This window comes from Terrabacter sp. Soil811, from assembly GCF_001429655.1.
Classification (GTDB): domain Bacteria; phylum Actinomycetota; class Actinomycetes; order Actinomycetales; family Dermatophilaceae; genus Terrabacter.
Map to the genome: position 1 here is coordinate 570,804 of NZ_LMSX01000007.1, position 112,383 is coordinate 683,186.

The following is a 112,383-nucleotide window of genomic DNA, read 5'->3' on the forward strand; positions in this document are numbered from 1 at the left end:
GAGCCATTCATGAGCGACAACAACTACCACTACCCCGCGCCCGAAGGAGTGCCGACCGCGCCGTTGACGTGGGCACCTCCGCAGGGCGCTCCGCTCACGGAGTCGGGCGCGAGGACGAAGCCGAAGATGGGCAAGGGCAAGAAGGCCGGCCTGTGGGCTGGTGGCCTCGTCGTCGCTCTCATCGCCATCGGCACGACCGGCAACAACCCCAAGACCACTCCGACCGCCGCCACCGCCGCGAGCGTGACCACGACGGGCGTCGCCACGACTCCGGCTGCCTCACCGGCCGCCACGGTCGACACGGCAGCGGCGGACAAGGCCGCCGCCGACAAGGCCGCAGAGGACAAGGCGGCGGACAAGGCGGCCGCCGCCAAGGCTGCAGCGGCCAAGGCTGCCGCTGCGAAGGTTGCTGCGGCCAAGGCTGCCGCTGCGAAGGTTGCTGCGGCCAAGGCTGCCGCCGCCAAGGCCGCCGCCGCCAAGGCCGCTGCAGCGAAGGCGGCGGCTGAGGAAGCCGCCAACGCCATGACCGTGTCGCAGGAGCAGGCCGTCGCCAAGGCCGAGTCCTACCTCGAGCTCACGGCGTTCTCGCGCAAGGGTCTGATCGAGCAGCTGCGGTTCGAGCAGTTCTCCAAGGCCGACGCGACGTTCGCCGTCGACCACATCACGGTGAACTGGAAGGAGCAGGCCGCCAAGAAGGCCCAGTCCTACCTCGACCTGACGCCGTTCTCCCGCGGGGGCCTCATCTCACAGCTGAAGTTCGAGGGCTTCACCACCGCTCAGGCCACCTACGGCGTCACGGCCGTCGGCCTCTGAGCGATTCGCCGGCGCAGCCCATCTCGGCGTGGAGCCGGTCAGCCCGCACGGACTGACCGGCCCCGCGCACCCCGGGACCCTTCCGTCTCAGGCGACGGGCTCGGTCTTGAGCCGTTCCTCTCCCGTACGGGCCGGGCAGGAGGATCCTGAGACCATGGCTGACAGCAGGCCTGCGAAGAGCCTGGCGATCCCCCTGACGGCGTTCGCCGCGGGCGCGGTCGTCGCTCTGCTCGTCGGGGTCTTCGGCAAGGTCCACGACCCGACGCTCGCCGGCACGACGACGTTCGGCTTCCGCACGGTGATCGACATGAAGGTCGTGCTGTCCGTGGTGATCGGGGTGCTCGCGCTGCTCCAGCTCGTCGGTGCCCTCTGGCTCTACGGCAGGCTCGGCATCGGCGCGCCGTCCTGGCTCGGCACCGCCCACCGCATCTGCGGCGCGGTCGCCGTCGTGCTCATCGTCCTCGTCGCCTACCACTGCCTCTGGGCCCTCGGCCTCGAGTCCGGGACGCTCCGTGACGGCGAGCCCGTCTCCACGCGCACCGTCGTGCACGGCATCCTCGGGTGCGCCGTCATCGGTGCCGTCGTCGTCAAGGTCGTCGCGGTCCGGTCCAGGCGCGCTCCCGGCTGGTTCCTGCCCGTGGCCGGCGGTCTGCTCTTCGCGCTGCTCATCGGCGCCGTGCTGACGTCGGCGATCTGGTACATCGCGGCCCGGGGCTGGCCGGGCTCGGGTGGCTACGGCTGACCCCTCAGCACCCGTGATCGTCACCCGTTGTATGCCGGGTGCTCACGCCCCGCCCGCGTCGCGGGCTCGCGCAGGCGGCCGGGTCGCACCCGAGTCCGCCCGCGGGGCGTCGCTGCTGTCGAACTCGCCCGTCTGCGCCACCGTGACAGCCACCGACCGGAGCTTCTCGTTGAGCCGCTGGGACGCCCGTCGCAGGGCGTCGAACGCATCCTCCGGGGTGAGCTTCAGCCGCTCCATGAGGATCCCCTTGGCCTGGCCGATGACGTCCCTGGACACGAGTGCCTGGTTCAGCCCCTCGGCCAGGTCCTCGAGGTCGCGACGTTCGTGGGCTGCTCCCGCTGCCAGCCCCGCGTGCGCAGCCAGGATGAGCCCGATGTCCCGCGCGTCGTCGCTGAACGCATCCGGCTCGGCCCCGTAGGTGTTGAGCGACCCCCCGGCGCCGTCGGTCCACAGTCTCGGCGCGGCCAGGCGGTATGAGGCGGCGGACTCGGCGCCGTGGTCGACCGGGCGTGACGCCAGCGTCGGCCAGCGTGTGTCGGGGAAGGCCCGCGCATACACGATGGCTTCGTCCACCGCGTCCAGGCAGGGTCCCTCGTGTGCCGCGTACTGCGCGTCGTCGACGGCCGTGGCGGCCGAGGCCGTGGTCGCTGCGGTCTGGAAGGCCCCGCTCTCCCGGAGCGTGACGCTGGCCATCTGACACCCCGCGATGGTGCTCACCGCGGCCTGGGCGATCCGCGACATGACCTCGTCGAAGGAGTCGGCGGCGTAGAGGTGCTCGGCGACCTCGGCGAACGCCGCGGCCAGCTTGGTCGTCGGAGTGGCCGCGTGCCGTCGCTCAGCAGCCTCGTCCCGGTCGACCTCGGCGGCATCGCGGGAGGTGGCCATCTCCTCACGGTCCTCGAGCGCCCGTGCCCGGCCGACCCGGTCGGCAAGTCGTGAAGCAGCCGATTCGACACTGTCACCTGTGGATCCGAGCTCGACCGCGCGGGCGTCCAGCTGCCGTTCCAGCTCGTCCAGCCGAGCCTGTCGCGCGTCCGCGATCGCGTCCCTCGCGTCCGCGACGGCGTCGCGCTCAGCCGCCAGCTCGTCACGTCGGTCGGCGACGAAGTCGCGCTTCTCGGCAGCCCACTGGCGCTCGTCCTCGACCGATTCCGATGCCATCGCCGTGGCCTCCTCCCAGACGCCCGGATCCTTCCTCGACTCTATCGTCGGGCGGTGCTCATCAGATCGCTACGCGTGAAGCGCCGACCACGAACACCGGCTCGTGGCGCACCCGGCGCGGGGCGGATCCGGGCTGCCCACGGTTGGGTCGTGACGCCGTCGGGTAGGACCCGAGGGACCAGCAACCCGATCGAAGGAGTGCACATGTCGGATGACGAGAAGGTCGCCAAGGACCTCGTGGAGACCCTGAAGGACGGCGAGCGCGGCTTCGCCTCAGCTGCGGAGAAGCTGCGTGACAGCGACCGCGCCGAGTGGGCCACCACCCTGCAGCGGCTGTCCGAGCAGCGCGCCGGCTTCCACCGCGAGATCGTCGAGATGGGCCATGAGTACGGCGACGACGTCGACGAGAGCGGATCGGTCGCGGCGACCGTGCACCGCGGCTGGATCTCGCTCAAGGACGCCCTGACGGGCGACGACGCGGGCAGCGTCCTCGGCGCGGCCGTGACCGGCGAGGACCACGCGGTCTCCGAGTACGAGAAGGCCGAGAAGGCCGACCTCAGCGCCGGCTTCCGCGCCGTCGTGACCCGCCAGCACGCCGCGATCGTGGCTGCCCGCGACGAGGTCAAGGCCCTCCACGTCGCCGACTGACGGCGCCCGGGCTCGGCCTGGCCCCTCCACCGGCCCCGGTCCGGTGGAGGGGTCATCGCGTGGGCGCGGCGCTACTGTGGCGACGAAGCCCCGAGACCAGGAGGTATGCCGTGTCGTACGTCGTCGACTTCGTGGACGTGTCCACCGAGGGGCTCGAGAGCTCCCCCGTCGCGGAGGCGCTGGCCGGCCTCCGGGCCAACGAGGCGCGCTACTACAAGAACAAGTACGACCACGTCCTCACCGTCGAGCCCGCGGCAGACGCGAGCGAGATCGTCGAGTACGTCCACCGCATCCTCGCGGAGGAGCGTGACCTCACGATCGAGTCGCGGCCCCTCGAGGCCACGGCGTTCGAGGTCGACGGGCTCAGGATGGCCTACGTCTTCTACGAGTCCGGCCTGTCGATCAACGTCATGTACGCGATCGACCCGGCGGGCAAGCGCGCCGTCGGCTTCAAGCTCTCCGACGGCATGGAGGTCCCCGAGGAGCTCGCGTCCCGGTTCAAGTTCGCCCGTCAGAGGTCGAAGCTGGCCGGCACGATCCGGGGCTCCTACTTCGTCATCAAGGGCGAGTACTGACCCGACCGGCCACGACCGATGGTGCCCGCCCGGGCCCGAGCGACTAGACAGGTCACGTGCACCTCGACCCGACCGACCACTTCGTCCACGTCCGCGGAGCCAGCGAGCACAACCTCAAGACCGTCGACGTCGACCTGCCGCGTGACGCGATGGTGGCCTTCACCGGCGTCTCCGGCTCGGGCAAGTCCTCCCTCGCCTTCGGCACCCTCTATGCCGAGGCGCAGCGGCGCTACTTCGAGTCGGTGGCGCCCTACGCCCGCCGGCTGCTCCAGCAGGTCGGCGCCCCGCACGTGCAGGAGATCACCGGCCTGCCGCCGGCCGTCGCCCTCCAGCAGCGCCGCGGCGCCCCGAGCTCGCGCTCGACCGTCGGCACGCTGACGACCCTCTCCAACCTCGTGCGGATGCTCTACTCCCGCGCCGGCACCTACCCCGTCGGCGCGACCCGCCTCGAAGCAGAGGCCTTCTCCCCCAACACCGCCGCCGGGGCATGCCCCGAGTGCCACGGGCTGGGCGAGGCGCACGACGTCGCCGAGGACCTGCTCGTCCCCGACCCGTCCCTGAGCATCCGCGGCGGCGCCATCGCGGCCTGGCCGGGCGCCTGGCAGGGCAAGAACCTCGTGCGCGTCACGAGGACCCTCGGGATCGACGTCGAGGCACCTTGGCGTGACCTCTCCCGCGCGGACCGCGACTGGCTGCTCTACACCGACGAGCAGCCGCGGGTGCTCATCGACCGGCGCGGTGAGGCCGACGACACGACAGGCCGCGACTACCACGGCACCTTCTGGAGCGCCCGCAGCACATCCGCCACACCCTGGCCGACACGAAGAGCCAGATGATGCGCGACAAGGCCCTGCGCTTCGTCCGCAGCGTCCGGTGCCCGGCGTGCCACGGCACGGGACTGCGGGAGGACGCCCTCGCCGTCACCTTCCGCGGGCTGAGCATCGCGCATACCAACGCGTTGTCCTTCACCGACCTCGCGGCCCTGGTGCGCCCCGTCGCCGAGCTGACCGAGGCCGGCGCGGCGACGTCGTCCGCCACGTCGGGCGAGGCCACCGAAGTCGCCGTGCGTCTCTGCACCGACCTCCTCGCGCGCGTCCAGGTGCTGCTCGACCTCGGCCTCGGCTACCTCTCGCTGGGACGCAGCTCGACGACGCTCTCCCCCGGTGAGGCCCAGCGCCTGCGCATCGCGTCCCAGCTGCGGTCCGGCCTCTTCGGGGTCGTCTACGTCCTCGACGAGCCGTCCGCGGGGCTGCACCCGGCCGATGCCGCGCCGCTGCTCGAGGTGCTCGACGCGCTCAAGCGCTCGGGCAACTCGCTCTTCGTCGTCGAGCACGACCTCGACATCGTCCGCCGCGCCGACTGGGTCGTCGACATCGGTCCGGGCGCGGGCGAGCAGGGCGGCCACGTGCTCTACTCGGGTCCGGTCGACGGGCTCGAGCACGTCGAGGCCTCGGTCACCGGGCACCACCTCTTCGGCCGCGCCGAGCGTCCCCCGCGGCCGCAGCGCGAGCCCCAGGGCTGGCTGCACCTGCGCGGGATCAGCCGGCACAACCTCGACGACGTCTCCGTCGACGTCCCGCTCTGCGTCCTGACGGCCGTCACCGGAGTCTCGGGGTCGGGCAAGTCGACGCTCGTCACCCAGGTGCTCTCCGAGCTCGTCCGCTGCCACCTCGGCCAGAGCCCCGACGACCCCGAGGAGACCGAGCTCGAGATCGACGTCGACGACGCCACCGGCCTCGAGTCGTTCGACCGGCTCGTCCGTGTCGACCAGCGGCCCATCGGGCGCACCCCGCGCTCCAACCTCGCCACGTACACCGGCCTCTTCGACGCCGTGCGCAAGCTGTATGCCGCCACCCCCGAGGCGCGCGAGCGCGGCTACGGCGCGGGCCGCTTCTCCTTCAACGTCGCCGAGGGACGCTGTGAGACGTGTCAGGGCGAGGGCTTCGTCTCCGTCGAGCTGCTCTTCCTGCCCGGGACGTATGCGCCGTGCCCGACCTGCCACGGCGCGCGCTACAACGCCGCGACGCTCGAGATCACCCACCGCGGCAAGAACGTCGCCGACGTGCTGGCCCTCTCCGTCGACGAGGCCGCCGACTTCCTCGCCGACGTGCCGGCCGCCGCGCGCAGCCTCACGACGCTGCGCGAGGTGGGGCTCGGCTACCTGCGTCTCGGTCAGCCCGCCACCGAGCTGAGCGGTGGGGAGGCCCAGCGGATCAAGCTGGCGACCGAGCTGCAGCGGGCCCGGCGCGGGCACGCCCTCTACCTCCTCGACGAGCCCACGGTCGGGCTGCACCCGGCCGACATCGCCCTGCTGCTGCGCCAGCTCCACACGCTGGTCGACGCCGGGAACACCGTCGTGCTCGTCGAGCACGACCTCGGCACCATCGTCAGCGCGGACTGGGTCATCGACCTCGGCCCGGGCGGTGGGGACGCGGGGGGCCGTGTCGTGGCGACGGGCACCCCGGAGCAGGTCGCGGGCGTCGAGGGGAGCGCGACAGCGCCCTATCTCGCCGCCCAGCTCTCCTCTCACGCGGACCGGTAGCGGCCGGATCTGCTTGGTGCAGAAGGAGGCTCAGCCTGCTCGGGGGGCCGGCACGAGGTAGACGGGCACCGGTGCCGACCGGATGATCTTCGAGGCGCGCGAGCCGAGGAAGAGCCGGGCGGCCGGGGCCGACGAGCTCGGACCGACGACGAGCAGGTCGCCGTCGCTCCACTCGACGTCCCAGATCGCCGTGCTCCACGAGACTCCCTCGCCGACGACGAGCGACCGGGCGAGACGCTCGGCCAGTGCGGCGTCGTGGGCTCCCACCTGGGCCCGGAGAGCGCTCGTCGTGCGCGCCACCCACCGGTCGACGACGAGGTCGTCGGCCGACTCCTCGACGCTGCCGTAGATCCGCTTGGGCGGCCGGACGGCGAACGACACCGCCCGCAGGCTCGCACCGAGGGCTTCGGCGACCGCGGCCCCCACGGCCGCCACGTGCGACGCGCCCGCAGACCCGCCGAAGCCGATGCTGACCCGGCGGATGCGAGAGCCCGGCGTGGGTCGGTATCCGAGGGGGGCCAGGAGCACCGACAGGGGCGCCGAGTGCACGAGCCGGTCGGTCACGCTGCCGAAGGAGATGCGACCCAGCGCGCCCTTGCTCGACGAGCCGAGCACGAGGGCGGACGCGTCGACCTCGGCCGCCAGCTCGAGCAGGCCGGCGGGGATCGACGATGCCGCACGCACCACGAAGCTCGCCTCGACGTCAGGAGGCAGCGCCGTCCGGGCCTGCTCGAGGACCGACTCGCCCCAGTCGCGGAGCGGCCCGAGGTAGTCCCCGTCGACGAACTCCGCGGCCCCCGCTGCGTGCGGGGTCGTCACGACGACGGCCACGGTGAGGGGCTCGCCCGTCGACCGTGACAGCACGGCGGCCAGCTCGAGCGCCGACGCGCCGCTGTCCTGCGCCGTGTAGGCGACGACGATGGCCACGGCTCAGGCCTGCATGACGAGCGAGGCGGCCTCGACGTGGGTCACCGGCAGACCGAGCTCGCCGGCCCGGTCGACGACCTCGAAGCGCTGCCAGATCGAGTCCGAGGCGGGCAGCGTCACGATGACGATCTGGTCGGGGTCGAAGTGGCTCACCGCCGCCCGGAGGGCACGCAGCGGCCGGTAGTCGCCGAGCCCACCGGTCGCGTCGAGGTGGTGCGCCGTGAGGGCATCGAGGGTCCGGTCCAGCCGGGCCTGCGCCGCCTCGGTCGTCGCCTCGGCGACGGACACGGCGCCGTGCGTCGAGGCGGTGCCCGTCTCGACGGCGCTGGCCGGGACGCAGACGTAGTAGGTCGCCTTGCCCATCGCGTCGATGCGCTGGAGCTCGCGCATCAGCTCGTCGGCCTCGAGGGTCTGGTTGGCGAGCACGAGCACGCGGCGCGCCTCACCGGTGTGGTCGGGCGCGACACGCTCGGGCAGGCGCGCGATGCGGGCCCGGTTGATGAAGAAGAGGACGAGCACGATGCCGAACGACACGAGGCTCAGCACGAGCTGGATGCGCACGTCCTCGGTGAGTCCCATCTGGACGAGCACCAGGACGATGCCGAGCGCCGTGATGACCGACAGGGCGGGGAACCACCACATCTTCACCTTGAGCGTCGACGCGTCAGCCCGGTAGCGCAGGATGATCTGCGAGACGGCGATGAGCAGGTAGACGAAGAGGATGACGGCGCCGGACGAGTTGAGCAGGAACGAGAAGACGGTGTCGGGCGACACGGCAGCCATGATGACGGCGAGGAAGCCGACGACCGACGAGGCCAGGATGGCGACCATCGGCACTCCACGGGAGTTGACCGAGACCATCGAGGCGGGTGCCTCCCGGCGGGCGGCCAGCACGAAGAGCATCCGGGACGCGGTGTAGAGGCCGGAGTTGAGGCAGCTGAGCACGGCGGTCAGCACGACCGCGTTCATCACGTGGTCGGCATACGGGATGCCCATCTCCTGGAAGGCCGCGACGTAGGGCGACGCCTCCAAGGTGGCCGAGTTCCACGGAAGGATCACCGCGAGCAGGAAGATCGAGCCGACGAAGAAGATGGCGATGCGGGTGATGACGGAGTTCGCGGCCTTGGACACGGCCCGCTCCGGGTTGTCGGACTCGGCTGCGGCGATGGTCGCGATCTCGGCGCCCACCATCGAGAAGATCACCGTCACGACACCCGCCGTGACCGCCAGTCCGCCGTTGGGGAAGAAGCCGCCGTGCGCGGTGAGGTTGCTGAAGTCGAGGTCGGCGTTCGGCCAGATGCCGAAGACGAAGAGGGCACCGCAGGCGAGGAAGACGATGATCGCCGCGACCTTGATCCCGGCGAACCAGAACTCGAACTCCCCGAACGACGAGACCGAGATGAGGTTGGTGCCCGTCATGAGGAGCATGAGCAGGAGGCTCAGCACCCACGTCGGCACCCCCGGCAGCCAGAAGTTGATGACCTTGGCGCCGGCGACGGCCTCGAAGCCCACGACGATGACCCAGAAGTACCAGTAGAGCCAGCCGACGGAGAAGCCCGCCCAGTCACCGAGCGCCTTGCGGGAGTAGTCGGCGAACGAGCCGGTCGACGGGTTGGCCACGGCCATCTCGGCCAGCATCCGCATCACCATGATGATGAGGACGCCGCACAGGGCGTAGGTGATGAACGCCCCGGGGCCCGTGTCGTGGATGACGGTGCCCGAGCCGACGAACAGGCCCGCCCCGATGACACCGCCCATGGCGATCATCGTCAGCTGCCGCTGGTTGAGCGACCGCTTGAGCTCCGGCCCCGCGCCGGCCACGTCAGGCCGTCCGATCCATGGTGGTGGAGCAGTGACAGGGGTTCACGTGACGAGACATGGGACAGCCCTCTCGATCGGACCGAGGAGGCTGACCGCCCCCGCGACGATCTGCCCAAAGTAGCCACGAGCGGACCATCTGTCCACGCGAGTCCAACGTTGCCGATCAGGGCGATCCGAGCGTTCACCGCGGGTGGATCGCCGGCACCTGGTGCCGGCGATCCACCGCGTTCCGTCGGTGTGGCCGTGAGCCGGCCGGCGCCCGACGTCAGGCGTAGAAGTCGGGCTTCGCGATCATCTCGACCTTGACGACGCCCTCGTCGGTGAGCGCTCGGACACCGGCGTCACAGACGCACGCGGCGGCATACCCGTCCCACGACGTCGACCCGGTGTGCTCGCCCCGCGCGACCGCGGAGATCCACTCCTGGACCTCCGTGACGAAGGCGCCCCAGAAGCGGTCGTTGTGGTCGCGGGCGATGGCGTTGCGCACCCCGACGCCGTCGCGCACGACGATCGCGTTCTGGTCGCCCAACGACACCGTCCCCTTCTCGGCAACGGCTTCGCAGCGGATGTCGTAGCCGAACTGGCAGTTGACGAAGATCTCGTCGTCGACGCGCACCCCCGACTCCGTCTCGAGGATGAGCACGAGCGGGTCCTGGAGGTGCTCGAAGCGCAGCGACGTCTTCTTCGGCTTGTCGACGCGCGCCGAGACGAACTCCTCGCCGAGCAGCCAGCGCATCGTGTCGACCTCGTGGATCGCGGTGTCGTTGATGGCCATGTCCCACGTGTAGTGCTCGGGCACGGTCGGGTTGCGGTGCGCGCAGTGGACCATGAGCGTCTCGCCGAGCTCGCCCGAGTCGAGCAGCGTCTTCATCTCGCGGTAGCTCCGATCGAAGCGACGCATGAATCCCACTGTCACCAGGCGCCGCCCGCCGACCTGCTCGGCCTCCATGATCCGCAGCGCGGCCTCCGCCGTCGGCGTCAGCGGCTTCTCACAGAAGACGGGCTTGCCCGCCGCGATGGCCGCGAGCACGTCCACCTCGTGCGCCGGCCCGTAGCTGCAGATCATGACGGCGTCGACCTCGTCGGCGGCGATGAGCTCGGCCGAGGACGCGTATGCCGTCCCGTCGATCCGCGACGCCACCTCGGCCGCTCGGGCCGGGTCGACGTCGGAGACGGCGACGACCCGCCCGCCCGCGATGACGGTGTGGATCCGGTCGATGTGAGCCTGGCCCATGCCGCCCGGGCCGATCATGCCGATGCGTACGGTCATTGGTGTGACTCCTTCGTCAGCGAGGGCAGGGCTCAGCGGAGGCCGAGGCCGATGGACGCGAGGTACTCGCGGGTCTGGATGGCGTTGGGCAGCGGGTAGGACGGCTCGCACGGGTACATGTCCTGCTCGCACACGACGTAGAGCTCCTTGTCGAGGTCGGCCAGGGCCTCGATGAGCGACGGCATGTCCGGCGCGCCGGCCGGCGGTGCGACGGAGCAGCCCTTGGCGACAGCGAGACCGAAGGGCCAGTCCTCGTCGTGGGCCTGCTTGACGAGGCCTTCGTCCATCGCCTTGATGTGGACGTAGGAGATGCGCTCGGGGTACTTGCGGCACAGCTCCATCGGGTCCCCACCGCCGTAGACGATGTGGCCGGTGTCGAGGCAGAAGCCGACGTAGTCGGGGTCGGTCGCCTGGAAGACGCGGTCGATGTCCTCGGGCGTCTCGATGTGGCTGTCGCCGTGCGGGTGGAGGACCATCTTGAGGCCGTAGTCCTCCTTCATGATGCGACCGAGCTTGTCGGCATTGGAGATGTAGGCGTTCCACGCCTCCGTCGACAGCACGCGGTCGTCGGTGAACTCCCACGTCTTGTCGTCGCGGAAGAGGGGCGGTAGGTGCACGATGTACTCCGCCCCGACGGCGGCGTGCGTCTCGGCGATCTCGCGGAAGGTCTTCTCCGTGTCGGCCCAGGCCTCCGGCTTGTGCAGGATGCCCCAGCCCGTGCCGGCGACGACCTGGAAGCCTCGCTTGTCCATCTCCTCCTGCAGGCGCTTCGGGTCCTTGGGGAAGTAGCCGAACGGCCCCGTCTCCATGACCGAGAAGCCGGCCTCGGCCATCTCGTCGAGCGCGGTCTCCCAGTGGATCTGCTTCTCGTCCTCGGGGAACCAGACGCCCCACTGGTCAGGACAGACACCGATCGTCAGCTTGCTGTAGCGGTCGTCGGTGTTGCGGGCCTTGGACTCGGCCATGGTCGTTCGTTCCTCTCGAAAAGTGTTGCGGGTCAGTCGTTCTGGGGGAAGCCAAGGTTGAGGCCGCCGTGGCTCGGGTCGAGCCAGCGCGACGTGACGACCTTGCCGCGGGTGAAGAAGTGGACGCCCTCCATGCCGTGGGCGTGGGTGTCGCCGAAGAGCGAGTTCTTCCACCCGCCGAAGGAGTAGTACGACACCGGCACGGGGATCGGCACGTTGACGCCGACCATGCCGACCTCGACGTTGCGCTGGAACTTGCGGGCCGCGCCACCGTCGTTGGTGAAGATCGCCGTGCCGTTGCCGTAGGGGTTGCTGTTGATGAGCGTGAGGCCCTCGTCGTAGGAGCCGACGCGAACGACCGACAGCACCGGACCGAAGATCTCGTCGTCGTAGAGCGACATGCCGGGCTTGACGTGGTCGAAGAGGGTCGGCGCGAGGAAGTAGCCCTCCCCGTCGGACTCGTAGGAGTCCTGACGACCGTCGACGACGAGCGTCGCACCTTCGGACACCCCGGCGTCGAGGTAGGACGTCACCTTGTCGCGGTGCTGCGAGGTGACGAGCGGGCCCATGTCGCAGCCGCGCGTGCCGTCACCGGTGACGAGCTTGCCCATGCGGTCCTTGATCTTCGAGATCAGCTCGTCCGCGATGGGTTCGACGGCGACGAGTGCCGAGATCGCCATGCACCGCTCCCCCGCCGAGCCGAAGCCGGCGTTGACCGCCGCGTCCGCGGCGAGGTCGAGGTCGGCGTCCGGCAGGACGAGCATGTGGTTCTTGGCGCCGCCGAGGGCCTGGACCCGCTTGCCGTGCGCGGTGCCCGTCTCGTAGACGTACTTCGCGATCGGCGTCGAGCCGACGAACGACACCGACTTCACGTCGGGGTGCCTCAGCAGCGCGTCGACCGCCTCCTTGTCGCCGTTGACGACCTGCATGACACCGTCGGGCAGGCCGGCCTCCTTCCAGAGCGCCGCGACCGCGATCGCGGCCGAGGGGTCCTTCTCGGACGGCTTGAGGATCACCGCGTTGCCGCACGCGATGGCGATGGGGATGAACCACATCGGCACCATCGCCGGGAAGTTGAACGGCGAGATGACGGCGACGACCCCGAGCGGCTGGCGGATCGAGTAGACGTCGACGTTCGTCGAGGCGTTCTCCGAGAAGCCGCCGCGCATGAGGTGCGGGATGCCACAGGCGAACTCGGCGACCTCGAGGCCGCGCGTCACCTCGCCGAGCGCGTCGGAGAGCACCTTGCCGTGCTCGGCCGTGATGAGCGCCGCGACGTCCTCCTTGCGCTCGTTGAGCAGCTCGCGGAAGGCGAAGAGCACGCCCGAGCGCTTGGCGAGCGAGGCGTCGGCCCACTCCTCCCACGCGGAGGCGGCGGACGTGACGGCCTCGTCGACGAGCGAGGCCGAGGCGAGGTCGAGCACGCCGGACTGCTCCCCCGTCGCGGGGTTGAAGACGGGCGACGTGCGCTCGGCGGTGCCGGCCCACGGCTGGCCGTCAATGAGGTGGGTGATGCGGGTGGGCGTGCTCATGGCAGTGTCCTTCGGGTTCAGATCAAGGCGGAGGGGGCGTGTGCCGGGTGGCCGGCTCGAGGAGGGAACACGTGGGTTCGGCTCGGATGCTGGTGGCTCAGGGCGAGACGAGCGTGGGCGGCGTCGACCACTTGTCGAGGTAGGAGCGGATCGTGTCGCGCATGTAGGTGCTCGACTCACGCGCGCGGTCCTCCCAGGCGAAGACGCAGGAGGTGACGATGCCGTCGAAGCCGATGCGCTCGAGGCCGGCGAAGAACTGGCCGAAGTCGACCTCGCCCTGCCCGATGTCGAGGTGCTGGTGCACCGTGACCTGCGACCCGGGCGGGTTGACGATGTAGCGCAGCCCGGACGACGCGGTGTGGTCGTAGGCGTCGGCGACGTGGACCATCCTCAGCAGGTCGCCGGCCTTGTCCATGATCCCGTCGGGATCGTTGCCCTGGTGGAAGGTGTGCGGCGCGCAGTAGAGGAACGACACGTTGGGGCTGTTGATCCCCTTGATGATGTCGACCGCACGCTTGCCGTCCTCCTCCCAGTCGTCGGGGTGCGGCTCGAGCACGAGCCGGATCCCCTCCTTCTCGAAGACGGGCAGCAGCTCCTCCATCGACTGCCAGAACATCCGCTCGCACACGGCCGCCTCGCGGGGGTTGCCGTTGAGCTCGGAGTTCATCGTGTCGACACCGAGGTCGCTGGCGATCTGGATGGCGCGCGTCCAGTAGCGCACGGCCGCCTTGCGGTCGTCCTCGTCGGGACCCGACCACCGGAAGAGTGGCAGGAGCGACGACACCCCGACCCCCGCAGACGCCAGCGCCGACCGGAACGCGGCCACGCCGGCGTCGTCGACGCGCGGGTGGTTGAAGAAGGGGATGAAGTCGTCGCGCGGCGACAGCTCGATCCACTCGTAGCCGAGGTCGGCCACGAGGGAGGGCAGCTCGAGCAGCGGCGTCTCACGGAACATGTACGGGTCGAGGGCGAGCTTCATGACGAGGACTCCGGGTGAGAGGTGGTGCCGACGGGAGTGATGAGCGGACGCTGGGTGGCCTTGTGGTCGACGTACTCCGCGTATGCCGTCCGCGTCGTGTCGAGGTCGCTGACCTCCGAGACCGGCACGTCCCACCAGGACGCGCTGTCGGGCGCGTGGACGAGCGGGTCGGTCTCGACGTGGATGACGACGGGCCCGCCGTCGGCCGGAGCGGCCTTGGCCTCCTTGATCGCCTGGTGCAGCTCGTCGAGCGAGTGCACCTCGATGACGTGCGCGCCGAGCGAGCGCGCGTTGGCGGCGAGGTCGACGGGCAGGACGGCGCCGTCGAGGCGTCCGGACGACTCACCACGGAAGCGGTAGCTCGTGCCGAAGCGCTGCGAGCCGAGCGACTCCGACAGCGATCCGATCGAGTGGAAGCCGTGGTTCTGCACGAGGACGACGATGACCTTGATGCGCTCCTGCACCGCCGTGACGAGCTCGGTCGGCATCATGAGGTAGCCGCCGTCGCCGACCATGGCGAAGACGTCGCGCGACTCGTCGGCGAGACGGATGCCGAGCGAGGCCGGCACCTCGTAACCCATGCAGGAGTAGCCGTACTCGACGTGGTACGCCTTGCGGTCGCGCACCCGCCACAGCTTGTGGATGTCGCCGGGCATCGAGCCCGCCGCACAGAGCACGACGTCGCGGGGGTCGGTCAGCTCGTTGACCGCGCCGAGCACCTGGCCCTGGGTGAGCAGGCCATCGGCCAGCCGGTCGGTGACCTCCGGAGCGGGGTGGAAGGCCGCCTCGACCGAGGCGTCCCACTCGGCCCACAGCGCGGCCTGGCGTGTCCGGTGGGCGTCGTCGACGGCATACCCGTCGAGCGCCGCAGTGAGCGCGACGAGCGCCTCCCGGGCGTCGGCGACGACCGAGAGCCCCGAGTGCTTGCCGGCGTCGAAGCGCGCGACGTTGACGTTGACGAAGCGGACCCCGTTGTCCTGGAAGGCTGTCCGCGAGGCAGTGGTGAAGTCGCTCCACCGCGTGCCGATGCCGATGACGACGTCGGCCTCTGCGGCGAGCGCGTTGGCGGCCGTCGTGCCGGTCGAGCCGACCGCACCCATCTCCTGCGGGTGCCCGTGCGGCAGGGACCCCTTGCCGGCCTGCGACTCACCGACGGGGATGCCGGTGGCCTCGCAGAACGCGCGGAGCGCCTCCTCGGCGCCGCTGTAGTGCACGCCGCCACCGGCGACGACGAGCGGCCGCTTCGCCGAGCGGATGACCGCTGCGGCGTCGGCGACGTCGACGGCCTCGGGCAGCGGACGCGCCACCCGCCACATGCGCGGCGCGAAGAGCTCGAGCGGCCAGTCGTGCGCCTCGGCCTGCACGTCCTGCGGCAGCGAGATCGTCACGGCGCCCGTCTCGACGGGGTCTGTGAGCACCCGCATCGCACCGAGCAGCGCCGACGGCAGCTGCTCGGGACGGCTGACCCGGTCGAAGAACTTCGACAGCGGGCGGAAGGCGTCGTTGACCGTCACGTCGGCGGCATACGGCAGCTCGAGCTCCTGGAGCACCGGGGAGGACACTCGCGTCGCGAAGGTGCCCGACGGGAGCAGCAGCACGGGCAGACGGTTGATCGTCGCCAGGGCGGCGCCGGTCAGCATGTTCGTCGAGCCGGGACCGACGGACGCGGTGCACGCCCACGTCTGCAGGCGGTCCTTCTGGCGGGCGTAGGCGACGGACGTGTGGACCATCGCCTGCTCGTTGCGGGCGAGCACGTACGGGAGGTGCTCCTCGCCGTCGGCGAGCTCGTTCTGCAGCAGCGCCTGGCCGATCCCGGCGACGTTGCCGTGGCCGAAGATCCCGAAGCAGCCGGCGAAGAGCTTCTGCCGCTCGCCGTCGCGCTCGCTCCACTGGTTGGCGAGGAAGCGCACCACGGCCTGGGCCACGGTCAGACGCACCGTCGCGGCCGCGTGGGTGTCGCTCGTCATCGAGCACCTCCAAGGGGAAGTCGGGGGTCGACCGGCTGGTCGGACCACGTGTCGCGGACCCAGCCGTGTGCGGGGTCGTCGCAGATGAGCCAGGCCCGCTCGGCACCCGGGCCGGCCATGACGTTGAGGTAGTAGAGGTCGTAGCCGGGGGCGGCCATCGCCGGGCCGTGCCAGCCGTGCGGCACGAGGACGACGTCGCCCGAGCGCACCTCGGCGAGCACGTCGATCGGCCGGTCGTCGGTGCCGTAGACCCGCTGGTAGCCGACCGGGCTCGTACCCGCGGCCTCCGGAGCACCGGCCGACGGGGCGACCTCGAAGTAGTAGATCTCCTCGAGCTCCGTCTCGACCCCCGGCCGCTCCTCGTCGTGCTTGTGCGGCGGATAGGAGCTCCAGTTGCCGCCGGGGGTGATGACCTCGCAGGCGATGATCGAGTCGGCGTCGAGGACGCCGGGGATGCCGAAGTTGCGGACCTCGCGGGACGCGACGCCGGCGCCGCGCAGCTCGACGGGCACGTCTGCGACGCCCACGTGACGGAACGGCGGCGTGTGCCGTCGCGTCGCGCGGGCGCCGCAGACGGCGATCGTGGCGGGACCGCCTTCGGCGGTCACCGTGACGTCGCAGTCGCGCGTGGCGTAGGCGACGTCGGTGGGCCCGGCGAAGACCGAGGCCCGACCCGCGAGGACGGCCTCGTGCTCGAGGCCCTCGGGGTCGACGGCCGTGACGGCGACGGATCCCGAGAGCGGCACGACGACGTGCTCCCACTCCCCGGCCGCGACGGTGCGGCTCTCCCCGGCAGCCAGCGCGGCGGAATACAACCGGGTGTGCGACCACCCGTCGAGGGCGTCGTCGATGGCGACCGACCACTCCGTCGTGCCGGCGCTCCCCAGGGGGCGCACCCAGCGCTCGTTGTCGCTCACGCGCGGACCCCGCTCCCGTGCACCAGCCCGGCGGCGATGTCGACGGCCGCGGCGACGTCCCCGTCGGGCGGGAAGAGCAGGGCGCGGCCGACGACGAGACCGCGCACGGCGGGCAGGTCGAGCGCGCGGCCCCACGAGGCGTACGTGTCCTGCGGGTCGCCCTGGGGGTCCCCGCCGAGGAGGAGCGTCGGCAGGGTCGTCGCGTCCATGACGCGGTCGAGCTCGTCGACGACGGGAAGCTTGAGCCACGTGTAGGCGCTCGAGGCACCGAGGCCGGCAGCGATGTGGACCGACTTGATCGTCGAGTCGGGGTCGAGCTGGTTGACGACCCGACCGCCCTCGCGCGTCGAGAGGAACGGCTCGACCATCGCCATAACCTGGTGCTCGGCGAGCTCGGTGACGGCGTTGGCGCTCGCCTCGAGGGTGGCCACCGTGCCCGGGTCGTCGAGGCAGATGCGGGTCAGCATCTTGCCGCCGTCGATACCGCGCGCCGCGATCTCCCCCGCGGTGTAGGCGGTGAAGCGGTCATCGAGCTCGAAGGTCGCTCCCTGGAGGCCGCCGCGGTTCATCGAACCGATGGCGACCTTGCCGTCGAGGGCGCCGAGCAGGAGGAGGTCGTCGAGGACGTCGGGCGTGCCGAGCACCCCGTCGACGCCGGGACGCTGGAGGGCGGTGACGAGGCGCTCGAGCAGGTCGCTGCGGCTCGCCATGGCGGCGCCGGCGCCGCGGACGCCGAGGGCACCGCGCGCGGGGTGGTCGGCGGCGACGAGGAGCATCCGGCCGTCCTCACGGACGAGGGGACGGCGGCGGCGCGCGGCCCACGCGGCGGCGATGCGCCCGGGTTCGCGCACGCGGATCTCGGTCAGGTCGGCGACCCGGACGCTGGGGCTGACGGTGGGCTCGTGCTGCGTGGTGGTCATCGCGCCTCCTCGGCGGTGGTGGCGAACGGTGAGGCCTGCCGGCCGGCGGCGGCCAGGCGCTCGTCGACCTCGGCGGAGGTCGGCATCGCGGTGGAGCACTCGAGCTTGCTGGCGACGATCGCACCTGCGACGTTCGCGAACTCGAGGACGCGCCGCAGGTCCCAGCCCTCGAGCAGGCCGTGGCAGAGGGCGCCCCCGAACGCGTCACCGGCACCGAGGCCGTTGACGACGTCGACGGGGAAAGGCGGGACCTCGAGCCGCTCGTCGCGGGTCGCGGCGAGCACCCCCTTGGGGCCCTGCTTGACGACGGCGAGCTCGACGCCGCGCTCGAGCAGCGCGTCGGCCGCTCGCTGGGGGTCGGTCTCGCCGACGGCGACCTCGCACTCCTCGCGGTTGCCGACGGCGACGGTCACGTGGTCGAGCGCGCGCCCGACCTGCACGCTCGCCTCGGCCGGGTCGGACCAGAACATCGGCCGGTAGTCGAGGTCGAGCACCGTGTGGGTGCGGCGGGCCCGGACGTCCCAGGCGCGGAAGTGCGCGGCCCGGCTCGGCTCCTGCGACAGCCCCGTCACGGTCGCCCAGTAGACGCCGGCGTCGCGGATCGCGTCGAGCGGCAGCTCGTCGGCCTCGATCATGAGGTCCGGAGCGGTCGGGTAGCGGTAGAAGTACAGCGGGAAGTCGTCGGGCGGGAAGACCTCGCAGAAGGTCACGGGGGTCGGCGGCCCGGCGACGGCGGAGACGAAGGAGTCGTCGACCCCGAAGTCGCGCAGCGCCTCGTGGACGTAGCGGCCGAACGCGTCCTGCCCGGTCCGCGTGACGAGCGCGGTCCGGTGCCCGTGGCGGGCCGCCGCCACCGCGACGTTCGTCGCGCTGCCGCCGAGGAACTTCTCGAACGTGCGGACCTTCTCGAGCCCCACGCCGTGCTGGAGCGGGTAGATGTCGACGCCGGTGCGTCCGATCGCGACGACGTCGTATGCCGTGTCGCCGGGGGCGGGGGTGGTGGTGTCCATGGCGTCGCTCACAGGCTCGGGATCTCGTCGAGCGAGACGACGCGACGCTCGCGCCGTGAGAGCTCGCAGGCGTCGGCGACGCGGAACGCCTGGAGCGCGTCGTCGACGGTGCACGGCGAGGCCAGCGCCCCGCGGGCGACGGCCGCGAAGGCCGTCAGCTCGGCACGGTAGGCCGGCAGGAAGCGCTCCATGAACGACCAGTGTCGGGGGCCGACCGGGTAGGTGGCACCGGGCTCGGCCGAGGTGACGGCGAGCGAGTCGTCGTAGCCGACGCCGATCGTGCCGTCGCTGCCGAGGACCTCCATGCGCACGTCGTGGCCCCCGCCGTTGTAGCGCGTGGCCGAGAGGTTGACGAGCGTGCCGTCGTCGAGCGTCAGCACGGCTGCCGCGGTGTCGACGTCGCCGGCCTCGGAGAAGAACGCCGCGCCCTTGTTGGCGCCGGTGGCGTAGACCGAGGCGACCTCGCGACCGGTGACGAAGCGGATGATGTCGAAGTCGTGGATCGAGCAGTCGCGGAAGAGGCCGCCGCTCGTCGGGATGTAGGCGGCATGGGGCGGCGCCTGGTCGTGCGTCTGCGCGCGGATGCTGTGGACGAAGCCGAGCTCGCCGCCGGCCACGGCCTGCTGGGCGCGCTGGTAGCCGCGGTCGAAGCGGCGCTGGAAGCCGACGTGGACGGGCGTGCTCGTCGTGCGGACGAGCCGTGCGAGGTCCAGCGTCTCGTCGAGCGTGGCGGCCACGGGCTTCTCGCAGAAGGTGGGGACGCCGGCCTCGAGACCCAGGCGGATGAGGGGTGCGTGTCCCGGCGTCGCCGTGGCGATGACGAAGCCGTCGACGCCCTGGGCGAGCAGCTCGGCCGGCGAGGCGGCGAAGCCGACCTCGAGCTTGTCCGCGACGGCGCGGGCGGCGTCGGCGTCCAGGTCGGAGACGACGACCTCGTCGACGTCGGACAGGTCGCGGAGGGTCTCGGCGTGGAACGCCCCGATGCGGCCGACTCCGGCCAGTCCGATGCGCATGTGCACACTCCCTTGGGTGATCGCGGTGGGTGGCGACCCGGTGGGGGTGGTCGCCGTGAGGTCCGGACGGCGAACGCCTCGACATCGTCGTCCCTTCGAGAACGATGGTCCTGCCGTGGCCGTCGCCATGTCAAGCAAATGTTAGGACATTCTGATGTTTGATCAATCTCTTGACATGCATGCAGGAAGAGGAGCATCCTCCAATCGCTGGCACCGACGCCGGGACCGGCAGACATCGACACCGATGTCCGCCCGCGACGGAGGAGCCAGTGCGAGCACGGAGACCCACCACGTCGCCGGAGCTCGCCGAGATCCCCGCACACCTTCCGGGCGACGACCTCGCCCCACACCGTCCTCACCGGACGCGACGCAGCCAGACCGCTCAGCCCACGCGCAGCACAGGCGCACCGGCCGGGTCGACACGACCCGACACCCCTCCAGCCCGCACCTCACGTGCCAGGCGGCACACGGCACACGGGCTCCACCCTGATCGACGGATCGACCGTCACAGAACGTCGCGCCACTCCGGCGACCGGGCCACCGCGACGCAACGAAAGGAATCAACGATGACTCCGACTCGGACTCGCAAGAGCCTGACCGTCGCAGCCGGCGTGGCCACGGCCGCCGCCCTCGCCCTCGCGGCGTGCAGCAGCGGCGGCGCCCCCGCCAGCACCGCCGACGCCGGGAGCGGCAGCGGCGCCGGCGACAACTCCGGCTACACGTTCGCCATGGTCACCCACGAGACCCCCGGCGACACCTTCTGGGACAAGATCAAGGCCGGCGCCACCCAGGCCGCGAAGAACAGCGGCATCACGCTCAAGTACTCCAACGACCCCGACCCGGCCAAGCAGGCGACCCTGATCCAGAACGCCGTCGACTCGAAGGTCGACGGCATCGCCACGACGCTCGCCACTCCCGACGCCCTCGCCGGTGCGGTCAAGTCGGCCAACGACGCCGGCATCCCCGTCGTCGCCTTCAACTCCGGCATCGACCAGTACCAGCAGGTCGGCGCCAAGATGTACTTCGGCTCCGACGAGAACCTCGCCGGTGAGGCGACCGGCAAGCGCATCGCCGCCGCCGGTGGCAAGAAGGTCCTCTGCGTCATCCAGGCCGCCGGCTCGGTGGCCCTCGAGGCGCGGTGCGCCGGCGTCAAGAAGGGCATCCCGGCGACAGAGAACATCCAGGTCAACGGCGCCGACGACCCGTCGGTCGTCTCGGCCCTTCAGGCCAAGCTCGCGCAGGACAGCTCGATCGACTGGATCGTCACGCTCGGCGCCCCGATCGCCCTCGACGCCCTCAAGGCGATGGACGCGGCCAGCAGCAAGGCCAAGCTCGCCACCTTCGACCTCAACGTCGACGCCGCGCAGGCGATCCAGGACGGCAAGATCCAGTTCTCGGTCGACCAGCAGCCCTACGTGCAGGGCTACCTCGCCATCCAGTCGCTCTACCTCAACAAGAAGAACGGCAACGACATCGGTGGCGGCCTCGCCGTCCTGACCGGACCGTCGTTCGTGGACTCGAAGAACATCGCCGTGATCCTCCCGTTCGCCAAGAACAACACGCGCTGACCCACCGGGGCGGCCGGCCCGGGCAACCAGGGCCGGCCGCCCTTCCCGCACTCCACTGCTCGCTCGTCAAACCGGATCGGAGAGGTCCATGAGTCAAACCACCAAGACTCCACCCTCGGCACCAGCCGAGGCATCGAACAGGGTCACGCTCGGCTGGTCGAACCGCCTGCTCGCCCGCCCCGAGGTCGGGGCGCTCGTCGCGGCGATCGTCATCTTCGTCTTCTTCCTCATCGTCGCCCCGGCCTTCCGGTCGCCCGCGTCGTTCTTCACCGTGCTCTACCAGTCCTCCACCATCGGCATCGTCGCGGTCGCCGTGGGAATGCTCATGATCGGCGGCGAGTTCGACCTCTCCGCCGGCGTGATCGTCACCACGGCGGGGCTCGTCAACGCGATGTTCTGCTACCAGCTCGGCATCAACCTCATCGTCGGCGCCGTGCTCTCGCTCGTCTTCTGCCTCGCCATCGGCTTCCTCAACGGCTACCTGGTGGTGAGGACCGGCATACCGAGCTTCCTCATCACCCTGGGCACGTTCTTCGTGCTGCAGGGCGCGAACCTCGGGGTCACGAAGCTCGTCACCGGCTCGGTCTCGACGCCCAACATCAACCAGATGGACGGCTACAAGACCCTCGACGCGATCTTCGCCTCGAGCTTCAAGATCGGCAGTGTCACCGTCGAGATCACCGTCCTCTGGTGGTTCCTCTTCGTCGCCCTGTCGGCGTTCATCCTCCAGCGCACCAAGATCGGCAACTGGATCTACGCCGTCGGCGGCAACGCCGACTCGGCCCGTGCCGTCGGCGTCCCGGTCAAGGCCGTCAAGATCGGCCTCTTCATGTCGGTCTCGTTCCTCGGCTGGTTCGTCGGCATGCACACGCTCTACAAGTTCGACACCCTCCAGGCCGGCAACGGCATCGGCAACGAGTTCCTCTACATCATCGCCGCGGTCGTGGGTGGCACGCTGCTCACCGGCGGCTACGGCAACGCCATCGGCGTCGCGATCGGCGCGTTCATCTTCGGCATGACGAGCCTCTGCATCGTCTACGCCGGCTGGGACCCCAACTGGTTCCGGGCCTTCCTCGGCGTCATGCTCCTGCTCGCCGTCATGGTCAACCTCTACGTCAAGAAGCTCTCGACCGCCCGAAAGGTGGGCTGACATGACTGACACCCTGTCCGAGCACGCGGACCCGGAGCTCCACTCGGGCGAGCCGCTCATCGAGATGAAGGACGTCGGCAAGACGTACGGCGCCATCCGCGCCCTCAAGGGCATCAACCTCACGGTGCGCGCCGGCGAGGTGACCTGCGTCCTCGGCGACAACGGCGCCGGCAAGTCGACCCTGATCAAGATCATGGCCGGCCTCCACCCGCACAACGAGGGCACGATGAAGGTCGACGGCAAGGAGGTCAGCTTCTCCTCGCCGCGCGAGTCCCTCGACCACGGCATCGCGACCGTCTACCAGGACCTCGCCGTCGTCTCGCTCATGGAGGTGTGGCGCAACTTCTTCCTCGGCTCCGAGCTGACGAGCGGCAGGGGCCCGTTCGCCACCCTCCGGATCGCCGACATGAAGCGCATCGCCGACGAGGAGCTGCGCAAGATGGGCGTCGTCGTCAAGGACATCAACCAGCCGATCGGAACCCTCTCGGGTGGCCAGCGCCAGTGCGTCGCGATCGCCCGGGCCGTCTACTTCGGCGCCCGCGTGCTCATCCTCGACGAGCCGACCGCGGCCCTCGGCGTCAAGCAGTCCGGCGTCGTGCTCAAGTACACGGCTGCGGCCCGCGACGCCGGCCTCGGCGTCGTCTTCATCACCCACAACCCGCACCACGCCTACCTCGTCGGCAACCACTTCGTCATCCTCAAGCTCGGCCAGGCCGTGCTCGACAAGAAGCGCGCCGACGTCGGTCTCGACGAGCTCACCCGCCAGATGGCCGGCGGCGACGAGCTCACCGAGCTCTCGCACGAGCTGCAGAAGTGAGCGGGGTGGCGTCATGAGCGTCGCCGTCGCCCACCACACCCGCAGCTCGAGCGCGCTCGCGCTCCAGGAGGGAGCCCGCCAGGCGGCATACCGCGGGACCCACCTGCTCGTCGTCCACGTCGTCGAGTCGCTCGACAACGACATCGCGGAGGCCAACAAGGCCGGTATCTCCGATGCCGTCGAGAGCGCGCTCGAGGCCGCATGCCTGCCCGACCTCCAGTGGGACGTGCGCCTCGTCCCCGGGGGCCGGGACATCGCGGACGTCTCCGAGGCGATCCTCGCGACCGTGCACGAGCTCGGTCCGGACCTGCTCGTCATCGGGGCCCGGCGCCGCTCGCCGATGGGCAAGGCCTTCCTCGGCAGCGTCGCGCAGAACATCATCCTCGACGCGGACGTGCCCGTTCTCGTCGTCAAGAGCCCGAGGTGATGACACGAGGGTGTGCTGACATGAACACGTGCGCGCATGGCCGAATCGTCTCGTTAGTCTGCGGCCATGCCCAAGCCCGTTGACGTCCGCATCGACCGCGAGACGCCGGTCCCGCTCTACCACCAGCTGGCCGAGCAGCTGAGCGCGGCGATCGCGGACGGCGTGCTCCAGCCGGGGGACCCGTTCGAGAACGAGGTCGCGATGGCCGACCGGCTCGGCCTGTCGCGACCGACGGTGCGGCGGGCCATCCAGGAGCTCGTCGGGCAGGGCCTCCTGCTCCGGCGGCGAGGTCTCGGCACGACGGTCGCGGGCCGCCAGATCCACCGGCGGGCCGAGCTGACGAGCCTCTACGACGACCTGCGGCGCGAGGGCTCGGGGGACCCTCGCACCCAGGTGCTGACGCACGAGGTGACGACCGACGAGGTCGCGGCGACGGCGATGGGCCTCCCGGCCGACACGCCGTTGCTGCGCCTCGTCCGGCTCCGTCTCGACGGCGACCGGCCGCTCGCGATCCTGCGCAACTGGCTGCCGCCGGCCTACTCCGACATCAGCCGCGAGGACCTCGAGCACGACGGCCTCTACGCCCTGCTCCGCGCTCGCGGCGGCAAGCCCGTCGTGGCCCACCAGCGCATCGGTGCGCGGCAGCCGTCGGCCTCCGAGCGCAAGCACCTGAACCTCACGCCGTCCCAGCCGGTCCTGACGATGTCGCGCACCGCGTTCGACGCCGTCGGCGGCCCCGTCGAGTACGGCGACCACTGCTACCGCGCCCAGGACTACTCCATCGAGGTCATGCTCGACGAGCGCTGACCGCGCCGGGGTCGGTCGCGGCGCCCGACCACCGAGAAGGTATGCCGTGTCGACCCTTTCGCTGCCCACCACCCTCCCCGCCCCACGCCGTCCGTCGCCCGACAGCGTGCCCAGCCTTCGCTGGGGCATCCTCGGCACGGGGTGGATCGCGTCACGCTTCGTCTCGTCGCTCCGGGCCTCGACGACGCAGCAGGTCGTGGCCGTGGGGTCGCGGTCGCAGGCCTCGGCCGACGCCTTCGCCCGGGGTGCGGGTGGGCTGCGGGCGCACGCGAGCCACGAGGCGCTGGTGAGCGACCCGGACGTCGACGTCGTGTACGTCGCGACGCCGCACCACGCGCACCTGGCCGGCGCACTCCTGGCCGTCGGGGCCGGCAAGCACGTCCTCGTCGAGAAGCCGCTGGGTCTCGATGCGTCTGAGGCACAGTCGATCTCGGCTGCTGCAGGGGCCGCCGGCGTCTTCTGCATGGAGGCCCTGTGGTCGCTCTTCCTGCCGCGCTTCGACGTCGTCCGGCAGGTGCTCGACGCCGGCCTCCTCGGCGACGTGCGCACCGTCATCGCCGACCACGGCGAGCACTTCGACCCGCCGCACCGCATCCTCGACCCGGCCATGGCCGGCGGCTCGCTCCTCGACCTCGGCACCTACGTCACGACGCTGGCGACATGGGCGCTCGGCCCGGCCACGCGCGTCCTGGCGTCCGGCGAGTCGACGGCGTCCGGGGTCAACGGCCAGGCCGCGATGCTGTTGACCCATGCCGGCGACGCGACGAGCGTGCTGCACTCGACGCTGCTCACGCGTACGCCCACGGCGGCCACCATCGCCGGGACGGAGGCCACGCTGACCCTGCCCGGACCGTTCTTCATGCCCGGCGACGTCGTCGTCACCTCCGCCGACGGGTCAGGCTCGGTGACGTGGACCGACCCCGAGCCGATCGGCCACGGCGCGCTCTACCACTCGGCCCTCGAGGTGGCCCGCTGCATCGGCGAGGGCCTGCTCGAGTCTCCTCTGCACGACTCAGCGTCGGTCCACGCCAACATGCGTGCCCTCGACGAGGTCACGAGACAGCTCGGCGTCACCTACTCCCCTGCGGTTTGAGGTCATCGCGCGCGCGTCTCGGCGGCGCGCCCACCTCAACCGGGTGGTCAGGACCGCGGCGTCAGGACGTCCATGCCGAGGAAGGGGCGCAGGGCCTCGGGCACGCGGACCGAGCCGTCGGCCTGCTGGTGGTTCTCGAGGATCGCGACGAGCCAGCGCGTCGTGCCCAGCGTGCCGTTGAGCGTCGCGACGGCGCGGGTGCCCGAGCCGTTCGGATCACGCTCGCGGGTGCCCAGCCGGCGCGCCTGGTAGGTCGTGCAGTTCGACGTCGACGACAGCTCGCGGAACTTGCCCTGCGTCGGCACCCAGGCCTCGCAGTCGAACTTGCGAGCCGCCGGACCACCGAGGTCGCCGGCCGCCGTGTCGATGATCCGGTAGGGCACCTCGATCTTGGCGAGCATCTCCTGCTCCCACGCCAGCAGGCGCTGGTGCTCGGCCTCGGCGTCCTCGGGACGGCAGTAGCTGAACATCTCGACCTTGTGGAACTGGTGCACGCGGATGATGCCGCGGGTGTCCTTGCCGTGCGACCCCGCCTCGCGGCGGTAGCAGGCCGACCACCCGGCATACCTCTTCGGGCCGTTCGTCAGGTCGATGATCTCGTCGGAGTGGTAGCCGGCGAGGGCGACCTCCGAGGTGCCGGTGAGATAGAGGTCGTCGGCCTCGAGGTGGTAGACCTCGTCGGCGTGCGCGTCCATGAAGCCGGCGCCGACCATGACCTCCGGGCGCGCGAGCGTCGGCGTGATCATCGGCGTGAAGCCGGACGCGGTCGCCTGGGCCATCGCCATGTTGAGCAGCGCCAGCTCGAGGAGGGCCCCGACGCCGGTGAGGTAGTAGAAGCGCGCGCCACCGACCTTGGCGCCGCGCTCCATGTCGATGGCGCCGAGCTTCTCACCGAGCGCGAGGTGGTCGAGCGGCTCGAAGCCCTCGGCCTCGAAATCCCTTGGCGTTCCAACGGTCTCGAGCACGACGTAGTCGTCCTCACCGCCGACGGGCACACCGTCGATGATGACGTTGCCGACTCGGCGGAGCAGGCGCTCGAGCTCGGCCCCGGCCTCGTCGGCGTCGCTCTCGAGCGACTTGACCTGCTCGCTCAGCGTGCCGGCGCGCGCCCGCGCCTCGTGCGCCACCTTCTCCAGGTGGTCGGCGTCGTCGGCGCCCGACTTCTTCGCCTTCTGGAAGGCACCCATGGCCGCGCCGACCGACTTGCTGACGGTCTTCTGCTCGGCGCGCAGCTTCTCGAAGTCGCCGAGGGACGATCGACGGCGCTCGTCGGCAGCGAGGATCGCGTCCACGATCCCCGGGTCCTCACCACGGGCCTGTTGCGAGGCGCGGACCCGGTCGGGTTCGTCGCGCACGAGCTTGATGTCGATCACGCGGGTCAGCCTATCCGCGCGCCCCGCGGACCCACGACCGAGATCCCGCCGGACCCCCACCCTCCCCACCTCGAGTGAGCGCTTGACCACACACGACTGAGCACTCCGTCCCATCCGTCGCGTGACGCGTGGGGCGGCGCGCTCGCTCGACTGTTACGGAGCGCTCACTCGAGTGGGGCGGGGCGCTCACTCGACTATTCGGGGCGGATGAGGGCGTATGCCGTCACGGCGTCGGCCGGGAGGCCGCGGACGTCGATCTGGACGCGCCCGGACGGCAGCCCGAGGTGCACGGTCCGCTGCACGGCGCCGTCGCACGCGAAGGGGCGGGAGTAGAGCGGCTCGCCGTGGCCCCACGTGCCGGGCGCGGCATCGTAGACGGCGTAGCTCGAGCCCTCCGTGGCCCGACCGGCGGCGCACGCGACCTCGACCGTGTAGGTGCGCCCCTCGGCGACCGGCACGCCGGGGACGTTGCGGAACGCCTTGCCCGAGCCCTGCTTGCTCACGACCACCCGCGCCACCTCACCGGCCACCGGCGGAGGCACCGTCACGACGGGTGGTGGCCCGGGGTCGATGGGCGTCAGGGAGACCTCGGGCGTCGCGGTCCCCGCGGGCACGCCAACCGTGGGCGACACGCGCACGCCTCCGTCGGTCGTGCACCCGGCAGCCAGCAGGGCCGTGGCCAGCGCGGCCACCACCGGTACGGCCTCGACGACACGGCGCAGCCTCATGACCCGACTCTAGGACCGGCGGAGCCGACTGGGTATGGCCCCTGTACAGACGTCGAAGGAGCAGACATGAGTGAGAGCACGAAGTCCCGCGAGTCCATCGAGACGGCCCCGAGCGAGGAGGCGCGACTCGGGTCGCACACCGAGACCGGAGCACCGGCGCCGAGTGACCGCAACTCGCTCACGGTCGGCCCGGACGGCCCGATCCTGCTGCACGACCACCACTTCCTCAACCAGATGGCGCACTTCAACCGCGAGCGCATCCCGGAGCGCAACGTCCACGCCAAGGGCTCCGGCGCGTTCGGCACCTTCGAGACCACCGAGGACGTGTCGGCCTACACCAAGGCCGCGCTCTTCCAGAAGGGCGCCAGCACCGAGATGCTCGCGCGCTTCTCGACGGTCGCCGGCGAGCAGGGCAGCCCCGACACGTGGCGCGACCCGCGCGGCTTCGCGCTGAAGTTCTACACGACCGAGGGCAACTACGACCTCGTCGGCAACAACACCCCGGTCTTCTTCATCCGCGACACGATGAAGTTCCCGCACTTCATCCGCAGCCAGAAGCGCCGCGGCGGCTCGGGGCTGCGCGACAACCACATGCAGTGGGACTTCTGGAGCCTCAACCCGGAGTCGGCGCACCAGGTCACCTACCTCATGGGCGACCGCGGCATCCCGAAGACGTTCCGCCACATGAACGGCTACGGCAGCCACACCTTCCTCTGGGTCAACGGGGCCGGCGACAAGCACTGGGTCAAGTACCACTTCCACAGCAACCAGGGCGTCGAGGGCCTGACCGGCGCCGAGGCCGAGCGCATCGCCGGTCAGGACGCCGACCACCACCGCCGCGACCTCCACGACGCCATCGAGGCGGGCGACTTCCCGAGCTGGACGCTGTCGATCCAGGCCATGCCCTACGAGGACGCGAAGACCTACCACCTCAACCCGTTCGACCTGACGAAGGTGTGGCCGCACCGCGACTACCCGCTCATCAAGGTCGGCACGATGACGCTGAACCGCAACCCCGACAACTTCTTCGCCCAGATCGAGCAGGCGGCCTTCGAGCCGTCGGCCGTCGTGCCGGGCATCGGCTTCTCGCCCGACAAGATGCTGCTCGGCCGCGTCTTCGCCTACAGCGACACGCACCGCTACCGGATCGGCCCGAACTATCTCCAGCTGCCGGTCAACCGTCCGCGCGTCGAGGGCCTCAACACCTACACGCAGGACGGCCCGATGGCCTACGACCACCACGGCGACCTGCCCGTCTACGCCCCCAACAGCGAGGGCCGCGGCTACGCCGACGAGGTCGGTGAGGTCGAGGAGGGCTGGGAGACCGACGGCGCCATGGTGCGCCAGGCCTACACGCTGCGCGAGGACGACGACGACTTCAGCCAGGCGGGCCTGCTCGTCCGCGAGGTCTGGGACGACGCACAGCGAGAGGCGTTCACCGAGACGGTGGCCGGCCACCTTCTCGGCGGCGTGAAGTCCCCGGTCCTCGAGCGCGCCTTCGACTACTGGAAGAGCGTCGACGCCGAGACGGGCAAGCAGATCGAGGAGCTCGTCCGCGCCGGCCTCGGCGGCGCCAACCCGGGCGGAGACGCCGACGACGCCAAGGTCGTCAACGACCCGATCGTCGAGACGAAGACGAACGCGGCCAACTGACAAGGCCTTTCGCCCCAGCAACACGCAGAGGTATGCCGTGTGCCCCCGTCAGGCACACGGCATACCTCTTGTTCGTGGTCAGGTGCTACTTCACCTCGGCGCGGGTCAGGCGCCAGATGCCGACAGCCAGGGGCGCGACGACCCAGACGGCGACCGAGGTGGCGAGGTGGGCCCACTGGGCACCCGTCAGCGATCCCTCGAAGAGCGGCTGCATCGTCTGGTTCATGTCGAGCCAGGTCGCGGCGTCGCCCAGCCACGAGACCATCGAGCCGAGGATCGACCACGCGGTCGGCAGGACGAAGAAGACGACGACCGCGGCGGGCGTGTTCTTGAAGAGCATGCCGAAACCGACACCCTGGGCGATGCCGAGCAGCACGTAGCCGCCGGCGCCGAGGAGCACGAGCGCGTCCGTGGACCAGTCGCCGGTGATGCCGCGGAAGGTGATCGCGGCCTGGTGCGCGAGGGCGGCCAGCACGAGCGACAGCGCGAAGGCGCAGACGCCGACGAGGAGCGCAGAGAGGAGCTTGGCCCACGCGATGCGCATGCGGCGCGGTTCGAGACCGAAGGTGACGAGGCCGGTGCGCTGGCTCCACTCGGACGTCACGGCGAGGATGCCGACGACCGGGAGGATGAGCGCCATCGGCATCGTCGTGGCCTGGAGGTACTCGCCGAAGGCGTGCTGGCCACCCTCGTTGAAGAACATGATCGTCAGCGCGACCGCGATGATGGCGCCGATGCCGATGAGGAGCCAGCGGCCTGCCCTGGTGTCGAGCATCTTGCGCAGCTCGACGTGGACGAGACGGCCGAAGGGCACCCCGGTCGTGGGACGCGTGCCGGCGATGCGGCTCGGCACCTTGGCGTGGGTCGGCAGGGCCGACTCGGCGTTCTTGGAGACGGGAGCCGCGGTGGGCGTCGTCGTGGTCGTGGCGGTCATGCCGCCACCTCCTCTCGGGCGGCGTCGGCCGTGAGGTCGAGGAACATCTCCTCGAGGCCCCGGCTGTCGGCGCCGCGCAGCTCGGTCAGGACGATCTGGTGGGCGACGGCGACGCGGCCGACGGCGATCGGCTCGGCCTCGACCTGCAGGCCGCCCGTCGGGGTGCGCTGGGCGACGATCGAGGCCTCGGCGAGCGCGGCCAGGAGGGCGTCGTCGTCGGTGGAGCGGGTGTAGGTGCCGGCCCCGGCGAGCAGCTCGTCCTTGGTGCCGTGGGCGACGATCTTGCCGTGGCCGATGACGATGATCTCGTCGGCGACGCGCTCGATCTCGTTGAGCAGGTGCGAGCTGAGCAGCACCGTGCCGCCCTCGTTGGCGTAACCGCGCAGGAGGTCACGCATCCAGCGGATCCCGGCGGGGTCGAGACCGTTGGCCGGCTCGTCGAGGATGAGCACCTCGGGGTCGCCGAGCAGCGCGTGCGCGATGCCGAGCCGCTGGCGCATGCCGAGGGAGTAGTTGCGCACCCGGCGGTTCGCCTCCTTCTCGGTGAGGCCGACGAGCTCGACCATCTCGTCGACGCGGTGCTTGCCGACACCCATGAGGATGGCGCCGAGTGTCAGCACCTCGCGGCCGGTGCGGCCGGCGTGCTGCGCGGAGGCGTCGAGCAGGAGGCCGACGTGGCGGCCGGGGTTCGGCAGGGCGGCATACGGCTTGCCGAGCACCGTGGCCCGTCCTGACGTGGCGGGCGTCAGGCCGGCCATGACGCGCATCGCGGTCGTCTTGCCCGCGCCGTTGGGGCCGAGGAAGCCGGTGACGAGGCCCGGCTTGACGTCGAAGGAGACGTCGTCGACGGCCGTGAACGGGCCGTAGCGCTTGGTGAGTCGTTCCACTGTGATCATGGGCTCCACCCTCCCGGGAGAGGCGGTGGTCGCACATCCGTCACAAGCCTGATTCCGACCCCTACCTAGGTCGCACCCGACCCTGACCGGAGTCAGGGTCCGTGCTCAGGGTCGGACCCCGTCGGCGGTCGCGGACGAGACCTTGGTCGGATGCCGTCGCGCCCGGTCGGCGCCTACGCTGGCCGGGTGCCGCTGCCCCGGATCGCCCGCACCCGACGGGGCCACGTGTGGGGTGAGACGTGGCGGCTCGGGGTCGCCTTCCTCTTCGGACTCGCTCTCTGGGGCGCCGTGCAGGCGCAGCTCGACCAACGCCACGTGGAGCCGACGTTCGGCAAGGACTGGCTCCTCGTCGACCTCGCGATCGGGCTCGGCTCGACGACGCTGCTGCTGTGGCGCCGCCGCTGGCCGCTCGCCGTCGCCGTCGTCACGGCGGCCCTCTCCGGGATCTCCTCCGTCGCGATCGGTGCGTCCGTCGTGGCGCTCGTGTCCCTGTCGACGCGCCGCCACTGGCGCGAGATCGCGGTCGTCCTCGTGCCGTGGATGGTGGCGGGCTGGTCGCACTCGATGGTCTACCCGACCGAGGACCAGGTCGTCACCCTGCCGAACGTCATCATCGGCCTGCTCAGCTATGCCGTCAGCGTCGCGATCGGCTGGGCCATCGGCGAGCGCCGCGCCTTCGTCGCCTCGCTCCACGAACGGGCCCTGACCGCCGAGCGCGAGCAGGCGATGCGCGTCGTCCAGGCGCAGGTCGCAGAGCGGGCCCGGATCGCGCGCGAGATGCACGACGTCCTCGCACACCGGATCTCCCTGGTGGCCATGCACTCCGGCGCCCTCGCCTACCGCACCGACCTGACGCCCGAGCAGGTCTCCGAGACGGCCGAGGTGGTCCGCGAGAGCGCCAACGAGGCCCTGACCGAGCTGCGGGCCGTGCTCGGGGTGCTCCGCGACGTGCCCGGCTCGGGGGCTCCCGCCGACGGCACGCCCCAGCCGCCGCAGCCGACGCTCGCCGACCTCGAGGCGCTCGTCGCCGAGGCACGCTCGGGCGGCACGACGGTCCGGCTCGACCGGTCGGGTGACCTCGAGCGTGTGCCCGAGCAGGTGTCGCGCGGCGCCTACCGGATCGTGCAGGAGGGCCTGACGAACGCCCGCAAGCACGCCCCTGGCGCGGCCGTCCGGGTCACCGTGGCCACCGCCCCGGAGGGCGGCCTCGACGACGAGGCCGTCCGCGTGACGGTGCGCAACACGGTCCCGCGCGGAGGCGGGGACGCAGCGGACGGCATACGCCAGGACGTCACGGTGGGAGCCGGGCTGGGGCTGCTCGGGCTCACGGAGCGGGCCGTCCTCGCCGGGGGCGAGCTGACCTACGGTCCCGACCGCGCGGGCGACTTCGTCCTCACGGCCCGGCTACCGTGGTCGCGATGACCGGGGACCCATGGCGTACGCGCGTCGTGATCGTCGACGACGACGCGCTCGTGCGTGCCGGGCTGAGGATGATCCTCGGTGGGGCACCCGACCTCGACGTCGTCGCGGAGGCGGGTGACGGCATCGCGGGTGAGCGCGTCGTCGACGAGCACCGGCCCGACGTCGTCCTCATGGATATCCGGATGCCGCGCCGGGACGGCCTCGAGACGACGAGAGCGCTGCTGTCCGAAGGCGCCCGGGCCGTCCGCGGTGCGCGCGGCGACGACCTCAAGGTCATCGTCCTGACGACCTTCGACGCCGACGACATGGTCGTGCAGGCGCTGCGGGCCGGCGCGCACGGCTTCCTGCTCAAGGACACCGAGCCGCGACGGCTCGTCGAGGCGGTGCGCCTCGTCGCCACCGGCGAGCCGATCCTGTCGCCGAGCGTCACCGCGACCCTCATGGCCCACGTCGCGACCGGCGGAGGAGCCGTGGCGGACGCCGGCGACCGCCGCCGCGCCGACGCCGAGGCCCGCCTGGCGACCCTCACCGACCGCGAGCGCGAGGTGGCCCTCGCCATCGGCCGCGGACTGTCCAACGCCGACATCTCGCGCGAGCTCTACCTCTCCGTGCCGACCGTCAAGGCCCACGTGTCGCGCGTCCTCGACAAGCTCGGCGCCGACAACCGCGTCCAGATCGCCATCGTCGTCCACGACGCCGCCCTCCCCTGAGCCCGGCGCGACAACTCCGCCCGGGCGGACCTGGCGCGCGCCGGAAGCCCGCCTGACCACCACAACTCCGCCCGGGCGGACCTGGCGCGCCCCGGAAGCCGCCTGACCACCACAACTCCGCCCGGGCGGGGTCGAGTTGCCCGAGCGCGACGGAAAAGGGCTGGACGCGAGCCCTGGGCGCCGCGTACCTTCTCTCCCGTGTGGATCTCCTGATGCCTCGAGCCCGCCCGCCGCTGACCTGACGACGACCGTCTGACGTCACCCGCGGGGCCCTGCCGACCATCAAGGACCCCCATGTCTTCCACCCTCACCATCTCCGGACTGGACGTCGCCTTCGGGGCACGCACCCTCTTCTCCGGTCTCGACCTGACCCTCGCCGACGGCGACGTGCTCGCCGTCGTCGGCCCCAACGGGTCGGGCAAGTCGACGCTCATGCGCACCATCGTCGGCGAGCTGCCGATCGAGGCCGGCTCGATCCGTCTCGCCCCGCGCGACGCGACGGTCGGCTGGCTCCCGCAAGTCGTGCCCGACCCGTCGGAGACCCTCCTGACGTATGCCCGTCGACGCACCGGCGTCACGGCGGCCGACACCGAGCTCGAGGCCGCGTCCGCCGCGATCGCTGCCGGCGACGAGGGCAGCGAGGACCGCTACGCCGCCGCCCTCGAGCGCTGGCTCGCGCTCGGGGCCGCCGACCTCGACGAGCGGCTGCCCGAGGCGGCCGCCCGCGTCGGGCTCGACGTCGCGTCCAACCGTCCCCTCGGCACCCTGTCCGGCGGGCAGGCCGCGCGGGCCTGCCTCGTCGCCGTGCTGCTCAGCCAGTACGACGTGCTGCTCCTCGACGAGCCGACGAACGACCTCGACGCCCGCGGGCTCACCCTCGTGGCCGACTTCGTCGCCGCGCACGAGGGCCCGATCCTCGTCGCCAGCCATGACCGCACCTTCCTCGACGCGGTCGCCACCGGCGTCGTCGAGCTCGACGTCAAGCAGCAGCGCATCGGCCACTACACCGGCGGCTGGAGCAGCTTCGTCGCGCAGCGCGAGCTCGCCCGCGCCCACGCGTGGGAGGCGTACGAGGGGTATGCCGCCGAGCGGGACTCGCTGCTCGCGCAGTCCCGGCAGCGGCACGACTGGGCCGACCGGGGGCGGCGCAATGTCGCGCTCGGCAAGGAGCCTGACAAGCACATCCGCGAGAAGCACAAGGCCAGGGCCGACCGTCAGGCCGCGAAGGGCGGCCGCCTCGAGCGGGCCGCTGATCGACTCGACGCGGTGGAGCAACCACGCAAGGAGTGGCAGCTGCGCTACGCCATCACCGAGGGCCGGCCCTCCGCCGATGTCGTGGCCACGCTCTCCGACGCGGTCGTCGAGCGGCACGGCTTCCGGCTCGGCCCGGTCAGCCTCGTCGTCGGCCGCGGCGACCGCATCGCGCTCGTCGGCGACAACGGCTCGGGCAAGACGACGCTGCTCGGCGCCCTGCTCGGTGACCTGCCCCTCACGTCCGGTCGCCAGAGCCTGGGCACGCGTGTGGCCGTCGGCGTCATCGACCAGCGCCGGCACCTGCTCGACGACGACGCCTCGGTGCTCGAGGTCGTGCGGCGCGAGCTCGGGACCCACCCGAGGTCGGGGAGCGAGTGGCCGGTCGCGGAGGTGCGCACCCTCCTCGCGAAGTTCGGGCTCGGGTCCGAGCACGTCTCACGTCCGGCCCGGAGCCTGTCGATGGGAGAGCGGACGCGAGCGCTCATGGCCCTCTTCCAGGGTCGTGAGGTCAACGTCCTCGTGCTCGACGAGCCGACGAACCACCTCGACGTCGACGCCATCGAGCAGCTCGAGGCCGCCGTGGCGGCCTTCGGAGGGACCGTGCTCGTCGTGAGCCACGACGAGAGCCTGCTCGACGGCATACGCCTGACCCACCGGTGGGTCGTCACGCGCGGACGCGTCCGCGTCGAGAGCCTTTGACCGGACCTGCGGCAGAGGCTCGGTCAGCGGGTGACGCTGCGGGTGCGGCTCCAGCGCCACACGGCCGTCACGACGACGGCGCCGACGATCGAGCCGATGATGCCGCTCGGTCGCAGCGCGAGGCCGTCGCCCGCGATGAGGCTCGCGAGGAGACCACCGACGAACGAGCCCACGAGGCCCGCGACGATGGCCATCGTCCAGTCGATGCTCTTGCCCTCGCGACCCAGGATGAGCTGGGCGGCGGCGCCGACGAGCATGCCGAAGAGGATCATGCCGATGATGAGCATGGGCCGAGCATAGAGGCACCAGACGCCTCAGACCGTGGTGTCGCCCGAATCATCTGGCTTCTCGGTGGTCCGTTCGGTGGTCCGTTCGGTGGCACGTTCGGCGGCCCTCTCGATGGCCGGCTCGATCGAGAAGTCCAACGACGCGTCGAAGTCCAGGTCGAACGTCGGGTCCTGGTGGCGTAGCCACACCCGGTTGAGGATGGCGCAGCCCACGATGAGCTGACCGGCGACGAGGAGCCAGACGAGCACGGCACCGGCGACGCCGAGCGAGCCGTAGAGCGCCGACGAGTGCTCGATCCGGGCCGGGAGGTAGACGCGGCTGATGACGTGGAGGGTCGCGAGCCCCACCCCGAAGAGCAGGCCGCCGGGCACGAGGTCCAGCCAGGACCGACGCCGGTCGGGCAGGTGGAGGGTGATGAGCACCCACCCGGCGCCGGAGATCCCCGCCTGGCAGACGAAGGACAGCAGGATGCCGCCGGGCAGGAGGTTGTCGAGACTCGTGACGAGCGCGGCACCGAGGAAGATGCCCAGCCAGGCCGCCCCGAAGACGAGCGTCGCCCCCAGCACCTCGCGCTGCGTGCGTCGCGGCACCCGGGCGTCCCACACGTGCGCGTTGACGATGACGAGGTTGCGCATCAGGGTTCGCGTCGTCCACAGCGAGAGGAAGAGACCGACGAGCACGGCCACCCACCACGAGCGGGTGGACTCCTCGAGGGCGACGGTGATCTGTTGCCGCAGGGTGCTCGTCACCCCCGTGACGGCGACGGCGTCCTCGGCCGCACCGGGGATCGCGCGGCTGAGTCCCGCCACCAGGCCGGACACGAGCAGGGCGAGCGGGAGCAGCCACAGGAAGGTGCGGAACGCGACGGCGCTGGCGAGCAGCATGCCCTGGCGGGCGACGTAGAGGGCCGCCATCTCCAGGGGCACCTTCGCCGCGGGAATGCGGCGGGAGAGCTCCATGTACTTCCGGGCATACCGGGACGCGGTGTCCTCCCCTCGTGACCGCAGACGCGCCAGACGACCTGACGCGGGCTCCACCGCGCCCCCGTCGGCCTCCAGGTCTGCGTCGTGCCCGGCCCCGTGTGCCATGGCTGAGGTTCCCACGGCGAGCGCCCCAGTGGTGGGTCTTCGCCCGACCGGTCCGGACCGCACCTCCCGCTGGCGCCCGATCTGCGCCACGCTGGACCCATGCCAGCCACCACGGTCGTCCTCTTCGGCGCCACCGGAGACCTCGCCAGGCGCAAGCTGCTCCCGGGCATGCTGCACCTGCACGAGTCCCAGCTCCTCGAGGGCCTGCGCATCGTCGCGACCTCGCTCGACGAGCTGAGCCGCGAGGAGTTCCTCGACCTCGTCCTCGCGTCGGTGCGCGAGCACAGCAGCCACAACGTGAGCGACGACGACCTGCGCGAGTTCGCCGAGCGGATCCACTGGGTGCCGGGCAGCTCCGGGCCGCAAGGGATCCGGGCCGCCGTCGACGAGTCGGAGGCGATCCTCGGACCCGACGCACGACGGCTGCACTACCTCTCGGTGCCGCCCAAGGCCGCCCTCGCCGTCGTGCACCAGCTCGCCGAAGCCGGTCTCGTCGAACGCAGCCGGATCATCATGGAGAAGCCCTTCGGCACCGACCTCGAGAGCGCCCGCAAGCTCAACGCCGAGCTCCACGAGGTCTTCGATGAGGAGCAGATCTTCCGCATCGACCACTTCCTCGGCAAGGAGGCGGCCCAGAACATCCTCGCCTTCCGCTTCGCCAACGGCCTCTTCGAGCCGATCTGGCACCGCAACCACATCGACCACATCCAGATCGACGTCCCGGAGACGCTCGGCCTCGCGCAGCGCGCGGACTTCTACGAGAGCACTGGCGCCTACCGCGACATGGTCGTCACGCACCTCTTCCAGGTGCTCGCCTTCACCGCGATGGAGCCGCCGACGGCGCTCGAGCCGCACGCCATCAGCGAGGAGAAGAACAAGGTCTTCCGGTCGATGTCGCCGATCGAGCCGCACGACGTCGTGCGCGGGCAGTACGTCGGCTATCGCGACGTCCCCGGCGTCAGGCACGACAGCCAGACCGAGACCTTCGTCGCGCTCAAGTGCTTCGTCGACAACTGGCGCTGGGCGGGGGTGCCCTTCTACCTGCGCACCGGCAAGCGGCTGGCTGAGGGCGCGCGCATCATCTCGATCGCCTTCAAAGAGCCGCCGCGCTCGATGTTCCCGGCAGGATCGGGCGTCGGCGACAACGGCCCCGACCACCTGACCTTTGACCTCGCCGACCGGTCACGCATGTCGCTCTCCTTCTACGGCAAGCGACCCGGGCCCGGGATGAAGCTCGACAAGCTCTCGATGCAGTTCTCCATGGGCGAGACCGACTGGGCCGGAGCGGTGCTCGAGGCGTACGAGCGGCTCATCTACGACGCCGCCCGCGGCGACCGCACCCTCTTCACGTCGGCCGACGGCATCGAACGCCTCTGGGAGATCAGCCAGCCGCTCCTCGACAACCCGCCGATCGTGCGCCCCTACGACCCGGGCACGTGGGGCCCCAACCAGATCCACCAGCTCGTCGCACCCTTCACGTGGCGCCTGCCCTTCGAGCGGCGCTGGCGCGACCCCAACACGACCGGCGCCTGAGCCCAACCAGGAGGTCGTAATTCGGCTGCGCGGGCCGGGAGCCCGCGAGCACACTGGGGTGGCCCGCTAACGATGGAGCCGCCATGGTGCCCACACGTCTGGTCAGGGCCGCGACCGCCGCGACCACTGCTGCTGTCGCGACCGCTGCCGCAGGCCTCCTCGCGGCCTGCGGGAGCTCGGTCGGCACGCCGAACCCGGGCCCCGCGCCGGGACCGGGCACGGCTGCCGTCGGCTCGGCGACGTCGGCCGCCGCTGACGGGCTGACCTCCACCGCTCCGTCGACGGCCTCCGGGTCAGGCTCTCCGACCGAAGCGGCCTTCCTGCCGGGCGCTCCGGTGTGGTGGTCCGGCTTCGAGATCGAGCTCGTCTCCGCCCGCCTCGACGAGCAGACCCGGCTGCTCGAGGTGCAGGCGAAACTGACGAACACGTCGTCCGTCGACACCAACCTCGGCGCCACGAGAGCCGAGATCTCGGTCGGCTCCCCCGACCACGTGACGGCGTGGGACACGGCCTCCGACACCATCCCGCACGGCACGACGCTGCCCAGCACCCTGCGCTTTCCCTCGGTGCCGGACGACTTCGACCTGACCGCGGCCCAGCTCGTCCTCGGCGGCGAGGGCGACCACCAGGCCGTCTTCGCCCTCGGCGACCCGAAGGCCAACGCGACGGCCGTCGCGACCCGCCCGCGCGACGTCCCGGCGACCGTCGTCATCAGCAACGCCCACACGGGCGCCAGGTTCGAGTCGCGCGACGTCAGCCTCCTGGCGGCGGCGTGCTCGGGTCCGAACCCGGTCGACGTGACCTATGTGCCCCTGGCCTCCGACCAGCTCGTCCTCGAGCTCGTCGGGACGATCCAGTCGCCGTCGCGATCGGTGGGCGGCGTCGCGGCACAGCGCGCGATGGCCAGCCCAGCCGGAAGCACCGCGGCGGTCGCCGAGCCCGGGATGAGCCTCGTCCTTGGCGTCGACGCCCCACCCGTGCGCCGACTGCACCTGTGCTTCCCCATCTCGGCCGACACGCACGGGCGGGTGGACCTGACCTTCGACACCCGGCTCGTCGGCGAGGATTTCGTCACCGCGACAGGCTCCGTCCAGCTGCCCTGACCCGCCCGGCCGGTGATGCCTCAGCGTGGGCCGTCGACGACCGTCTGGCGGGTGAATCCCTTGTAGCGAGTGCCTTGGTGCATGAGGTGGCCTCGGTCCCCCTCAGCCAGCTGGCCGAAGTCCCGACCGGACACCATCAGCTCACGGCGCTCGCCGGACGGCTCCTCGAACGTCACGAAGTACGTCGTGCTCGCGCTCGAGGGAGTGTCGGCGCTCATCGGCGCGCCGGCCTCGGCGCCGGGGAGGCCCGGCGACCCGGAACGCCGGCGCACGTCGGTGCGACGCGACACCACGAGGGCCTCGACGCTGCGCAGCGGGCTGGCCTTGTTGGCCCGCCACTGCGAGACGCCCTTGATGATCACGAACGCGAACCCCGCGACGACCACCATGGCGACGAGGCCGAAGAACGCCATGAACAGCGGCGGCGGACCGGACATCGCCTGGTCGAACGGGACGAACTCCTCGGTGAGCATGGCAACCCTGTCGTCGGTCGGGTGAGTCATCCTCTATGACTGCGTCCCCGGCCCGAATGGTTGCACGCCGTCGGGCTCGGTCTAGCGAGCATCCTTCTTGGCCTGTCGGCGGGCGCCCTGCGACTGCGACGACGCGTCCCGCTTCTGGCCGCCCGTCGTCTTCGTCGCGCGCCGCTTGCCCGACGGCACCGAGGCGGCACCGGCAGTCGAGGCCACCGATCCCGGACCCGTCCCGGCCTTGACCTCACGCGCCGCCGCGAGGCGCTCGGCCTTGAGGTCGGCGGCCGCGGCTCGGGCGACGACGCCGAGCCTCGCACTGACCCGTGCCAGAGCCAGCTCGAAGACCTCGGCCCGGTCGGCGTTGAGCCGGTTGGCCGGTCGAGCCGCGCCGCGAGACCCCTTGGCCGCGACCCGCGCGCTGGCCTGACGCCGGTAGAGGCCGACGTGCTTGGTGCGGGCCCGACGCACCCTCTGGTGCAGCTCGATGAGCTCGTCCTCGGACAGCTCGGCGAGGCGGGCCGGCTCGGTTTCGCGGACGAGGTCGGCCTGGTCCGCCGTGAGCGATGTCGTCGTCGTCATGGCACTCGATCCTCGTCGCGCCGACGTCGGCGGGCATCACCTGTTGGGGGTGATGCCCGCCCCACCTCACTCGCCGGGGTAGACGACCCCGACCTGACGGCGTACGGCATCCATCGTCTCCATGACGCGCAGCGTCGTGGCGTGCGGCATGAGCGGTGACTCGGTGTCGCCGGCGACGAGGCAGCGGGCGAACTCGGCCGCCTCGTAGGAGAAGCCGCGCACGTCCTCGGTGAGGCCGCCGGGCCGTTCGTCGATGACCTCGTTGTCGGGGCCGACGAGCCGGATCGTCGAGCCCGGACCGTAGAAGGCGCCGGACAGCTCGAGGCGGGCCAGGGTCCCGGCGACGACCGCGGTGACCGGCGTGACCGCGGCCATCGTGCACGAGAGCACGCCGTGGGCTCCCCCGGCGCCGGTGACGGTGATCGTCGTCGTCGCGTCGACGCCGAGGTCGGTGAGCGTGCCGGTGGCCGTGACGGCCGACGGTGCGCCGAGCACGAGGTCGGCGAACGACACGGGGTAGACGCCGAGGTCGAGCAGGGCGCCACCCGCGAGCTCGGGCTGCGAGAGGCGGGCCGGGCCGCCGGGGTAGAGGCGCTGCCCGTGGTCGGCGAACACGGCGACGAGCTCGCCGATGAGGCCGGTCTCGACGACGTGTCGCACGACGTCGTAGTGCGGCAGGAAGCGGCTCCACATCGCCTCGACGACGAGCAGGTTCTGGGCGTCGGCGGCGGCGAGCACCTCGCGGGCCTCGGCGGCGCTGCGGGCGAAGGCCTTCTCGACGAGCACCGGCTTGCCGGCCTCGAGCGCCAGCAGGGCGTGGTCGCGGTGCTCGGAGTGCGGCGACGCGACGTAGATCGCGTCCACCTCCGGGTCGGCGACGAGCTCCTCGTAGGAGCCGTACGCGCGCGGGACCGCGAACTCGTCGGCGAAGTCCTGCGCCCGCTCGCGGCTGCGCGAGCCGACGGCGACGACGGACGACGACGTCCCGACCGCCACGGCGTCGGCGAAGGCGTGCGCGATGCCACCGGGCGCGAGGACGCCCCATCGGATGGCGGGGGCGTCGTGCGGGTCGGGCGTGCGCGGCTCGGGCAGCTGGAGGGGCACGTCGATGGGCAGGGTCATGCGTTCACATCCCAGAGGTGGTGGCGTATGTCGTGGGTGAAGTAGAGCGCGAGGGTACGGGCCGTGAACTCCGAGCCGTTGCTGCGCAGGGCCGGCCACTCCCACTGCGTACCCGCCGGGAAGGCGTATGCCGTCGCCGCCGCCTCGAACGCCGCCGTGACCTCGCGTGCCACGACGTCGGGGTCGGAGCGCCAGTACTGCTGCTCGACGGCGGTCTCGTCCTGGTCCCAGTTGGCGAAGCGGACGACCTCGCCGCCTCCGGCGAGGATCTGCTCGAGCCGGCCCCGCATGACGTCGCAGACGTCGCGGACGTGGCAGGTGTACTCGAGCGGCGACCAGACGCCCTCGGCCGGGCGGGCCCGCACGTCCTCGCGACCCAGTGCGGCGGCATACCGCTGCCCCGCGTCGCGGAGCAGCGCCGGCACGTCGGCGGGCTCGACGGCCGCGGCGTCGAAGCCGCAGTCGGGGCACGGTCGCGTCAGGACCCACGTCCAGTCCGCGTCGTCCGGCATCGACGGCCCGGGGTCGGTGAGGGGCTCGCTCATGGCGCCCAGCCTAGGGCCGGGGCGCCCACCGGCGAGCGGCAGTTCGGGGAGTCCACCCTGCGGGGGATACCGTATGTCTTCGTGCTCAAGGACTACCTGCCGTGGATCGTCGCCGGCGTCGTCGTGCTGGCGCTGGTCATCGGAGGAGTCGTCCTGACCCGCGTCGCTCCTGAGGCGACCGCGACCTTGCGCCGCCGTCCCCGCCCGCCGCGCGACCACTTCCGCAGCGGTGACGAGAGCCCCGCCCCGCTCAAGCGGGCCGGGATCGTCATCAACCCGACGAAGTTCACCGACCTGCCCGCGGTGCGCGAGCGGATCACCGCCACGTGCCTCGCGAACGGCTGGGGCGAGCCGCACTTCTACGAGACGACCGTCGAGGACCCCGGTCAGGGGCAGGCCGCGCAGGCCGTCCGCGACGGCGTCGACATCGTGTGCACGCTCGGTGGCGACGGCACCGTGCGCAACGTCGCGACCGCCCTCGTCGGCACCGAGACGGCGCTCGGCATCCTCCCCGCCGGCACCGGCAACCTGCTCGCGCGCAACCTCGACCTGCCTGTCGCCCTCGAGGCGGCCGTGGCGGTCGCGCTGACGGGGCGCAACCGGCGCATCGACGTCGGCGAGCTCGTCCTGGGCGTGACCGCGAGCGGCGAGACGGGCGAGGACGCCGACGAGCCGGTCGACCCCGAGACGCACTACTTCCTCGTCATGAGCGGTGTCGGCATGGACGCGCAGATCATGGCCGGCACCAACGAGAACCTCAAGGCCAAGGTCGGCTGGCCCGCCTACATGGTCTCGGGGGCCAAGCACCTCGTCTCGCCGGAGTTCCGGATCGCCGTCAAGGTCGACGACGAGCTCGAGTTCCGCCGTCGCGCAAGGATGGTCGTCATCGGCAACTGCGGACGCCTCCTCGGCGGCCTCGTGCTCATGCCGAACGCCCGCGTCGACGACGGCCAGCTCGACGCGGTCATCGCGTCCCCGCGCGGGGTCGTCGGCTGGGTGCCCGTGGCGACGCGGGTCGCCACCCGGCAGCGCAAGGGTCACCCGACCCTGGACCACAAGGCGTGCAAGGAGATCCGCGTGCGCACCGACCGGCCCGTGCCCGTCCAGATCGACGGTGACGTCATCGGCGAGGCCACCGAGGTCAGTGCGACCGTGCGCCCCGGCTGCCTCACGGTGCGCGTCAGCCAGTAGGCCGCCCCCTCACCCCCCGCATCGAACACAGCGTTCGGTGGCGAACGCGCTGTTAGAACACTGAGTTCGCGACCGAACGCAGCGTTCGGGCGGGAGGAGGGGATGGGTCCGGGCAGGGCCGCTCAGGCGAAGAGCGCCTGACCCCAAGTCTGCCCGTCCTTCAGCCCGGGTGGGCACGCGAAGACCGCCGAGCCGTTGTGCTCGATGTACTCGTTGAGCACGTCCGCCTTGGCAAGCGCCCGCTGCATCGGGACGAACTGCCGGCCCGGGTCGCGCATGTAGGCGAGGAAGAAGAGCCCCGCGTCGAGGTGGCCGACGCCGTCGGAGCCGTCGGTGAAGTTGTAGCCGCGCCGCAGGATGCGTATGCCGCCGAGCTGGCTCTCGTGGGCGAGACGCACGTGCGCGCGGACGGGGATCGCCGGCTGGCCGTCGGGGCCCTTCCTCGCGAAGTCGAGCGCGTCGAACTCCTTCGCCCGGCCGAGCGGGGCCCCCTCCTTCTTGTCGCGACCGATGACGTCCTCCTGCTCCTGCAGGCTCGTCCGGTCCCAGACCTCGATGTGCATCCGGATGCGGCGCGCGACGAGGTAGGAGCCGCCGGCCATCCACGCACCGCCGCCGGTCTCGTCGTCGGGTGCGACCCACACGTGCTGCGCGAGGCCCTCCGGCTCCTCCGCCTTGACGTTGTTGGTGCCGTCCTTGAAGCCGAACATGTTGCGCGGCGTGGCCTGCGCGGTCGACGTCGACGACGTGCGGCCGAAGCCGAGCTGGGACCAGCGGACCGCGACGACACCGAAGCCGAGCCGCACGAGGTTGCGCACGGCATGGACCGCGACCTGCGGGTCGTTCGCGCACGCCTGGATGCAGAGGTCCCCGCCCGTGCGGCGCGGATCGAGCTGGTCGCCGGTGAAGGCCGGGAGGTCCTGCAGCGCGGCCGGGCGCTTCGACGCGAGGCCGAACCGGTCGTCGAAGAGGGAGGGGCCGTAGCCGATCGTGATCGTCAGCCCGGACGCCGGCAGGCCGTAGGCCTCGCCCGTGTCCTCGGGTGCCCGGTTGGGGCCGCCACCGACGAGCCCGCCGGGCGCTGCCTCGGCGCCGGCCGTCATCCGCTCGGCCGCACGGGTCCAGTCCTCGAGGAGCAGGCGCAGCTGCGCGCGGTCCTTCGTTACGACGTCGAGCGCGACGAAGTGGAGGCGGTCCTGCGCGGGAGTGACGATGCCGGCCTGGTGCTCACCGCGGAACGGGATGGCCGCGTCGAGCGCGAGCGCGGGCGCTGCGGTGGCCGTCGGGGCACCTGCCGCGGAGGCGTCGGTACCGCGCGACACGGCATAGGCACTCGTCGCGCCCGCGACCACGCCGGCGACCGCGGCGGTCCCGGAGGCGCCCAGGAGACGGCGGCGGCTCACGCCGCCACCGACCTCGGTCCCTCCGACCGTCGCGTCTGCGCGCTCGGGGACGCCGGGCTCGTCAGGGAAGGGGCTCACTTGGCCTCCACGACTCCGGGGACCTTGGACACCTGCTCGGAGAGCGCGTCGAGCGAGACGGTCAGCTCCTTGATGTCGGCCTCGGTGAGCGCGGTGTAGCTCGTGTAGTCGGCGCCGGTCTTGTGCTTGGCGAGCAGGCTCGACAGCTCGGTGAAGTCGGCGTCGAGGGCCTTCTGCAGGGCCGGGTCGCGCTCGGCGATGACGGGGCGCAGCACGGCAAGCGCCTGGCGCGAGCCCTCGAGGTTGCCGTCGAAGTCCCAGAGGTCGGTGTGCGAGTAGCGCTCCTCCTCGCCCGTGATCTTGCCCGTCGCGACCTCGTCGAGCAGGGCCTTGGCGCCGCCCGCGATCGACAGGGCGGTCGGCTCGACGGTCTTGCTCTTCGCGGCGATCTCGGTGACGTCGGCGAGCAGCTGGTCGGCGATCGCGCCCGAGTCCTTCTGGAGGCCGTCCTTCCAGAGGTCCTTCTCGAGGCGGTGGTAGCCGGTGAAGGCCATGCCGTCGGCGATGACGTCCTCACGGCCGTCGATCTTCGGGTCGAGGTCGCCGAAGCTCTCGGCGACTGGCTCGATGGCCTCCCACGGGTGGCGCGCCTGGGCGTAGAGCGACTTGGCCTTCGCGACGTCACCGGCCTTGACCGCGGCGACGAACTCCTTGGTGCCGTCGACGAACTCGTCGGCCTCGGAGGCGACGAAGGCCTTGTAGTCGGTGATCGCCTTGGCGACCTTCGAGTCGGCGCTGCCCTTCGCCGCGGTGCCCGTCACGGTGAACGCGCCGCGGATGCCGTCACCGACCATGCCGGGCTTGCACGAGGTCGTGAACGTGCCGGGATCGGTGATCTCGACCTTGAGCTCGCGGCTCAGGCCGGGCGTGATGTTCTCGACCTCGGAGACGATGCGGTCACCCTCGGCGTAGAGGTAGAACTCGTTGACCTTGCTGCCCGAGTTCGTGACCTGGAAGGTCACGGTGCCGGCCTTGGCCGTCGTGGCGCTCAGCTCGCACGCGGTGTCGGTGGCGTTGACCGTGATCGGTCCGCCGCCGCCACCGGCCGCGGTCGAGCCGGCCGTCGCGGTCGGCTTGTCGGCGCAGCCGGTCAGGGCGAGGGCCGCTGCGAGTGACAGGGCGACGGGCACGGCGGTGCGCACGGCGCGGGCAGCGGGGCGCAGGGCAGGGCGGGGCATGGTGGTTCTCCTGGAGGGCGTCGGTGTGGGTGCGGAGGACCGGCCGGGCCGGTCGGCGCGAGACGGTCAGGCGGCGACGGTGGGACGCGCGTCGCTCGTCGGGGTCGCGCTGGGGGCCTGCTGCGACGTGGCGGCCGGAGCAGCCGGCCGGGACTGGCGCAGGAAGAGGGTCAGGACGATGCCGACGTAGAGCCCCCACGCGATGGCCTGGAGCACGGTGGTCGCGGGCGTGAAGTTGAAGATGCCCTTGAGCAGGGTGGCGTACCAGCTGCCCGGATCGACGGTCGCGCTGACGTCGAAGGCGAGCGTCGTCAGGCCGGGCAGGAAGCCGGCCTCCTGGAGGTCGTGGATGCCGTAGGCGAGGATGCCGGCCGCGACGAGGACGAGGAGGATGCCGGTGTAGCGGAAGAAGGTGCCGAGGTTGATCTTGACCGCGCCTCGGTAGATGAGCCAGCCGAGGACGACGGCGCCGCCGAGACCGATGACCCAGCCGATGAGCGGCTGGTTGTTGCCCTGGCCGGCGGCCTCGGTCGTGGCGTAGAAGAAGATCGCCGTCTCGAGTCCCTCGCGCCCGACGCCGAGGAAAGCGACGAGGGCGATCGCGAGCGGGCCCATGTCGAGCGCCTTGTCGAGCTTGCCCTTGAGCTCGCCCGAGATCGTCCGCGAGGCGGACTTCATCCAGAAGACCATGAAGGTGACGAAGACGACCGCGATGATCGAGGCGCTGCCACCGATGAGCTCCTGGGCCTCGAAGGTCAGCTGCTTCGTGCCGTAGGTGAGCAGGGCCCCGAGGGCGACCGACAGGGCGACGGCGACACCGACCCCGGTCCAGACGTGGCGCAGGGCCCAGCGGCGATCGGTCTTGACGAGGAAGGCCACGAGGATGACGACCACGAGGGCCGCCTCGAGTCCTTCTCGGAGTCCGATGAGCGCGTTGCTCGCGAGCACGGGTGCCTTCTCTCAGGTTGTTCTCAGCAATTACGCCACGGCGACGTGACGGAATTCAGGAAAGCACAGGTAAGCCTTGCCTAACAACCCGGTCCCGGTGTCAGAGTCGCCACATGAGCACGCCTGAGTCCTCCTCCCCGACCTTTTCCGGCTTTCCTCCCGGTGCCCTGTCCTTCTACGCCGAGCTCGAGGACGTGAACTCACGGGACTGGTGGCTCGCCCACAAGGACGTCTACGAGCGCGACGTGCGCGAGCCGATGCTCGCCCTGCTCGACGGTCTCGAGGACGAGTTCGGCCCCGCCAAGCTCTTCCGACCCAACCGCGACGTGCGCTTCAGCGCCGACAAGTCGCCCTACAAGACCCACCAGGGCGCGCTCGTGGGCTCCGGCACGGTGCTCGGCTACTACGTGCAGGTGAGCGCCGACGGCCTGCGCGCGGGCGGCGGCTTCCGGGCGGTGAGCCCGGCGCAGACCGCCCGCTTCCGGGCAGCCGTCGACGCGCCGTCCAGTGGACTCGGGCTCGAGACCATCCTCGAGGCGTTGCGCGGCAAGGACTTCGAGCTGATGGGCGAGCAGGTCAAGACCACCCCGAGGGGGTATGCCGCCGACCACCCCCGCATCGCGACGCTGCGCCACAAGGAGCTGATGGTCTCCCGCGACTTCGGCGCGCCCGCCTGGCTGTCGACGACGCGGACGCTGACGGAGGTCCGGGACACGTGGCGGGCCGTGCGACCGCTGACGGCCTGGCTCGAGGAGCACGTCGGCGCCGAGGAGCCCGCGGCCCGGCGGTGACGTGCCCGGTCTCCCGGCTGCGACCGGTCAGCCGGCCTTGCGGCCGATGACCCCGAACATCGTCACGGAGAAGAAGGCCGTGCCCGCCCGCGCCGCGGCCATGACGTCCGCCAGGAGCCGGTCGGCCTCCTCGCGGGTCAGCGCGCCCTCCTGCACCGCGGCATCGGCGTTCCGGTGGACCACACCGCTGCCGAGCAGCGCGCGCGGCGGCATGACCAGCGCGGCCGAGCCGATGTCGTGGTCGACGAGCAGCCCGGCGGCCCGGAGCTGGTTCGGCAGGTGTCGCGCCGCGAACGGGTTGGGCATCCGTCGCCAGTTGGCCTCGGCGTAGCGACGCACGAGGTCGGGGTCGCCGGGGTGGCTGATGACGGTGCCCCAGTCGCTGTCGAGGACGGCGGCTCGTCCACCGGGCGCGAGCACCCGCGCGAGCTCGTGGGCCGCAGCCTGCGGGTCGGCGAGGTGCTGGAAGACGCGCTCGCAACGCAGCACGTGCACGGCACCGTCGGCGAAGGGCAGGTCGGCGGCGTCGCCGTCGATGAACGTCGCGGCGGACCCGAGCAGGGCCGCACGCCGCGACGCCTCCTCGCGCAGGCCGGGGTTGGGCTCGACACCGACCGCACGTCCGTTCGGTGCGACGGCCTCGGCGAGGCGACGCAGCTCCGTACCGAGCCCGGCCCCGACGTCGACGACCGACTCCCCCGGCTCCGGCGCCAGGGCCTCGAACGCCCAGGCCCGCAGGCGCCGGACCGCCGGCTGCTGCTCCTGCGCGTCGAGGAGCGCGACGAGGGTGGCGACGCGGGCAGCGCCGCCCTCGCCGATCCGCTCCCGCGTGAACATGCTCGGGGCGGCGCCCGGCTCCTCGGGAGGAGTCGGGCCCGACTGAGGGGTCACCGCTCCAGCATGCTGCCCACCGTTCGGATCGGGGCGGGGTTTGCCGAGAACTGTCGAGGGTGGGCGGCTACGTTGGGCCGGTGACCCAGCGCAGCGTCCCGGTCGACGCGTACATCATCGGTGCCGGCCCGGGTGGCCTGGCCGTCGCCGCCGCCCTCGAAGCCCGTGGCCTGCACGGCGTGGTCCTCGAGCGGAGCAACGGCGTCGGCACGTCGTGGCGCAGCCACTACGACCGGCTGCACCTGCACACACCGCGTGAGCTCTCCGGCCTTCCGGGCTTCCCGATCCCGAAGGAGATGGGCCGCTGGGTCGCACGCGACGACGTCGTGCGCTACCTCGAGCTGTATGCCGCGCGCCACCGGCTCGACGTGCGCCTCGGCACCGAGGTGAGCCGGGTCGACCGATCCGCTGACGGTGAGTCGTGGACGCTCACGCTCGCGGACGGGACGACCCTCACGGCGCCGTACGCCGTCGTGGCCACGGGCTTCAACCACACGGCTCGAGAGCCGGACGTGCCTGGCCTGCAAGGATATTCCGGTGAGGTCGTGCTGGCTCGGGACTACCGCAACGGGTCGGCCCACGCCGGCAAGGACGTCCTCGTCGTGGGCACGGGCAACACCGGCACCGAGCTGGCCGTCGACCTCGTCGAGCACGGCGCCGCGCGCGTGCGCCTGGCCGTGCGCACGGTGCCGCACATCCTGCGACGCAACACGGGGCCGTATGCCGCTCAGTACACCGGCATCGCCGTGCGGCGGCTGCCCACGGCCTTCGTCGACACGGTGGCACCGATCGTCGGCCGGCTGCAGACCCCTGACCTGTCGGCGCAGGGACTGCCGCGTCCCGACACCGGCCTGCTGACCAGGGTCGAGCGCGACAACGCGATCCCGGTGCAGGACGTCGGCATCATCGACGCGATCCGGACCGGCGCCGTCGAGCCGGTGGCCGCGCTGCGGGAGTTCGACGGGGATGCCGTCGTGCTCGCGGACGGCACACGCCTGACGCCCGACCTCGTCGTGCTCGCGACCGGCTACAGCCAGGGGCTCGAGCCCCTCATCGGGCACCTCGGGGTGCTCGACGAGAAGGGCCACCCGGTCGAACGCGGCGGGCGCACGGCGCGCGGCGCCAGAGGCCTGTGGTTCACCGGCTACACGAACCCGATCTCCGGCATGCTCCGCGAGCTGTCCATCGACGCGCGCAAGATCGCCCTGGCCATGGCCCTGCGCAAGCGCCGCGAGATCAAGGCCCGCCGCAAGGCCGCCTGACCCACCACAGACCCGCCACAAACCCGACCGAACGCCGCGTTCGCTCTCGAACTCACTGTTAGAGCCCTGAGTTCGAGATCGAACGCTGCGTTCGGTTCGGGATGGGGGCGCGCTCAGGGGCGGTGCTGGCCGCCGAGGTTGAGGAAGGCGGCGGCGACGTCGTCGGTCTCCGCGACCGAGCGGGCCAGGGCCTCGTCGCTCGGGAGGCCGGCGGCGAGCAGCTCGTGGTGGCGCGTCATCGTCGTCGCGGCGACGTCGTCGGGCACGGGCGAGACCGCCGCGACGACCGAGCGCGCGCCGAGCGAGAGCAGTGAGAGCGCCAGGCCGAGGGACTCGTGCCCGGGGCGGGGCGAGGTGAGCCCGACCTCGCACGCCGAGAGCACGACGTGGTCGGCGCGCACGCCGGTGGGCTGCAGCTCGTGAGCGAAGACGGGCCCGTCGTGGAGCACGAGCGAGGAGAAGAGCGGCGACTCCACCTGGTGGGTGCCGTGCGCGGCGACGTGGACGACACCCGGGCGGGCGAGTGCCCCGACGAGGTCGGCCCGGCGGGACGGCTCGGCGAGGTGGGCGACCTCGCCCCACGTGCCGACGATCGTGCGGCCCTCGCCCGACGCGCGAGGCACGGACGGGCCGACGCTGACGTGGACGGGCCCCCGACGAGGAGCATCCCCCAGCGGTACCGCGCGGCGGGTGAACGACGTCAGCGACAGCGCCACCGTGAACGGCCGTCCGGTCATCGACGGCAGGAGCGCCCACGGGAGGGCCGACAGCTCGGGGCACGTCACGACGACGAGGCCACGGTCGGTGCGCCACGGCCGCAGCAGGCCGTCGTCGAGCTCGGTCGCGCTCGAACGCAACGACGACCAGACGGCGCCGGCGAGCGGGCCCAGGTGGTGCGTGGCCGCGGCCCGCAGGTCGACGCGGATGCGTTGGGCGAGCTCTGCGGCCCGGTCGGCCGGCATGAGGTCACGCATCGTCGCGCGACCACCGACGACCCCGACCGCACCGATGCGGCCGCGGTGCCGGAAGAACCACACGAGGTCGCGGTCGGCCCGGCCGAGGTGCTCGCGCGCCTCACGGACCCGCACCGGCACCGCGCGCGAGGCCCCACCGCTGCGGCTCAGGGCCCAGTCGCGGTCTCGGATCTGCCGCTCGAGGCGCGAGGCGTGGTCGTGCAGCTCGCGCGCCTGCTCCGGGTCGCCCTCGCCGCGCAGGTGCCCACGGACCGCGCGCAGCTGCTCGGTGAGCTGGGCGAGCTGCTCGTCGTCGGGCCGTCCGAGCGAGGGCAGCCGGTCGGTCGCGCTGCGCCACCGCTCGAGGGCCTCGAGCACCGCGCCGCTGCCCCGGGGCACGGCGAGCTCGAGGTCGAGCTCGGAGAGCCGGGCGCCGTGGACCGCGCGGGCGGTGCGCAGGTCGAGGCTGGCGCTCCCCTCCTGGCCGGCTGCGAGGCGACGGGAGGCCCGAGCGAGGATGCGTCGGGCCGGCGCGAGGTCACCGGTGGCGACGAGCGTCATCGCGGTGACGACGGCGGCATCGAGCTCGTCGGAGAGCGACCCGGTGGAGACCCGCTCGAGGCCGAGCAGCCTCGTGTTGGCTCCGGCCGGGTCACCGGCGAGCAGCAGGGCCTGCGCGGCGACGACCCTGGCACTGTCGGCGAGCTCGGAGTCGCCCAGCTCGGTCGCCGTCTCCGCGAGCTCGTCGGCGGTCGCCGCCGCCGCGAGCGCCACGGTGGCGTCCCCGACACCGACGACGCGCCGGACGAGGTCGGCCTCACGGAGCTCTCCCTGGCGCTCCCCGGTCTGGCGGCTCCCGTCCTGGTGCTCGGTGACGCCGCCGTGGCCGTCGCGCTCCCGACCACGGCGGGTGCGCCGCTGGCGGTCCAGCTCGACGAGCAGGCCGACGAGCATCGCCTTGGCAGCCCACGCGGTCGCCCCGATGCGGGCATACGTCTCGCGAGCCGACGCGGCGGCCGAGGCCGCCAGGTCGAGGTGGCCGAGCAGCCGGTGGGCGCGCGCGAGTGCCAGCTCGAACTCGGCCCGCATCTGGTCGTGGCCGTCGCCCTCGAGAGCCTCGAGGCCACCGTGCAGCGCCTCGACGGCCTCCTTGACGAGCCCCGCCTCGAGCAGCACCTGGGCACGGTCGAGGCGCGCTGGTCCCGTGAAGACGTCGGACTCCAGCTCCTCGGCGAGCGCCATGCCGGCGAGGGAGCGCGGGATGTCACCGAGGAGGTAGGCGGCATACCCCTCGTTGTGGCGGGCCATGAACTCCTGGGCCACCCCACCGAGGTCGTGCGCGAGGCGCGCCGCCTCGGCGAAGGACTCGAGCGCCTCCTGCGGCCGCAGCAGCTCGAAGGCGAGCATCCCGCGGCTCAGGTGCACCGAGCACTGCTCGCGCTCGGTGAAGGCGTCGAGGCGGCGCACCGCCCCCTCGAGCCCGTCCCATGCCGAGGCGAGGTCACCGACGCGGCCGTGGATGTTGGCGCGCTGGTAGTCGAGCCGGGCTCGGAGCGCCTCGTCGCCGAGCTCGTCGACGAGCACCTCGGCCTCGGAGAGCCGGGCCAGGGCGGCCTCCACCCCGGACAGCATGAACTCCGTCAGGGCGAGCGTGATGAGCGTCTTGCAGCGCAGCTCGAGCCGGTCCCGGGAGGGCGCGGCGCCCGCCACGCGCTCGATCTCGTCGAGGGCCGCCGTCAGCGAGCGCGCTGCGTCAACCGGCCTGCCGGCCATGTTGTCCGCGGCACCCTGCTCGCGCAGCGTGCGTGCACTCTCGAGCAGATCGATGGCTCCCGCCCGGCCTCTCCCTAGGGGCCGGTCACCACGTCAGGCCGGATCGTCAGATCTGGATGGTGGGGGTGATGACCGGTCGCATGTCCTCGTTGCCCGGGTCGGTGACGACGAAGTGCACCGGCCCATGGGGTAGATCATCCAGAACAAAGCGCCCGTTCGCATCCGAAATCACCGTTGAGCTGCCGTCGGTCGTCACGGCCTCGATCTGCGCGCCCGGTGTCGTGACCCAGCCGTCGACGCGCACGCGGTCGTCGGCGTCGTCCGCGTCGTCGGAGTCCGCGGGACCGGACGAGACCATGAGGCTCACCGAGGCGGCCGTGAAGGTCACCGAGTCGGTCGGTGTGGGTTCGACCTTGGCGTCGGCGCCCCGCGTCGTCAACAGCGCCGAGTCCATGAGCTCGGCCACCTCGGCGTGCAGGGCGTGGACCGTGATCGCGAACTTGATGCGCTCGGCGAGGTCGCTCGGGACGGGGTCGGCGTGGCCGAAGAGGTCACGCACGTGGTGGAGGTTGGCGATGTCGCGGGCATCGATGGCGTCAGTGTGAGATGTCATGTCAGACCGCCCATCCGGGGTCGGTGCCGAGGGTCGTCCTCAGCTTCTGGAGGCAGCGGCCACGGGTCGGGCCGATGCTGCCGACCGGCATCCCCAGCGACTCCGCGATGGCGGCGTAGTCGGGGCGGTCGGCGAACGCGATGACCCGGAGCAGCTCCTGGCACCGCGGGGAGAGGGTCGAGACGTGCTTCCACAGCACGCGCTGGCGCTCCGAGAGGATGGTTTGCGCCTCGGGGTCGAGCTGCTGCGCCGGGGCCTCCGGCACCTCCTCGACACCGAACTCGCGCCGGGCCCCGCGGGCGAGCCGCCACACCTCGCGCTTGACGACGACGACGAGCCAGCCGAGCACCGCAGCCGGCTCGTTGATCGAGTCGGCCCGGTCGACGAGCTGGAGGAACGCCGTCTGGATGGCGTCCTCGCACGTCGCCGGCGCACCGCCCTGGGACCGTGCGGCGTTCCACAGCACGGGGGTCACGAGGTCGACGAGCTCGGAGAGCCGCTCGCGCTCGCCCGCGCGGTAGGCGGCGAACGCCTTGCCCGCGAGGGTCCCGAGGCCGTCGGGGGCGGTGGGGGTCGGCGTCATGATCGCGCCCTTCCGATGCAGGTGCGCAGCGCACGGATGGCGCGCTTGCGCATGACGGGGGACGAGACGTCGGCCAGGCCGCCCTCGTCGATGAGGGCCGCCGCGAGCTCTGCCGCGAAGACCGGGGTGGAGAAGGACGTGCCGCTCCAGACACCGAAGCCGCCGGTGTAGTCGTCCGGGTCGACGGTGCAGCGCACCGTGCCGTCGGCCGAGACCTCCGACGACGGCTGGCCCATGCCGTTGGTGAGCGGCAGGGTGCTGACGACGGAGACACCGGACCGCACGGCGCTGACCACGGTGAGGTTGTTGGAGAAGAGCGCGACGGTCACCCCGTCGGGGTTGCTCGCTCCGACGCTCGCGAGCGGTGGGACCGACTTCGCGGTGACGCGCTGCGGTGGCGCCGCCGCGAGCGCCGCCGGGACGAAGGGCGCGTTCGTGCCGTCGTTGCCGACACCGGCCACGACGAGGACGCCGTGCTCGCCGAAGCGGTCGAGCAGGTCGGCGACGGGGCCGGACGTGTAGCTGCGGTCCTCGGCGTAGTAGCCGAGGGAGAGCGAGACGACGTCGACCACCTCGGACGCGTCGTCGTGCTCCTGCCCGTGGACGTGCCGGTCGAGCAACGCCTGGAGGACGTCGAGCATGACGCTCTCGTCGACGACGCCGTCGTCACCCATGACAGGGATGGAGAGGATCGTCGCCTCCGGGCAGCCCTGGCGCACGAGGCCGGCGATGAACGTCGCGTGCCCCTGGAGCAGCCCGACCGGCTCGCTCGGGGCCGGCACGGAGATCGGTGGGTCGACCGGCTTCGGCGTCTTCACCGGCACGAGCCGGCCGTCCTTGAGCTCGAGCCGCACGACCCCCTCGCCGTCCTTGAACCAGGGGTGCGCCGCGACCGCCGTGTCGGGCACGACGACGACGGGGTTGCGGTCGACGGGACGTGCCCGCAGCCGCGGGTCGGGCAGGGCCAGGGCCACCGGCATACGGCCGCCCCGCCCGGGCACGGAGTACTCCTGCAGCGCGGATCCGCCGACGCCACCCCAGTAGCCCCCGACGCCACCCCAGTAGCCGCCCACGCCACCCCAGTAGCCCCCGACGCCGCCCCAGTAGCCGCCCACGCCACCCCAGTAGCCGTCTGCCGGGCGCAGGACGTGCTCGAGGCTCAGCTGCTCGGCGATCGGCTCGCCGGACTGGCGCAGCCGCTGGAGCACGCTCCACGCGTCGACAGGGTCGATCGAGCGGGTCGGCCGGAGCGTGATGCTCGTGCCCCAGGAGGGCTGGTCGAGGTCGCGCGGCCCACCGTCGGGCCGAGGCGTCACGGTGAAGTCGAGCTCGAGCTTGCCCAGCGCCGTGCGCAGGTCCTCGAGTCCTCGCGGCCTGCCCCCACCCGACGGAGTGCGCACGAGGAGGCGGTCGGAGAGGTAGAGGGCGGGAAGCGGCGGGCGACCGTCGGTCAGGCGCATCGCCGTGGCCGGGTCGAGGGCGCGGACGGGCGGACGTTCGGGGCGGCGGGAGCCGCCGGCCGCGTTCTCGCCGGTCGCTCCCTGTGGGGCGTCGGGACCCGACTCTGACATCGACAACCTCCTGAGGGGCGGATGGTGTTGGAAAGACCCTTACACCCGACTGAGTGTGCGTACGCGTTTTCCTGATACATCGGGCCTTCCGAACTTTTTCGTCCGGAGACGTATCAAGCCCGGACGGGACGACTCTGGGTGGTCAGGGGGAACGGTCACCGGGCTGCAACGGGGCGCTGCGGAGGGGCAGCAGGCCCGGTGACCTGCACAGGGGTTCGGGACTTCCAGGGGGCGGTCCCGTCCGTGGGGCGCCGGGCCTGGCAGCACCGGCGCCCCCTCCCCTGCCCTCGGGCGCAGGGCGTACCTCGGACGGGCAGGGCCCGCGTATGCCGTCGCCGCGCGTCGCGCTCGCGCGCTCACTCCCGGCGGCGCATACTTCTCGAACGTGCGCGGACGTCGGGACCGCGCGACGTGAGCTCAGGGGAGTCAGGGTGCAGGGCATGGCAGGCGTTCGGAACACTCACGATCGATGGGGCGGGATCGCCTCTGCTGCAGCGGTGGTCGTGCTCGGCCTGACGTTGACGGCGTGCAGCGGCACGACACCGCAGACGACGTCAGCCGTCGAGTCGCCTACGGTCACGGCCACGGCGACGGGCACCGTCCAGCCCGGCCCCACCGAGCCGATCCCGACGGTGACGGCCGACCCGCTCACCCCGACGAAGCCCACCCCGCGCCCGTCGGCCACGCCCAGCGCGACGCCGACGACACCGGCCCCGACGCCGACCGACCCGGGGAGCGTCGCGGGGGCGTGCGAGCGCACGCTGCCGGCATACCCCGTGCTCGAGCCCGGCGCGACGGCACCGGCGGTGCGGTCGCTCCAGTGCTTCCTCAACGACGCCGACTACGGCCCGGTCGCGGTCGACGGCGTCTACGGCGCCCAGACCCGCGCGGCCGTGACGAAGGTCGAGTCGACCTTCGAGGGGCCGGCGCCCAAGCCGGGCCGCATCGACGCCGGCATGTGGGTGCTGTTCATCTCGCGCTCCCTCGGCGACGGCACGCTCAAGGTCGGCTCGAAGGGCGCCGACGTCGTGACGCTCCAGCGGGCGCTGCGGGCCGCGGGCGGCACGATCACCGTCGACGGGGACTTCGGCTCCGAGACGAAGAAGGTCGTCAAGCGCTTCCAGCAGGCCAACCGCATCGGGGACGACGGCGTCGTCGGCGACGAGACGCTCTTCCTGCTCAAGATGGGCGCGACGATCGGCTGAGGCCGAGTCGGCCGGACCGTCCGAGGAGGGCCGGTCAGGCGCGCAGGTCGTCGAGCCAGGTCCTCGCGCGATCGAAGTCGTCGTCGGACGTGCCGGGCCGTGCGTCGGGACGACCCCCGTCGGCCCGCGGGTAGGACCCGAGGAACCGCACCTCGGCACACACCCGCCGCAGGCCCATGAGGGTCTCGCCGACGCGCGCGTCGAGGACGTGGCCCTCGAAGTCGATGGAGAAGCAGTACGAGCCCATGGCCTCGCCCGTGGGCCGTGACTCGAGGCGGGTCATGTTGACGCCGCGGACGGCGAACTGCTCGAGCAGCTCGAGCAGGCCACCCGCGTGGTCGTCGCGCTGGAAGAGCACGACCGTCGTCTTGTCGGCGCCGGTCGGCTCGGGCAGCGTGCCGGGCCGCGCGACGAGGACGAAGCGCGTGACGGCCGACGCGTTGTCGCCGATGTCCTCGGCGAGGATCTCGAGCCCCTCGTTGCGGGCCGCGGCGGGCGCGCAGACGCCGGCGTCGAACATGACGTCGCCCGGCTGCCCGAGCGCGGCGGCGCTCGCGGCCGTCGACAGGGTCGGGACGTACTCCGCCTCGGGAAGGTGCTGCCCCATCCAGCCGCGCACCTGGGCCCAGGCGTGCGAGTGGGTGCCGACCGTGCGGACCGTGTCGAGCGGCACACCCGGCCGGGCGCAGAGGACGAACGTGATCGGGACGAGCACCTCGCCGATGACGACGAGCGGCTCCCCCGTCGCCAGCGAGTCGAGGGTCGCGGACACGCCTCCCTCGACGGAGTTCTCGATCGGGACCATGGCGGCGTCGATGTCACCGGTCCGGAGCGCCGAGAGCGCCGCGTCGACCGAGCCGAACGGCAGGTGGTCGCGGCCCTCGGCGGCGTCCCAGGCGTCGAGCGCCATCTGGGTGAAGGTGCCACGCGGCCCGAGGTAGCCGAAGCGGTGCAGCTGGTCTGGCGTGCGGGGCGGCGTCACGACGCGTCCTTCGTCCGGTCGGGCAGGCGGGTCGCCGAGGCGAGCGCCTGCTGCTCCTCGGGGGTCAGGGTGATGCTCGACTTCCCGCCGACGATGCCCTTGGCATACGTGCGGGACTCGCCGCGGGCGTGGATCGAGCTGATCACGATGCCGTCCCCGAGGTCGTCGACGATGGCGGCCGAGAAGGACAGCCGCCCGCCCATGTCACCGAAGGCGTCGTAGCGCACGACGGCGACGTTGCGCAGGCTCTGGCGCACGTCGTCCTCGGCGCTCGCCACGTGCTCGCGCAGGCGGGTCAGCTCGGCCGTGAGCCGGTCGATGCGGTGGTTCTGGGTGGCGGCCACGCGCGCGATGTCGGTCTGGCCGCCGTCGTCCAGGGCAGCGAAGTCGCGCCGGACCCTGGAGAGCTGCAGCTGGGCCCGGACGGCGAGCGCGAGGGCGAGCAGCGCGACGACGACGGCGGCGATGGCCAGGGTCGTCAGCGTCGAGGCGTCCACGATCGGCAAGGGTAGCCGCGCCGGTCGCCCGTGGCCTTCCGATTCCAGCCCGTGACCTCGCCCTCCACGGACAGGCTCGGTTTGTAGTCTGTCCCCCGTGATCCGCCGCCACCCCGTCAAGACGCTCGTCGTCCTGCTCCTGGTGATGGTGGCTGCGCTCACGCTCGCGTACGTCAAGCGCACCACCGTCCCCGTGCCGCCCACCTCGCAGCCGAAACCGGGCGAGTCGCTCGTCGTCGTGGGGCTCGGAGGCCTCTCGTGGGACGACGTCTCGGCCGAGGACACGCCGATCCTCTGGGGCCTGCTCCGTGACGGCTCGGCCGCGTCGGTGTCGGTCAAGAGCCTGCGGCTGACGACGTGCCCGACCGACGGCTGGGCCACGGTCTCGGCCGGTGAGGCTGCCGGCCCGGACACGACCGAGTCCCGCCCGCAGTGCACGCCACTGCCGCCCGTCGCGGGTGACGCGACGACCGGCTACCGCGTCATCGGCTTCGACGCGCTCGCGGCGGCGTCGCGCGAGGCGGAGTTCCGGGCACAGCTCGGCCTGCTCGGCGACAGCTTCGCGGCGGCCAAGACGTGCATCCAGGCCGTCGGCCCGGGCGCCGGCCTCGCCGCCGCGACGGGGGACGGCAAGGTCGCGAAGTACTCCCCCTTCCAGGCGACGACCCTCGTGTCCGACCTGGCGCAGTGCCCGGTCAGCATCGTCGACGTCGGCGGCATCAGCTCGACCGACCCCAACCCGACGCGGCACCTCGAGCAGATCAACGGCATCGAGCGCCGGATCGAGCTCGTCATGGACGCCATGCCCAACGGCGCCGACCTCGTCGTCGCCGGGCTGGCCGACCGTGACCAGCAGGAGCGTCTGCGGCTGCTGACGGCGAGCGGACCGCACTACGCCCCGGGCCTGCTCGCATCGGCCTCGACGCGCATGGTCGGGATCGCGCAGCTCTCGGACATCACGGCCACGATCCTCCAGCGCGGCGGCGTGGAGCCGCAGGCCGCCATCGGCGGCCGGGCGCTCAGCGTCGTGCCGTCGGCCAACAACAGCGAGTCGACGGCCGCGGCCAAGCTGACGGTGCTCACCGACATCGACACCAAGGCCGACGCGATGCACGACGTCGTCGCGCCGTTCCTGCTCATCTGGCTCGTGGGCACGGCCCTGGCGATGCTCGTGCTGTGGCTCGTGATGCGCCGGGCCCGACCGTGGAACCGCCGCTTCACGCGGGCGCGCGTCCTGCGCCTCGTGCGCCTCGTCGGGCTCGTCTCGGCCGCGATGCCCGCCGCGACCTTCCTGGCCAACCTCGTCCCGTGGTGGCGCTGGTCGACGAACACCGTCGTGCTCGTGGCGGTGCTCCTCGTCCTCGTCCTCGCGATCAGCTCCGTGCTGACCCTCGCGTGCCTCCAGGGCCCGTGGAGCAGCTCGGCCCTCGGCCCGCTGGCTGCGATGTCGGCCATCACGGCGGGCGTCATCGGCATCGACCTGCTGACGGGCTCACACCTGCAGATCTCGTCGATCTTCGGACTCCAGCCGCTCGTCGGAGGCCGCTTCTACGGCATGGGCAACGTCGCCTTCGCGTTGTATGCCGCCGCCGTCCTGCTGCTGTGCGCCGCCATCGCGCACGCGCTCGTCAGGCGGGACTCCCCGCGGCTCGCCGTCTTCGCGGTCGTCGTCATCGGGGGCGTGGCGCTGGCCGTCGACGTGCTCCCCGCCTGGGGTGCCGACTTCGGTGGGCCGATCGCGCTCGTGCCGGCCCTCGGCTTCCTCCTCATGGGCGTCATGGGCTGGCGCACGTCGGTGCGCAACGTGTCGATCGTCCTGCTCGTCGCGGGCCTCGTCGTCGGGCTCGTCTGCTACCTCGACTGGCGCCGGCCTGAGTCCGAGCGCTCGCACCCGGGGCGCTTCCTCCAGACCGTCATCGACGGCGGTGCCTGGGACGTCATGTCGCGCAAGCTGTGGGCCAACGTCTCCCTCGCCGTGCACCTGCCGGTGCTGCTCCTCGTCGTCGTCGCCCTCATGGTGGTCGTCGTCATGATCGTGCTGCGCCCCGGCATCCTCGGGACCGAGCCGCTCCGCCGCCTGCTCGAGGAGGCCCCGCTCATGCGACGCGGCCTGCTCTCGGTCATCGTCATGGCCGTCATCGGCTTCCTCACCAACGACTCGGGCGCGGCGATCCCACCCGTCGCGGCGATCTTCACCGTGCCGCTCGTCGTGTCGGCGGTCATGCACTTCCTGTCCATCGAGGCGCGCAACGCCCCCGTGCGCCGGCGCCGCGACCGCCACCACATCTGAGGAGCGACCCCATGGGCGAGCAGCCCGACGTGCACGCCGAGCCGGCCGAGCTGGCCGCGCTGGCCCGTGACATCGACCGGGTCTGCCGCCTCGAGGGCGAGTTCGTCGTCCGGTCCGGCGCCGTCGTGTCGGAGTACTTCGACAAGTACCTCTTCGAGTCCGACCCGCTGCTGCTGCGTCGGGTGGCCGCGGCCATGGTGCCCCTCGTGCCGGCCGACACCGACCTGCTGGGCGGTCTCGAGCTCGGCGGCGTGCCGATCGCGACGATGATGAGCAGCCTCACCGGCCTGCCGGCGCTCTTCGTCCGCAAGGCACCCAAGGCGTACGGCACGCGCCGGCTCGCCGAGGGCGCCGACGTGGACGGTCGACGGATCACCCTCGTCGAGGACATCGTCACGACGGGCGGCGCCGCCCGGGACGCGACGGTCGCGCTCCGTGGGCAGGGCGCCACCGTCGAGGTCGTCGTGTGCACCATCGACCGCAGCGAGCCGGGGGCCAACCGCCTCCACGAGCTGGGGCTCGAGACCCGGTCCGTGCTGACCCGCGCCGACCTCGACGCCGCGCGAGCGACCGCGCGCCCCTGAACGGGCCGGGTCAGCCGGGGCCGAGGCGGCGACGCAGCCGGCGGACGCCGAGGGCGAGCGCGACGTCGCGGTACTGACCGGCCCGGTGCACCTGCGCGCGCCAGTCGGTGCCGGTGACCCGGTGCTGGAGGTCGCACGGCACCTCGAGGATGGTCAGGCCGGCGTCGAGCACGTCGACGGTCATGCCCACCTCGACGCCCCACCCGCGGGCGAAGGGCGTGGCCGCGGCGATCGCCGCCGGCGAGAGGCAGCGCATGCCCGACAACGGCTGCTTCGGCGACCAGCCGGTGAGCTCCTCGATGCCGCGCCGGGCCAGGCCGACGACGAGGCCGTGTCCGCCTGCGCTGCCCTTCTGCTCGGGCAGGGTGGCGATCGTGAGGTCGGCCTCGCCGCGGGCGACGGGTCCGACGAGGGCACCGACGGCCTGGGCCGACGCCTCGAGGTCGGCGTCGACGAAGAGGACCGACGTGCCGGCGTCGAGGCGCCCGACTCGGCGCAGCCCGGACACGCGGCCGAGGCCGCTCATCATCGCGTCGGCCTTGCCGTGGTTGCGCCCGTGGCGCACGACCTCGGCCCCCTCGCGGGCGGCGATCACGGCGGTGCCGTCGGTCGACCCGTCGTCGACGACGACCACCGCGGACACGCCGGGGATCGTGCGCACGCCCCGGATGGTCTCGGCGATCCGAGCGGACTCGTCCTTGGCCGGGATGACGACGGCGACGGACAGCGGTGGGGTCGTCATCGTCGCGCGTCTCCTCAGCGCAGGGTGACCTGGCGGTTGGTCAGCCCGGCCTTCGCGCCGCGCTCGGCCGCATTGAGCGGCTCGGTCGAGGCGGCCGCGGCGTCGATCTTCGTCTTCATGGCCGCGACGGCGTCCTCGAAGTCGGCGGCGGCTGAACCGGGGTCGACCTCCCACACCGGGATGAGCAGCCCGCTCGAGCGGAAGCAGCCGAGCAGGCGGCCGTCCTCGCCGAGGTGGCTCTCGCCGGCGGCGTGGAGGCGGGCCAGGGCGCCGGTCGCGGTGTCCTCGTCGAACGGCAGCACCCAACGCACGTAGGTGCGCTCGCCGATGCGGCACCAGAAGGCGGACGGCGCGGCGTCGAGCTTGACCGTCGGGATGGCCGACTCGTTGGCGCGGTCGAGCGACTCCTTGCCGTCGGCGTCGAGATCGGCGTCGGCAACCCAGAAGTCGAAGCCCTCGTGCAGCTCCATCTCGAAGGCCGCCTCGGTGTCGAGGATGTCCTGCAGGCGCGGGGTGTCGGCCATCGAGACCGGCAGCGTCGTCACGGGCGATCCGGCCTCGGCGACGGACGCGAGCGCGATCGCCTGGGCGATGTCGCGGCTCGTGTCGCCGCTCGCGTTGCCGGACTGGATGCCGACGAGCACCTCGCCGTTCTCGCGGTGCAGGCCCGGCCAGGCGAGGGGGAGCACGGTCGCGATCGTCACCTCGTCGGGTGCGTCCTCGGGCGCCTGGCCCTTTGCGAAGCGCACCGTGGCGGTCGCGGCCGGGACGATCTCGCGCATCGCGACCCAGTCGGTCTCGTTGGGAAGGCCCTCGAAGGGGCGCGCCACGAACGGGGCCGGAAGCGGACGTGCGGAACGGTCTGCGCGCTCGCTGCGCGGTCGACGTGATGCCTTACCCATGCGCGCCACCCTAGTGGCCGGGGCGGGGTCAGCCGAACGCGGTCGCGAGCGGGGCGAGGGCCAGCACGTCGTCGGGCCCGTCGAGCCCGACCGGAGCGACGAACGCGGTGGTGACCCCGAGGTCGGCGAGGCCCGCGAGACGGGGCGCGTGCTCCGCCGCCGTGCCGGCGTGGTGTCGCGCAGCGAAGGTCGCGGCGGCCGTGCGACCCCGGTGTCGCTCGACACGGGCCCAGACGTCGTCGCGGTCCCGGCCGACGAGCGGCAGGTCGAGCACCGTCGCGTGGACCGATGCCGGGTCCCGACCGGCCTGCCCCACGAGCGCGAGGTAGCGCACCACCTTGGCGAGACCGACCTCGTCGGAGGGCACGTTGCAGCCGTCGCCGAGCCGGGCCGCGATGCGCAGCGTCCGGTCGCCGCCGCCGCCCACGATGACCGGGATCTCGCCGACCGGCCTGGGGTACGACGTCGTCTCGGGCAGCGAGATCCGCTGTCCGGCATACGGTTTGGTGCCGGGTGCCCAGAGGGCCTTCATCGTCTCGATGCCCAGTTCCAGCGCGTCGAGTCGCGCTCGCGCAGAAGGGAACCCGAGGCCGTATGCCGCGTGCTCGCGCTCCCACCAGCCCGCGCCGACACCGACGAACGCCCTCCCACCCGTCAGCGCCGACAGTGTCGCCACCGCCTTGGCCGTGATGCCCGGGGCCCTGAAGGTGACGGGCGTGACGAGGGTGCCGAGCTGGAGTCGGGTCGTCGAGGCGGCGAGGGCGCCGAGGGTCACCCACGGCTCCGGGATCGGGTCCCACGCGCGGCCGACCTGAGGGATCTGGATGAGGTGGTCCATGAGGGCGAGGCCGGCGAGCCCGGCCTCCTCGGCCGCTGCGGCCATGTCGCGAAGCCAGACGAGCAGGTCACCCTCGGCCGGGAAGCGCGAGAGCTGGAGCACGACGCCGCGCAGGCCCGGCGGTGCCCCGGCCGATGCTGGAGGACGGGCAGGCTCGAGCGCGGGCCCGTCGGTGGACGACTGGTCCACGGCGACCCGCACGACCTGCCAGCCCTCGGCATCGAGCAGGTCGACCGTGGCTGCGACCGACGCGAGCTGGCTCGTGAGGACGCGGGCCGGGACCGGGCGGTCGCGGGCCGCGTTGCGCGCACGGCATACGCCCGCAGGGGTGTCGAGGACGACCGCGACGGCCGGGAGTCCCACGGCCCGAGCGGCGTCCCTCCACGCGCCGCGCCGGATGGCGTCGGTGCCGAGCGTGTCGACGACGGTCGTGAGTCGGCGACCGAGGCGGGCGGCGACAACCTGCTCGAGCAGCGCGAAGGCATCGGCCGAGGCGTCGAGGTCGTGCTCACCACTGCCGACGACGGCGCGCAGCGCGTCGGACGAGACGACCTCGGCGTCGCGGTAGCGCGAGGCCGCCCACGTCGACTTGCCCGAGCCGGAGGCGCCGACGAGGACGACGAGCGCCGGGTCGGGAAGGGACACGACGCGGGTTGCCCGAGGCTCAGTGCGAGCGGCGGCGCGAGGGACCGCCGAGCGAGGCCCAGACGGTGCGGCCGTGGGGCTCCTCGATGACGCCCCACTCGTGGGCGAGGGAGCGGACGATGCGCAGACCGCGGCCGCCCGGGGCCCACATCGTCGGGGGCGCGGGGCGTGGTGCGGTCGGACCGCCGCCGTCGGAGACCTCGACCTCGACGACGTTGTTCTTGACCTTCCAGTGAATCCGGATCGCACCGTCGGAGAGGGGTTTTGCGTGGCGGATGGCGTTGGCGACGAGCTCGCTGACGACGATCTCGGCCTCGTCGATGACCTGCGGCGAGACCTCACGGGCCAGGAGGTCCTCGACGAGCTCCTTGCGGATCCGAGGAGCCGCGGACGGCGCCCACTGGATGCGGACGGTGCGCTTCTCGCCCAGCGGAACGGCCGGGACGTTGCTCATGGATCTCCTCGCGATCGCGTTGGCTCGTCGGGCGTCCACATCGGTGTGGGACGCCGAGCCGCTCCCCTGTGTGCTCGCCACGTCAAGTCCTCCTCACGGGCGATTCGCATGCCCCCGTCGTTGAACGCTAACGAAACCTGCGCCGTACCTCAATGAAGTGCGAGTTTTTCCCGTGCCGCTGACCTGCCGATTCGTCCGTATCCAGACATCTAGCGAATGTCGTAGAGGGCTGGATACGGCGGAAGCCGCGGGCTCGCACTGCGGGGACTCTCGCACCCGCCCCGCCCTTACCCACCCGCGGACGTCTTGGACAGCTGCTTGCATCACGAACAGTCGCGATATATCGTCGACCTATCGCGACTGTTCGTGAGCCGCGTTCGTAGAAGGAGAACCACCATGCACGGACACCACCACCACCGACGCGAGTCCGGCTGGGACGGCAACTGGGGCGGCGGCTGGGGAGGCCAGGGCAACGGCCCCGGCTTCGGACCCGGCCGTGGCCCCTGGGGCGGTCCCGGAGGACCCGGCCCCGGCGGCCGTGGCCGCCCCGGCCCGCCCCCGTGGGTCGCCGACCTCGTCCGCCACTTCGGCGGACCCGGCTTCGGCCCCGAGTTCGGCGGACGCCGCGGACCCCGCGCCCGGCGCGGCGACGTCCGCGCCGCCATCCTCGACGTCCTCGCGGGCGACGAGATGAACGGCTACCAGCTCATCCAGCAGATCTCCGAGCGCACGAACGGTGCATGGAAGCCGAGCCCCGGCTCGGTCTACCCGACCGTCCAGCAGCTCGAGGACGAAGGCCTCGTCGAGGGCCGCGACGTCGAGGGCCGGCGACTGCTGCGCCTCACCGACGCGGGTCGCGCCTACGTCGAGGAGAACGCCGAGGAGATGGCCGCCACCTGGCGGCCCTTCGAGGAGTCGACCGAGGAGGACGCCCCCCGCCCCTCCGGCGGTGCCAACGACCTCATGCCGCTCGTCGGCCAGGTCATGGGCGGGATGTGGCAGGTCGTCACGACCGGCACCTCCCAACAGCGCGCGGAGGCGGCGGAGATCCTCACGGAGACCCGACGCAAGCTCTACCGCCTGCTCGCCGACGGCGACCCGGAGTAGGCCTGACAACCACCGGCCCCACCTGCACCCCGAGCGCGCTCAGTCGCGCTCGGGGTGCAGCACGAAGAAGCCGAGGTCGCGCCCACCCGCACGTTCCTCGTAGGCCGTGTAGCCGCGGTAGTACTCGAGCGCCGCCTCGCGCACGCGCTCCTTGTCGGGCCCCTGGACCTGCTCGGCCCTGACCCGGTGCACGACGCCGTCGACCTCGAGCGAGGCCTGCGGGTGCGCACGGAGGTTGAAGTACCACGCCGGCGGCCTCGCCGAGCCGTAGCGGGAGGCGATGACGCCCCACCCGTCCTCGAGCGGCGCGAGCATGAGCGGCACGGTGCGGGGCTGCCCGGACCGTGCACCCGTCGTCGTCAGCATCCCGACGGGGACGGCGGCGAGCCACTGGCTCGGCAACGTCCGGCCGGGCGCGAGCCGGTGGGCCAGCAGGTCGAGCCGGTGGAGCACGCGCTTCGAGACCCACGCACCCGGCCGGGAGGCGACGGCGGACCGCAGGGCGCGTTGGACCGGATTGGCGTCGTCGACCGGGCGCAGCTGCATGGGTGCAGCGTAGGACCGTCGGGTGGCGTTGGGGGGTCGTCCGGCAGGATGGTCGGGTGCCCACGCCCGCCGCTCCCTCCGGCCTCCTCGTCGCCGGGACGTCGTCCGACGCCGGCAAGTCCGTCATCGTCGCGGGACTGTGCCGCGCCCTCGTGCGCCGTGGCGTGCGGGTCGCCCCGTTCAAGGCGCAGAACATGTCGAACAACTCGATGGTCTGCCTCGACGGCGGTGAGATCGGCCGGGCGCAGTGGCTCCAGGCCGTCGCCGCCCGGGTCGAGCCGACCACGGCGATGAACCCCGTGCTGCTCAAGCCGGGCACCGACCGCCGGTCGTTCATCGTCGTGCGGGGCGAACCGGCCGGGACGCTCGAGGCGGGGCAGTATGCCGCCGGGCGCGCCCACCTGGCCGACGCCGCGTTCGCGGCCTACCGCGAGCTCGCCGACGCGTACGAGCTCGTCGTGTGCGAGGGCGCCGGCTCCCCCGCCGAGATCAACCTCCGCTCGGGCGACTACGTCAACATGGGACTGGCCCGCGAGTTCGGCCTGCCGGTCGTCGTCGTCGGTGACATCGACCGGGGTGGCATCCTCGCCTCGCTCTACGGCACGTGGGCGCTCCTCGACGAGGACGACCGGTCGCTGCTCAAGTCCTTCGTCATCAACAAGTTCCGCGGCGACGTGTCGGTGCTCGAGCCGGGGCTGGAGGCCATCACGGACCGCACCGGCGTGCCGTTCCACGGCGTCATCCCGTGGCTGCTCGACGTGTGGCTAGACAGCGAGGACACCCTCGAGGTCGGTCACTGGCGGGCCTCGACCGCCCTGTCCGCGACGTCTCGCGACCGGCTCAAGGTGGCGGTCCTCCGGCTCCCCCGCATCTCGAACGCCACCGACGTCGACGCCCTCGCCGCCGAGCCCGGCGTCGACGTCCTCGTGACGATCGACCCGGCCGTCGCCGAGGCTGCGGACCTGCTCGTCCTGCCCGGATCCCGTTCGACGGCAAGCGATCTCGAGTGGCTGCGCGAACGGGGACTCGCCGAGGTCGTCGACCGCCGCGTCGCGGCCGGACGTCCGGTTCTCGGCGTGTGCGGCGGCTACCAGATGCTCGGGCACGAGATCGAGGACGACGTCGAGGGCCGCGTCGGAGTCGTGCCCGGACTCGGGCACCTGCCCGTGCGGGTCGAGTTCGGCGAGTCGAAGGTGCTCGCGCGGCCCGAGGGGTGGTGGGGCCAGCACGCCGTGGACACCGCCTACGAGATCCACCACGGCATCGCGCGAAGGCTGCCCGACGGTCACCCTGCGACCGTGGAATCGCCTGCAGCGCAGGGCTTCCTCGACGGCTGGACCGTCGGCCGGGTGTGGGGCACGATGTGGCACGGCGCCTTCGAGAGCGACGACTTCCGTCGAGCCTGGCTCACGCAGGTCGCCCGCGCGGCAGGATCGGAGTGGCAGCCCCACGCCGACGCCCCGGGCTTCGCGGTGCGGCGCGAGCGGATGCTCGACACCCTCGCCGACGCCCTCGAGGAGCACGTCGACATCGACGCCCTCCTCTCCTTCACCCGGATGGGAGCCACGCCATGATCGAGCACATCCGTGTCATCGGGATCGGCATGGGCGACCCGGGGCACGTGACCGGCGAGGCGGCCCGCGCCCTGGCCACCGTCGACGTCTACCTCGTCGCCGACAAGGGCGACGCGAAGTCCGACCTCGTCGCCGCCCGGCAGGCCGTGTGCGACGCGCTCATCCCCGCCGAGCACGCCTACCGCGTCGTGGAGGTCACCGACCCGCGACGGGGGCCGGACGCCGAACGCGACGCGACGGCATACGACCGCGGGGTGCGCGACTGGCACGCGGCCCGCGTGGACGCGTACGCCGACGTCATCGACGGGCTCGACGACGGCGAGACGACGGTCGGCTTCCTCGTGTGGGGCGACCCGGCCTTCTACGACTCGACGATCCGGGTCGTCGGCGCGCTCGTCGAGCGCTACGCCGCAACGGGGTTCACCGTCGAGCACGACGTCATCGCCGGGATCAGCGCGCCGCAGCTGCTCGCCGCGCGGCACCGCATCCCGCTCAACCGGATCGGCGCGCCGATCCACATCACGACCGGCCGACGGCTGCTCGACGAGTACGACCCCTCGCTCGGTGATGTCGTCGTCATGCTCGACGGGCACCTCGCGTGCGGCGAGCTCGCCGGCGCCTTCCCCGACCTCGAGCTCTGGTGGGGTGCCTACCTCGGCACGCCCGACGAGCTGCTCGTGCACGGACGTCTCGCCGACGTCGTCGGCGAGGTGCGGCGCCTGCGCGCCGAGGCCCGCGAGCGCCACGGCTGGGTCATGGACACCTACCTGCTCCGGCCGCCGGCGGACGCGCCCACCGGCCCCCGCCCGAGCCCCTTCCCGCAGACGGAGCCGCTGACCGACGGAGTCGTCACGCTGCGGCCGATGACCGCTGCCGACTGGGAGACGGTGCGGGACGAGCACAACAACGAGGAGTCGCTGCGCTGGGACTTCGCGGGCCAGCCGCTGACCGACGACGAGGCGCGCCGCCGGGCGGCCTCGGCCACGCTCGAGTGGCGCCGCGGGCGGGCGGCGCGATTCGTCGTCGTCGACGCCGCCTCCGGTGAGGGTGCGGGCGTCATCGGCGTCCTGCGGATGGGACCGCCCGGCACCGGGCTCATCGGCTACGGCGTGCTCCCGGCCTTCCGGGGGCGCGGGTTCACGACCCGGGCCCTGCGACTCGTGTCGCGGTGGGCGCTCGAGGAGACAGGGCTCGCCCGGCTCGAGCTCGGCCACAAGGTGGGCAACGAGGCTTCGGGCCGGGTGGCCGCCAAGGCGGGCTTCCGGGCCGAGGGCCGGCTCAGCGGCCGTCTGCCCAACCCGGACGGCACCCGCTCCGACGAGATCTACTACTCCCTGACCCGCGAGGCCTTGAGGCCAGAGGCCCCGGCCTGAACCTTCAGACCCGGGCGAGGAAGTCGAGGACGCGCTGCTGCACGAGCGCGGCGGCCTCGGGGTCGTAGGCCGTCGTGCTCGCGTCGGCGAAGAGGTGCCCGCACCCGGCATACGTGAAGAGCTCCCCGTCCTCGGCGGCGGCGACGACGGCGCGGGCCGCGTCGACGTCACCCTCGTCCATGAAGAACTCGTCGGCCTCGCCGCCGTGGATCTGCACGGGGACGCCTGCGGGCCAGTCGGGGGCGAACTCGCCGAGCGGGATGGCCGAGTCGAGCAGGACGGCGCCGCGCGCGCCCGGCCGGGTCTGGGCGAGCCGCTGCGCCGCCATGACGCCGAGCGAGAAGCCGGCACAGACGAGGTCGTCGGGGAGACCATCGGCCGCAGCGACCCCCTGCTCCTGAAGGGTGCCGAAGCCGATCGAGCGGGCCTTGGCCATCCCTTCGTCGAGGGTCGCGAAGCTCTCGCCGCCGTAGAGGTCGGGCGTGTGGACCGTGTGGCCCGCGGCGCGGAGGGCGTCGGCGAAGGCGAGGAAGCCCGGGGTCTGGCCCTGGGCGTGGTGGAGGAGGAGGACGTCGGCCATGCTTGCTCCTGTGCTCGATGGTTTCCCTGCTGTTGATCCAACAATCTAGACTGATCCAACAATGTCGATCAATAGCCCGCTTCCCGACTACGAGCTCCCCGACGCGGTGGAGCTGACGACGCCTGCCCAGCTGCGCGCCATCGCCGATCCGCTCCGCTCGTCCCTCCTCGACCTCGTGCTCGAGCGGGCGGCCACCGTGGCCGAGCTGGCCGCCGCCGTCGGCCGGCCCAGGAGCACCGTCGCGCACCACGTCGGCGTGCTCGTCGACGCCGGCATGCTGCGGGTCGTCCGGACCCGACGGGTGCGCGCCATCGACGAGCGCTTCTACGGTCGCACCGGCCGCACCATCACCATCGGCGTGTCCCGCCACCCCGGCGACCCGACGGTCCCCGTGTGCGTCAACGGGCTCTCGGTCGCCGCGGCCGAGTCGGTCCCGGCCCACGAGGACGACACGCTCTACTCGACGCTCCGGCACGTCCGGATCCCCAGGGAGAGCGCGTCGGAGTTCTGGCGCCGCGTCGAGGGGCTCGTGCGCGAGTTCACCGCACTGCCGCGCTCCGGCGACACCGTCTACGGGCTCGCCGTCGGCCTCTACCCCACCGACCAGCCCGTCCTGCCCGAGGCCGAGCCTGCCGACGAGGAGGCACCATGACCGCCGACCCAGCCCCTCTTCGCGTCAGCGCCGTCTCGCTCGACTGCGCCGACCATGCCGCGCTCGCGACCTTCTACGCGGAGCTCTTCGACGGCACGGTGCTCTGGTCGCACGACCACGCGTCGGCTGTCGACGTGGGCGGCCTGGTCCTCGTCGCGCAGGGGGTCGAGGACCATCGCGAGCCGACGTGGCCAGACCACTCGATCGTGCACCTCGACGTCACGGTCGACGCCGACGACCTCCACGCCCAGACCGAGCGCGCCCGCGGACTGGGCGCGCGCCTCGTGGACCCGCAGCCCGACGCCCGCTGGCGCGTGCTGCTCGACCCTGCCGGCCATCCCTTCTGCCTGACGCCCTTCGCTCCCTGAGAAAACGTCCGGACGTGGCCGCGTCCCGACATACGCTCTGGAGGTCAGGACATTGACGAGGCCGACGAGGCTGAGGAGGAGCTCGATCATGAACGAAGGACCTTCGGCTCCTCCCGGCTGGTACCCGGCCGGTGAGGGCGAGCGCTACTGGGACGGGCGCGCGTGGACAGCGCACACCCGGCCCCCGATGGCCCCACCGGTGGCCGCGACGGACGCCCACGGGCTGCCGCACCGTGTGGCGGACGCGCCCTGGGGACAGGCCGGCTGGCCGCCGCCGACGCCCTCCCCCGGCCCTCCCGGGATGGTCGGCACCTCGGTCTACTACGCCCAGGTGGCACCGAAGAGCCCGGCGCTCTCCGTGCTCGCGTCGTTCTTCCTGCCGGGCCTCGGCAGCATGATCAACGGCGACGTGGCCAAGGGCGTCGGGATCCTCATCGGCTACCTCATCAGCTGCGTGCTCGTCATCGTCCTCATCGGGATCGTCGGCGTCTTCGGCTTCTGGGTGTGGGGCATGGTCGACGCGGCTGCGGGCGCGAGGCGCTGGAACGCGCGCCACGGGATCCTCAGCTAGTTCCGGTCGATCCGGTCCCGGGGCGAAGGGATCGGAGGAGACTCGGAGGATGGCGCGGCGAAATCTCAAGTGCCTCATCCTCGGCCACCGCTACACGCGCATGAAGCTGAGGGGTCGCACGATCCTGACCTGCAAGCGGTGCGGCGACGTCGACGTCGTCGAGCACGACATGCGCGGCCTGCAGTTCTGAGACCTGACGGGCCGGGGCGAACCACGACCCGAGGGCAGTGCGTCAGAGCGGGTCGATCCGCCCGAGGACGCAGGAGTCGTAGAGCCAGGTCGTCCCGAACGTCGCCGCACACCGCGACGCCCTGACGTCCGCGCCACCCGGCCTACCGATGACCGGCTCGAACACCTGTGGCGACACGTCGAGCGGTTCGACCGACCCGTTGGGGCGCAGCACGTCGAACGTCGCCGAGCGACCGGAAGCGAGGTTGGCGATCGCGTTGCGGCACGGGACCGAGGCGGGTTTGGCGATGACGGAGAGGAAGTCGCCGACGGCGCGGGTGCGCGAGTACTCCTGCAGCCCCGAGGCGAGGGCACTCATGGTCAGCTCGCAGGCCTGGTCGGTCGCGGCGTCCCCGCCGCCACCGCCACTGTCGTCGTCCCCACAGCCGGCCAGCCCGGCCATCATGACGACGGTTGCGGCTGCCGCGAGGCCACGCACCGCCCGACCTCCCGATCGACCGACCATGCCCCACGGTAGGACCCGGGGCGCCGCCGCGTCCCCGCAACGAGACGAGCGCGCGGCTCAGTCCTCGAGGTCGCCCTCGACGTCGAGGTAGACCTGCTGGAGGTCCGCCATCAGCCGGGGGTCCGGCTCCTTCCAGAGGCCGCGGTCGACGGCCTCGTGGAGCCGCTCGATCATGCCGTGCAGCGCCCACGGGTTGGCGTGCTGGAGGAAGTCGCGGTTCTCCTTGTCGAGCACGTAGGTCTGGGCGAGCTGCTCGTACATCCAGTCCGTCACGACACCGGCCGTCGCGTCGAAGCCGTAGAGGTAGTCGACGGTCGCCGCGAGCTCGAAGGCGCCCTTGTAGCCGTGCCGCCGCATCGCCGCGATCCAGCGCGGGTTGACGACGCGCGCCCGGAAGACGCGCGCCGTCTCCTCCGTGAGGCTGCGCGTGCGCACCGCGTCCGGCGTCGTGGAGTCGCCGACGTACGCCTTGGGCTCGCGACCGGTGAGCGCGCGGACCGTCGCGACCATGCCGCCGTGGTACTGGAAGTAGTCGTCGCTGTCGGCGATGTCGTGCTCGCGCGTGTCGATGTTCTTCGCGGCGACGTCCATCCGCGCGTAGGTGCGCTCCATGTCGGCCCGAGCAGGTATGCCGTCCAGCTCGCGCCCGTACGCGAAGCCGCCCCACGTCGCGTAGACCTCCGCGAGGTCGGCGTCCGAGCGCCAGTTGCCCGACTCGATGAGCGGGAGGATGCCGGCGCCGTAGGAGCCGGGCTTGCTGCCGAAGATCCGGGTCGTGGCGCGGCGGGCGTCACCGTGCTCGGCGAGGTCGCCGGCGACGTGGGCCCGGAGGTAGTTGTCGTCGGGGGACTCGGCGAGGTCGGCCACGAGCTGCACGGCGTCGTCGAGCATGGTGATGACGTGCGGGAAGGCGTCCCGGAAGAAGCCGGAGATGCGGACCGTGACGTCGATGCGCGGCCGGCCGAGCTCGGCGAGCGGGATGGCGTCGAGCCCGACGACCCGGCGCGACATCTCGTCCCACCGGGGGCGCACGCCGAGGAGCGCCAGCACCTCGGCGATGTCGTCGCCCGACGTGCGCATCGCCGACGTGCCCCACACCGAGAGACCGACCGACCGTGGCCACTCGCCGGTGTCGGCTCGGTGCCGGGCGAGCAGGTCGTCGGCGAGGCGCTGTCCGGTCTCCCAGGCGAGTCGGCTCGGGATCGCCTTCGGGTCGACGGAGTAGAAGTTGCGGCCGGTCGGCAGCACGTTGACGAGGCCGCGCAGAGGCGACCCCGACGGCCCGGCCGGGACGTAGCCGCCGTCGAGCGCATGGAGCACCGCGTCGATCTCGCCCGTCGTCGCCCGCAAGCGCGGGACGACCTCGCGGCACGCGAAGGCCAGCGAACGGCATACGCCATCGGTGTCGACCTGCGGGTCGGCGCCCAGCCGGTCGCGCACGATGCCTGGCACCGCGGCTTCGTCCCAGTCGGCCTCGGCGAGAGCGGCGACGAGTGCGCTCGCCTGCTCCTCGGCGTCGTCGACGGACGAGCGCTCGGAGTGCCCCTCACTCACCCCGAGCGCCGTCCGAAGTCCCGGCACCGCGCCCACGGCACCGGCGAAGACCTGGTTGGCCCGCAGGATCGCGAGCACGAGGTTGGCGAGGCCCTCCCCCGTGGGGGCCTCGCCAAGAACATGGAGCCCGTCCCTGATCTGGACGTCCTTGACCTCGCAGAGCCAGCCGTCGACGTGCATGACGAACTCGTCGAAGGCATCGTCGTCGGGCCGGTCCGTCAGGCCCAGGTCGTGGTGCATCTGAGCGGACTGGATGAGCGTCCAGATCTCGGCGCGCAGGGCCGGCGCCTTGGCCGGGTCCATGACGGAGACGTTGCCGTACTCGTCGAGCAGCTGCTCGAGTCGGGCGATGTCGCCGTAGGACTCGGCGCGGGCCATCGGGGGCACGAGGTGGTCGACGATCGTCGCGTGGGCGCGGCGCTTGGCCTGGCTGCCCTCTCCGGGGTCGTTGACGAGGAAGGGGTAGACGAGCGGGATCGACCCGATCGTCGCGTCGGGCCCGCACGCCGCGGAGAGCGCGAGGTTCTTGCCGGGCAGCCACTCGAGGTTGCCGTGCTTGCCCATGTGGACGACGGCGTGAGCGCCGAACTCCCTTGCGAGCCAGTCGTAGACGGCGAGGTAGTGGTGCGTCGGCGGCAGGTCGGGGTCGTGGTAGATCGCGATGGGGTTCTCGCCGAAGCCGCGCGGCGGCTGGACGAGGACGACGACGTTGCCGGCTCGGATGCTCGCCGCGACGAGCTCGCCCTCGGGGTCCGCGTGGCGGTCGACAAAGACCTCGCCGGGCGCGTCGCCCCAGTGCTTCGTGACGGCGTCGCGCAGCCCCGCCCGGAGGGCGTCGAAGTGCTCGCGGTAGCGGGCAGCCGGGATGCGCACCGGCTGGCCGCTCAGCTGCTCCTGCGTCAGCCAGTCCTCGTCCTGGCCACCAGCCTCGATGAGGGCGTGGATGAGCGCGTTGCCCGCGGTCGTGTCGGGCGACTCGCCGTCGACCGGCTCGAGCGGCCCGGTGCCGGGGATCTCGCCCGGCTCGCCGAGGTCGTAGCCGGCGTCGCGCATCGCCCGCAGCAGCCGGATGATCGAGACCGGCGTGTCGAGACCGACGGCGTTGCCGATGCGCGAGTGCTTGGACGGGTAGGCCGACAGGACGATCGCGATCCTGCGCTCGGCCGGCGGGGTGTGGCGCAGGCGGGCGTGGTTGACGGCGAGCGTGGCGAGACGCGCGCAGCGCTCGGGGTCGGGCACGTAGTGCGGCAGGCCGTCGGCGTCGGTCTCCTTGAAGGAGAAGACCCCTCCGATGATGCGGCCGTCGAACTCGGGCACGGCGACCTGCGTCGCGACGTCGAGCGGGCTCATCCCGTCGTCGCTCGCGTCCCACTGGTCGCGGCTCCACGTCAGGCAGAGGCCCTGGATGATCGGGACGTCGAGGGCGGCCAGCGCCTGCACGTCCCACGCCTCGTCGTCCTCGCCGGCGCTCGCCGTGCCCGGCTTGGTGCCGCCCGCTGCGAGCACCGTCGTCACGAGGACGTCGTATGCCGTGAGGTGCTCGAGCAGGTCGGCGGGGGCGTCGCGCAGCGAGGAGACGTGGACCGGCACGCCGACACCGCCGCCCGCGTCGACGGCGTCGGCGAGGGCGTGGACGTAGGCGGTGTTCTCGGCGGCGAACTGGGCCCGGTAGAAGAGGATCCCGACTCGAGGACGGGGGTGGCCGTCGACCGCAGGCCCGGGCTCCGGGCGGTCGAGCACGCCCCATGTCGGCAGGGCCACGGGCGGCTCGAAACCCTCCCCCGTCATGAGGAGCGTGTCGCCGAGGAAGGCGTGCAGCTCCCGGAGGTTGGCGGCACCGCCCTCGGCGAGGTAGCGGTGCGCCTCGGCGACGACGCCGGGCGCGACCGTCGAGAGCTCCATGAGGGCGGCGTGCGGGGTCTGCTCGCCGCCGAGCACGACCATCGGCGTGCCCGTGCTCCGGATCCGGCGGAAGCCCGCGCAGAGGTCCTGGGGACCGCCGAGGATGCGGGCCACGACGATGTCGGCAGCCTCGATGGCCTCGGCCATGGACGTGTGACCGGGACGGGAGGGGTTGGCGACCAGGTAGTCGGCACCGCTCCCGCGGGCACACAGCAGGTCGGTGTCAGACGTCGAGAGCAGCGCGATGCGCGTCACTGGAACTCCTCGGCGGGGTGTCCACGCCCCGCGGTCGAAAGGAAAGAGAAGCGCTGCCGGCAGTTCCTGACTCACCGCCTCCCTCACGGGTGGCGACTCACAGTGGCGGGACCGTCCCGGATTCTCACCGGGTTCCTGGATCGACGACGCTGGCCCCACCATAGCCCGTGGGCGACGCGCATTTCCCTGCGGACCGCATCGCGCCCCGGCTACGGTGCGACCGTGAGCGCTCACGGCGATCCACGAGTCACCGCAGTGGAGGAGAACCTCATCGCCCAGTTCCGGCTCCTGGCCGGCACCGAGCACGTCGAGGCCCTCCCCGACGACGATGTCGTCGCGTTCACCCGCGATCTCGCGTTCCCGCTCTTCAACGCGATCTGCGGAGCACGGTTCGCTGCGGGTTCGGAGGCGCGGCGCACCGCCGAGCTCGTGGACGGTTACGTGGCCCGAGGGCTGCCCTTCCTGTGGTGGGCGACCCCGTCGACGATGACGCCCGAGATGGACGCCGTGCTGCGCGAGCGGGGCATCGACCCGCGCCCCGAGCCCGGCATGCACGTCCGGCTCGCCGGACCGGTCGACGCACGCCTGCGGGCGGGTGTCGACATCTCGCTCAGCCCGGTGACCGAGGAGCTCGTGGCCGTGATGGCCTCCGGTTTCGGCTTCCCCGACTTCGTCGTCGAACCGCTGCGACTGGCACTGGCCGACTTCGGCCCCGACGTGCTCTTCCACGTCGTCGCACGGGTCGGTGGGGAGGCCGTGAGCACCGGGTCGGTCTTCGTCACCGGGCGGACGGCAGGGGTCTACAACATCGCCACCGTCGAGCCGGCCAGGCGACAAGGCCTGGGGTATGCCGTCACAGCCACCCTGATGAACCTCGCGCAACGCCGCGGATGCACCGAAGCGGTCCTCATGGCGTCCGAGATGGGTCGGCCCACGTACGAGCGACTCGGTTTCGTCGAGGTGTGCCAGACCCCCCAGTACATGTGGGTGCCGAGCCCCTGACACCGGGCCGGTGCCCGAGACGGCCGTCTTGACCTCGCCGGGCTCGGGCCTAGCATGTGCCGCGTGACCGCCCCGTCGAGCCGAGAGCGCCGGGCAGGCGATGCCTGTCCCGGTGTCAGCCGACCCTTCGTCGCGGTCGACGGCTCGATCGTGCGGCTCCGTCCTGCCGGCCAGCCGGTGCGCATCGAGGTCCTGTCCGATCTCATGGATGTCATTGCCGGACAGCAGGATCCGGCGATCCAACTGACGTCTCGGGGCGCCCTGCAGCTGCGGGGGCTCTCCGACCCGCTGACGCCGCGGATCCGCGACGCGATCCGGGCGACGGGACTCGTCCCCTCGGCGACCCACGAGCTCGTCCGCAACATCGTCGCCTCGCCGCTCTCCGGTCTCGACGGCGCCGGGCACTGCGACCTGCGTCCCGTGACCCGCGCCCTCGACGCCGCGCTCCGCACCGATCCCGACCTCTCCCGCCTCGGCGGCCGCTTCCTCCTCGTCCTCGACGACGGGCGTGGCGACGTCGTGGGCGAGTCCTTCGACCTCGGCCTGTTCGCGACCGGTCCCGCTCGCTGCGTCGTGCTGGCTGGCGGCATCGACCGCGGCTGGGAGGTGCCGCTGGCGGCCGCAGTTCCGCGGCTGGTCGCCCTCGCCCGTCAGTTCGTGCAAGCGACCAGCGGCGACGAATCCGTCTGGCACGTCAGCGAGCTCGCGGTGCCGCTCGGACCCGAGCCGACGGCCGAGCTCGACCTGCCACGTCAGCCGGAGCGCCCGCTCGGCGCCGTCGGCGACCACGCCGTCGTGGCGGTGCCGCTCGGCCTGCTCCGACCCGACCACGTTGCCGCGCTCGCCGGGGTCACGGACCGCGTCCTCGTGACTCCGTGGCGCTCGCTCGTCATCGAGAAGGCCGCCGCAGCACTGCCCGAGCTCGAGGCAGCGGGCCTGGTGACCCACGCCGGCTCACCCTGGACCCGGCTGCACGCCTGCACCGGCCTCCCGGGCTGTGCCCGGTCCGCTCTCGACACCCGAGCCCTGGCCCGCGACCTCGCCCCGGTCCTGCCGGGCGGCCACCTCCCCGTGCACGTCAGCGGGTGCGAGCGTCGGTGCGGAACGCCCGCGACGGCATACGTCGACGTGGTGGCCCCACGGTCCGCCGAGCAAGCCTTGTCCACCATCGCCGAGCAGGAGTCCTCATGGACGTGACCACCGAGACACGGCAGGCGCCGACGCGCCGCTACGACTACGTCACGGACGGGGCGGAGATCTATCGCCGGTCGTTCGCGACGATCCGGACGGAGGCCCGGCTCGACCACCTTCCCGAGGACGCCCGAGTCGTGGCCGTCCGCATGGTGCACGCCAGCGGCGACGTCGACCTCACCGAGCACATCGCCGTGCACCCCCGGCTCGTCGCGGCCGCGCGGACCGCGTTGCGGTCCGGTGCGCCCATCCTCACCGATGCGCACATGATCGCCTCCGGCATCACCCGGGCCCGGCTCCCCCGCGACAACGAGGTCGTCTGCACGCTGCGCGACGAGCGGGTTCCGGCTCTCGCACGGGCCTGGGGCACGACGCGATCCGCGGCGGCCGTCTCGCTGTGGGGCGACCGGGTCGACGGCGCCGTGGTCGCGATCGGCAACGCGCCCACGGCGCTCTTCCACCTCCTCGAGACGATCGCCGACGGGGGCCCGCGCCCGGCCGCCATCATCGGCATCCCCGTCGGCTTCATCGGCTCCGCGGAGTCGAAGCTCGCCCTGGCCGACAACCCCTTCGACATCCCGTGGCTCGTGGTGCACGGTCGGCGCGGTGGCTCAGCCCTCGCGGCCTCTGCCGTCAACGCCCTGGCCCGCGAGGAGGAGCTGTGACCGGCTGGCTCCGCGGCGTCGGCGTCGGGCCGGGTGACCCCGAGCTCGTCACGGTCAAGGCCGCGCGGCTCATCGGTGAGGCCGACGTCGTCGCCTTCCACAGCGGGCCGCGGGGCGACTCGATCGCCCGACGCATCGCCGCCTCGTACTTCCGTGACGGAGTCGTCGAGGAGCTGCTCGTCTACCCCGTCACCACCGGCGCGACGGACCACCCGCTCGGCTACCACGGCCTCATGGCCGACTTCTACGACGAGTCGGCCGATCGCCTTGCCGCACATCTGGACTCGGGCCGCAACGTCGTCGTCCTCGCCGAGGGGGACCCGCTCTTCTACGGCACCTACATGTACCTCCACGACCGTCTCGCCGACCGCTACGACACCGCGGTCGTCCCGGGTGTCACGTCGGTCAGCGGGTCGGCGGCCGCCGTCGCCACCGGCCTCTGCCGACACGAGGACGTGCTGACGATCCTGCCCGGGACGCTGCCGGTGCCGGAGCTCGCGCGCCGGCTCGCCGACACCGAGGCTGCCGTCGTGATGAAGCTCGGCCGCACCTTCGAGAACGTCCGCGAGGCCCTGCGACAGGCCGGACGGCTCGACGAGGCGCGCTACGTCGAGCGGGCCAGCTCGGATGCCGAGCGGGTGCTCCCCGTCGCCGAGGTCGACGCCTCGACCGTGCCGTACATGTCGATGGTCGTCGTCCCCGGTCGCGACCTGCGGGCTGACGCGGCCGGGCGTGCGGCATCCTCAGGCACGAGCGATCCGGCTGTCCCGCAAGAAGGTCCGGAGGACGACGTCCAGGGCGAGGTCGTCGTCATCGGCCTCGGCCCCGGACCCGACCGCTGGCTCACCCCGGAGGCGTCGGCCGCGCTCGCCGACGTCGGTCACGTCGTCGGCTACGCGCCCTACGTCAACCGGGTCCCGCAGCGCGAGGGCCTCACCCGTCACGCCTCCGGCAACACGGTCGAGGTGGACCGCGCCCGGGACGCCCTCGAGCTGGCCCGCAAGGGCGAGCGGGTCGCGGTCGTCTCCGGTGGCGACGCCGGAGTCTTCGGCATGGCATCGGCGGTCTTCGAGGCGGCCGAGATGCACGGCTACACCGACGTGCCGGTGCGAGTGCTGCCCGGAGTCACTGCGGCCCAGGCCGTGGCGGCTCGCGCCGGCGCACCGCTGGGCGGCGACTTCGCCATCATGTCGCTCTCCGACCGGCTCAAGCCGTGGCACGTCATCGAGAGGCGCCTGCGGGCCGCCGCGTCGGCCGACCTCGTCGTCGCTCTCTACAACCCCGCCTCACGCAGCCGGACCGAGCAGGTGGCCCGCGCCCGCGAGGTCTTCCTCGAGGAACGCGACCCAGCCACCGTCGTCGTCGTGGGTCGCGACGTCGGCCGAGCCGAGGAGTCCCTCACGGTGACGACCCTCGCCGACCTCGACCCGGCGACGATCGACATGAAGTGCCTCGTCATCGTCTGCGCGTCCGGCACCCGCGTCACCGGCGTCGGCCAGGTGTGGACGCCCCGCTACGTCCACTGACGCTCGCGGGCGACCGCTCTGACCACGGCCCGGAGACGCGTGCGAACACTCCGTGGGCTCCCCCTAGTCGAAGAGTCGCAGGAGCAGGTGTCGATTCTGCGGTGCCCAGATCAGCTCGCGGAACTGGTCCACGGGTCCGACCGGCCATCTCTGCGCAATGCTCACGACCGCTGGGTCCTGGATCAGAGGCAGGAGCAGGTCCGGGATGCCCGCCCACGCGACCTTGAAGGGTCGGTCCCACAACTGCACGACCTCCGTCGTGACCGGAGCCGTCAGACCGAGCGCGTTGTGCATCGCGGTCAGACGCTCGTACGCCGTCATGAGAGCCGCTTCGCGGTCCGGCCACGTTGCCGCGCGGCCTACGTTCCACAGGACCGGAGTCAGCTCCGAGCCACACTCCAGACGTGAGAAGGCCGTCCCGAACCATTTCGAGTACGGCGCGTATTGCCGTTCCATCAGGAACGCGAGCCGCATCAGGTCGCCGACCAGGCGCGACCCGATCAGCGAGGAGCCCAGCTCGTCGCCCGCAGCTCCCGCTCTGCCCACCAGGTTCATCTCCGGGTGCACGCGCCACCACCCGGCGATCAGCAGGTAGAGCCAGACGTCATGGGGATAGTGGGCCAGACGGTCGCGGGCCGTCTGCAGGTCCACCTCGTCGTGGAAGACGACGCCCGAGGTGAACGCACGTAACCCGTGCTCCGGCAGGGTCAGCCAGTCGCGCGGCTCGATGTCGTGGTCGATGTCCAGCTCCAGCTGTTGCCGGAGATAGCCGCGCACGGTGTGGACCGCATGGCCGGTCGGACGACCGGCGGAGGTCGCCGGCAGGTCGCGCTGCAGCGCCGCTCGCACCTCGGCACCGAGGCGCCGCTCGTCCTCCTCGGCAAGAAAGATCAGAGCACGGGGCTTCCAGTCGTGGTCCGTCGACATCTCATCATCGAAGCCGAGCACCTCCGACCCACGGCCGAGCAGCGCAGCAGAGTGCGGCACGCCGGGAAAGGTGGCGCTCAAGACGGGCTGCACGGCCTCGTCGTAGAACCGCCGGCTCAGCTCCGCCCCGGGAACGAACATCGACACGCCCCCACCTCCTCCGTGGACAGTGTTGACCCGACGGCTTGGTCGACCACGCCGCTATCTCTGCTCCGTGGACAACGGTCCGCAGCTCTGGTCGCCGGTCATGCCGTCGCGGATCGCCGCCTGGAGCGCATCGGCGTCGACGGCCGAGAGGCGCCTGAACTTGATGCAGTAGCCCGTGACGCTGGCCTTGCCGATCGAGTCTGCGTAGGTGCGCGCGAGGTAGGTCTTGTCCGCCAGGCCGAGCACGTACACGGAGATGCCCGTCGTGTTCGCGCTGAGGCCGATGCGGTAGAACTCGCGTGACGACCCGTCGGCATAGGTGATGGTGCGGACGCCATAGCCGATGTTGGGGTTGGCCACGACCCTGCCGTGCTCGTCCGAGCCGTCGATGAACCACAGCCGGCACGCGGGAAACTCCGCGAGCATCCGCGCGTGCAGCTCTCGGAGCTCGGTCTGCTTGGGCTCGGGCTGACCGGCGATGTAGGCCTCGACCTGCTGAGGAGTGTCCATCTCGGTCACGATGCTAGCCACGTCGGGCCGTCGCAGACCACGTCGAACGGAGCGACATCGGTGCCATCCTGTGGGCATGGAGCTGGAGTTCAGCGCCGAGGTCTGGGAGTGGCGGGGTCCGTCGCCCTACTACTTCGTCAGCGTGCCCGAGGACGAGTCGCAGGCGCTCCACGACGTCGCGCACGTCAGCTACGGCTGGGGCATGATCCCGGTCACCGCACGCATCGGGCGCACCCGGTGGACGACGTCGTTGTGGCCCAAGGACGGCGGCTACGTCGTCCCCCTCAAGGTCGCCGTCCGTCGCGCCGAGGACGTCGAGGAGGGTGACACCGTCGAGGTGGGGCTGGACGTCCGCGCCGACTCCTGATGCGGCGCCTCAGACCGCCGTCCACGTCAGCGACAGCCCGCTCGGGGCGAACACCTGCTGCGCGAGCGGCGCCGGCACGTCCGCGACACCCGGGCCGCCGAGCGCGACCCACCCGGTGACCGCGTCGACCGTCTCGTCGTCGAGCACGGCGCGCACCCACACGGGCCGACCGCCGGCGCGGCGACCGACCACCGACGGCGTCACGACGACGACGTTCGACTCGTCGCAGGCGAGCAGGCACGCGCTCCGCAGCACGCGGGCGCTCCCCCGGGTGCCGACCTCGAGGCGGGCCAGGAGCCCGTCGTGGTCGACCCCGGGGTGCTTGCGTTCCGTGCCGCAGCAGCAGTCACGGCACACGCGGACGATGCACGTGCGCGCGGAATCGCTGTCGGCAGAGGCGTTCTCGTGTGCCGTCACGCCGCCACGGGCTTGAGAGCCCGCTTGGGCGCGGCGACCCGTTCGAGGAGCAGCCCGAAGACGAGACCCAGCGTGAGCCACATCGTGGCGAGCTGTGCCAGGGAGGCGAGCCGGAAGTCCCAGAGCAGCGCCGCCGGCACGTCGGCCGGCACAGCATCGGGCGAGCCCGGCACGAGCACCAGCACGAGCACGACGAGCACCACGGTCGCGACGACGTCGATGGCCCACCGCGTGGCCGGCACCGTCCCTCGCGCCACGAGGCGCTGGTCGAGCACCGGCACGAGCAGGGCGATCGCGACCCCGAGGAGGAGGACGACGGCATAGACCAGCGTGCGCTGCCCGACTGTCCCCGGATCGCCGACTGCCGGCGGGTTCGACGGGATCTTCAGTGCCGGAAGGAGACTCACGGCTGCGAAGCCGATGGTGGCGAGCACCATCGAGCGGCCGAAGTCGCCCCGACCGGGGAGCCGCTCACGCATCCTGGCGAAGACGACGGCGAAGACGACCCCGACGGCGACCCCGACGAGGACCGCCGTCACGGCGCCACCGACGACCTGGGCGGCCCGCGACACGAGCGGCTCGTCGCCACCGTGGGTGGGCAGACCGGCGGGCGCCGACTGGCCGCCGTGCATCGAGCGCATGTCCTCGATGGCGAGGGCCCGACGGATGACCGGCTCGACGACGAGCCAGATGACGACGGCGGCCGCGAGACCTGCGGACACGCCGGCAAGGACCCCGCGCCGCAGCACGGAGCCGAAGCTCAGGCCCACCTCAGTGGCAGGGGACGCCGAGAGCGTGACGCGCGTCGTGCGTCAGCTCGTGGAGCATCTGCGCAGCGGGAGCGCTGAGCAGGGCGCCGTTCTCCTGCGAGACGAAGTAGAGCGCGAAGACGGCGAACGCCAACAGGGCCCACGCCCAGACGGGGACGCGGACGCTCGTGGACGGGGAGACGGCAGACGCCGATGCAGCAGTGGTCATGGCAGATTGACCCTTTCGTTCCATGCCTCGTGGACAGATCGCGCCGCAGCCGGTCTCCTGGCTTCCAGATCGTCACGCCTCCCCAGCCTTCCCAGCGACCCGGCGTCAACCTGAGGTCACCAGTGGCGAACGGTGGGGACTTGCTCCCTGGTCACAGTGGCGAGGACCACGTCGGAATCACACCGACTTCCCGTGCACTGCGGCACTCGCATCCTGACACAGCCCGTCCGGACACGCCACGGGGACCCTAGGCGCCCGGCGTGTTTCGGGTGATCCGCGTGCCGTAGAGGTGCGACTCGACGAAGTCGTCGGCGTCGCGCGCGGCGAGCGCGCGTCCGACGAGGATGACCGCGGCCTGACGCAGACCGGCGGCCTCGACCTGGTCGGCGATGTCGGCCAGGGTCCCGCGCAGCACGAGCTGGTCGGGCTGCTCGGCGTTGGCGACGACGACCACGGGGCAGTCGTCGCCGTAGTCGCCGACGAGCGACGCCATGAGCTCGCGGGTGCGGCGGATCGCGAGGTGCAGCACGAGCGTGGCCCGGGACCGCGCGAAGTGGGCGAGCGACTCCGTCTCGGGCATCTGCGTCGAGTCGCGGTGGGCCCGGGTCAGCACCACGGACTGCGCGACCTCGGGGACCGTCAGCTCGCGACCGATGAGGGCAGCAGCAGCGGCATACGCGGGAACGCCGGGCGTCACGTCCCACGGCACCCCCGCGCGGTCGAGCCGCCGGGTCTGCTCGGCGACGGCGGAGTAGAGCGAGGGGTCCCCGGAGCACAGCCGCGCCACGTCGTGACCGGCCGCGTGGGCGCGGACGCAGTGCTCGGTGATGGCGTCGAGGTCGAGGTGCTGGGTGTCCACGAGCTCGGCTCCCTCGGGGCAGTGCGCGAGCACCTCCGACCCGATGTAGGTGCCGGCATAGAGACACACCTGCGCCTCCCCGACGAGCCGTACCGCGCGGAGCGTCAGCAGGTCGGCGGCACCCGGGCCGGCACCGATGAAGTGGACCGTCATGCGTCAGTCTCCGAATCCGTCTGTGTCACAGGTCTTTCGACCGACCACTGCACGATCGACCGCGCAGGCTTCCAGCCGTGGAGCGACCCGATGGTGTCGAGGTCCTCGACGGCGATCCGGCTCATCGACCCACCGAGCCTGGCCCGGACCTCGTGGAGCAGCACCTCGGTCTCGACCGTGACGCCGTGGACGACGAGCCGTCCCCCCGGCACGAGTGCGGCCCAGCACGCGTCGAGCAGCGGGCCGGTGGCTCCGCCCCCCACGAAGACGGCGTCCGGACGGGGCAGCCCCGCGACCACGTCGATCGACGCCGCCTCGACGACCCGCACCCCGGGCACCCCGAGCGCACGGGCGTTGCGCCGCACCCGCTCGGCCCGCTCCGGGTCACGCTCGACCGTGTGGACCTCGTTGCGCGGGTGCTGCCGTGCGAACTCGATGCCGACCGACCCGGCGCCGGCGCCGAGGTCCCACATGACGTCGCCGGGCTGAGGGGCGAGGTGGGCCAGCGCGGCCGCCCGCACGACGCGCTTCGTCAGCTGCCCGTCGTGGTCGTATGCCGTCTCGTCGAGTCCCGGCACGAGCGACCTCGCGCTCCGGGCGGGACGGGGCTCGCACTCGACGCAGACCAGGTGCAGCCGAGGGGCGGGACGGCCGTCCCACGATGCGGCCAGCCCGTCGATGCGGGACTCCGCCGGTGAGCCGAGGTCACCGAGCACCGTGAGCCGGCTGCCGGCATACCCCTCCTCGACGAGCAGGGAGGCGATGCGCGCGGGGGCGTCGTCGCCCGACGTCAGCACGACGAGCCGGGCCCGCGGCGCCAGGTCACGGCGCAGCCGGTCGACATCTCGGCCCACGAGGGTGACGACGTCGGAATCCTCTGCGGCCCAATGCATCCGGGCTCGGGCGAGCGCAACCGACGAGACACCCGGGTGGATGCGTACGGCGGCGGCACCGAGCTCGCGCACGAGGGTCGACCCGATGCCCGAGACGAGCGGGTCCCCGCTCGCGAGCACGACGACCCGACCCGCACCGGCGTCGTCGAGCACGCGCCGCAGGCCCGGGAGCAAGGGCGACGGCCACGGCACGAGGCGCCGGCCGGGACGGACCCCGAGCATCGCGAGATGCCGCTCACCGCCGACGACGACCTCGGCCTCGTCGACGAGCCGGCGGCCGTCGGGGCCGAGGGACTCCAGCCCGGATGCACCCACGCCGACCACCTCGATCACAGCGGCGACCCTAGCGCGACGATCCGGTGGCATTCGTTATGACCGTTCCGGTGCGATACGCCCCATCTCGGCCCCATGATGTCTATCGCACGTCGTCGGGGGACGGCTGGCACCCAGATGGCGACACAGGGGAGGAACACCGAGATGACCGACGTCCACCCGGGCTCGGGGCAGGTCCCGACGCCCCGACTGACCACGATGAGCACGCGCGGGGGCCGCGTGTCGTTCGCCGTGCCCGAGCACTGGGACGCGATCGAGCTCTCGCCGGACGGGGACGTCGTCGCCGCCGTCGAGCCGGACGACTCCGACCGTTTCCGGACCAACGTCGTCCTCACGTTCGCCGACGTGCAGGGCTCGCTCGCCGAGTGGCAGCGCACGACGCAGCACCTGGAGTCGCAGGAGCTCGACGGCTACCTCCTCCTCGACCACGAGGAGATCACCGTGGGCGGCCACGTCGGGCTGCGCCGGCTCACGACCCACTCGACCCCTGCCCATGAGTCCGTGACCACCGAGTCGTGGACGACCCTCGTCGACGGCACGGGCATCACGCTGACCGCCCGGGTCGGCACCCTGCGACTCACGCACCTGGCACCCGTCCTCGACGCCGTCGCGGCGAGCCTCGTCATGCGGACCGACGGTCTGGTGCCTGCATGAGCGTGACGTTCGACGCCTCGACCACCCGTCTGCGGCTCGACGCCGACGCGTTCATCACCCTCGTGGAGTACGCCACCGACCCCGAGGGTGCCTGCGAGGACGTCGTGGAGCGCCTCAGCGACGCCGGCGCGGTCGCCGACGGAGCCCCGCACCCCGTCCTGCGCAACGCCTTGGCCGCCGTCACCAGCTCGCTCGGCTCGCTCCAGGTGCTCGTCACCGGACCCGACGGAGTGCGCCTCCACCAGGCCTGGGTGGCCTTCGTCAGCGCCATGCTCACCGACCTCGCCGACGGCACCTACGACTTCGCAGCCCTGAGCACCGAGTTCGTGCCGACGACCATCGCGCAGCTGACCGGGCTGCGGGCCCGGCCCCGTCTCGACGCGGCGTCGGCCGTCGTCGACGAGTCGCTGCTCGACGACCTCGCCTCCAACTCCGTGGCCGCCCGCACCGCCGGCAGCGAGGCCCTCGCCGACCTGCTCGCCCCGTGGCCCCGCGCCGGCGCGGCCGTGCGTGCCGGACTGTGGCAGCTGTCGGTCGTCGACATCGCCTTCCAGGCCCGGGACCGCACCGTCGTGCGTCGACTCGCGTGGGTCGACGTCGACGCCGGACTGCTCCGGGTCGAGGCCGACGAGCACGGTCCTGCCCTGGTGCCGACGACGTCGACCGCCGTGTGGCGGGCCATCGTGTCGATCCTGCCGACCGACGCCGAGACGGGCACCGAGACCGGCACCGTGGCGCAGTCGGCCTGAGCCGCCGGGCGCCGCACCCCGGCGACGTGGCAGACTGCCGCTGGCGACTGGGAGAGGAATCCGGTGCGAATCCGGAGCGGTCCCGCCACTGTGAACCTCCGACCACGCGGTCGGCGGAAGCCAGGGCATCTCCCGTCGCTGGTCGCGCCCGCCCGGGCGCGTCCGGTCCACCGACGCGGGCGCGGCACCCGCAGGAGGCTCGCAGTCACATGCGCGACGGCTCGAACGACGTCCCGAACGACGTCCCGAACGATGTCCTGAACGACCCTGACCAGCACGGGTCACCACCCGGCACCTTCCCCTTCTCGGCGGTCGTCGGCTCCGACGACCTGACCCTGGCGCTCGTCCTCACGGCGGTCTCGCCGGAGGTGGGCGGCGTGCTCGTGCGCGGCGAGAAGGGCACGGCGAAGTCGACGATGGTGCGCGGCCTCGCCGCCGTGCTCCCCCGCCAGCAGGTCGTCGCCGGCTGCCGCTTCGGCTGCGCACCGGGCGACGGCGCCGGATGCCCGGACGGACCGCACGACCCGGACGCCGCGGCCGGCACCCGAGCGGCCCGCCTCGTCGAGCTGCCGATCGGCGCCACCGAGGACCGTGTCGTCGGGTCCCTCGACCTCGAGCGGGCGCTGGGACGCGGCGAGACGGCATACCAGCCCGGCCTGCTCGCGGCCGCGAACCGCGGCATCCTCTACGTCGACGAGGTCAACCTCCTCCACGACCACCTCGTCGACCTGCTGCTCGACGCGGCTGCCATGGGCCGCAACACCGTCGAGCGCGACGGCGTCTCGGTCTCGCACGCCGCCCGGATCGTCCTCGTCGGGACGATGAACCCCGAGGAGGGCGAGCTGCGCCCGCAGCTGCTCGACCGCTTCGGGCTGACCGTCGAGGTCGCCGCGCCCCGGGAGCCCGCGCTGCGCGCCGAGGTCGTACGCCGCCGGCTGGCCTTCGACGCGTCGCCGGCTGCGTTCGCGGCCCGGTTCGAGGACGACCAGGAGGCGCTCCGCGGGCGGATCGCCGCCGCGCGGTCGCGGGTCGGAACCGTGACCCTGACGGACGAGATGCTGACCCGGATCGCGGTCGTCTGCGCCGGCTTCGAGGTCGACGGTCTGCGCGCCGACATCGTCACGGCACGCGCCGCCGTCGCCCACGCGGCCTGGTCGGGACGCACGGTGGTCACCGTCGCCGACGTCCGGGCGGCTGCCCGGCTGGCGTTGCCGCACCGCCGGCGCCGCAACCCGTTCGACTCCCCCGGGATCGACGAGGACCTCCTCGACGAGCTCCTCGGCGACGACGAGCCGGACCCCGAGCCGGATCCGGGACCGGGTGACGGCGGGGAGCCGGAGCCTGCCGACCACGACCACGACCACGACCGCGACGACGAGGCGCAGCCGAGCTCGTCGTCGGAGACGGCACGGACCGACGGGCAGGAGTCGCCACGACAGCCCGAGCCCCAGCACGCCGAGCTCGAGCCGGGGCTCGGTGAGGGCAGCGAGGGCGTCGACGGCGTGGAGAGCGAGGTGCCCGCGGCTTCGGCGGTGAGCGCGGCCGATGAGCCCTACCGAGCGAAGCTGCTGCGCGCCAAGGGGATCGGGCAGGGCGACCCGGGACGCCGGTCGGCCGCCCTCACGAGCACGGGACGCCGCGTCGGCTCGACGACCGCCCGCACCGGGCCGGTTCACGTGCCCGCGACGATCCGCGCGGCCGCGGGACGCGGCGCCACGGGCGACCGGTCGGGACGCCTGCGCGTGCTCCCCGGCGACCTGCGCCGCTCGGTCCTGCAGGGTCGGGAGTCCAACCTCGTGCTGCTCTGCGTCGACGCGTCCGGGTCGATGGCCGCCCGCAAGCGCATGGAGGCCGTGAAGTCGGCGGTGCTCTCGCTGCTCCTCGACGCCTACCAGCGGCGCGACAAGGTCGGCCTCGTGACCTTCCGCGGGTCCGACGCCGAGCTCACCCTGCCGCCGACCGGCTCGGTCGACATCGCGGCCCGGCGGCTTCGCGACCTGCCCCACGGCGGACGGACGCCGCTCGCGGAAGGGCTCGGGACGGCATTCGACACGTTGCGCGTCGAGCGCCTGCGCGACCCCAACCGGCGCGCGCTCCTCGTCGTCGTCACGGACGGCCGGGCCACGAGCGGCGCCGACGCGCTGGGCCGCGCCGCGCGCGTCGCCACCCGGCTTCGCGGCGAAGGAGTCGAGAGCGTCGTGCTCGACTGCGAGTCGGGGCGCTTCCGGATGGGGCTGGCGGCCCGGCTCGCCGAGCACCTCGGCGCCGAGCACCTGCCCGTCGGCGAGCTCGCCGCGTCGGCCATCGTCGGCGCGGCACGCATGCCGCGCCCGACGGGACGGGCCGCCTGATGCGCGGCCGGCCGACGACCGTCCCCGAGGACGGCCTCACGACGCGCCAGCGTCGCAACCGGCCCCTGCTCATCGTCAACACCGGCGACGGCAAGGGGAAGTCGACGGCCGCCTTCGGCCTCGCCCTCCGCGGCTGGAACCAGGGCTGGTCGGTCGGCGTGTTCCAGTTCGTCAAGAGCGCGAAGTGGCGCATCGGCGAGCAGACCGCCGTCGAGACCCTCGCCGAGCTGCACCGCGAGACCGGCAAGGGCGGTCCGATGGAGTGGCACAAGATGGGCGCCGGCTGGTCCTGGACCCGCAAGGAGGGCACCGAGGACGACCACGCCGAGGCGGCTCGCGAGGGGTGGGCGGAGATCAAGCGCCGGCTCGCTGCCGAGACGCACGCCGTCTACGTCCTCGACGAGTTCACCTACCCGATGGCGTGGGGCTGGATCGACGTCGACGACGTCGTCGCGACCCTGCGCGAGCGCCCGGGCCACCAGCACGTCGTCATCACCGGACGTCGCTGCCCGCAGGCCGTCCTCGACCTCGCCGACCTCGTGACCGAGATGACCAAGGTCAAGCACCCGTTCGACGAGGGCCAGAAGGGCCAGCGAGGGATCGAGTGGTGAGCGCCTTCAGCAGCGCGGTCGACGCCGCCGTCGGCTCGGCGATCGGCACCGCCCTCGGCCGGCTCTCCGCCGGGCCCGCCGGGCCCGACGGGCCCGACGTGCCCGGCGCCACCGCTCTGCCTCGACTCGTCGTCGCGGCCCCCGGCTCGGGCCACGGCAAGACGACCGTCGCGACGGGGCTCATGGCCGCGCTGCGCGCCCGTGGTCTAGGGGTCTCGGGGTTCAAGGTGGGCCCGGACTTCATCGACCCCGGCTACCACGCGCTCGCGACGGGCCGCCCGGGTCGCAACCTCGACCCCTTCCTCTGCGGCCAGGACCAGGTGGCGCCGCTCCTCGTGCACGGCGCGACCGCCGGCGGACCGACCGACGTCGCCGTCGTCGAGGGCGTCATGGGGCTCTTCGACGGGCGCATCGGCGGCGACGGCTACGCGTCGACCGCGCACGTCGCGACCCTGACCCGCACGCCGGTCGTGCTCGCCCTCGACGTCAGCCACATGACGCGCACCGCGGCCGCGATCGTCCACGGCCTCGCGACCTTCGAGCCCGGGGTCCGCGTCGCCGGGGTCGTCCTCAACAAGGCTGCGTCGGGCCGGCACACCCGCGAGGTCTGGTCAGCGCTCGAGGCGACCGGGGTCCCGGTCCTCGGAGTGCTGCCGCGCGACGCCGGCATCGAGGCGCCGTCGCGTCACCTCGGCCTCGTGCCCGCCGCCGAGCGCGAGGAGGCCGCCCGGTCGGTGCGGCTGCTCGCCGAGCGCGTGGCCGAGCACGTCGACCTCGACGCGGTGCTGTCGATCGCCCGGTCGGCCCCCGACCTCGAGGTCCCGGCGTGGGACGCTGCCACCGTCCTCGGCGAGGCCGCCCGGCCGGCCCCGACCGGGCGGCGTCCCGTCGTGGCCGTCGCGGGCGGCCGTGCCTTCACCTTCCGCTACGCGGAGACCGACGAGCTGCTCCGGGCCGCGGGCCTCGAGCCGGTCGTCTTCGACCCGCTCCACGCGCGGTCGCTGCCCGCGGGCACGGCCGGGCTCTACCTCGGCGGCGGCTTCCCCGAGGTCCACGCCGAGGACCTGTCCGCGAACTCCGCCCTGCGCGAGGACATCCTGGATGCCGTCCGCGGCGGCCTGCCGACCGTGGCCGAGTGCGCGGGCATGCTCTACCTCTCCGAGTCCGTCGACGGCCACGAGATGGTCGGCGCGATCCCGACGGTGGGCGCGATGGGCCCACGCCTCACCTTGGGCTACCGCACCGCGATCGCCCCGGGCGACTCGGTGCTCTCGGTGGCCGGCACCCGCGTGACGGGCCATGAGTTCCACCGGACGACCGTGGGCGGCGAGCAGCGGCCCAGCTCGGCGGCCTGGCTGCTCGACGGGACGCCCGACGGCTTCGCCCTCGACCCCGCCGGCACCGGCCGCGCCACCCTGCACGCGTCCTACCTCCACACCCACTGGGCGGGTCACCCCCGGCTCGCTGCCCGCTTCGCCGAGGCCGTCCACGCGTATGCCGTCACGACCGCCTCGCGCCGGAAGGCGTCGTGAGCGGGCACGTCGACCTGCACCACCACGGCGACCAGGACGTCGTCCCCGGTCTCGTCGACCTCGCCGTCAACGTCCGGCTGCCGGCGCCGCCGCCATGGCTCGCCGACGTCATCGCGGTCTCGCTGCACGACCTCGGGAGATACCCGGACCCGTCAGCGGCGGTCGCTGCCATCGCACGACGGCACCGCGTCGACCCTGAGTGCGTGCTGCCGACCGCGGGAGGGGCCGAGGCGTTCACGCTCGTCGCCCGCGCGGTCGCCGGCAGCCGCTCCGTCGTCGTGCACCCGCAGTTCACCGAGCCCGAGGCAGCCCTCGTCGCAGCCGGTCGACCGGTCGACCGGTGCGTGCTGCCGCACGAGAACGGCTTCCGCCTCGATCCGTCGTCCTTCGGCCCGTCCGGCGAGCACGCCGCCGCCGACCTCGTCGTCGTCGGCAACCCGACGAACCCCACGGGGGTGCTGCACCCCGCCGGCGACGTGCGGTCGCTGCGCCGGAGCGGGCGCGTCGTCGTCATCGACGAGGCCTTCATGGACGCCGTGCCGGGCGAGCCCGAGTCGGTCGTCGGTCGCGACCTCGAAGGGCTGATCGTCGTCCGGTCGCTGACGAAGACGTGGGGCCTGGCCGGCCTGCGTGCCGGCTACGTCGTCGGCGACCCTGCGCTCGTCGCCGGCCTCCGTGGCGTGCAGCCGCCGTGGGCCGTCTCGAGCCCTGCCCTCGCCGCCACGGTCGCCTGCCTGTCCGAGCGCGCCGTCGCCGAGGCGGAGGCAGCGGCCGTGTCCTTTGCCGCCGACCGTGCAGTGCTCGTGGGCGAGCTCGCCGCCGTCGGGCTGCGCACCGCGGCCCCGTCGGCGGCGCCCTTCGTCCTCGTGGACACGAGCCCTGTCGGCGCAGAGTCCGTCCGCGAGGACCTCGCCCGCCTCGGGTTCGCCGTGCGCCGGGGCGAGACGTTCCCCGGCCTCGGCCCGACGTGGATCCGGCTCGCCGTGCGTGACCCCGCGACCTCACGCGGCGTCGCCGCGGCGCTCGACGACCTGAGGAGACTCCGCCATGTCGCCTGAGCTGAGCTTCTCCGGCCTCTCCGTCCTCGTCGCGCGGATCGCTCCGCACTCGGTCGCGACGGTCCATGCGCTCCTGCGCGACGGGGCCCGCGTGACCGTCGCCGCGGCGCTCGACGACCTGCCCACCTCCCTGCGCGACCTCGCCGAACGCGGGCTCGTCACGCTCGCCCCGCAGGCCGACCCGACGGCCTACGACGTCGTCCTGCGCGGCGACCCGTCGACGTCTCCCGCGCCGCCCCCCGAAGCCGCTGTCGCGGAAGGCCACCCCGTGGTCGGGACGGTGACGCTGCTCGGGGGTGGCCTCGGCGACCCCGGCCTGCTGACGGTCGCCGGCATCGAGGCCGTTCGGCAGGCCGACGTCATCGTCCATGACCGGCTCGCGCCGCTCAGCGCGCTGCGGCACGCCCGCGATGACGTGCACGTCGTCGACGTCGGCAAGATCCCGCGCGGCGACTTCACACCCCAGGAGCGGATCAACGACCTTCTCGTCGAGCACGCCCTGGCCGGTCGGAACGTCCTGCGCTTCAAGGGCGGCGACAACTTCGTCTTCGGTCGCGGTGGTGAGGAGGCCGAGGCCTGCGCGGCGCGTGGCATCCCCGTCGTCGTCATCCCGGGCATCTCGTCGAGCATCGCCGCACCGGCCCTCGCCGGCATCCCCGTCACGCACCGCAGCCTCGTGCAGGGCTTCACCGTCGTGAGCGCCCACGTGCCGCCGGGCGACCCGCGCAGCACTCTCGACTGGGGGGCCATCGCCCGGAGCCGCACGACGATCGTCGTGCTCATGGGTGTCGCCACGCTGGGAGCGGTCGCCGAGACCCTCGTCGCCGAGGGTCTGTCGCCGGAGACCCCTGCGGCGGTCGTGGCCGACGCAGGGCTGCCGAGCATGCGAACGGTCCGGGCACCCCTGCGCGACATCGACGCCCGCGCCCGCCGTGACGGCCTCGGCGCCCCTGCCGTCGTCGTCATCGGTGACGTCGCGGCCCTCGACGTCCTCCGATGAGCCGGTCCGCCGGGCTGGTCCTGGGCTGGGCGCTCGACCAGGTATTCGGTGACCCGCGCCGCTGGCACCCCGTGGCCGGGTTCGGCTCGGCCGCAACGGCCCTCGAGCAGCGGACGTACGCCGTCCGGCGAGCTCGCGGCGTCTCGCACGTCGCGCTGCTCGTGGGCGCCACCGCCGGCCTCGGCGTCGTGGCCGAGCGGTCGACGCGGCGCAGCGACGTCGCCCACACCCTCGTGACCGCCGCGGCGACCTGGGCCGTGCTCGGCGGTCGCTCACTGACGCGCGAGGCGTCCACGATCGACGGCCAGCTGCGGCGGGGTGACCTCGAGGCCGCCCGGGTGCAGGTGCGCCACCTCGTCGGGCGGGACACGACGCGGCTCGACGCCGACGAGGTCGCCCGCGCCTGCATCGAGTCGCTCGCCGAGAACACGTCCGACGCGGTCGTCGCGCCGCTCCTCTGGGGCGCTCTGCTCGGCGTCCCAGGGCTGCTCGTCTATCGCGCCGTCAACACGCTCGACGCGATGGTCGGCCACCGCAACGACCGCTACCGCGAGTTCGGCTGGGCCGCAGCGAGGCTCGACGACGTCGTCAACTGGGTCCCGGCCCGGGTCGCGGCCGCCCTGGCCCTGGCGAGCGCCGGGTCCAGGGAGCGAGCCGTCGCCGGCTGGGCGGCCGTCCGGCGTGACGCCCCGGCCCACCCGAGCCCGAACGGCGGCGTCGTCGAGGCCGCCTTCGCCGGCGTGCTCGGGGTGCGGCTCGGGGGATCGAACGTCTACGACGGCGAGAGCGAGGACCGCGGCACCCTCGGCGCCGGCCCGGCGGCGAGGGCCCACGACATCGGCCCGGCCGCCCGCCTCGCGCGACGCGTGAGCGTCGGCTCCCTCGCCGTCGCCGTCGCTGTCGCGGCCGCGACAGCGCTCAGGGGGCGAGGTCGACCTCGTCGCCGACGCTGATCGTCCCGGACGTCAGCAACCGGAAGACCGTCCCCGCCCGTGCGTGCAGCGCCCGCGCCGCGCCCGGTCCGAGGTTGTCGTCGAGGAGGCGGCAGGGCGCCGCGATGCGGACGACCTCGAGCTCGACGTCGCCGATGGTGATGCGGGTGCCCGGCTTCGTCGGGATCACGCCGCCGGAGATCGTCAGGTTGCGACGCGTCAGGCCCGGGTCGACCGGACGCCCGAGGTCGGCAGCGGCGGCCTCGAGGTCGGGGAGCGACTGGATCGTCACGTGCCGGTGCTTGCTGCCGTGGTAGCGGTCACCGACGAGCCCGGCGCCCGCCTCCGCCTCGACGCTCGGCACCGAGCGCGTCGGCAGCCGGCGCCCCTTGGCGACGTGGATCCCGACGACGGTCGGCGGCGCGGCAGGTGGGTCGAGGTGCATGCCGGCAAGGCTAGGCGTCGGGCTCGGGCTGGGCCGGCACGGGTGGGATCCGGAGCCCGGGCGGACCAGAGCCGTGCTCGCGCTCGTACCACGCGGCATACGCGGCCACGGCGGTCGGCAGGGTCGGGAAGATGAGGTCCGTCCCGACCTTGTCGATGAAGCCACCCGCCTCGAGCGAGAGCCGCATGTCCTCCTTGACCCGGGCCATGGCGAAGCGGATCTCCCGGTCCGAGAGCGTCGAGCGCAGCGTCTCGAGCGCGTCGACCGCCGTGAGGTCGACCTCGGTGTTGGCCTCGGCGTTGAGCAGGAACCACTCGACCCGTGCGTGGCGGGTCGCCTCGTCGACGACCTTGAGGGCACGGCTGACGAAGTCGTCGGAGTTGGCGAAGAAGAGGGGCGAGTCGTAGCGGTAGACGACGAGTCCGGGCACCTGCACGGCGTCCGGGTGGTCGTCGACGTCGTGCATGCCCGCGACGTCGGGCACGTAGCCGAGGACCCCGTCGTGCGGGTGGACGATGCGGCGCAGCAGGTCGAGCACCGAGAGCGCGATCGCCGCCCCGATGCCGGGCAGCACCCCGAAGAGGAGCACGGCGGCGGTCGTCGCGAGCGCCAGCACGAGCTCGCTGCGCCGGAACGCGCCGATGCGCCGCATCTCGGCGATGTCGACGAGGCGGATCGCGGCGTAGACGACGACGGCGCCGAGCGCCGCGGTGGGGAAGGCCGCGATGACCGGCCCGAGCCAGAGCAGGGTCGCGATGACGAGGACGAGCGAGACGAGGGAGTGCAGCTGGGTGCGTGCCCCCATCGAGTCGGCGATGACGGTGCGGCTGCCGCTCGAGCTGATCGGGAAGCCCTGCAGCAGGCCGGTCGCGACGTTGGCGCCGCCGAGGGCCAGGAACTCCTGGTCGCTGTCGATGGTCTCGCGGTGGCGACCGGCGAAGGCCCGCCCGGTCAGCACGTTGTCCGAGTAGGCGACGACCGCGACGCCCAGGGCCGCAGGCAGCAGGGCCCACACGTCGACGTCGGACACGTCGGGCAGCGAGAACGACGGGAGCCCCTCCGGCACGGGGCCGACGAGCGTGATCCCGAAACGGTCGGCGAGGTCGAGGACGGCGGCGACCACCGTCGCCCCGAGCATCGCGATGAGCGGCCCCGGCCAGAGCGGCGCGAAGCGCTGGAAGGCGAAGAGCACGACGAGCACGCCCAGCGACAGCAGCACCGTCGGCACCTGGACGTCGCCGAGGTGCGTGACGGCATACCTCACCTCCTGGAGGAAGGAGTCGCCCTCGACGTGGAGCCCGGTCACCTTGCCGATCTGGCTGACGATCATGAGTGCCGCGATGCCGGCCATGTAGCCGACGAGCACCGGCTTCGACAGCAGGTCGGAGAGGAAGCCGAGCCGCGTCACGAAGCCGACGAGGCAGATGAGCCCGACGGCGATCGCGAGGAGCGCTGCAATCTCCTGGCGCATCGCCATGCCCCCGCCGGCCGTCACGAGCGCACCCACGCCGGCAGCCGTCATGAGCGCGGTCGTCGACTCGGGCCCGACGGACAGCTGTCGCGACGACCCGAGCACCGCGTAGACGAGCAGTCCCGGCCCGACGGCCCAGAGCCCGCTGACCGCGGGAAGCCCGGCCACCTCGGCGTAGGCGAGCACCTGGGGCACGAGGTAGGCGGCGACCGTGATGCCGCCGAGCACGTCGCCGCGCAACCACACCTTGTCGTAGCGGCGCAGCACCGCCACACCCGGGAGCAGCCGCTCCCACCGCGCCCGCTGCTGCAGGTCCGCCGTCACCTCTCGAACGTACGCGAGGTCGTATGCCGTCAGGCCCGTTTCGCGTCGATCGCGCCGAGGGCCTCCCCCACCGACTCGACGACGGCCACGCCGCCGGGCACCGGCGGTCGTCGCACGACGACGACGGGCACGCCGAGGTCGTGGGCGGCACCGAGCTTGGCCTCTGTCAGGGCGCCGCCGGAGTCCTTGGTGAGGAGCACGTCGACGGCCCGGCTCTCGAGGAGCTCGCGCTCGGCGGCGTAGGGGTAGGGCCCGCGCGCCCGCAGCACCTCCCAGGAGGAGGGCACGTCCCAGTCGGGCGGGTCGACGACACGCGCCAGGACGTAGCGGTCGTCCCACGCGGCGAAGGTCTCGAGCTGCTGGCGCCCGGTCGTGAGGAACGGCCGGACCCCGAGGGCCTCGGCCGCGACCCGCGCGGCCTCGACGTCGTCGACCCAGGTGAACGCCCCGGCGAGCGGGTGGCGCGACCACCCCGGTCGCTGGAGTCGGACGAGCGGCACGCCGATCCGGCCGCAGGCGGCGACGGCGTTGCCCGTGATCTGCGCGGCGAACGGGTGGGTCGCGTCGACGACGACGTCGTAGCCGTGCGCCACGAGGTGGTCGGCGAGGCCGTCGACACCGCCGAAGCCGCCGGTGCGCACCTCGCCGACCGGCAGGGCCGGCGCGCTGACCCGGCCCGCGAGGCTCGACACGACGGCGTCGCCGCGCTCGACGAGGCGACCTGCGAGGTCCCGCGCCTCCCCCGTGCCCCCGAGGACGAGGACGCGCACGGTCAGGCGGGGATGCGCAGGCGGCGCGTCATCTCGCCCACCGCGACGGTGATCGAGTGGCCGAGGTGCACGCAGGGTCCGTTGATCTCGTTCTGCTGGCTGCCGCCGAGCCCGATGACGACCTCCGGGTGGACGCGGGCCACGGTGTCGACGATCTCCTGCGCCGCGGTGATGTCGATGTCGCGCGGCACGGCCATGACCATGCCGGTGGCCCCCCGCGCCTCGATGGCGCGCAGCCAGTCCTCGACGGGCAGGTCGGCGCCGACGTAGACCGTCGCGAAGCCGGCCCGACGCGCGGCCACGGCGAAGGCCAGCAGGCCGAGCTCGTGACGGGCACCGGGCGGCAGGCCGATGAGGAGGGTCGGGCCGTCGACCCGGCCAGACGCGGCTTCATAGGCGGCCGCGAGACGGCGCTGGACGGCATACGACACGAGGTGCTCACCGGCGACGGTGAGCCGGCCGTGCGCCCACTCCTCACCGACGAGCTGGAGGGTCGGCATGAGCCAGTCGTCGACGACGTGCTCGAAGGTGCCGAGCGCGAAGCGCGCATCGAGCACCGCCGACGCGGACGCGGAGTCGAGCCGCTCGGCCGCACGGACGAACGCCTCGGCGTCCTCGGACTGGTAGCGCCCACCTGGGCGCAGCGGTGCGACGCGGCCGCCGCGGCCCTCGCGGTCGGCGCGACCGAAGGGTGCCTCTCGACCGGCGGGGTCGCGGCTCGAGAGCCGCCGGGTCGTCTCGGCGGCGGCCTCACGGGCCGACCAGCCCTCGTTGACGAGGGAGTTCATGATCGCGAGGGCGCGGACGTCCTCGGGGCCGTAGAGGCGGTAGCCGCCGTCGGAGCGCTGCGGGCTGACGACGCCGTAGCGGCGCTCCCAGGCGCGCAGGGTGGCGACGCTGATCCCGGTCAGCTCCGCGGCACGCTTGATGGTGTACATCCGCTACCCCAGCCTGCTCAACGCGTCTCGCATGCCCTGCTCGGCCTCGTCGCCGAGCTTCTTGAAGGCCGGCGCGAGCAACGGTGCGGCGAGCTTGGCGATGCCCTTGAACTCGAAGTCCGCCCGGTAGGTCACCGTCGTGCCCTCGCTCGAGGCTGCTCCCGAGCCCGTCACGGTGCGCACGAAGGTCATCGTGTCCTTGGCGACGACCGTCGCGTTCTCGCCCCGCAGCGCGAACCGCTCGTCGGGGACGTGCTCGATGACCATGTAGTCGAGCTCGGTCTCACGGCCGAGGAACTTCGACACGTTGTGGTAGCGGGTGCCGAGGCCGCCGTCGCCCGAGACGCGCTCGGTGCGGACGGTCCCGGGGTCCCATTCCGTGGTGTTCGTGAAGTCGCTGAGGTAGGCGAAGACGCGGTCGACCGGGTGTGCCACCGTGACGCTGCGCTCGATCTCCATGCCTTCTCCAACCTTTGACAGACCTTGAACAGCCACTCTACGGTGTGGACGAAGGATGGACAACGCACGACGCGACCGCCATCACTCAAAACTGTCGAACCATCCGGTCGGGGCTCCGCGCCGAACCACACGGGACCACATCAGCCAGGAGGCCTCGGTGACTCGACCGAACCGACCCACCCCGTCGACCAGACCGACCGCAGCCGTCATCGGCGCGGGCGTGTCCGGCCTGACCGCCGCCCACGTGCTCAGCGCGACGCACGACGTGACCCTCTACGAGAGCGACACCCGCCTCGGCGGGCACGCGCACACCCATGACGTCCCCGGGCGCGACGGCAGCCTGCGCATCGACAGCGGCTTCATCGTGCACAACGAGAAGACCTACCCGCACCTGCTCCGCCTCTTCAGCGAGCTCGACGTGCCGACCCAGCCGACCGAGATGAGCATGAGCATCACGTGCGAGGGATGCGGCCTGTCGTATGCCGGTGGACGCGGTCCCAAGGGGATGTTCGCCCAGAAGCGCCGCCTCGCCGACCCCCGCTTCATCCGGATGCTCCGCGACGTCCCGCGCTTCCACGCGGCAGCGCGCGCCCTGCTCGCCGACGACTCGCAGGACCCGACGTGGGGCGAGTTCCTAGCCGTCGAGGGCTTCTCCGACTACTTCGTGCGCCACTTCGCGATCCCGCTCGTGGCCTGCGTCTGGTCGTGCGGCGACCTCGACGCGTCGTCCTACCCGGCGCGTCATCTCTTCCGGTTCCTCGACCACCACGGGATGCTGACGGTGACGGGGTCGCCCACGTGGCGCACCGTCACCGGCGGGTCGGCGACCTACGTCGACCGGCTCGTCGAGCGCCTGCCCGACGTGCGCAAGGAGAGCCCGGTGACCGCCGTGACGAGGCACGACGACGGTGTGGACGTGCTCGTGCGCGACGGCCGGACGGCGACGTTCGACCGCGCCGTCATCGCCACGCACGCAGACCAGGCCCTCGACCTGCTCGCCGACGCGACGCCCGACGAGAAGCGCGACCTCTCGGCGATCCGCTACTCCCGCAACGAGACCTGGCTGCACCGCGACTCGTCGGTCCTGCCGAAGCCGCGCCAGGCCAAGGCCTCCTGGAACTACCGCATGCACGCGTGTGACGCCCCGGCCCCCGACGTCACCGTCAGCTACTGGATGAACCGCCTCCACGGCATCACCGACGCCGACGACCACGTCGTGACGCTCAACCCGGCCGGCAGCATCGACGAGTCGCTGGTGACGGCGCGGATGTCCTACGACCACCCGATCTTCACGCGTGAGGCCGTCGAGGCCGCGTCGCGCCTGCGCGAGGGCGGCGGCGACCGCCTGGCCTTCGCCGGCGCACACCTCGGCTGGGGCTTCCACGAGGACGGGTGCCGCTCCGGCGTGGAAGCCGCAGAGTCCTTCGGGGTGCGCTGGTGACGGCCGTCCTGACACCGCCCGAGGTGCCCGCGCTCGTCGACGGCACCGTGGCCCACTCGCGCCGCACCCCGCTGCACCACAGTTTCACCTACGGCCACTACCAGTGGCTCGTCGACGTCGACCATCTTCCCCGGCTCCCCTGGCCCGCAAGGCTGCTCGCGCGCTTCGACGTGCGCGACCACCTCGACGGGGGTCGGCTCGGCGGCGGCATCCGCGGCGACGTCGAGCGCTTCCTCGCGGCGCGCGATGTGTCGCTGGCCGCCGAGGACCGTGTCCTCATGCTCGCCAACGCGCGGGTGCTCGGCCACACCTTCGACCCCCTGTCGGTCTTCTGGTGCCTGCGGCCCGACGGCTCGCTCCTCGCCGTCGTCTTCGAGGTGCACAACACGTACGGCGAGCGCCACGCCTACCTCCTCGACGTCCACGACGACGGCACGGCGACCGTCGGCAAGGCCTTCTACGTCTCCCCCTTCAACGACACCCGCGGGGAGTATGCCGTCCGCCTCGTCCTCGAGCCCGGCGCCGTCAGCGTGACGGTGGCCCTCGACCGCGACGGCGAGCGGATCATGACCGCCGTCACCCGCGGCACCCCGGAGCCGGCCACGACCCGGGCGCTGCTCCGCCTCGTCCGACGTCACGGCCTCATCACGCAGAGAGTGACGACCCTCATCCGGGTACACGGCATCCGTCTGTGGTTGCGCCGTCTGCCCGTCATGCCCCGCCCCCGACACCCCAAGGAGGCCGTCCGATGACCGCCCAGTCCCCGACCATGGCCCAGCCGCTGTGCCTGCGCCGCCCCACCCTGCGCGTCCTGTGCGTGCGCGCCCGCCTGGCCCGCAGCATCCTCGCCCAGGTCGCCAAGCGCGTGCCGGTCGACGTCGTCATGCCGGACGGCTCGCTGCTCGGTGGCGGCACGCGTCGGACCGACCGGCCGGGGCTCGAGATCGTGCGTCCGACCGCGGTCTTCGAACGGCTCGCGCACCACCCCAAGATCGGGATCGGCGAGGCCTACATGGCCGGGGACTGGAAGGCCGCCGAGGGCACCGACCTCGCCGAGCTGCTCATGCCCTTCGCCGAGCGCATGACGACGGCCGTCCCCGGGGGGTGGCTGCGGCTGCGCGGCTTCGTCGACCGCCGCATCCCGAGCATCCAGAACAACTCGCTGCTCGGCTCGCGCCGCAACATCGAGGCGCACTACGACCTGTCCAACGACCTCTTCGCGACCTTCCTCGACGAGACGATGAGCTACAGCTCGGCGATCTTCGACGAGGACGAGCCGCTGCGCACGCAGTCCTTCGAGGAGGCCCAGCTGCGCAAGGTCCACGCGATCCTCGACATGGCCAAGGTCGGCCAGGACAGCCGCGTGCTCGAGATCGGCACCGGCTGGGGCACGCTCGCCCTCGAGGCGGCGCGGCGCGGCGCCACGGTCACGAGCGTCACCCTCTCCAAGGAGCAGGCGGCGCTCGCCCGGCAGCGCGTCGCCGATGCCGGGTTCACCGACACCGTCGACATCCGCATCCAGGACTACCGCGAGGTCGAGGGTGTCTACGACGCCGTCGTCAGCGTCGAGATGATCGAGGCCGTCGGCGAGGAGTACTGGGAGACCTACTTCCGCACCATCGACGAGCGCCTCGCCCCGGGCGGCATCGCGGCCGTCCAGGCGATCCTCATGTCGCACGAGCGGCTCATGGCGACGAAGCACTCCTACGGCTGGATCCAGAAGCACATCTTCCCCGGCGGGCTCATCCCGAGCCTCCGGGCGATGAGCGAGACGACCGACGCGGCGACGACGCTGCGCATCTCGGCCGTCGAGGCGTTCGGCGCCGACTACGCCGAGACCCTGCGGCGCTGGCGCGAGACCTTCCTCGCCCGCTGGCCCGAGGTGCACGCCCTCGGCTTCGACGAGACCTTCCGCCGCAAGTGGGAGTTCTACCTCGCCTACTGCGAGGCGGGATTCGCGACCGGCTACCTCGACGTGGCCCAGGTGCGCTTCGAGCGGGAGGGCGCCGCGGCCGCGGCCTCGTGATGGCTCCGTCGACGACGTCGATCCTGTGGTTCCGCCGCGACCTGCGGCTGAACGACCACCCGGCGCTGCTCGCGGCGGTCGACGCGGCCTCGCACGTGCTGCCGGTCTTCGTCCTCGACCCGCGCCTGCTCGAGACCGACACGCCCCGCACCCGGCGACTGCTCGCCTCCCTCGCGTCGCTGTCGAAGGACACCCGGGGGGCGCTCGTCGTCCGGCGCGGTGACCCCGTCGACGTCATGCCCGCGCTCGCCGCCGAGGTCGGGGCGACGCAGGTGCACGTGTCGCGGGAGACGACGCCCTACGGCCGCCGACGCGACGACGCCGTCGAGAAGGCCCTCGCCGAGGACGGGCGCGAGCTCGTGGCCACAGGGACGCCGTATGCCGTCGGGCCGGGTCGCATCGTCAACCAGGCGGGCTCGCCGTACAAGGTCTTCACGCCCTTCTCCAAGGCATGGCACCAGCACGGGCGGCCGGCTCCGGCAGCCCGCCCCAAGCGCATCCCGTGGCTGCGCGAGGACGTCCACAGCGACCCGCTGCCCGAGGTGCCCGATCTGTCCCGGCTCGAGGCCGGCGAGGCCGCCGCGCTCAAGCGGTGGGAGAGCTTCCTCCACGACGGGCTCACGGCATACGACAAGGAACGCGACCGGCCCGACCTCGACACCACGAGCCGGCTGTCGGCGCCGCTCAAGTACGGCGAGATCCACCCCCGCACGATGCTCGCCGACATCGCGGCGCACTCGGCCGGGCGGTCGCAGGCGGCGAGCACCTACGTCACCGAGCTGATCTGGCGCGAGTTCTACGCCGACGTGCTGTGGCACCACCCGGACTCGGCGTGGCACGACCTGCGGCCCGAGCTCGCGAAGCTGCCCTACGACTCGGGCGCCGAGACCGACCGGCTCGTCGACGTGTGGCGCGAGGGGCGCACCGGCTACCCCGTCGTCGACGCCGGCATGCGCCAGCTGCTCGCGGAGGGCTGGATGCACAACCGCGTCAGGATGATCACGGCGAGCTTCCTCACCAAGGACCTCCACGTCTGGTGGCCGGTCGGGGCACAGCACTTCCTCGACCACCTCGTCGACGGCGACATCGCCTCCAACAACCACGGGTGGCAGTGGGTCGCCGGGACGGGCACCGACGCGTCGCCGTACTTCCGCGTCTTCAACCCCGTGACGCAGGGGAAGAAGTTCGACCCCGACGGGGAGTACGTCCGGCGCTGGGTTCCGGAGCTCGCCCACCTGCCGGGTGGCGCGGCTCACGAGCCGTGGAAGCACGACAACGGGTACGACCATGAGTATCCCCAGCGCGTCGTCGACCATGATGAGGAGCGCAAGGAGACCCTGGCCCGCTACGAGCGCGCCCGAGGCTAGGAGACGAGATGCGGGGCCCCGTGACCGAGCTGCGTGCGTTCGTCAACGCCGCGCTCATCGAGAAGGTGGACCGCGACCACCGCGACCCCGACGACGTCTTCCGGCGCCGCCAGGTCGTCGTCGCGCTCACCTTCGTCGTGGGCACCGCGGTGCTGGCGTGGGCGCTGCGGATCACCCCGGGCGACCCGCTCTTCTACGTCGCGACGCTCGCCCTGGCGGCCGTCTGGCTCGTCGGCGCGCTGCTCTCGGGCCCGCTGCACGCGGGCATGGGGCACACGCGTCGCGGCGAGAAGGCCCGGCCGATCGTGCAGTCCCTCGTGCTCGGCGTGCTGCTCCTCGTCCTCTTCCTCGTCGGCGCGCTCGTCGTCGCCCGCATCCCCGTGCTGCGCGAGCCGGTCGACCAGCTGCTCGACCACGCTCGGTTCGGGGCCTTCACGGCGGTGCTCGCCATCACCTTCGTCAACGGCGTCGTCGAGGAGCTCTACTTCCGCGGCGCCCTCTACGCCGCCCTCCCCCGCCACCAGGTGACCCTGACGACCCTGCTCTACGCCCTGACCACCGTCGGCAGCGGCATCCCGCTGCTCGTCCTGGCGGCTGCCGTCATCGGTCTCGTGACCGCCCTGCAGCGCCGCGTCACCGGCGGCTTCCTCGGGCCGATCATCACGCACGTCGTGTGGTCGACGGGGATGCTCCTGCTCCTCCCACCCGCCCTCGAGCTGACCAGGTGACCGCATGAACCCTGCCCCGAACCCCACCACGACCGACGGCACTCCGCGCCGCGCCCTCGTCACGGGCGCCTCCGGATACGTCGGCGGGCAGGTCGTGCCGCGGCTGCTCGACGAGGGCTGGGCGGTGCGGGTGCTGACCCGCCGCCGCGCCTCGATGGACGACAAGCCGTGGGTCGACCGGGTCGAGGTCGCCGAGGGTGACGTCGCGTCGGCCGACGACATGCGCCGCGCGCTCGAGGACGTCGACGCCGCGTGGTACCTCGTGCACTCCATGGACGACCAGCCCGACTTCCAGGAGCGCGACCGCGAGGCGGCGACGATCTTCTCGGAGGCGGCGAAGGAGGCCGGGGTCTCGCGCATCGTCTACCTCGGCGGCCTGCACCCCGATGACGAGGCGCTCTCGCCGCACCTCGCCTCGCGCGTCGAGGTCGGGCGGATCCTGCTCGACTCGGGCGTGCCGACGGCGGTGCTCCAGGCCGCCGTCGTGCTCGGTGACGGGTCGGCGTCCTTCGACATGCTGCGCTACCTCACGACCCGCCTGCCGGCGATGGTCGCTCCGAAGTGGCTCGACAACAAGATCCAGCCGATCGCCATCGACGACGTCGTGACGCTCCTCGTGGGCGCCGGCAGCCTGCCCCCCGAGGTCAACCGCCCCTTCGACATCGGGGGTCCCGAGGTGCTGACCTACCGCGAGATGATCGCCCGTTTCTCCGACGCGACGGACCGGCGCCGCCCGGTCGTCGTGACCGTGCCGGTGCTGACGCCGCGCCTGGCGAGCCACTGGGTCGGGCTCGTCACCCCGATCTCGGCGGGCCTGGCCAAGCCGCTCGTCGGCAGCCTCGTCCACGAGGTCGTCGCCAAGGAGGACGACATCCGGGAGCACGTCGACGTGCCCGGGGGCTTCATCGACTTCGACACGGCCGTCCGGTCGGCGATGCGCACGGCCAAGCCCGACACGGCGATGCGCAACCTCGCCCTGACGAGCGCCGCGACGGTGGCGAGTGCCGTTGCGGGTTCGCTTGCGACGCAGCCCGACTCACGCTGGTACCGCGCTCTCGACCTGCCGGACTGGCAGCCCCCGACGCTCGCCTTCCCCCTGGTGTGGACCGCGCTCTACGCCGACATCGCGGCGACGTCCGCGACGGCGCTCAACGCGTACGACAAGGCCGGTGACACCGAGGGTCGCAACGCCTACCTCAAGGCCTTCGGGACCAACCTCGCCCTCAACACGGCCTGGAGCGTGCTCTTCTGGCGCGTGCGCAAGCCGTGGGTGGCGGCCGCGGAGGCGGCGCTGCTCACGGCGAGCGCGGCGGACCTCGCCCGCCGCGCCGGCACCGTGAGCAAGGGCGCGGGCATCGCCCTGTCGCCGTATGCCGTGTGGTGCGGCTTCGCGACCGCGCTCTCGACGGCGATCGCGCGCCGCAACCGCTGAGCCCGGTCGGTCGGACCGGCTCAGAGCCACCAGCAGTCGGAGACCTGGGGGAGCCCGGCGACGCGCGCCTCGAGGAAGGCGTACTGCTTGGCGAACGACGGCACCGCCCCGCCGACGTGCGTCGGTGTGATGTTGGGCGAGAAGGCCACGTTGGCGCCGCGGGTGCACCAGTCGTGCGCGAGACCGCGCCCGACGGCATACGGGATGACGTCGTCGAGGACGGAGTGCGTCACGAGCACCGGGACGGCGGGCTTGAGCCGACCGATGCGCTGCTCGGCGATGATCGATCGGAAGGGCTCGGCCGCGGCGAGCTCGGTCAGCGTGCGGCCGTCCTTCGTCAGGTCGCTCGAGCGGGTGAACGCGTGCAGCGCGATCGACTCGCCGACGCACTCGCCCTTGACGGCGGCGACGACCGAGGCGCCCCGGGCGTTGAGGAAGCCGTCGAGGTCGAGGCCGTAGGCGGCGGACTGGCCGGCGACGGCGTAGAGCGCGAAGGCGGAGTAGAGGCTGCCGTCGAGGTGGTCGGCGACGGCACCGAGCTCGGCGGGGACGGCGCCGGCGACCGCACCCTCGAGCCGCAGCTCTGGGGCATACGTGGGCGCGAGCTCCACGGCTGCGGCACTCGCACCGCCGCCCTGGCTGTAACCGGCCAGCATGACCGGGCCGCCGCTCGGCAGTCCCGTGCCGGGGAGGCGCTGGGCGGCGCGCACCATGTCGAGGACGGCGTGCGCCTGGGCCTCGCGGACCATGTACGTGTGGGTGCCGGGTGTGCCGAGGCCCTGGTAGTCGGTCATGGCGACCGCATAGCCGCGGGTCAGCAGGCCGGAGACGAAGGCACCTTCGTACTCCGAGCCGGCCGCGAGCTGACGGCTCGGGGCGCACTGGTCACCCATGCCCTGGGTGCCCGCGGCGTAGCCGATGACGGGGCGCTGGCCCGGACCGAACCACGGGACCGGCGGCACGAGGACGGTGCCCGTCACGGCGATCGGGGCGCCGCTGCGGTCGCGGCTGGCATACATGACCCGAGTGGCGCGCGCGGTCGAGGGGACGGCCTTGAGCGGGTCGAGATAGAAGGTCATCGGCTCGGTCTTGAGCACCGTGCCGGGTGCTCCGGTGACGGGCGCGGGAGGGTCGTAGAAGCCGGAGGCCCGGGCTGTCGTGACTGGCGACATGACGGCCGCGGCGATCGCGAGCACCACGACGCCGACGACGCGACGGGTGCGGGTGCGGGTGCGGGACGAGCGGTGGGTCGAACGAGGCACGGCGGCTTCCCCTCAGGCGGCAGGACGACGTCGGTGGCGTCCACTGGCCAGCAACTTACTGACGGTAACCATGCCTGTCGCGCTGAAGCTGCGGCGCAGGGTCAGGCCGAGGCGGGCTGCTTCGTGAAGGCGCGTCGGTAGGCGACGGGCGGGATGCCGATCTCCCGTTGGAAGTGGTGGCGCAGCACCGCCGCAGTGGCGAAGCCGCTCTCGCGCGCGATCCGCTCGACGTCGAGGTCCGTCGACTCGAGCAGGTGGCGGGCCCGGAGCACCCGCTGGCTCGTCAGCCACTTGTGCGGCGTCGTGCCGACCTCGGCGGTGAAGCGGCGCGCGAAGGTGCGCTCGGACATGGCTGCCCGCCTGGCGAGCGACGGGATCGAGTGCTCCTCGTCGAGGCGCTCGGCCACCCACTCCATGACGTCCTGGAGGCCCTCGCACGGCTCGGACGGGAGCGGGGTCTCGACGAACTGGCGCTGACCGCCGGAGCGGTGCGGCGGGACCACCATGCGCCGCGCGATGCGGGTCGCCACCTCGGAGCCGAGCTCGGTGCGCACGATGTGGAGGCACGCGTCGATGCCCGCTGCCGTGCCGGCACTCGTCAGGACCGGACCGTCCTCGACGTAGAGGACGTCGAGGTCGACACAGGCGCGCGGGTGCTCGTCGGCCAGCCGGGCGGCATACCTCCAGTGGGTCGTGCACTCACGACCGTCGAGCAGGCCGGCGGCAGCGAGCTGGAAGGCGCCCGAGCACACGGACAGGACGCGCCCGCCACTGGCCGCGGTCTCGCGCAGGATGTCGAGCACCTCGGGGTCGTAGGGTCCGTCCACCGCGCCGCCCGGGATGGCGACGAGGTCGGCGCCGCGGGCCGCCTCGAGCGGGAAGGGCGCGACGATGCTCATGCCGCTCGTCGTGCGCAGAACCTCGCCGGGACGCGACGAGCAGACCCGGAAGTCGAAGGCCGGGACCCCGTCGTCGGTGCGGTCGATGCCGAAGACCTCACAGAGGACGCCGAGCTCGAACATGGCCACAGGCTCCTGGGCGATGACGGCGATGGTGCGCAGCATCCGGCCAGCATGGCATGTTTGGCAGGATCTTGTCGATCATCGACAGTTCTGCCACTCGTGGCGGGATCATGATGAGCGCAGACTTTCTGCCATGGACATCATCTTCTTCTTCGTCATGATCATCGCCATCGTCGCGGCCCTCGAGCCGCACCACCGCCGGACGTTCTCGCTGCCGCGCGCTCCCTTCGGCGCCGACGCCGAGGTCGACCGCGACATCGAGCGCGTCCTGCACGACGTGCCCGTCACCCGCTGACCCACCTGGACCCCGCCGTCTGGCGGCCGTCAGTCGATGCGCGGCCAGAGGTCGTGCGGATCGCGACCCGGTCGGAAGCCACAGGCCTCGGCGAGGTGCCGGGCGTCGCGGAACCGACGGGCGAGCGACACGGGCTCGTGCGCGTCACTGCCGAAGCTCACCGCGCCACCGCCGACGTCGTGCCACCAGCGGACGACCGTCGGGTGCAGCGGCAGCACGGTGTTGATCTCGAGCACCTTGCCGGCCTCCGCGACGGCCTCGAGCGTCTGGCGGAATTCGACGTCGAACTCCGCCGGGTCGAAGGGGCCGTCCGCGGCCTCGTCCCAGGAGCGGACGGGGTAGTCCATGTGGGCGAGGACCTCGAACGTGTCGTCGGCCGCGACCATGGCTGCGACGTCGCGCAGGTAGCTGCGGACGATGTCCACGGCGGGCCTGCGGCCGAAGAGCTCGCCGGGCTCGGTCCAGCCGTCGCCGTCCGGCAGACAGTGCAGGGAGCCGAGCACCCGGTCGAACGGGCCGGCCGCGAGCACCCGCGCGACGGCCTCGGGGTGCAGGTGCGGCTCGCCGAGCTCGAGCCCGCTGAGGATGCGCAGGCCGGGGTGGCGCTCCCGGCACTCCGCGATCGCCTCGAGGTAGCCGGCGGCGTCGAACGGGCCGGGGGTCACCAGGCCATCGGGCGACGTGAAGGTCAGCAGGTGCGCATCCTCGTCGAGGTGCGAGCGGTCGAGCGACCAGACGGTGTGGTCGACGTGCTCGGTGAACGCGACGGCCGGCAGTCCCAGCTCGAGCGCCCGCGCGCACGTGCGGTCCATCGACCCGTGCGCGGCGTCCCACGACCACTCGCTGTGCACATGACTGTCCGTCGGGAGCGTCATCCGACCACGCTAGGCCCACCCGCCGCCATTGGCGCCGCCGAAGCCGCACACCAGCCGGCCCAGCGGTCAGAAGGGTGGTGGATCGTCGGCAGTCTCGGCTCCTGCTGAAGGGGATCGAGGCGGTGGACCCGAGCCCGGGTCGCGGAGGGCTTCTCGCCAGTCCTTGGGGTAGGTGATGTAGTCGCGACCGGCGAGCGAGGACCAGGAGATACCGTCGTCGTCGACCCGCTCGACCTGCCAGACTCCGGCGGTCTTGCCGTTGTGGCAGCCCCGGCTCAGGGACTCGAAGTTGGAGACGTGGGTGGGGCCGGCCGGCCACGGGACGACGTGGTCGAGGTCGCACCGGTCGGCCGGCACCTGGCACCCGGGTGCCCGGCAGACGCCGTCGACGGCCCGCACGTGCTCGACCATCGCGGCGGTCGGGCGGTAGCAGTCGGTGGAGAGCTCGAGGGCGCGGCCGGTGTCGACGTCGACGGCGAGGCGCTGCCACACCGATCCCGGTGCGGTCATGATCTGGCGAGCGTGGGCGGCGGTGACCCAGCCGTGGCCGGGCAGCTCGCACGCAGCGTCGGACATCCCGACGGCGACCTCGAACGGGACGACGATGCGGACGGCCGCAGGCGCCGCGTCGGACAGCAGGCCCGCACACGAGAGCTCTTCATCGAGACCGCCACCGAGACCGCCACCGGCACCGGCGCCGGCGGGTCCGCCGATGCCGGACGGGACGACGCCGAAGAGGGCGAGGTCGCAGAGCAGGTCGCTGCGCAGCTGGTCGAGGCTGCGGTCGTCGCCACCCGCGCGGGCGGCCCGAGCCAGGGCATCGACCCGGTCGAGCACACCGACGACCCGCTCGGCCGGCGCGACGACCGTGAACGTCCCCATACCGTCCTCGACGAGGCGGCCGTACGCCGTGCGACGCAGACGAGAGGACCGGCGGCGCTCCTCGGCGGCACGGGAGTCGGCCGAGCGGACGCACCGCTGCAACCGTGTGGTGAAGAGGCGTTGAGAGGCGACCGCGCCGTCCGGAGCCGGCGCGAGCACCGTGGCCTCGAGGTCGGGGAGGACGTCGTCGGCGAGCGCCCGCGTCTCGACGACGACGCGCAGGGCTCGCTGGAGACTGACAGCACCGGCCCGCAGCCGCTCACGCAGCACCCGATGACGCCGGGGTGCTGTCGCGAGCTCGAGCCGGCGGGCGACCTCGGTCGCGCCCACCCCGGTCGCCCAGGCGATCTCCTGCGCGGCGACCTGGTCGGCCGTGATCGGCACGGGCGAGCTCGTCGTCCACTGGGCGAGCTGCTGCTCCTCGACGGAGTGCAGCGCGGCATACGCGTCGACGAGACGACCCTCGAGGCGAGCCTTCTGGACCTCGAGGCGCTCGATCTGCGTGAGCACCTCGTCGGCCTCGTCGGCCAACGTGAGGGACGCGCTGCGCTCCTGCGCGCGATCGGCGCGGGCTTTCGCCTGACCGACCAGCCAGACCACGCGGGGGTTGAGGCTGCTGCCACCGTCAGTCGCGTCGGGCGCCGGACGCCCGGTGTCGAGGAATGGCACGAACTCACTCCTCCCACCCGGGTCGCCGACCCCTCTATTGGAACACATGTTCGATAGATTGTGAAGGTCTGTCCACACTGTGAGTCCACCGATCCCGTTGCGTCGCAGAGGGATCGGAGCGCACTCACTCCTCCGCGGTCGGAGCCACTCGTGGCTTGCGCCGCGTGAGCAGGACACCGGCGATGCACAACGCCCCGCCGACGAAGGTCAGGGGCGGCGGCACCTCGGAGAGCAGCGCCCAGGCGATGAGTGTCGCGATGAACGGCACGAGGAACGTCGTGAGGGTCAGCGTGCCGGCATCGCTGCGCGCCAGCACGTAGGCCCACGTCGAGAAGGCGATGGCGGTCGGGAAGAGGCCGAGGTAGGCGATCCACCACAAGGTGCTCGGGTCGCTGTCACGCACCACGGTGACGAGCTCGCCGCTCCACGGCAGGCACACGATGGCGCCGATGATGCAGGCGAGCCAGGTGACCTCGGGACCCGGCAACCGCCCGAGGAGCGGCTTCTGCGCGAGGACGCCCACGGCATACGTCACCGCAGCCAGGACGGCGAGCCACACGCCCACCATGTCGCCGGAGTCACCGGAGGAGAAGCCGCGCGCGATGACGACGACACCCGCGAAGCCGACGGCCATGCCGATGAGCAGCCAACGCGTCATCTTCTCGCCGAGGAAGACCGTGGCGAGGAGCGCGACGATGATCGGCCCGATCTGCACGATGAGCGCGGAGGTGCCGGCGTCGATGCGCCGCTCGGCCTCGTTGAGGGCGAGGTTGTAGATGCCGAACCAGCCGACGCCGCAGAGCAGCAGCAGGGGCCAGTCGCGGCGGGCCGGCCAGGTCCGCGGCCGTCGGAAGACGAGGACCCCGAGGGCGACCGACGCGACGAGCAGCCGCCCGAGCGACAGTGCGCCCGGCGGCACGTCTCGGCCGAGGTGGCGGATCGCGACGAACGCGGACGCCCAGAGGAGGAGCGTCACGGCCACGGCAGCCAGGACGAGCCACCTCGCACGGCGAGCGCTGGGCGGGGCCTGGGATGCAGTGCGGGAGTCCACGGTCACTCGACGACCGTAGGCGTCGACACCGACAGAGCGCCGCCGGTTTTCCGGTCAGATGTCCCCCACATCCCGCCACCACGGACGGGTGTCAGGCGTCAGGTCGCACACGCGTCGACGCCCGCCGTGTGGCACGGTGGACGTGCCCCCAGCGCAAGGCTGGCCGACCTGCCACTGCCCGTCCCGAGAGGCCTGACCATGTCCCGACCCCGCACCATCGACGAGGTCCTCGCCGAGGCTCGCGGTCGCCTCCACCGGCTCACGCCCGAACAGGCGGAGACGGCACGTGCGGACGGCGCGCTCGTCGTCGACATCCGCCCTGCCGCCCAGCGTGCGGCCGAGGGTGAGCTGCCCTTCGTGACGGTGATCGAGCGCAACGTCCTCGAGTGGCGTCTCGACCCATCGAGCGACGCGTCGCTGCCGGTCGCGAGCCACGACCTCGAGGTGATCGTCCTCT

107 protein-coding genes, 1 pseudogene and 3 riboswitches (1 of these 111 cut by a window edge) are annotated in these 112,383 nt (G+C 72.4%); of the genes and pseudogenes, 51 read left to right on the forward strand and 57 right to left on the reverse strand.

The genetic code is table 11. From position 1 onward, the window contains the following. The first annotated feature begins 9 nt into the window (after nt 1-9). Both ASH01_RS09525 and ASH01_RS09530 read left to right on the forward strand, forming a co-directional pair. Complete coding sequence (locus ASH01_RS09525) at nt 10-813, forward strand: Ltp family lipoprotein (RefSeq protein ID WP_235509584.1); 804 nt, start codon at nt 10-12, stop codon at nt 811-813. 154 nt (nt 814-967) lie between these two features. Further along, nucleotides 968-1,555, forward strand: a complete 588-nt coding sequence (locus ASH01_RS09530; RefSeq protein ID WP_056774693.1) for a DUF6529 family protein — start codon at nt 968-970, stop codon at nt 1,553-1,555. 42 nt (nt 1,556-1,597) lie between these two features. Here the strand turns inward: ASH01_RS09530 and ASH01_RS09535 are convergent, their stop codons facing one another. Next, complete coding sequence (locus ASH01_RS09535; protein WP_056774695.1) at nt 1,598-2,716, reverse strand: ANTAR domain-containing protein; 1,119 nt, start codon at nt 2,714-2,716, stop codon at nt 1,598-1,600. 204 nt (nt 2,717-2,920) lie between these two features. Here ASH01_RS09535 and ASH01_RS09540 point away from each other — a divergent pair, with 204 nt between their 5' ends. From ASH01_RS09540 to uvrA, 3 genes and pseudogenes are all read left to right on the forward strand, one after another. Beyond that, nucleotides 2,921-3,364, forward strand: coding sequence for a ferritin-like domain-containing protein (locus ASH01_RS09540; protein ID WP_056774699.1), 444 nt, complete (start codon nt 2,921-2,923; stop codon nt 3,362-3,364). 110 nt (nt 3,365-3,474) lie between these two features. Beyond that, nucleotides 3,475-3,939 (forward strand): hypothetical protein, encoded by a 465-nt coding sequence (locus ASH01_RS09545; RefSeq protein ID WP_056774702.1) that lies wholly within the window; start codon nt 3,475-3,477, stop codon nt 3,937-3,939. Nucleotides 3,940-3,995: 56 nt separating this feature from the next. Then, a pseudogene (uvrA, locus tag ASH01_RS09550) lies at nt 3,996-6,481 on the forward strand (excinuclease ABC subunit UvrA). Nucleotides 6,482-6,511: 30 nt separating this feature from the next. On the opposite strand, the gene ASH01_RS09555 reads toward uvrA, so the two are convergent. The 11 genes from ASH01_RS09555 to ASH01_RS09605 form a co-directional block, all read right to left on the reverse strand. Next, complete coding sequence (locus tag ASH01_RS09555; RefSeq protein WP_056774705.1) at nt 6,512-7,408, reverse strand: universal stress protein; 897 nt, start codon at nt 7,406-7,408, stop codon at nt 6,512-6,514. A 3-nt stretch (nt 7,409-7,411) separates the two neighbouring features. Beyond that, nucleotides 7,412-9,229 (reverse strand): amino acid permease, encoded by a 1,818-nt coding sequence (locus ASH01_RS09560; protein ID WP_082619634.1) that lies wholly within the window; start codon nt 9,227-9,229, stop codon nt 7,412-7,414. Nucleotides 9,230-9,494: 265 nt separating this feature from the next. Beyond that, on the reverse strand, nt 9,495-10,499 hold the full coding sequence (locus ASH01_RS09565; protein WP_056774706.1) for a Gfo/Idh/MocA family protein: 1,005 nt from the start codon (nt 10,497-10,499) through the stop codon (nt 9,495-9,497). A gap of 32 nt (nt 10,500-10,531) precedes the next feature. Next, on the reverse strand, nt 10,532-11,464 hold the full coding sequence (locus ASH01_RS09570; RefSeq protein WP_056774709.1) for a TIM barrel protein: 933 nt from the start codon (nt 11,462-11,464) through the stop codon (nt 10,532-10,534). Between the two features lie 32 nt (nt 11,465-11,496). Further along, nucleotides 11,497-12,996 carry a CoA-acylating methylmalonate-semialdehyde dehydrogenase gene (locus tag ASH01_RS09575; RefSeq protein ID WP_056774711.1) on the reverse strand — a complete coding sequence of 500 codons (1,500 nt, stop codon included), beginning with the start codon at nt 12,994-12,996 and terminating at the stop codon, nt 11,497-11,499. 97 nt (nt 12,997-13,093) lie between these two features. After that, the gene (locus tag ASH01_RS09580; protein WP_056774714.1) at nt 13,094-13,975 is read right to left on the reverse strand and encodes a sugar phosphate isomerase/epimerase family protein; all 882 of its coding nucleotides are present in this window, start codon (nt 13,973-13,975) and stop codon (nt 13,094-13,096) included. Next, the gene (gene iolD, locus ASH01_RS09585) at nt 13,972-15,942 is read right to left on the reverse strand and encodes a 3D-(3,5/4)-trihydroxycyclohexane-1,2-dione acylhydrolase (decyclizing) (RefSeq protein WP_056774717.1); all 1,971 of its coding nucleotides are present in this window, start codon (nt 15,940-15,942) and stop codon (nt 13,972-13,974) included. Before iolD ends, ASH01_RS09580 begins: the two co-directional genes overlap by 4 nt. Beyond that, on the reverse strand, nt 15,939-16,859 hold the full coding sequence (gene iolB, locus ASH01_RS09590; protein ID WP_056774720.1) for a 5-deoxy-glucuronate isomerase: 921 nt from the start codon (nt 16,857-16,859) through the stop codon (nt 15,939-15,941). The genes iolD and iolB overlap by 4 nt, the downstream gene beginning before the upstream one ends. Continuing rightward, complete coding sequence (locus ASH01_RS09595) at nt 16,856-17,779, reverse strand: Cgl0159 family (beta/alpha)8-fold protein (protein ID WP_056774724.1); 924 nt, start codon at nt 17,777-17,779, stop codon at nt 16,856-16,858. The genes iolB and ASH01_RS09595 overlap by 4 nt, the downstream gene beginning before the upstream one ends. Continuing rightward, nucleotides 17,776-18,789 carry a 5-dehydro-2-deoxygluconokinase gene (gene iolC, locus ASH01_RS09600; protein WP_056775315.1) on the reverse strand — a complete coding sequence of 338 codons (1,014 nt, stop codon included), beginning with the start codon at nt 18,787-18,789 and terminating at the stop codon, nt 17,776-17,778. The genes ASH01_RS09595 and iolC overlap by 4 nt, the downstream gene beginning before the upstream one ends. An 8-nt stretch (nt 18,790-18,797) precedes the next feature. Further along, complete coding sequence (locus tag ASH01_RS09605) at nt 18,798-19,802, reverse strand: Gfo/Idh/MocA family protein (protein ID WP_056775316.1); 1,005 nt, start codon at nt 19,800-19,802, stop codon at nt 18,798-18,800. Nucleotides 19,803-20,368: 566 nt separating this feature from the next. Here ASH01_RS09605 and ASH01_RS09610 point away from each other — a divergent pair. The 6 genes from ASH01_RS09610 (at nt 20,369) to ASH01_RS09635 (ending at nt 25,664) form a co-directional block, all read left to right on the forward strand. After that, nucleotides 20,369-21,370: a substrate-binding domain-containing protein gene (locus ASH01_RS09610; RefSeq protein ID WP_056774727.1), complete on the forward strand. Its 1,002-nt coding sequence runs from the start codon at nt 20,369-20,371 to the stop codon at nt 21,368-21,370. Between the two features lie 88 nt (nt 21,371-21,458). Next, nucleotides 21,459-22,520, forward strand: coding sequence for an ABC transporter permease (locus ASH01_RS09615; protein WP_020143648.1), 1,062 nt, complete (start codon nt 21,459-21,461; stop codon nt 22,518-22,520). A 1-nt stretch (nt 22,521) separates the two neighbouring features. Beyond that, a complete protein-coding gene (locus tag ASH01_RS09620; RefSeq protein ID WP_020143647.1) occupies nt 22,522-23,337 on the forward strand; it encodes an ATP-binding cassette domain-containing protein in 816 nt (271 codons plus the stop codon). A gap of 13 nt (nt 23,338-23,350) precedes the next feature. Next, nucleotides 23,351-23,764 (forward strand): universal stress protein, encoded by a 414-nt coding sequence (locus ASH01_RS09625; protein ID WP_056774731.1) that lies wholly within the window; start codon nt 23,351-23,353, stop codon nt 23,762-23,764. Nucleotides 23,765-23,830: 66 nt separating this feature from the next. Beyond that, nucleotides 23,831-24,571, forward strand: coding sequence for a GntR family transcriptional regulator (locus ASH01_RS09630; RefSeq protein ID WP_056774733.1), 741 nt, complete (start codon nt 23,831-23,833; stop codon nt 24,569-24,571). 46 nt (nt 24,572-24,617) lie between these two features. Then, a complete protein-coding gene (locus tag ASH01_RS09635; protein WP_235509585.1) occupies nt 24,618-25,664 on the forward strand; it encodes a Gfo/Idh/MocA family protein in 1,047 nt (348 codons plus the stop codon). Nucleotides 25,665-25,711: 47 nt separating this feature from the next. Here the strand turns inward: ASH01_RS09635 and serS are convergent, their stop codons facing one another. Both serS and ASH01_RS09645 read right to left on the reverse strand, forming a co-directional pair. Continuing rightward, nucleotides 25,712-27,037, reverse strand: a complete 1,326-nt coding sequence (serS, locus tag ASH01_RS09640) for a serine--tRNA ligase (RefSeq protein ID WP_056774736.1) — start codon at nt 27,035-27,037, stop codon at nt 25,712-25,714. A gap of 194 nt (nt 27,038-27,231) precedes the next feature. Next, the gene (locus ASH01_RS09645; protein WP_056774739.1) at nt 27,232-27,765 is read right to left on the reverse strand and encodes a hypothetical protein; all 534 of its coding nucleotides are present in this window, start codon (nt 27,763-27,765) and stop codon (nt 27,232-27,234) included. 66 nt (nt 27,766-27,831) lie between these two features. On the opposite strand from ASH01_RS09645, the gene ASH01_RS09650 reads away from it, so the two are divergent. Next, complete coding sequence (locus tag ASH01_RS09650; RefSeq protein ID WP_056774742.1) at nt 27,832-29,418, forward strand: catalase; 1,587 nt, start codon at nt 27,832-27,834, stop codon at nt 29,416-29,418. An 85-nt stretch (nt 29,419-29,503) separates the two neighbouring features. Here the strand turns inward: ASH01_RS09650 and ASH01_RS09655 are convergent, their stop codons facing one another. Both ASH01_RS09655 and ASH01_RS09660 read right to left on the reverse strand, forming a co-directional pair. Next, complete coding sequence (locus ASH01_RS09655) at nt 29,504-30,352, reverse strand: ABC transporter permease subunit (protein ID WP_056774745.1); 849 nt, start codon at nt 30,350-30,352, stop codon at nt 29,504-29,506. Further along, nucleotides 30,349-31,248: an ABC transporter ATP-binding protein gene (locus ASH01_RS09660; RefSeq protein WP_056774748.1), complete on the reverse strand. Its 900-nt coding sequence runs from the start codon at nt 31,246-31,248 to the stop codon at nt 30,349-30,351. The genes ASH01_RS09655 and ASH01_RS09660 overlap by 4 nt, the downstream gene beginning before the upstream one ends. Before the next feature lie 186 nt (nt 31,249-31,434). On the opposite strand from ASH01_RS09660, the gene ASH01_RS09665 reads away from it, so the two are divergent. From ASH01_RS09665 to ASH01_RS09675, 3 genes are all read left to right on the forward strand, one after another. Further along, nucleotides 31,435-32,670, forward strand: a complete 1,236-nt coding sequence (locus tag ASH01_RS09665) for a sensor histidine kinase (RefSeq protein ID WP_200959103.1) — start codon at nt 31,435-31,437, stop codon at nt 32,668-32,670. Beyond that, complete coding sequence (locus ASH01_RS09670; protein ID WP_056775322.1) at nt 32,667-33,380, forward strand: response regulator; 714 nt, start codon at nt 32,667-32,669, stop codon at nt 33,378-33,380. The genes ASH01_RS09665 and ASH01_RS09670 overlap by 4 nt, the downstream gene beginning before the upstream one ends. Nucleotides 33,381-33,674: 294 nt before the next feature. Continuing rightward, nucleotides 33,675-35,333, forward strand: a complete 1,659-nt coding sequence (locus tag ASH01_RS09675) for an ABC-F family ATP-binding cassette domain-containing protein (protein WP_056774751.1) — start codon at nt 33,675-33,677, stop codon at nt 35,331-35,333. A 23-nt stretch (nt 35,334-35,356) separates the two neighbouring features. On the opposite strand, the gene ASH01_RS09680 is transcribed toward ASH01_RS09675, so the two are convergent. Then, nucleotides 35,357-35,620, reverse strand: coding sequence for a GlsB/YeaQ/YmgE family stress response membrane protein (locus tag ASH01_RS09680; protein WP_056774754.1), 264 nt, complete (start codon nt 35,618-35,620; stop codon nt 35,357-35,359). 27 nt (nt 35,621-35,647) lie between these two features. Beyond that, the gene (locus ASH01_RS09685) at nt 35,648-36,580 is read right to left on the reverse strand and encodes a YhjD/YihY/BrkB family envelope integrity protein (RefSeq protein ID WP_056774758.1); all 933 of its coding nucleotides are present in this window, start codon (nt 36,578-36,580) and stop codon (nt 35,648-35,650) included. A 228-nt stretch (nt 36,581-36,808) separates the two neighbouring features. Here ASH01_RS09685 and zwf point away from each other — a divergent pair, with 228 nt between their 5' ends. Together zwf and ASH01_RS09695 are read left to right on the forward strand one after the other, a co-directional pair. Then, nucleotides 36,809-38,242 carry a glucose-6-phosphate dehydrogenase gene (zwf, locus tag ASH01_RS09690; protein ID WP_056774761.1) on the forward strand — a complete coding sequence of 478 codons (1,434 nt, stop codon included), beginning with the start codon at nt 36,809-36,811 and terminating at the stop codon, nt 38,240-38,242. Between the two features lie 83 nt (nt 38,243-38,325). Beyond that, nucleotides 38,326-39,345: a hypothetical protein gene (locus tag ASH01_RS09695; protein ID WP_056774764.1), complete on the forward strand. Its 1,020-nt coding sequence runs from the start codon at nt 38,326-38,328 to the stop codon at nt 39,343-39,345. A 20-nt stretch (nt 39,346-39,365) separates the two neighbouring features. Here the strand turns inward: ASH01_RS09695 and ASH01_RS09700 are convergent, their stop codons facing one another. From ASH01_RS09700 to ASH01_RS09715, 4 genes are all read right to left on the reverse strand, one after another. Then, on the reverse strand, nt 39,366-39,848 hold the full coding sequence (locus ASH01_RS09700) for a DUF2500 domain-containing protein (RefSeq protein WP_200959101.1): 483 nt from the start codon (nt 39,846-39,848) through the stop codon (nt 39,366-39,368). Between the two features lie 51 nt (nt 39,849-39,899). After that, the gene (locus ASH01_RS09705; protein WP_056774769.1) at nt 39,900-40,397 is read right to left on the reverse strand and encodes a hypothetical protein; all 498 of its coding nucleotides are present in this window, start codon (nt 40,395-40,397) and stop codon (nt 39,900-39,902) included. Nucleotides 40,398-40,463: 66 nt separating this feature from the next. Then, nucleotides 40,464-41,519: a Gfo/Idh/MocA family protein gene (locus ASH01_RS09710; protein ID WP_056774773.1), complete on the reverse strand. Its 1,056-nt coding sequence runs from the start codon at nt 41,517-41,519 to the stop codon at nt 40,464-40,466. Continuing rightward, nucleotides 41,516-42,064: a DinB family protein gene (locus ASH01_RS09715; protein WP_056774775.1), complete on the reverse strand. Its 549-nt coding sequence runs from the start codon at nt 42,062-42,064 to the stop codon at nt 41,516-41,518. Before ASH01_RS09715 ends, ASH01_RS09710 begins: the two co-directional genes overlap by 4 nt. A gap of 81 nt (nt 42,065-42,145) precedes the next feature. Between ASH01_RS09715 and ASH01_RS09720 the strand changes: the two genes are divergently transcribed. Further along, complete coding sequence (locus tag ASH01_RS09720; protein ID WP_056774779.1) at nt 42,146-43,255, forward strand: diacylglycerol/lipid kinase family protein; 1,110 nt, start codon at nt 42,146-42,148, stop codon at nt 43,253-43,255. 122 nt (nt 43,256-43,377) lie between these two features. Here the strand turns inward: ASH01_RS09720 and efeB are convergent, their stop codons facing one another. The 3 genes from efeB to efeU form a co-directional block, all read right to left on the reverse strand. Beyond that, nucleotides 43,378-44,736, reverse strand: coding sequence for an iron uptake transporter deferrochelatase/peroxidase subunit (efeB, locus tag ASH01_RS09725; RefSeq protein ID WP_443081107.1), 1,359 nt, complete (start codon nt 44,734-44,736; stop codon nt 43,378-43,380). Next, nucleotides 44,733-45,914, reverse strand: coding sequence for an iron uptake system protein EfeO (efeO, locus tag ASH01_RS09730; protein ID WP_056774782.1), 1,182 nt, complete (start codon nt 45,912-45,914; stop codon nt 44,733-44,735). The genes efeB and efeO overlap by 4 nt, the downstream gene beginning before the upstream one ends. A gap of 66 nt (nt 45,915-45,980) precedes the next feature. Then, nucleotides 45,981-46,862: an iron uptake transporter permease EfeU gene (efeU, locus tag ASH01_RS09735; protein WP_056774785.1), complete on the reverse strand. Its 882-nt coding sequence runs from the start codon at nt 46,860-46,862 to the stop codon at nt 45,981-45,983. Nucleotides 46,863-46,975: 113 nt separating this feature from the next. Here efeU and ASH01_RS09740 point away from each other — a divergent pair, with 113 nt between their 5' ends. Then, a complete protein-coding gene (locus ASH01_RS09740; RefSeq protein WP_056774787.1) occupies nt 46,976-47,653 on the forward strand; it encodes a DUF2461 domain-containing protein in 678 nt (225 codons plus the stop codon). A gap of 27 nt (nt 47,654-47,680) precedes the next feature. Here ASH01_RS09740 and ASH01_RS09745 read toward each other — a convergent pair whose 3' ends face one another. Further along, nucleotides 47,681-48,544 (reverse strand): methyltransferase domain-containing protein, encoded by an 864-nt coding sequence (locus tag ASH01_RS09745; RefSeq protein WP_156415512.1) that lies wholly within the window; start codon nt 48,542-48,544, stop codon nt 47,681-47,683. 80 nt (nt 48,545-48,624) lie between these two features. Here ASH01_RS09745 and ASH01_RS09750 point away from each other — a divergent pair, with 80 nt between their 5' ends. Beyond that, entirely contained in the window at nt 48,625-49,806 is a 1,182-nt protein-coding gene (locus ASH01_RS09750) for a flavin-containing monooxygenase (RefSeq protein WP_056774793.1), read from the forward strand. Between the two features lie 113 nt (nt 49,807-49,919). Here the strand turns inward: ASH01_RS09750 and ASH01_RS09755 are convergent, their stop codons facing one another. From ASH01_RS09755 to ASH01_RS09770, 4 genes are all read right to left on the reverse strand, one after another. Continuing rightward, nucleotides 49,920-52,532, reverse strand: a complete 2,613-nt coding sequence (locus ASH01_RS09755; protein WP_056774797.1) for a CHAT domain-containing protein — start codon at nt 52,530-52,532, stop codon at nt 49,920-49,922. 106 nt (nt 52,533-52,638) lie between these two features. Then, nucleotides 52,639-53,145, reverse strand: a complete 507-nt coding sequence (locus ASH01_RS09760) for a carboxypeptidase-like regulatory domain-containing protein (protein WP_056774799.1) — start codon at nt 53,143-53,145, stop codon at nt 52,639-52,641. Between the two features lies 1 nt (nt 53,146). Continuing rightward, the gene (locus ASH01_RS09765) at nt 53,147-53,728 is read right to left on the reverse strand and encodes an RNA polymerase sigma factor (protein ID WP_056774801.1); all 582 of its coding nucleotides are present in this window, start codon (nt 53,726-53,728) and stop codon (nt 53,147-53,149) included. After that, on the reverse strand, nt 53,725-55,299 hold the full coding sequence (locus ASH01_RS09770; RefSeq protein WP_056774804.1) for a S8/S53 family peptidase: 1,575 nt from the start codon (nt 55,297-55,299) through the stop codon (nt 53,725-53,727). Before ASH01_RS09770 ends, ASH01_RS09765 begins: the two co-directional genes overlap by 4 nt. Nucleotides 55,300-55,739: 440 nt before the next feature. Here ASH01_RS09770 and ASH01_RS09775 point away from each other — a divergent pair, with 440 nt between their 5' ends. Next, nucleotides 55,740-56,504 (forward strand): peptidoglycan-binding domain-containing protein, encoded by a 765-nt coding sequence (locus ASH01_RS09775; RefSeq protein ID WP_156415513.1) that lies wholly within the window; start codon nt 55,740-55,742, stop codon nt 56,502-56,504. 34 nt (nt 56,505-56,538) lie between these two features. On the opposite strand, the gene pheA is transcribed toward ASH01_RS09775, so the two are convergent. Next, nucleotides 56,539-57,486: a prephenate dehydratase gene (gene pheA / locus ASH01_RS09780; RefSeq protein ID WP_369793489.1), complete on the reverse strand. Its 948-nt coding sequence runs from the start codon at nt 57,484-57,486 to the stop codon at nt 56,539-56,541. Continuing rightward, complete coding sequence (locus tag ASH01_RS09785) at nt 57,483-57,983, reverse strand: DUF4446 family protein (protein ID WP_056774809.1); 501 nt, start codon at nt 57,981-57,983, stop codon at nt 57,483-57,485. The genes pheA and ASH01_RS09785 overlap by 4 nt, the downstream gene beginning before the upstream one ends. Nucleotides 57,984-58,080: 97 nt before the next feature. On the opposite strand from ASH01_RS09785, the gene ASH01_RS09790 reads away from it, so the two are divergent. Together ASH01_RS09790 and ASH01_RS09795 are read left to right on the forward strand one after the other, a co-directional pair. Further along, the gene (locus ASH01_RS09790; protein ID WP_056774810.1) at nt 58,081-60,273 is read left to right on the forward strand and encodes a hypothetical protein; all 2,193 of its coding nucleotides are present in this window, start codon (nt 58,081-58,083) and stop codon (nt 60,271-60,273) included. A gap of 11 nt (nt 60,274-60,284) precedes the next feature. Continuing rightward, nucleotides 60,285-60,857 carry an orotate phosphoribosyltransferase gene (locus tag ASH01_RS09795; protein ID WP_056774813.1) on the forward strand — a complete coding sequence of 191 codons (573 nt, stop codon included), beginning with the start codon at nt 60,285-60,287 and terminating at the stop codon, nt 60,855-60,857. A 10-nt stretch (nt 60,858-60,867) separates the two neighbouring features. On the opposite strand, the gene ASH01_RS09800 is transcribed toward ASH01_RS09795, so the two are convergent. The 4 genes from ASH01_RS09800 to ASH01_RS09815 are packed head-to-tail and all read right to left on the reverse strand — an operon-like array spanning nt 60,868 to nt 64,438. Continuing rightward, complete coding sequence (locus ASH01_RS09800) at nt 60,868-61,599, reverse strand: glycosyltransferase family 2 protein (RefSeq protein WP_056774817.1); 732 nt, start codon at nt 61,597-61,599, stop codon at nt 60,868-60,870. Between the two features lie 14 nt (nt 61,600-61,613). Next, nucleotides 61,614-62,501 carry a DUF5926 family protein gene (locus ASH01_RS09805; RefSeq protein WP_056774819.1) on the reverse strand — a complete coding sequence of 296 codons (888 nt, stop codon included), beginning with the start codon at nt 62,499-62,501 and terminating at the stop codon, nt 61,614-61,616. A 28-nt stretch (nt 62,502-62,529) separates the two neighbouring features. Next, nucleotides 62,530-63,984: an LLM class flavin-dependent oxidoreductase gene (locus tag ASH01_RS09810; protein WP_056774822.1), complete on the reverse strand. Its 1,455-nt coding sequence runs from the start codon at nt 63,982-63,984 to the stop codon at nt 62,530-62,532. 19 nt (nt 63,985-64,003) lie between these two features. Next, nucleotides 64,004-64,438, reverse strand: coding sequence for an ATP-binding protein (locus ASH01_RS09815; protein ID WP_056774825.1), 435 nt, complete (start codon nt 64,436-64,438; stop codon nt 64,004-64,006). A 396-nt stretch (nt 64,439-64,834) separates the two neighbouring features. Between ASH01_RS09815 and ASH01_RS09820 the strand changes: the two genes are divergently transcribed. Continuing rightward, nucleotides 64,835-65,545 carry a PadR family transcriptional regulator gene (locus ASH01_RS09820; protein WP_056774827.1) on the forward strand — a complete coding sequence of 237 codons (711 nt, stop codon included), beginning with the start codon at nt 64,835-64,837 and terminating at the stop codon, nt 65,543-65,545. Between the two features lie 39 nt (nt 65,546-65,584). Here ASH01_RS09820 and ASH01_RS09825 read toward each other — a convergent pair whose 3' ends face one another. Beyond that, nucleotides 65,585-66,091, reverse strand: coding sequence for a nitroreductase family deazaflavin-dependent oxidoreductase (locus ASH01_RS09825; protein WP_056774830.1), 507 nt, complete (start codon nt 66,089-66,091; stop codon nt 65,585-65,587). 56 nt (nt 66,092-66,147) lie between these two features. On the opposite strand from ASH01_RS09825, the gene ASH01_RS09830 reads away from it, so the two are divergent. Both ASH01_RS09830 and cobF read left to right on the forward strand, forming a co-directional pair. Further along, the gene (locus ASH01_RS09830) at nt 66,148-67,665 is read left to right on the forward strand and encodes a cobyric acid synthase (RefSeq protein ID WP_056774833.1); all 1,518 of its coding nucleotides are present in this window, start codon (nt 66,148-66,150) and stop codon (nt 67,663-67,665) included. Beyond that, nucleotides 67,662-69,038: a precorrin-6A synthase (deacetylating) gene (gene cobF / locus ASH01_RS23615; protein ID WP_162263873.1), complete on the forward strand. Its 1,377-nt coding sequence runs from the start codon at nt 67,662-67,664 to the stop codon at nt 69,036-69,038. The genes ASH01_RS09830 and cobF overlap by 4 nt, the downstream gene beginning before the upstream one ends. Before the next feature lie 4 nt (nt 69,039-69,042). On the opposite strand, the gene ASH01_RS09840 is transcribed toward cobF, so the two are convergent. Continuing rightward, complete coding sequence (locus tag ASH01_RS09840) at nt 69,043-69,618, reverse strand: dienelactone hydrolase family protein (protein WP_056774835.1); 576 nt, start codon at nt 69,616-69,618, stop codon at nt 69,043-69,045. 61 nt (nt 69,619-69,679) lie between these two features. Here ASH01_RS09840 and ASH01_RS09845 point away from each other — a divergent pair, with 61 nt between their 5' ends. From ASH01_RS09845 to ASH01_RS22945, 4 genes are all read left to right on the forward strand, one after another. Next, the gene (locus tag ASH01_RS09845) at nt 69,680-70,270 is read left to right on the forward strand and encodes a helix-turn-helix domain-containing protein (RefSeq protein WP_056774838.1); all 591 of its coding nucleotides are present in this window, start codon (nt 69,680-69,682) and stop codon (nt 70,268-70,270) included. After that, complete coding sequence (locus tag ASH01_RS09850; protein WP_056774842.1) at nt 70,267-70,638, forward strand: VOC family protein; 372 nt, start codon at nt 70,267-70,269, stop codon at nt 70,636-70,638. The genes ASH01_RS09845 and ASH01_RS09850 overlap by 4 nt, the downstream gene beginning before the upstream one ends. Before the next feature lie 88 nt (nt 70,639-70,726). Continuing rightward, nucleotides 70,727-71,209, forward strand: coding sequence for a DUF2510 domain-containing protein (locus tag ASH01_RS22465; protein ID WP_082619639.1), 483 nt, complete (start codon nt 70,727-70,729; stop codon nt 71,207-71,209). A gap of 49 nt (nt 71,210-71,258) precedes the next feature. Continuing rightward, a complete protein-coding gene (locus tag ASH01_RS22945) occupies nt 71,259-71,399 on the forward strand; it encodes a hypothetical protein (RefSeq protein ID WP_156415514.1) in 141 nt (46 codons plus the stop codon). A gap of 42 nt (nt 71,400-71,441) precedes the next feature. Here ASH01_RS22945 and ASH01_RS09860 read toward each other — a convergent pair whose 3' ends face one another. Then, a complete protein-coding gene (locus ASH01_RS09860; protein ID WP_156415515.1) occupies nt 71,442-71,903 on the reverse strand; it encodes a hypothetical protein in 462 nt (153 codons plus the stop codon). Nucleotides 71,904-71,960: 57 nt separating this feature from the next. Next, a complete protein-coding gene (gene cobN / locus ASH01_RS09865; protein ID WP_056774852.1) occupies nt 71,961-75,614 on the reverse strand; it encodes a cobaltochelatase subunit CobN in 3,654 nt (1,217 codons plus the stop codon). A gap of 43 nt (nt 75,615-75,657) precedes the next feature. After that, a riboswitch (cobalamin riboswitch) is annotated at nt 75,658-75,800 on the reverse strand. A 36-nt stretch (nt 75,801-75,836) separates the two neighbouring features. Between cobN and ASH01_RS09870 the strand changes: the two genes are divergently transcribed. From ASH01_RS09870 to ASH01_RS09885, 4 genes are read left to right on the forward strand one after another with little or no spacing between them, the layout of a single operon-like run. After that, complete coding sequence (locus ASH01_RS09870) at nt 75,837-76,616, forward strand: GNAT family N-acetyltransferase (RefSeq protein WP_156415516.1); 780 nt, start codon at nt 75,837-75,839, stop codon at nt 76,614-76,616. 54 nt (nt 76,617-76,670) lie between these two features. Next, nucleotides 76,671-77,813 carry a precorrin-3B synthase gene (locus tag ASH01_RS09875; RefSeq protein ID WP_443081108.1) on the forward strand — a complete coding sequence of 381 codons (1,143 nt, stop codon included), beginning with the start codon at nt 76,671-76,673 and terminating at the stop codon, nt 77,811-77,813. After that, entirely contained in the window at nt 77,804-78,472 is a 669-nt protein-coding gene (locus ASH01_RS09880; protein WP_056774858.1) for a precorrin-8X methylmutase, read from the forward strand. Before ASH01_RS09875 ends, ASH01_RS09880 begins: the two co-directional genes overlap by 10 nt. Beyond that, entirely contained in the window at nt 78,469-79,998 is a 1,530-nt protein-coding gene (locus ASH01_RS09885) for a precorrin-2 C(20)-methyltransferase (RefSeq protein WP_056774860.1), read from the forward strand. The genes ASH01_RS09880 and ASH01_RS09885 overlap by 4 nt, the downstream gene beginning before the upstream one ends. 63 nt (nt 79,999-80,061) lie before the next feature. Here ASH01_RS09885 and ASH01_RS09890 read toward each other — a convergent pair whose 3' ends face one another. Together ASH01_RS09890 and ASH01_RS09895 are read right to left on the reverse strand one after the other, a co-directional pair. Further along, nucleotides 80,062-81,066: a DUF4037 domain-containing protein gene (locus tag ASH01_RS09890; RefSeq protein ID WP_056775338.1), complete on the reverse strand. Its 1,005-nt coding sequence runs from the start codon at nt 81,064-81,066 to the stop codon at nt 80,062-80,064. 60 nt (nt 81,067-81,126) lie between these two features. Beyond that, the gene (locus ASH01_RS09895) at nt 81,127-81,582 is read right to left on the reverse strand and encodes a DUF1801 domain-containing protein (RefSeq protein ID WP_056775341.1); all 456 of its coding nucleotides are present in this window, start codon (nt 81,580-81,582) and stop codon (nt 81,127-81,129) included. Between the two features lie 76 nt (nt 81,583-81,658). Between ASH01_RS09895 and ASH01_RS09900 the strand changes: the two genes are divergently transcribed. Beyond that, complete coding sequence (locus ASH01_RS09900; protein WP_056774862.1) at nt 81,659-81,949, forward strand: DUF1905 domain-containing protein; 291 nt, start codon at nt 81,659-81,661, stop codon at nt 81,947-81,949. A 9-nt stretch (nt 81,950-81,958) separates the two neighbouring features. Here ASH01_RS09900 and ASH01_RS09905 read toward each other — a convergent pair whose 3' ends face one another. From ASH01_RS09905 to cbiE, 5 genes are all read right to left on the reverse strand, one after another. Then, nucleotides 81,959-82,366, reverse strand: coding sequence for a hypothetical protein (locus ASH01_RS09905; protein WP_235508675.1), 408 nt, complete (start codon nt 82,364-82,366; stop codon nt 81,959-81,961). Further along, nucleotides 82,363-83,136 (reverse strand): CbtA family protein, encoded by a 774-nt coding sequence (locus tag ASH01_RS09910; protein ID WP_056774865.1) that lies wholly within the window; start codon nt 83,134-83,136, stop codon nt 82,363-82,365. The genes ASH01_RS09905 and ASH01_RS09910 overlap by 4 nt, the downstream gene beginning before the upstream one ends. Nucleotide 83,137: 1 nt before the next feature. Then, entirely contained in the window at nt 83,138-83,344 is a 207-nt protein-coding gene (locus ASH01_RS09915) for a CbtB domain-containing protein (protein WP_020143588.1), read from the reverse strand. A gap of 30 nt (nt 83,345-83,374) precedes the next feature. Then, a riboswitch (cobalamin riboswitch) is annotated at nt 83,375-83,561 on the reverse strand. Between the two features lie 30 nt (nt 83,562-83,591). Further along, nucleotides 83,592-84,356 (reverse strand): precorrin-4 C(11)-methyltransferase, encoded by a 765-nt coding sequence (gene cobM, locus ASH01_RS09920; protein ID WP_056774868.1) that lies wholly within the window; start codon nt 84,354-84,356, stop codon nt 83,592-83,594. Next, the gene (gene cbiE / locus ASH01_RS09925) at nt 84,353-85,582 is read right to left on the reverse strand and encodes a precorrin-6y C5,15-methyltransferase (decarboxylating) subunit CbiE (protein ID WP_082619640.1); all 1,230 of its coding nucleotides are present in this window, start codon (nt 85,580-85,582) and stop codon (nt 84,353-84,355) included. The genes cobM and cbiE overlap by 4 nt, the downstream gene beginning before the upstream one ends. Before the next feature lie 144 nt (nt 85,583-85,726). Between cbiE and ASH01_RS09930 the strand changes: the two genes are divergently transcribed. From ASH01_RS09930 to ASH01_RS09965, 8 genes are all read left to right on the forward strand, one after another. Further along, nucleotides 85,727-86,236, forward strand: a complete 510-nt coding sequence (locus ASH01_RS09930; protein WP_056774872.1) for a hypothetical protein — start codon at nt 85,727-85,729, stop codon at nt 86,234-86,236. Further along, complete coding sequence (locus tag ASH01_RS09935; RefSeq protein ID WP_156415517.1) at nt 86,233-86,985, forward strand: hypothetical protein; 753 nt, start codon at nt 86,233-86,235, stop codon at nt 86,983-86,985. The genes ASH01_RS09930 and ASH01_RS09935 overlap by 4 nt, the downstream gene beginning before the upstream one ends. Before the next feature lie 30 nt (nt 86,986-87,015). Beyond that, nucleotides 87,016-87,136: riboswitch (cobalamin riboswitch) on the forward strand. Between the two features lie 58 nt (nt 87,137-87,194). Continuing rightward, nucleotides 87,195-89,336 carry a VWA domain-containing protein gene (locus ASH01_RS09940; protein WP_082619641.1) on the forward strand — a complete coding sequence of 714 codons (2,142 nt, stop codon included), beginning with the start codon at nt 87,195-87,197 and terminating at the stop codon, nt 89,334-89,336. Continuing rightward, nucleotides 89,336-89,947 (forward strand): cob(I)yrinic acid a,c-diamide adenosyltransferase, encoded by a 612-nt coding sequence (gene cobO, locus ASH01_RS09945; protein ID WP_235509587.1) that lies wholly within the window; start codon nt 89,336-89,338, stop codon nt 89,945-89,947. The genes ASH01_RS09940 and cobO overlap by 1 nt, the downstream gene beginning before the upstream one ends. Next, entirely contained in the window at nt 89,944-91,479 is a 1,536-nt protein-coding gene (locus ASH01_RS23620; protein WP_235509588.1) for a cobyrinate a,c-diamide synthase, read from the forward strand. Before cobO ends, ASH01_RS23620 begins: the two co-directional genes overlap by 4 nt. Beyond that, complete coding sequence (gene cobC, locus ASH01_RS23625) at nt 91,476-92,537, forward strand: Rv2231c family pyridoxal phosphate-dependent protein CobC (RefSeq protein WP_056774881.1); 1,062 nt, start codon at nt 91,476-91,478, stop codon at nt 92,535-92,537. Before ASH01_RS23620 ends, cobC begins: the two co-directional genes overlap by 4 nt. Beyond that, the gene (cobA, locus tag ASH01_RS09960) at nt 92,527-93,537 is read left to right on the forward strand and encodes a uroporphyrinogen-III C-methyltransferase (RefSeq protein ID WP_056774884.1); all 1,011 of its coding nucleotides are present in this window, start codon (nt 92,527-92,529) and stop codon (nt 93,535-93,537) included. Before cobC ends, cobA begins: the two co-directional genes overlap by 11 nt. Continuing rightward, entirely contained in the window at nt 93,534-94,490 is a 957-nt protein-coding gene (locus ASH01_RS09965; protein WP_056774888.1) for a cobalamin biosynthesis protein, read from the forward strand. Before cobA ends, ASH01_RS09965 begins: the two co-directional genes overlap by 4 nt. On the opposite strand, the gene ASH01_RS09970 is transcribed toward ASH01_RS09965, so the two are convergent. Genes ASH01_RS09970 through ASH01_RS09990 form a run of 5 tightly spaced genes read right to left on the reverse strand, consistent with a single transcriptional unit; the run spans nt 94,456 to nt 98,876 of the window. Then, entirely contained in the window at nt 94,456-94,914 is a 459-nt protein-coding gene (locus tag ASH01_RS09970; protein ID WP_056774889.1) for an MOSC domain-containing protein, read from the reverse strand. The genes ASH01_RS09965 and ASH01_RS09970 overlap by 35 nt on opposite strands. Before the next feature lie 10 nt (nt 94,915-94,924). Continuing rightward, nucleotides 94,925-96,709: a SulP family inorganic anion transporter gene (locus tag ASH01_RS09975; protein ID WP_156415518.1), complete on the reverse strand. Its 1,785-nt coding sequence runs from the start codon at nt 96,707-96,709 to the stop codon at nt 94,925-94,927. 29 nt (nt 96,710-96,738) lie between these two features. Then, nucleotides 96,739-97,479: a cobalt-precorrin-6A reductase gene (locus tag ASH01_RS09980; protein ID WP_056774894.1), complete on the reverse strand. Its 741-nt coding sequence runs from the start codon at nt 97,477-97,479 to the stop codon at nt 96,739-96,741. A 2-nt stretch (nt 97,480-97,481) separates the two neighbouring features. Further along, on the reverse strand, nt 97,482-98,417 hold the full coding sequence (locus ASH01_RS09985) for a MerR family transcriptional regulator (protein WP_056774896.1): 936 nt from the start codon (nt 98,415-98,417) through the stop codon (nt 97,482-97,484). 3 nt (nt 98,418-98,420) lie between these two features. Then, on the reverse strand, nt 98,421-98,876 hold the full coding sequence (locus ASH01_RS09990) for an SRPBCC family protein (protein WP_056774899.1): 456 nt from the start codon (nt 98,874-98,876) through the stop codon (nt 98,421-98,423). 157 nt (nt 98,877-99,033) lie between these two features. Here ASH01_RS09990 and ASH01_RS09995 point away from each other — a divergent pair, with 157 nt between their 5' ends. Genes ASH01_RS09995 through ASH01_RS10020 form a run of 6 tightly spaced genes read left to right on the forward strand, consistent with a single transcriptional unit; the run spans nt 99,034 to nt 105,870 of the window. Then, complete coding sequence (locus ASH01_RS09995) at nt 99,034-100,317, forward strand: NAD(P)/FAD-dependent oxidoreductase (protein WP_056774902.1); 1,284 nt, start codon at nt 99,034-99,036, stop codon at nt 100,315-100,317. Next, nucleotides 100,314-101,069 carry a DUF1365 domain-containing protein gene (locus tag ASH01_RS10000; protein WP_056774906.1) on the forward strand — a complete coding sequence of 252 codons (756 nt, stop codon included), beginning with the start codon at nt 100,314-100,316 and terminating at the stop codon, nt 101,067-101,069. Before ASH01_RS09995 ends, ASH01_RS10000 begins: the two co-directional genes overlap by 4 nt. Continuing rightward, nucleotides 101,066-102,343 carry an SAM-dependent methyltransferase gene (locus ASH01_RS10005; protein WP_056774907.1) on the forward strand — a complete coding sequence of 426 codons (1,278 nt, stop codon included), beginning with the start codon at nt 101,066-101,068 and terminating at the stop codon, nt 102,341-102,343. The genes ASH01_RS10000 and ASH01_RS10005 overlap by 4 nt, the downstream gene beginning before the upstream one ends. After that, a complete protein-coding gene (locus tag ASH01_RS10010; protein ID WP_056774910.1) occupies nt 102,343-103,710 on the forward strand; it encodes a cryptochrome/photolyase family protein in 1,368 nt (455 codons plus the stop codon). Before ASH01_RS10005 ends, ASH01_RS10010 begins: the two co-directional genes overlap by 1 nt. Nucleotides 103,711-103,718: 8 nt before the next feature. Further along, complete coding sequence (locus ASH01_RS10015) at nt 103,719-104,438, forward strand: CPBP family intramembrane glutamic endopeptidase (RefSeq protein WP_056774914.1); 720 nt, start codon at nt 103,719-103,721, stop codon at nt 104,436-104,438. Nucleotides 104,439-104,442: 4 nt separating this feature from the next. Further along, entirely contained in the window at nt 104,443-105,870 is a 1,428-nt protein-coding gene (locus tag ASH01_RS10020; RefSeq protein WP_056774918.1) for a tryptophan-rich sensory protein, read from the forward strand. A gap of 20 nt (nt 105,871-105,890) precedes the next feature. On the opposite strand, the gene ASH01_RS10025 is transcribed toward ASH01_RS10020, so the two are convergent. Together ASH01_RS10025 and ASH01_RS10030 are read right to left on the reverse strand one after the other, a co-directional pair. Beyond that, entirely contained in the window at nt 105,891-107,132 is a 1,242-nt protein-coding gene (locus tag ASH01_RS10025; protein ID WP_200961781.1) for a lipase family protein, read from the reverse strand. A 101-nt stretch (nt 107,133-107,233) separates the two neighbouring features. Next, nucleotides 107,234-108,196: a GlxA family transcriptional regulator gene (locus ASH01_RS10030; RefSeq protein ID WP_056774921.1), complete on the reverse strand. Its 963-nt coding sequence runs from the start codon at nt 108,194-108,196 to the stop codon at nt 107,234-107,236. A gap of 91 nt (nt 108,197-108,287) precedes the next feature. On the opposite strand from ASH01_RS10030, the gene ASH01_RS22950 reads away from it, so the two are divergent. Next, nucleotides 108,288-108,449 (forward strand): hypothetical protein, encoded by a 162-nt coding sequence (locus tag ASH01_RS22950; RefSeq protein WP_156415519.1) that lies wholly within the window; start codon nt 108,288-108,290, stop codon nt 108,447-108,449. A gap of 29 nt (nt 108,450-108,478) precedes the next feature. On the opposite strand, the gene ASH01_RS10035 is transcribed toward ASH01_RS22950, so the two are convergent. From ASH01_RS10035 to ASH01_RS10045, 3 genes are all read right to left on the reverse strand, one after another. Continuing rightward, nucleotides 108,479-109,324, reverse strand: coding sequence for a PHP domain-containing protein (locus ASH01_RS10035; protein WP_056774924.1), 846 nt, complete (start codon nt 109,322-109,324; stop codon nt 108,479-108,481). A gap of 66 nt (nt 109,325-109,390) precedes the next feature. Further along, nucleotides 109,391-110,875 (reverse strand): HNH endonuclease signature motif containing protein, encoded by a 1,485-nt coding sequence (locus tag ASH01_RS10040; RefSeq protein ID WP_056774926.1) that lies wholly within the window; start codon nt 110,873-110,875, stop codon nt 109,391-109,393. Nucleotides 110,876-110,999: 124 nt separating this feature from the next. Beyond that, the gene (locus tag ASH01_RS10045; RefSeq protein ID WP_235508672.1) at nt 111,000-111,932 is read right to left on the reverse strand and encodes a DMT family transporter; all 933 of its coding nucleotides are present in this window, start codon (nt 111,930-111,932) and stop codon (nt 111,000-111,002) included. A gap of 192 nt (nt 111,933-112,124) precedes the next feature. Between ASH01_RS10045 and ASH01_RS10050 the strand changes: the two genes are divergently transcribed. After that, nucleotides 112,125-112,383, forward strand: partial view of a rhodanese-like domain-containing protein gene (locus ASH01_RS10050; protein ID WP_056774935.1) — the 5' portion only. It continues 122 nt past the right edge of the window; 259 of the gene's 381 nt are visible here — the first part of the coding sequence; its start codon is at nt 112,125-112,127; its stop codon lies beyond the right edge, outside the window.

What these genes read in the sequence shown, in the direction of transcription:
- ASH01_RS09525 (WP_235509584.1), top strand. Translation starts at nt 10, where the DNA reads ATGAGCGACAACAACTACCACTACCCCGCGCCCGAAGGAGTGCCGACC.
- ASH01_RS09530 (WP_056774693.1), top strand. Translation starts at nt 968, where the DNA reads ATGGCTGACAGCAGGCCTGCGAAGAGCCTGGCGATCCCCCTGACGGCG.
- ASH01_RS09535 (WP_056774695.1), bottom strand. Translation starts at nt 2,716, where the DNA reads ATGGCATCGGAATCGGTCGAGGACGAGCGCCAGTGGGCTGCCGAGAAG.
- ASH01_RS09540 (WP_056774699.1), top strand. Translation starts at nt 2,921, where the DNA reads ATGTCGGATGACGAGAAGGTCGCCAAGGACCTCGTGGAGACCCTGAAG.
- ASH01_RS09565 (WP_056774706.1), bottom strand. Translation starts at nt 10,499, where the DNA reads ATGACCGTACGCATCGGCATGATCGGCCCGGGCGGCATGGGCCAGGCT.
- ASH01_RS09570 (WP_056774709.1), bottom strand. Translation starts at nt 11,464, where the DNA reads ATGGCCGAGTCCAAGGCCCGCAACACCGACGACCGCTACAGCAAGCTG.
- ASH01_RS09575 (WP_056774711.1), bottom strand. Translation starts at nt 12,996, where the DNA reads ATGAGCACGCCCACCCGCATCACCCACCTCATTGACGGCCAGCCGTGG.
- ASH01_RS09580 (WP_056774714.1), bottom strand. Translation starts at nt 13,975, where the DNA reads ATGAAGCTCGCCCTCGACCCGTACATGTTCCGTGAGACGCCGCTGCTC.
- iolD (WP_056774717.1), bottom strand. Translation starts at nt 15,942, where the DNA reads ATGACGAGCGACACCCACGCGGCCGCGACGGTGCGTCTGACCGTGGCC.
- ASH01_RS09595 (WP_056774724.1), bottom strand. Translation starts at nt 17,779, where the DNA reads ATGACCACCACGCAGCACGAGCCCACCGTCAGCCCCAGCGTCCGGGTC.
- iolC (WP_056775315.1), bottom strand. Translation starts at nt 18,789, where the DNA reads ATGGACACCACCACCCCCGCCCCCGGCGACACGGCATACGACGTCGTC.
- ASH01_RS09605 (WP_056775316.1), bottom strand. Translation starts at nt 19,802, where the DNA reads ATGCGCATCGGACTGGCCGGAGTCGGCCGCATCGGGGCGTTCCACGCC.
- ASH01_RS09610 (WP_056774727.1), top strand. Translation starts at nt 20,369, where the DNA reads ATGACTCCGACTCGGACTCGCAAGAGCCTGACCGTCGCAGCCGGCGTG.
- ASH01_RS09615 (WP_020143648.1), top strand. Translation starts at nt 21,459, where the DNA reads ATGAGTCAAACCACCAAGACTCCACCCTCGGCACCAGCCGAGGCATCG.
- ASH01_RS09620 (WP_020143647.1), top strand. Translation starts at nt 22,522, where the DNA reads ATGACTGACACCCTGTCCGAGCACGCGGACCCGGAGCTCCACTCGGGC.
- ASH01_RS09625 (WP_056774731.1), top strand. Translation starts at nt 23,351, where the DNA reads ATGAGCGTCGCCGTCGCCCACCACACCCGCAGCTCGAGCGCGCTCGCG.
- ASH01_RS09630 (WP_056774733.1), top strand. Translation starts at nt 23,831, where the DNA reads ATGCCCAAGCCCGTTGACGTCCGCATCGACCGCGAGACGCCGGTCCCG.
- ASH01_RS09645 (WP_056774739.1), bottom strand. Translation starts at nt 27,765, where the DNA reads ATGAGGCTGCGCCGTGTCGTCGAGGCCGTACCGGTGGTGGCCGCGCTG.
- ASH01_RS09650 (WP_056774742.1), top strand. Translation starts at nt 27,832, where the DNA reads ATGAGTGAGAGCACGAAGTCCCGCGAGTCCATCGAGACGGCCCCGAGC.
- ASH01_RS09655 (WP_056774745.1), bottom strand. Translation starts at nt 30,352, where the DNA reads ATGACCGCCACGACCACGACGACGCCCACCGCGGCTCCCGTCTCCAAG.
- ASH01_RS09660 (WP_056774748.1), bottom strand. Translation starts at nt 31,248, where the DNA reads ATGATCACAGTGGAACGACTCACCAAGCGCTACGGCCCGTTCACGGCC.
- ASH01_RS09670 (WP_056775322.1), top strand. Translation starts at nt 32,667, where the DNA reads ATGACCGGGGACCCATGGCGTACGCGCGTCGTGATCGTCGACGACGAC.
- ASH01_RS09675 (WP_056774751.1), top strand. Translation starts at nt 33,675, where the DNA reads ATGTCTTCCACCCTCACCATCTCCGGACTGGACGTCGCCTTCGGGGCA.
- ASH01_RS09680 (WP_056774754.1), bottom strand. Translation starts at nt 35,620, where the DNA reads ATGCTCATCATCGGCATGATCCTCTTCGGCATGCTCGTCGGCGCCGCC.
- ASH01_RS09685 (WP_056774758.1), bottom strand. Translation starts at nt 36,580, where the DNA reads ATGGAGCTCTCCCGCCGCATTCCCGCGGCGAAGGTGCCCCTGGAGATG.
- zwf (WP_056774761.1), top strand. Translation starts at nt 36,809, where the DNA reads ATGCCAGCCACCACGGTCGTCCTCTTCGGCGCCACCGGAGACCTCGCC.
- ASH01_RS09695 (WP_056774764.1), top strand. Translation starts at nt 38,326, where the DNA reads ATGGTGCCCACACGTCTGGTCAGGGCCGCGACCGCCGCGACCACTGCT.
- ASH01_RS09700 (WP_200959101.1), bottom strand. Translation starts at nt 39,848, where the DNA reads ATGACTCACCCGACCGACGACAGGGTTGCCATGCTCACCGAGGAGTTC.
- ASH01_RS09705 (WP_056774769.1), bottom strand. Translation starts at nt 40,397, where the DNA reads ATGACGACGACGACATCGCTCACGGCGGACCAGGCCGACCTCGTCCGC.
- ASH01_RS09710 (WP_056774773.1), bottom strand. Translation starts at nt 41,519, where the DNA reads ATGACCCTGCCCATCGACGTGCCCCTCCAGCTGCCCGAGCCGCGCACG.
- ASH01_RS09715 (WP_056774775.1), bottom strand. Translation starts at nt 42,064, where the DNA reads ATGAGCGAGCCCCTCACCGACCCCGGGCCGTCGATGCCGGACGACGCG.
- efeO (WP_056774782.1), bottom strand. Translation starts at nt 45,914, where the DNA reads ATGCCCCGCCCTGCCCTGCGCCCCGCTGCCCGCGCCGTGCGCACCGCC.
- ASH01_RS09740 (WP_056774787.1), top strand. Translation starts at nt 46,976, where the DNA reads ATGAGCACGCCTGAGTCCTCCTCCCCGACCTTTTCCGGCTTTCCTCCC.
- ASH01_RS09755 (WP_056774797.1), bottom strand. Translation starts at nt 52,532, where the DNA reads ATGGCCGGCAGGCCGGTTGACGCAGCGCGCTCGCTGACGGCGGCCCTC.
- ASH01_RS09760 (WP_056774799.1), bottom strand. Translation starts at nt 53,145, where the DNA reads ATGACATCTCACACTGACGCCATCGATGCCCGCGACATCGCCAACCTC.
- ASH01_RS09765 (WP_056774801.1), bottom strand. Translation starts at nt 53,728, where the DNA reads ATGACGCCGACCCCCACCGCCCCCGACGGCCTCGGGACCCTCGCGGGC.
- ASH01_RS09770 (WP_056774804.1), bottom strand. Translation starts at nt 55,299, where the DNA reads ATGTCAGAGTCGGGTCCCGACGCCCCACAGGGAGCGACCGGCGAGAAC.
- ASH01_RS09775 (WP_156415513.1), top strand. Translation starts at nt 55,740, where the DNA reads ATGGCAGGCGTTCGGAACACTCACGATCGATGGGGCGGGATCGCCTCT.
- ASH01_RS09795 (WP_056774813.1), top strand. Translation starts at nt 60,285, where the DNA reads ATGGGCGAGCAGCCCGACGTGCACGCCGAGCCGGCCGAGCTGGCCGCG.
- ASH01_RS09800 (WP_056774817.1), bottom strand. Translation starts at nt 61,599, where the DNA reads ATGACGACCCCACCGCTGTCCGTCGCCGTCGTCATCCCGGCCAAGGAC.
- ASH01_RS09805 (WP_056774819.1), bottom strand. Translation starts at nt 62,501, where the DNA reads ATGGGTAAGGCATCACGTCGACCGCGCAGCGAGCGCGCAGACCGTTCC.
- ASH01_RS09815 (WP_056774825.1), bottom strand. Translation starts at nt 64,438, where the DNA reads ATGAGCAACGTCCCGGCCGTTCCGCTGGGCGAGAAGCGCACCGTCCGC.
- ASH01_RS09820 (WP_056774827.1), top strand. Translation starts at nt 64,835, where the DNA reads ATGCACGGACACCACCACCACCGACGCGAGTCCGGCTGGGACGGCAAC.
- ASH01_RS09825 (WP_056774830.1), bottom strand. Translation starts at nt 66,091, where the DNA reads ATGCAGCTGCGCCCGGTCGACGACGCCAATCCGGTCCAACGCGCCCTG.
- cobF (WP_162263873.1), top strand. Translation starts at nt 67,662, where the DNA reads ATGATCGAGCACATCCGTGTCATCGGGATCGGCATGGGCGACCCGGGG.
- ASH01_RS09840 (WP_056774835.1), bottom strand. Translation starts at nt 69,618, where the DNA reads ATGGCCGACGTCCTCCTCCTCCACCACGCCCAGGGCCAGACCCCGGGC.
- ASH01_RS09845 (WP_056774838.1), top strand. Translation starts at nt 69,680, where the DNA reads ATGTCGATCAATAGCCCGCTTCCCGACTACGAGCTCCCCGACGCGGTG.
- ASH01_RS09850 (WP_056774842.1), top strand. Translation starts at nt 70,267, where the DNA reads ATGACCGCCGACCCAGCCCCTCTTCGCGTCAGCGCCGTCTCGCTCGAC.
- ASH01_RS22465 (WP_082619639.1), top strand. Translation starts at nt 70,727, where the DNA reads ATGAACGAAGGACCTTCGGCTCCTCCCGGCTGGTACCCGGCCGGTGAG.
- ASH01_RS22945 (WP_156415514.1), top strand. Translation starts at nt 71,259, where the DNA reads ATGGCGCGGCGAAATCTCAAGTGCCTCATCCTCGGCCACCGCTACACG.
- ASH01_RS09860 (WP_156415515.1), bottom strand. Translation starts at nt 71,903, where the DNA reads ATGGTCGGTCGATCGGGAGGTCGGGCGGTGCGTGGCCTCGCGGCAGCC.
- ASH01_RS09875 (WP_443081108.1), top strand. Translation starts at nt 76,671, where the DNA reads ATGTGCCGCGTGACCGCCCCGTCGAGCCGAGAGCGCCGGGCAGGCGAT.
- ASH01_RS09880 (WP_056774858.1), top strand. Translation starts at nt 77,804, where the DNA reads ATGGACGTGACCACCGAGACACGGCAGGCGCCGACGCGCCGCTACGAC.
- ASH01_RS09890 (WP_056775338.1), bottom strand. Translation starts at nt 81,066, where the DNA reads ATGTTCGTTCCCGGGGCGGAGCTGAGCCGGCGGTTCTACGACGAGGCC.
- ASH01_RS09895 (WP_056775341.1), bottom strand. Translation starts at nt 81,582, where the DNA reads ATGGACACTCCTCAGCAGGTCGAGGCCTACATCGCCGGTCAGCCCGAG.
- ASH01_RS09900 (WP_056774862.1), top strand. Translation starts at nt 81,659, where the DNA reads ATGGAGCTGGAGTTCAGCGCCGAGGTCTGGGAGTGGCGGGGTCCGTCG.
- ASH01_RS09915 (WP_020143588.1), bottom strand. Translation starts at nt 83,344, where the DNA reads ATGACCACTGCTGCATCGGCGTCTGCCGTCTCCCCGTCCACGAGCGTC.
- cobM (WP_056774868.1), bottom strand. Translation starts at nt 84,356, where the DNA reads ATGACGGTCCACTTCATCGGTGCCGGCCCGGGTGCCGCCGACCTGCTG.
- ASH01_RS09930 (WP_056774872.1), top strand. Translation starts at nt 85,727, where the DNA reads ATGACCGACGTCCACCCGGGCTCGGGGCAGGTCCCGACGCCCCGACTG.
- ASH01_RS09935 (WP_156415517.1), top strand. Translation starts at nt 86,233, where the DNA reads ATGAGCGTGACGTTCGACGCCTCGACCACCCGTCTGCGGCTCGACGCC.
- ASH01_RS09940 (WP_082619641.1), top strand. Translation starts at nt 87,195, where the DNA reads ATGCGCGACGGCTCGAACGACGTCCCGAACGACGTCCCGAACGATGTC.
- cobO (WP_235509587.1), top strand. Translation starts at nt 89,336, where the DNA reads ATGCGCGGCCGGCCGACGACCGTCCCCGAGGACGGCCTCACGACGCGC.
- cobA (WP_056774884.1), top strand. Translation starts at nt 92,527, where the DNA reads ATGTCGCCTGAGCTGAGCTTCTCCGGCCTCTCCGTCCTCGTCGCGCGG.
- ASH01_RS09965 (WP_056774888.1), top strand. Translation starts at nt 93,534, where the DNA reads ATGAGCCGGTCCGCCGGGCTGGTCCTGGGCTGGGCGCTCGACCAGGTA.
- ASH01_RS09970 (WP_056774889.1), bottom strand. Translation starts at nt 94,914, where the DNA reads ATGCACCTCGACCCACCTGCCGCGCCGCCGACCGTCGTCGGGATCCAC.
- ASH01_RS09985 (WP_056774896.1), bottom strand. Translation starts at nt 98,417, where the DNA reads ATGTACACCATCAAGCGTGCCGCGGAGCTGACCGGGATCAGCGTCGCC.
- ASH01_RS09990 (WP_056774899.1), bottom strand. Translation starts at nt 98,876, where the DNA reads ATGGAGATCGAGCGCAGCGTCACGGTGGCACACCCGGTCGACCGCGTC.
- ASH01_RS10005 (WP_056774907.1), top strand. Translation starts at nt 101,066, where the DNA reads ATGACCGCCCAGTCCCCGACCATGGCCCAGCCGCTGTGCCTGCGCCGC.
- ASH01_RS10010 (WP_056774910.1), top strand. Translation starts at nt 102,343, where the DNA reads ATGGCTCCGTCGACGACGTCGATCCTGTGGTTCCGCCGCGACCTGCGG.
- ASH01_RS10015 (WP_056774914.1), top strand. Translation starts at nt 103,719, where the DNA reads ATGCGGGGCCCCGTGACCGAGCTGCGTGCGTTCGTCAACGCCGCGCTC.
- ASH01_RS10020 (WP_056774918.1), top strand. Translation starts at nt 104,443, where the DNA reads ATGAACCCTGCCCCGAACCCCACCACGACCGACGGCACTCCGCGCCGC.
- ASH01_RS10030 (WP_056774921.1), bottom strand. Translation starts at nt 108,196, where the DNA reads ATGCTGCGCACCATCGCCGTCATCGCCCAGGAGCCTGTGGCCATGTTC.
- ASH01_RS22950 (WP_156415519.1), top strand. Translation starts at nt 108,288, where the DNA reads ATGGACATCATCTTCTTCTTCGTCATGATCATCGCCATCGTCGCGGCC.
- ASH01_RS10035 (WP_056774924.1), bottom strand. Translation starts at nt 109,324, where the DNA reads ATGACGCTCCCGACGGACAGTCATGTGCACAGCGAGTGGTCGTGGGAC.